The sequence below is a fragment of the candidate division WOR-3 bacterium genome (assembly GCA_039802005.1).
GTDB lineage: Bacteria > Hydrothermota > Tepidihabitantia > SM23-42 > JAOAFX01 > JAOAFX01.
On record JBDRVV010000001.1, the window covers coordinates 1 to 115,343 of the forward strand.

110 protein-coding genes and 3 tRNA genes (1 of these 113 running past the window's edge) are annotated in these 115,343 nt (G+C 37.5%); 64 read left to right on the plus strand and 49 right to left on the minus strand.

The genetic code is table 11. The features are described from left to right. Positions 1 to 1,349 (plus strand): NosD domain-containing protein (locus tag ABIL69_00005; protein ID MEO0122377.1); only part of this gene is annotated, 1,349 nt, incomplete at its 5' end. A gap of 10 nt (positions 1,350 to 1,359) precedes the next feature. On the opposite strand, the gene ABIL69_00010 is transcribed toward ABIL69_00005, so the two are convergent. The 13 genes from ABIL69_00010 to atpB all read right to left on the minus strand — a co-directional run bounded on the left by ABIL69_00010 (position 1,360) and on the right by atpB (position 13,367). Further along, positions 1,360 to 1,623, minus strand: a complete 264-nt coding sequence (locus tag ABIL69_00010; GenBank protein ID MEO0122378.1) for a hypothetical protein — start codon at positions 1,621 to 1,623, stop codon at positions 1,360 to 1,362. An 83-nt stretch (positions 1,624 to 1,706) separates the two neighbouring features. Then, on the minus strand, positions 1,707 to 2,690 hold the full coding sequence (gene amrS / locus ABIL69_00015; GenBank protein MEO0122379.1) for an AmmeMemoRadiSam system radical SAM enzyme: 984 nt from the start codon (positions 2,688 to 2,690) through the stop codon (positions 1,707 to 1,709). Further along, on the minus strand, positions 2,687 to 3,637 hold the full coding sequence (locus ABIL69_00020; GenBank protein MEO0122380.1) for an FAD:protein FMN transferase: 951 nt from the start codon (positions 3,635 to 3,637) through the stop codon (positions 2,687 to 2,689). Before ABIL69_00020 ends, amrS begins: the two co-directional genes overlap by 4 nt. A gap of 119 nt (positions 3,638 to 3,756) precedes the next feature. Next, a complete protein-coding gene (locus ABIL69_00025) occupies positions 3,757 to 6,375 on the minus strand; it encodes a calcium-translocating P-type ATPase, PMCA-type (protein ID MEO0122381.1) in 2,619 nt (872 codons plus the stop codon). Between the two features lie 86 nt (positions 6,376 to 6,461). Next, on the minus strand, positions 6,462 to 6,872 hold the full coding sequence (locus ABIL69_00030; protein MEO0122382.1) for a F0F1 ATP synthase subunit epsilon: 411 nt from the start codon (positions 6,870 to 6,872) through the stop codon (positions 6,462 to 6,464). A gap of 76 nt (positions 6,873 to 6,948) precedes the next feature. Then, positions 6,949 to 8,307, minus strand: a complete 1,359-nt coding sequence (atpD, locus tag ABIL69_00035; protein ID MEO0122383.1) for a F0F1 ATP synthase subunit beta — start codon at positions 8,305 to 8,307, stop codon at positions 6,949 to 6,951. 20 nt (positions 8,308 to 8,327) lie between these two features. Beyond that, a complete protein-coding gene (locus ABIL69_00040; GenBank protein ID MEO0122384.1) occupies positions 8,328 to 8,717 on the minus strand; it encodes an endonuclease domain-containing protein in 390 nt (129 codons plus the stop codon). 66 nt (positions 8,718 to 8,783) lie between these two features. Then, entirely contained in the window at positions 8,784 to 9,644 is an 861-nt protein-coding gene (gene atpG / locus ABIL69_00045) for an ATP synthase F1 subunit gamma (GenBank protein ID MEO0122385.1), read from the minus strand. A 41-nt stretch (positions 9,645 to 9,685) separates the two neighbouring features. After that, entirely contained in the window at positions 9,686 to 11,197 is a 1,512-nt protein-coding gene (gene atpA / locus ABIL69_00050) for a F0F1 ATP synthase subunit alpha (GenBank protein ID MEO0122386.1), read from the minus strand. A 3-nt stretch (positions 11,198 to 11,200) separates the two neighbouring features. Continuing rightward, complete coding sequence (gene atpH / locus ABIL69_00055) at positions 11,201 to 11,695, minus strand: ATP synthase F1 subunit delta (GenBank protein ID MEO0122387.1); 495 nt, start codon at positions 11,693 to 11,695, stop codon at positions 11,201 to 11,203. A 31-nt stretch (positions 11,696 to 11,726) separates the two neighbouring features. Next, positions 11,727 to 12,251 carry a F0F1 ATP synthase subunit B gene (gene atpF, locus ABIL69_00060; GenBank protein ID MEO0122388.1) on the minus strand — a complete coding sequence of 175 codons (525 nt, stop codon included), beginning with the start codon at positions 12,249 to 12,251 and terminating at the stop codon, positions 11,727 to 11,729. 5 nt (positions 12,252 to 12,256) lie between these two features. Continuing rightward, positions 12,257 to 12,484: an ATP synthase F0 subunit C gene (gene atpE, locus ABIL69_00065; GenBank protein MEO0122389.1), complete on the minus strand. Its 228-nt coding sequence runs from the start codon at positions 12,482 to 12,484 to the stop codon at positions 12,257 to 12,259. A gap of 67 nt (positions 12,485 to 12,551) precedes the next feature. Further along, the gene (gene atpB / locus ABIL69_00070; GenBank protein ID MEO0122390.1) at positions 12,552 to 13,367 is read right to left on the minus strand and encodes a F0F1 ATP synthase subunit A; all 816 of its coding nucleotides are present in this window, start codon (positions 13,365 to 13,367) and stop codon (positions 12,552 to 12,554) included. 93 nt (positions 13,368 to 13,460) lie between these two features. Here atpB and rpmB point away from each other — a divergent pair, with 93 nt between their 5' ends. From rpmB to ABIL69_00085, 3 genes are read left to right on the plus strand one after another with little or no spacing between them, the layout of a single operon-like run. Next, positions 13,461 to 13,649 (plus strand): 50S ribosomal protein L28, encoded by a 189-nt coding sequence (gene rpmB / locus ABIL69_00075; GenBank protein MEO0122391.1) that lies wholly within the window; start codon positions 13,461 to 13,463, stop codon positions 13,647 to 13,649. Between the two features lie 15 nt (positions 13,650 to 13,664). Further along, positions 13,665 to 14,408, plus strand: coding sequence for a ZIP family metal transporter (locus tag ABIL69_00080; GenBank protein MEO0122392.1), 744 nt, complete (start codon positions 13,665 to 13,667; stop codon positions 14,406 to 14,408). A gap of 7 nt (positions 14,409 to 14,415) precedes the next feature. Further along, positions 14,416 to 15,357, plus strand: coding sequence for a UbiA family prenyltransferase (locus ABIL69_00085; protein MEO0122393.1), 942 nt, complete (start codon positions 14,416 to 14,418; stop codon positions 15,355 to 15,357). A 50-nt stretch (positions 15,358 to 15,407) separates the two neighbouring features. On the opposite strand, the gene ABIL69_00090 is transcribed toward ABIL69_00085, so the two are convergent. Together ABIL69_00090 and ABIL69_00095 are read right to left on the minus strand one after the other, a co-directional pair. Further along, complete coding sequence (locus ABIL69_00090) at positions 15,408 to 15,680, minus strand: HU family DNA-binding protein (protein ID MEO0122394.1); 273 nt, start codon at positions 15,678 to 15,680, stop codon at positions 15,408 to 15,410. Positions 15,681 to 15,745: 65 nt separating this feature from the next. Beyond that, positions 15,746 to 16,093, minus strand: coding sequence for a VOC family protein (locus ABIL69_00095; GenBank protein ID MEO0122395.1), 348 nt, complete (start codon positions 16,091 to 16,093; stop codon positions 15,746 to 15,748). Between the two features lie 269 nt (positions 16,094 to 16,362). On the opposite strand from ABIL69_00095, the gene ABIL69_00100 reads away from it, so the two are divergent. The 7 genes from ABIL69_00100 (at position 16,363) to ABIL69_00130 (ending at position 24,770) form a co-directional block, all read left to right on the plus strand. Continuing rightward, the gene (locus ABIL69_00100; protein ID MEO0122396.1) at positions 16,363 to 16,572 is read left to right on the plus strand and encodes a 4Fe-4S dicluster domain-containing protein; all 210 of its coding nucleotides are present in this window, start codon (positions 16,363 to 16,365) and stop codon (positions 16,570 to 16,572) included. Between the two features lie 9 nt (positions 16,573 to 16,581). After that, entirely contained in the window at positions 16,582 to 17,646 is a 1,065-nt protein-coding gene (vorB, locus tag ABIL69_00105; protein MEO0122397.1) for a 3-methyl-2-oxobutanoate dehydrogenase subunit VorB, read from the plus strand. Continuing rightward, positions 17,643 to 18,392: a thiamine pyrophosphate-dependent enzyme gene (locus tag ABIL69_00110; GenBank protein ID MEO0122398.1), complete on the plus strand. Its 750-nt coding sequence runs from the start codon at positions 17,643 to 17,645 to the stop codon at positions 18,390 to 18,392. The genes vorB and ABIL69_00110 overlap by 4 nt, the downstream gene beginning before the upstream one ends. Further along, on the plus strand, positions 18,389 to 18,922 hold the full coding sequence (locus ABIL69_00115; GenBank protein ID MEO0122399.1) for a 2-oxoacid:acceptor oxidoreductase family protein: 534 nt from the start codon (positions 18,389 to 18,391) through the stop codon (positions 18,920 to 18,922). The genes ABIL69_00110 and ABIL69_00115 overlap by 4 nt, the downstream gene beginning before the upstream one ends. Before the next feature lie 63 nt (positions 18,923 to 18,985). Next, positions 18,986 to 21,400, plus strand: a complete 2,415-nt coding sequence (locus ABIL69_00120) for a TIGR03960 family B12-binding radical SAM protein (protein ID MEO0122400.1) — start codon at positions 18,986 to 18,988, stop codon at positions 21,398 to 21,400. Continuing rightward, complete coding sequence (locus ABIL69_00125) at positions 21,397 to 22,875, plus strand: Rne/Rng family ribonuclease (protein MEO0122401.1); 1,479 nt, start codon at positions 21,397 to 21,399, stop codon at positions 22,873 to 22,875. Before ABIL69_00120 ends, ABIL69_00125 begins: the two co-directional genes overlap by 4 nt. Beyond that, entirely contained in the window at positions 22,872 to 24,770 is a 1,899-nt protein-coding gene (locus tag ABIL69_00130) for a transketolase (protein ID MEO0122402.1), read from the plus strand. Before ABIL69_00125 ends, ABIL69_00130 begins: the two co-directional genes overlap by 4 nt. A 93-nt stretch (positions 24,771 to 24,863) precedes the next feature. On the opposite strand, the gene pfkA is transcribed toward ABIL69_00130, so the two are convergent. After that, on the minus strand, positions 24,864 to 25,835 hold the full coding sequence (gene pfkA, locus ABIL69_00135; GenBank protein ID MEO0122403.1) for a 6-phosphofructokinase: 972 nt from the start codon (positions 25,833 to 25,835) through the stop codon (positions 24,864 to 24,866). Between the two features lie 81 nt (positions 25,836 to 25,916). Between pfkA and ABIL69_00140 the strand changes: the two genes are divergently transcribed. From ABIL69_00140 to ABIL69_00160, 5 genes are all read left to right on the plus strand, one after another. Continuing rightward, positions 25,917 to 28,838, plus strand: coding sequence for a hypothetical protein (locus tag ABIL69_00140; GenBank protein ID MEO0122404.1), 2,922 nt, complete (start codon positions 25,917 to 25,919; stop codon positions 28,836 to 28,838). 58 nt (positions 28,839 to 28,896) lie between these two features. Next, entirely contained in the window at positions 28,897 to 31,821 is a 2,925-nt protein-coding gene (locus tag ABIL69_00145; GenBank protein ID MEO0122405.1) for a hypothetical protein, read from the plus strand. A 9-nt stretch (positions 31,822 to 31,830) separates the two neighbouring features. Further along, positions 31,831 to 32,943, plus strand: a complete 1,113-nt coding sequence (locus ABIL69_00150; GenBank protein MEO0122406.1) for a PorV/PorQ family protein — start codon at positions 31,831 to 31,833, stop codon at positions 32,941 to 32,943. A gap of 55 nt (positions 32,944 to 32,998) precedes the next feature. Further along, positions 32,999 to 35,647, plus strand: coding sequence for a T9SS type A sorting domain-containing protein (locus ABIL69_00155; GenBank protein ID MEO0122407.1), 2,649 nt, complete (start codon positions 32,999 to 33,001; stop codon positions 35,645 to 35,647). A gap of 101 nt (positions 35,648 to 35,748) precedes the next feature. Then, a complete protein-coding gene (locus ABIL69_00160; GenBank protein MEO0122408.1) occupies positions 35,749 to 37,353 on the plus strand; it encodes a T9SS type A sorting domain-containing protein in 1,605 nt (534 codons plus the stop codon). 41 nt (positions 37,354 to 37,394) lie between these two features. On the opposite strand, the gene ABIL69_00165 is transcribed toward ABIL69_00160, so the two are convergent. From ABIL69_00165 to ABIL69_00230, 14 genes are all read right to left on the minus strand, one after another. After that, positions 37,395 to 39,428 (minus strand): glycosyltransferase family 39 protein, encoded by a 2,034-nt coding sequence (locus ABIL69_00165; GenBank protein ID MEO0122409.1) that lies wholly within the window; start codon positions 39,426 to 39,428, stop codon positions 37,395 to 37,397. A gap of 4 nt (positions 39,429 to 39,432) precedes the next feature. After that, a complete protein-coding gene (locus ABIL69_00170; GenBank protein MEO0122410.1) occupies positions 39,433 to 40,053 on the minus strand; it encodes a hypothetical protein in 621 nt (206 codons plus the stop codon). Beyond that, positions 40,043 to 40,915: a hypothetical protein gene (locus ABIL69_00175; protein ID MEO0122411.1), complete on the minus strand. Its 873-nt coding sequence runs from the start codon at positions 40,913 to 40,915 to the stop codon at positions 40,043 to 40,045. Before ABIL69_00175 ends, ABIL69_00170 begins: the two co-directional genes overlap by 11 nt. Positions 40,916 to 40,968: 53 nt before the next feature. Then, positions 40,969 to 41,649, minus strand: a complete 681-nt coding sequence (locus ABIL69_00180) for a hypothetical protein (protein ID MEO0122412.1) — start codon at positions 41,647 to 41,649, stop codon at positions 40,969 to 40,971. 112 nt (positions 41,650 to 41,761) lie between these two features. After that, positions 41,762 to 43,879, minus strand: a complete 2,118-nt coding sequence (locus ABIL69_00185; protein ID MEO0122413.1) for a DUF6754 domain-containing protein — start codon at positions 43,877 to 43,879, stop codon at positions 41,762 to 41,764. A 266-nt stretch (positions 43,880 to 44,145) separates the two neighbouring features. Next, positions 44,146 to 44,787 (minus strand): hypothetical protein, encoded by a 642-nt coding sequence (locus ABIL69_00190; GenBank protein MEO0122414.1) that lies wholly within the window; start codon positions 44,785 to 44,787, stop codon positions 44,146 to 44,148. Continuing rightward, positions 44,784 to 45,647: a hypothetical protein gene (locus ABIL69_00195; GenBank protein MEO0122415.1), complete on the minus strand. Its 864-nt coding sequence runs from the start codon at positions 45,645 to 45,647 to the stop codon at positions 44,784 to 44,786. The genes ABIL69_00190 and ABIL69_00195 overlap by 4 nt, the downstream gene beginning before the upstream one ends. Next, complete coding sequence (locus ABIL69_00200) at positions 45,644 to 46,303, minus strand: hypothetical protein (GenBank protein ID MEO0122416.1); 660 nt, start codon at positions 46,301 to 46,303, stop codon at positions 45,644 to 45,646. Before ABIL69_00200 ends, ABIL69_00195 begins: the two co-directional genes overlap by 4 nt. A gap of 10 nt (positions 46,304 to 46,313) precedes the next feature. Continuing rightward, positions 46,314 to 47,390, minus strand: coding sequence for a DUF6754 domain-containing protein (locus ABIL69_00205; protein MEO0122417.1), 1,077 nt, complete (start codon positions 47,388 to 47,390; stop codon positions 46,314 to 46,316). Between the two features lie 28 nt (positions 47,391 to 47,418). Beyond that, on the minus strand, positions 47,419 to 47,847 hold the full coding sequence (locus tag ABIL69_00210) for a four helix bundle protein (GenBank protein MEO0122418.1): 429 nt from the start codon (positions 47,845 to 47,847) through the stop codon (positions 47,419 to 47,421). Between the two features lie 56 nt (positions 47,848 to 47,903). After that, a complete protein-coding gene (locus tag ABIL69_00215) occupies positions 47,904 to 48,191 on the minus strand; it encodes a MazG nucleotide pyrophosphohydrolase domain-containing protein (protein MEO0122419.1) in 288 nt (95 codons plus the stop codon). 72 nt (positions 48,192 to 48,263) lie between these two features. After that, positions 48,264 to 49,496: an Ig-like domain-containing protein gene (locus ABIL69_00220; protein MEO0122420.1), complete on the minus strand. Its 1,233-nt coding sequence runs from the start codon at positions 49,494 to 49,496 to the stop codon at positions 48,264 to 48,266. 9 nt (positions 49,497 to 49,505) lie between these two features. Further along, positions 49,506 to 51,149, minus strand: a complete 1,644-nt coding sequence (locus tag ABIL69_00225) for a hypothetical protein (protein MEO0122421.1) — start codon at positions 51,147 to 51,149, stop codon at positions 49,506 to 49,508. 103 nt (positions 51,150 to 51,252) lie between these two features. After that, positions 51,253 to 53,664 carry a YfhO family protein gene (locus ABIL69_00230; protein MEO0122422.1) on the minus strand — a complete coding sequence of 804 codons (2,412 nt, stop codon included), beginning with the start codon at positions 53,662 to 53,664 and terminating at the stop codon, positions 51,253 to 51,255. A 100-nt stretch (positions 53,665 to 53,764) separates the two neighbouring features. Here ABIL69_00230 and rpoN point away from each other — a divergent pair, with 100 nt between their 5' ends. Further along, a complete protein-coding gene (gene rpoN, locus ABIL69_00235) occupies positions 53,765 to 55,120 on the plus strand; it encodes an RNA polymerase factor sigma-54 (protein ID MEO0122423.1) in 1,356 nt (451 codons plus the stop codon). Between the two features lie 167 nt (positions 55,121 to 55,287). Continuing rightward, positions 55,288 to 58,491, plus strand: a complete 3,204-nt coding sequence (locus ABIL69_00240; GenBank protein ID MEO0122424.1) for a S41 family peptidase — start codon at positions 55,288 to 55,290, stop codon at positions 58,489 to 58,491. 60 nt (positions 58,492 to 58,551) lie between these two features. Here ABIL69_00240 and asnA read toward each other — a convergent pair whose 3' ends face one another. Next, a complete protein-coding gene (asnA, locus tag ABIL69_00245) occupies positions 58,552 to 59,709 on the minus strand; it encodes an aspartate--ammonia ligase (protein ID MEO0122425.1) in 1,158 nt (385 codons plus the stop codon). Between the two features lie 181 nt (positions 59,710 to 59,890). On the opposite strand from asnA, the gene ABIL69_00250 reads away from it, so the two are divergent. The 14 genes from ABIL69_00250 to ABIL69_00315 all read left to right on the plus strand — a co-directional run bounded on the left by ABIL69_00250 (position 59,891) and on the right by ABIL69_00315 (position 76,640). Then, on the plus strand, positions 59,891 to 60,904 hold the full coding sequence (locus ABIL69_00250) for a CapA family protein (GenBank protein MEO0122426.1): 1,014 nt from the start codon (positions 59,891 to 59,893) through the stop codon (positions 60,902 to 60,904). A 78-nt stretch (positions 60,905 to 60,982) separates the two neighbouring features. Next, entirely contained in the window at positions 60,983 to 61,369 is a 387-nt protein-coding gene (gene rpsL / locus ABIL69_00255) for a 30S ribosomal protein S12 (protein MEO0122427.1), read from the plus strand. A gap of 9 nt (positions 61,370 to 61,378) precedes the next feature. Beyond that, positions 61,379 to 61,849, plus strand: a complete 471-nt coding sequence (rpsG, locus tag ABIL69_00260) for a 30S ribosomal protein S7 (GenBank protein MEO0122428.1) — start codon at positions 61,379 to 61,381, stop codon at positions 61,847 to 61,849. Position 61,850: 1 nt separating this feature from the next. Continuing rightward, positions 61,851 to 62,795 carry an aminopeptidase gene (locus ABIL69_00265; protein ID MEO0122429.1) on the plus strand — a complete coding sequence of 315 codons (945 nt, stop codon included), beginning with the start codon at positions 61,851 to 61,853 and terminating at the stop codon, positions 62,793 to 62,795. A 3-nt stretch (positions 62,796 to 62,798) separates the two neighbouring features. Further along, complete coding sequence (locus tag ABIL69_00270) at positions 62,799 to 64,472, plus strand: BamA/TamA family outer membrane protein (GenBank protein ID MEO0122430.1); 1,674 nt, start codon at positions 62,799 to 62,801, stop codon at positions 64,470 to 64,472. 4 nt (positions 64,473 to 64,476) lie between these two features. Beyond that, complete coding sequence (locus ABIL69_00275; GenBank protein MEO0122431.1) at positions 64,477 to 67,734, plus strand: translocation/assembly module TamB domain-containing protein; 3,258 nt, start codon at positions 64,477 to 64,479, stop codon at positions 67,732 to 67,734. A 152-nt stretch (positions 67,735 to 67,886) separates the two neighbouring features. Beyond that, positions 67,887 to 68,810 (plus strand): hypothetical protein, encoded by a 924-nt coding sequence (locus ABIL69_00280; GenBank protein ID MEO0122432.1) that lies wholly within the window; start codon positions 67,887 to 67,889, stop codon positions 68,808 to 68,810. 108 nt (positions 68,811 to 68,918) lie between these two features. Then, the gene (locus ABIL69_00285; GenBank protein MEO0122433.1) at positions 68,919 to 72,065 is read left to right on the plus strand and encodes an FG-GAP-like repeat-containing protein; all 3,147 of its coding nucleotides are present in this window, start codon (positions 68,919 to 68,921) and stop codon (positions 72,063 to 72,065) included. A 92-nt stretch (positions 72,066 to 72,157) separates the two neighbouring features. Continuing rightward, the gene (locus ABIL69_00290; GenBank protein MEO0122434.1) at positions 72,158 to 72,751 is read left to right on the plus strand and encodes a hypothetical protein; all 594 of its coding nucleotides are present in this window, start codon (positions 72,158 to 72,160) and stop codon (positions 72,749 to 72,751) included. A 58-nt stretch (positions 72,752 to 72,809) separates the two neighbouring features. Next, entirely contained in the window at positions 72,810 to 73,484 is a 675-nt protein-coding gene (locus ABIL69_00295) for a glycosyltransferase family 2 protein (protein ID MEO0122435.1), read from the plus strand. Between the two features lie 66 nt (positions 73,485 to 73,550). Then, a complete protein-coding gene (locus tag ABIL69_00300; protein ID MEO0122436.1) occupies positions 73,551 to 74,720 on the plus strand; it encodes a glycosyltransferase family 4 protein in 1,170 nt (389 codons plus the stop codon). Beyond that, complete coding sequence (gene scpB / locus ABIL69_00305; protein ID MEO0122437.1) at positions 74,704 to 75,321, plus strand: SMC-Scp complex subunit ScpB; 618 nt, start codon at positions 74,704 to 74,706, stop codon at positions 75,319 to 75,321. Before ABIL69_00300 ends, scpB begins: the two co-directional genes overlap by 17 nt. A 70-nt stretch (positions 75,322 to 75,391) precedes the next feature. Next, entirely contained in the window at positions 75,392 to 76,036 is a 645-nt protein-coding gene (locus ABIL69_00310) for a hypothetical protein (protein MEO0122438.1), read from the plus strand. A gap of 82 nt (positions 76,037 to 76,118) precedes the next feature. Next, a complete protein-coding gene (locus ABIL69_00315; protein MEO0122439.1) occupies positions 76,119 to 76,640 on the plus strand; it encodes a DUF4416 family protein in 522 nt (173 codons plus the stop codon). Between the two features lie 53 nt (positions 76,641 to 76,693). Here the strand turns inward: ABIL69_00315 and ABIL69_00320 are convergent, their stop codons facing one another. Continuing rightward, the gene (locus tag ABIL69_00320; protein MEO0122440.1) at positions 76,694 to 78,634 is read right to left on the minus strand and encodes a prolyl oligopeptidase family serine peptidase; all 1,941 of its coding nucleotides are present in this window, start codon (positions 78,632 to 78,634) and stop codon (positions 76,694 to 76,696) included. 271 nt (positions 78,635 to 78,905) lie between these two features. Between ABIL69_00320 and ABIL69_00325 the strand changes: the two genes are divergently transcribed. From ABIL69_00325 to ABIL69_00355, 7 genes are all read left to right on the plus strand, one after another. Further along, the gene (locus ABIL69_00325) at positions 78,906 to 79,079 is read left to right on the plus strand and encodes a hypothetical protein (GenBank protein ID MEO0122441.1); all 174 of its coding nucleotides are present in this window, start codon (positions 78,906 to 78,908) and stop codon (positions 79,077 to 79,079) included. A gap of 75 nt (positions 79,080 to 79,154) precedes the next feature. Then, positions 79,155 to 79,358: a nucleotidyl transferase AbiEii/AbiGii toxin family protein gene (locus tag ABIL69_00330; protein MEO0122442.1), complete on the plus strand. Its 204-nt coding sequence runs from the start codon at positions 79,155 to 79,157 to the stop codon at positions 79,356 to 79,358. A gap of 191 nt (positions 79,359 to 79,549) precedes the next feature. Then, the gene (locus ABIL69_00335; protein ID MEO0122443.1) at positions 79,550 to 79,831 is read left to right on the plus strand and encodes a hypothetical protein; all 282 of its coding nucleotides are present in this window, start codon (positions 79,550 to 79,552) and stop codon (positions 79,829 to 79,831) included. 51 nt (positions 79,832 to 79,882) lie between these two features. Then, positions 79,883 to 80,710, plus strand: a complete 828-nt coding sequence (locus ABIL69_00340; GenBank protein MEO0122444.1) for a site-specific DNA-methyltransferase — start codon at positions 79,883 to 79,885, stop codon at positions 80,708 to 80,710. Further along, complete coding sequence (locus ABIL69_00345; protein MEO0122445.1) at positions 80,698 to 81,366, plus strand: hypothetical protein; 669 nt, start codon at positions 80,698 to 80,700, stop codon at positions 81,364 to 81,366. The genes ABIL69_00340 and ABIL69_00345 overlap by 13 nt, the downstream gene beginning before the upstream one ends. Positions 81,367 to 81,383: 17 nt before the next feature. Further along, a complete protein-coding gene (queD, locus tag ABIL69_00350) occupies positions 81,384 to 81,740 on the plus strand; it encodes a 6-carboxytetrahydropterin synthase QueD (protein MEO0122446.1) in 357 nt (118 codons plus the stop codon). A gap of 92 nt (positions 81,741 to 81,832) precedes the next feature. Then, the gene (locus ABIL69_00355; GenBank protein ID MEO0122447.1) at positions 81,833 to 82,282 is read left to right on the plus strand and encodes a DUF2703 domain-containing protein; all 450 of its coding nucleotides are present in this window, start codon (positions 81,833 to 81,835) and stop codon (positions 82,280 to 82,282) included. A 146-nt stretch (positions 82,283 to 82,428) separates the two neighbouring features. Here ABIL69_00355 and ABIL69_00360 read toward each other — a convergent pair whose 3' ends face one another. Genes ABIL69_00360 through ABIL69_00375 form a run of 4 tightly spaced genes read right to left on the minus strand, consistent with a single transcriptional unit; the run spans position 82,429 to position 85,316 of the window. After that, on the minus strand, positions 82,429 to 82,992 hold the full coding sequence (locus tag ABIL69_00360) for a hypothetical protein (GenBank protein MEO0122448.1): 564 nt from the start codon (positions 82,990 to 82,992) through the stop codon (positions 82,429 to 82,431). Then, positions 82,982 to 83,164, minus strand: a complete 183-nt coding sequence (locus ABIL69_00365; GenBank protein MEO0122449.1) for a hypothetical protein — start codon at positions 83,162 to 83,164, stop codon at positions 82,982 to 82,984. Before ABIL69_00365 ends, ABIL69_00360 begins: the two co-directional genes overlap by 11 nt. Positions 83,165 to 83,171: 7 nt before the next feature. Then, the gene (locus ABIL69_00370) at positions 83,172 to 84,707 is read right to left on the minus strand and encodes a DNA methyltransferase (GenBank protein MEO0122450.1); all 1,536 of its coding nucleotides are present in this window, start codon (positions 84,705 to 84,707) and stop codon (positions 83,172 to 83,174) included. Positions 84,708 to 84,755: 48 nt separating this feature from the next. Continuing rightward, positions 84,756 to 85,316 (minus strand): DUF2284 domain-containing protein, encoded by a 561-nt coding sequence (locus ABIL69_00375; protein ID MEO0122451.1) that lies wholly within the window; start codon positions 85,314 to 85,316, stop codon positions 84,756 to 84,758. A 149-nt stretch (positions 85,317 to 85,465) separates the two neighbouring features. Between ABIL69_00375 and ABIL69_00380 the strand changes: the two genes are divergently transcribed. From ABIL69_00380 to queC, 8 genes are all read left to right on the plus strand, one after another. Next, a complete protein-coding gene (locus ABIL69_00380) occupies positions 85,466 to 85,777 on the plus strand; it encodes an ArsR family transcriptional regulator (protein ID MEO0122452.1) in 312 nt (103 codons plus the stop codon). Positions 85,778 to 85,782: 5 nt separating this feature from the next. Further along, a complete protein-coding gene (locus ABIL69_00385; protein ID MEO0122453.1) occupies positions 85,783 to 86,304 on the plus strand; it encodes a hypothetical protein in 522 nt (173 codons plus the stop codon). Between the two features lie 115 nt (positions 86,305 to 86,419). Continuing rightward, on the plus strand, positions 86,420 to 87,202 hold the full coding sequence (locus ABIL69_00390) for a hypothetical protein (protein ID MEO0122454.1): 783 nt from the start codon (positions 86,420 to 86,422) through the stop codon (positions 87,200 to 87,202). Beyond that, entirely contained in the window at positions 87,129 to 88,187 is a 1,059-nt protein-coding gene (locus ABIL69_00395) for a hypothetical protein (GenBank protein MEO0122455.1), read from the plus strand. Before ABIL69_00390 ends, ABIL69_00395 begins: the two co-directional genes overlap by 74 nt. 23 nt (positions 88,188 to 88,210) lie before the next feature. Next, positions 88,211 to 89,368: a HAMP domain-containing sensor histidine kinase gene (locus ABIL69_00400; GenBank protein ID MEO0122456.1), complete on the plus strand. Its 1,158-nt coding sequence runs from the start codon at positions 88,211 to 88,213 to the stop codon at positions 89,366 to 89,368. A gap of 2 nt (positions 89,369 to 89,370) precedes the next feature. Continuing rightward, entirely contained in the window at positions 89,371 to 90,711 is a 1,341-nt protein-coding gene (locus ABIL69_00405) for a sigma-54 dependent transcriptional regulator (GenBank protein MEO0122457.1), read from the plus strand. 238 nt (positions 90,712 to 90,949) lie between these two features. Then, a complete protein-coding gene (locus ABIL69_00410) occupies positions 90,950 to 91,252 on the plus strand; it encodes a type II toxin-antitoxin system RelE/ParE family toxin (GenBank protein ID MEO0122458.1) in 303 nt (100 codons plus the stop codon). A gap of 42 nt (positions 91,253 to 91,294) precedes the next feature. Beyond that, positions 91,295 to 91,900 carry a 7-cyano-7-deazaguanine synthase QueC gene (queC, locus tag ABIL69_00415; protein MEO0122459.1) on the plus strand — a complete coding sequence of 202 codons (606 nt, stop codon included), beginning with the start codon at positions 91,295 to 91,297 and terminating at the stop codon, positions 91,898 to 91,900. Between the two features lie 99 nt (positions 91,901 to 91,999). Here the strand turns inward: queC and ABIL69_00420 are convergent, their stop codons facing one another. Beyond that, the gene (locus ABIL69_00420; protein MEO0122460.1) at positions 92,000 to 92,992 is read right to left on the minus strand and encodes an energy transducer TonB; all 993 of its coding nucleotides are present in this window, start codon (positions 92,990 to 92,992) and stop codon (positions 92,000 to 92,002) included. After that, positions 92,989 to 93,117: a hypothetical protein gene (locus ABIL69_00425; protein ID MEO0122461.1), complete on the minus strand. Its 129-nt coding sequence runs from the start codon at positions 93,115 to 93,117 to the stop codon at positions 92,989 to 92,991. The genes ABIL69_00420 and ABIL69_00425 overlap by 4 nt, the downstream gene beginning before the upstream one ends. 165 nt (positions 93,118 to 93,282) lie before the next feature. Between ABIL69_00425 and ABIL69_00430 the strand changes: the two genes are divergently transcribed. The 3 genes from ABIL69_00430 to ABIL69_00440 all read left to right on the plus strand — a co-directional run bounded on the left by ABIL69_00430 (position 93,283) and on the right by ABIL69_00440 (position 95,884). Then, the gene (locus tag ABIL69_00430) at positions 93,283 to 94,539 is read left to right on the plus strand and encodes a hypothetical protein (protein ID MEO0122462.1); all 1,257 of its coding nucleotides are present in this window, start codon (positions 93,283 to 93,285) and stop codon (positions 94,537 to 94,539) included. Positions 94,540 to 94,689: 150 nt separating this feature from the next. Beyond that, a complete protein-coding gene (locus tag ABIL69_00435; GenBank protein ID MEO0122463.1) occupies positions 94,690 to 95,112 on the plus strand; it encodes a hypothetical protein in 423 nt (140 codons plus the stop codon). Between the two features lies 1 nt (position 95,113). Then, positions 95,114 to 95,884 carry a prepilin peptidase gene (locus tag ABIL69_00440; GenBank protein MEO0122464.1) on the plus strand — a complete coding sequence of 257 codons (771 nt, stop codon included), beginning with the start codon at positions 95,114 to 95,116 and terminating at the stop codon, positions 95,882 to 95,884. On the opposite strand, the gene polX is transcribed toward ABIL69_00440, so the two are convergent. After that, positions 95,875 to 97,587 carry a DNA polymerase/3'-5' exonuclease PolX gene (polX, locus tag ABIL69_00445; protein MEO0122465.1) on the minus strand — a complete coding sequence of 571 codons (1,713 nt, stop codon included), beginning with the start codon at positions 97,585 to 97,587 and terminating at the stop codon, positions 95,875 to 95,877. The two genes, ABIL69_00440 and polX, sit on opposite strands and share 10 nt — an antisense overlap. Positions 97,588 to 97,739: 152 nt before the next feature. Here polX and ABIL69_00450 point away from each other — a divergent pair, with 152 nt between their 5' ends. The 5 genes from ABIL69_00450 (at position 97,740) to ABIL69_00470 (ending at position 101,651) form a co-directional block, all read left to right on the plus strand. Next, a complete protein-coding gene (locus tag ABIL69_00450; protein MEO0122466.1) occupies positions 97,740 to 98,462 on the plus strand; it encodes an NAD-dependent deacylase in 723 nt (240 codons plus the stop codon). Positions 98,463 to 98,900: 438 nt separating this feature from the next. Beyond that, positions 98,901 to 98,973, plus strand: a tRNA-Lys gene (locus ABIL69_00455). Between the two features lie 197 nt (positions 98,974 to 99,170). Then, positions 99,171 to 100,523: a hypothetical protein gene (locus ABIL69_00460; protein ID MEO0122467.1), complete on the plus strand. Its 1,353-nt coding sequence runs from the start codon at positions 99,171 to 99,173 to the stop codon at positions 100,521 to 100,523. A 50-nt stretch (positions 100,524 to 100,573) separates the two neighbouring features. Next, positions 100,574 to 100,975, plus strand: coding sequence for a hypothetical protein (locus ABIL69_00465; protein ID MEO0122468.1), 402 nt, complete (start codon positions 100,574 to 100,576; stop codon positions 100,973 to 100,975). A gap of 1 nt (position 100,976) precedes the next feature. Beyond that, entirely contained in the window at positions 100,977 to 101,651 is a 675-nt protein-coding gene (locus ABIL69_00470; GenBank protein ID MEO0122469.1) for a CPBP family intramembrane glutamic endopeptidase, read from the plus strand. A gap of 41 nt (positions 101,652 to 101,692) precedes the next feature. Here ABIL69_00470 and ABIL69_00475 read toward each other — a convergent pair whose 3' ends face one another. From ABIL69_00475 to msrA, 10 genes are all read right to left on the minus strand, one after another. Continuing rightward, positions 101,693 to 102,925: a hypothetical protein gene (locus ABIL69_00475; GenBank protein ID MEO0122470.1), complete on the minus strand. Its 1,233-nt coding sequence runs from the start codon at positions 102,923 to 102,925 to the stop codon at positions 101,693 to 101,695. A 1-nt stretch (position 102,926) separates the two neighbouring features. Further along, positions 102,927 to 104,000: a hypothetical protein gene (locus ABIL69_00480; protein MEO0122471.1), complete on the minus strand. Its 1,074-nt coding sequence runs from the start codon at positions 103,998 to 104,000 to the stop codon at positions 102,927 to 102,929. Further along, entirely contained in the window at positions 103,984 to 104,799 is an 816-nt protein-coding gene (locus ABIL69_00485; GenBank protein ID MEO0122472.1) for a site-specific DNA-methyltransferase, read from the minus strand. The genes ABIL69_00480 and ABIL69_00485 overlap by 17 nt, the downstream gene beginning before the upstream one ends. Positions 104,800 to 104,837: 38 nt before the next feature. Beyond that, positions 104,838 to 105,482, minus strand: coding sequence for a TonB family protein (locus ABIL69_00490; GenBank protein ID MEO0122473.1), 645 nt, complete (start codon positions 105,480 to 105,482; stop codon positions 104,838 to 104,840). Further along, complete coding sequence (locus ABIL69_00495) at positions 105,479 to 105,886, minus strand: biopolymer transporter ExbD (GenBank protein ID MEO0122474.1); 408 nt, start codon at positions 105,884 to 105,886, stop codon at positions 105,479 to 105,481. The genes ABIL69_00490 and ABIL69_00495 overlap by 4 nt, the downstream gene beginning before the upstream one ends. Beyond that, positions 105,883 to 106,560 (minus strand): MotA/TolQ/ExbB proton channel family protein, encoded by a 678-nt coding sequence (locus ABIL69_00500; GenBank protein MEO0122475.1) that lies wholly within the window; start codon positions 106,558 to 106,560, stop codon positions 105,883 to 105,885. The genes ABIL69_00495 and ABIL69_00500 overlap by 4 nt, the downstream gene beginning before the upstream one ends. Next, the gene (gene ybgF / locus ABIL69_00505; protein MEO0122476.1) at positions 106,557 to 107,324 is read right to left on the minus strand and encodes a tol-pal system protein YbgF; all 768 of its coding nucleotides are present in this window, start codon (positions 107,322 to 107,324) and stop codon (positions 106,557 to 106,559) included. The genes ABIL69_00500 and ybgF overlap by 4 nt, the downstream gene beginning before the upstream one ends. Positions 107,325 to 107,329: 5 nt before the next feature. Continuing rightward, positions 107,330 to 107,821, minus strand: a complete 492-nt coding sequence (locus tag ABIL69_00510; protein MEO0122477.1) for an OmpA family protein — start codon at positions 107,819 to 107,821, stop codon at positions 107,330 to 107,332. A 153-nt stretch (positions 107,822 to 107,974) separates the two neighbouring features. Beyond that, positions 107,975 to 108,973 (minus strand): zinc-dependent alcohol dehydrogenase family protein, encoded by a 999-nt coding sequence (locus ABIL69_00515; protein ID MEO0122478.1) that lies wholly within the window; start codon positions 108,971 to 108,973, stop codon positions 107,975 to 107,977. After that, positions 108,973 to 109,458 carry a peptide-methionine (S)-S-oxide reductase MsrA gene (gene msrA / locus ABIL69_00520; protein MEO0122479.1) on the minus strand — a complete coding sequence of 162 codons (486 nt, stop codon included), beginning with the start codon at positions 109,456 to 109,458 and terminating at the stop codon, positions 108,973 to 108,975. The genes ABIL69_00515 and msrA overlap by 1 nt, the downstream gene beginning before the upstream one ends. 103 nt (positions 109,459 to 109,561) lie before the next feature. Between msrA and ABIL69_00525 the strand changes: the two genes are divergently transcribed. The 9 genes from ABIL69_00525 to ABIL69_00565 form a co-directional block, all read left to right on the plus strand. Further along, positions 109,562 to 109,645: transfer RNA gene (locus tag ABIL69_00525), tRNA-Ser, on the plus strand. A gap of 54 nt (positions 109,646 to 109,699) precedes the next feature. Continuing rightward, a tRNA-Ser gene (locus ABIL69_00530) sits at positions 109,700 to 109,788 on the plus strand. Between the two features lie 123 nt (positions 109,789 to 109,911). Then, positions 109,912 to 111,381, plus strand: coding sequence for a glutamate--tRNA ligase (gene gltX / locus ABIL69_00535; GenBank protein MEO0122480.1), 1,470 nt, complete (start codon positions 109,912 to 109,914; stop codon positions 111,379 to 111,381). Further along, a complete protein-coding gene (locus ABIL69_00540; GenBank protein MEO0122481.1) occupies positions 111,362 to 111,934 on the plus strand; it encodes a Mov34/MPN/PAD-1 family protein in 573 nt (190 codons plus the stop codon). Before gltX ends, ABIL69_00540 begins: the two co-directional genes overlap by 20 nt. Further along, positions 111,935 to 112,312, plus strand: a complete 378-nt coding sequence (gene acpS, locus ABIL69_00545; protein ID MEO0122482.1) for a holo-ACP synthase — start codon at positions 111,935 to 111,937, stop codon at positions 112,310 to 112,312. A 14-nt stretch (positions 112,313 to 112,326) separates the two neighbouring features. Then, on the plus strand, positions 112,327 to 113,259 hold the full coding sequence (locus tag ABIL69_00550; protein ID MEO0122483.1) for an ACP S-malonyltransferase: 933 nt from the start codon (positions 112,327 to 112,329) through the stop codon (positions 113,257 to 113,259). A 3-nt stretch (positions 113,260 to 113,262) separates the two neighbouring features. Then, positions 113,263 to 114,090 carry a DUF2520 domain-containing protein gene (locus ABIL69_00555; protein MEO0122484.1) on the plus strand — a complete coding sequence of 276 codons (828 nt, stop codon included), beginning with the start codon at positions 113,263 to 113,265 and terminating at the stop codon, positions 114,088 to 114,090. Positions 114,091 to 114,119: 29 nt separating this feature from the next. Continuing rightward, positions 114,120 to 115,040 (plus strand): Ig-like domain-containing protein, encoded by a 921-nt coding sequence (locus tag ABIL69_00560; protein MEO0122485.1) that lies wholly within the window; start codon positions 114,120 to 114,122, stop codon positions 115,038 to 115,040. Positions 115,041 to 115,212: 172 nt separating this feature from the next. Next, positions 115,213 to 115,343, plus strand: the 5' end (the start) of a protein-coding gene (locus ABIL69_00565; protein ID MEO0122486.1) for a hypothetical protein. 1,591 nt of this gene lie beyond the right edge of the window; only the first 131 of its 1,722 coding nucleotides appear in the window; its start codon is at positions 115,213 to 115,215; its stop codon lies off the right edge, out of view.

The following is a 115,343-nucleotide window of genomic DNA, read 5'->3' on the forward strand; positions in this document are numbered from 1 at the left end:
ATGGAACCGAAAATGACTGGATTGTGATACAACCTTATTCCAGCGGTGTGATTATCAATGGCGTCAACTATGATAATGTTATTGATATCTATAATTGTCATTATGTTGAACTTAGAGGAATTGAAATCACAAATTCTTATGCAGGTTCAGGGATTGATGGGATAAAATTCAGAACCACGAGCGACCATATTTTAATGGAAAACTTACATATCCATGATCTCACTGGTGTCGGGATAAGTGCCAATCCTGCAGGACAGTCTTTCACTTATCTCACAATCCGGCACTGCCATATCCACGATATAACTGATGTTGGTGAAGGTCTTTATATTGGAAATCATGATGGTCTATCCCCGGTCCATCATTGTCTTGTAGAACTGAATTGGATACACGATTGCCATCCCCATAAAGGGATACAATTCAAGCGGGGTACATATTTAAACATCATTCAGGATAATGTTGTTTACAATTGTGATGAGGCAGGGATTGTTTTGTATAAAACTGACCAGAGTTCAGCAAGTGATAACAATATTGTACGCAGAAATGCAATCTGGAATACAACGGAGGGAATCTTTGCCGTGGGTCAGACCAATATTGACAATAATGTCATATTCAGTTGTGATTATGGAATAAATGTTAGAAACTACAGCGGCTGGGGGATGAATGATTTATATATCCGTAATAATACAATATATCACTGCAATACAACCTGCCTCAGGCTTGATGACTGGAATATTGCGACCGGAGAAATGGTCTGCATCAATAATGCCTGTTATCAGGATACCATAACCGCGAGTGCGATACAGGCACCGGATGGAATAGGACCCGGTTATGTTGCATATAATTGGCATTATGGTCAATCCCAGGTCACAGGTTCAACATTGGGTAATCATCCGAGCCAGGAATTTATAAATCCAGTCCCAACACCGGGTGTTATCAATCTTTATCCAAAATCCAGTGCTACATTGCTCAATAACGGGACACAATCTTATGGCGCACCGGAGCATGATTTTAATCTTTTATCCAGGCCTTATGGAAGTTACTGGGATGTTGGTGCCTATGAATGGCGTGGATTAAATAATCCAGGCTGGCAGATTCAAGAAGGATTCAAAGAGATCCTTGTCGGGGTATCCGAGAGCAGGCAAATAGATGGCTACTTGAATTTCGCTATCCCGACAATTTTAAGGCGCGGATGCCGATTTGAGAACCCATCTGAGGTGCAATGGACTATTTATAACATCCTGGGGAAAAGGGTGGAAAAAGAATTGAATAATCTCCCAGCAGGATTATATTTTTATAGGATTGAAAAGAGGCAAATTGTAAAGTGTGGTAAGTTTATTGTTATTGAGTAATGAAAGCCTACTATAGTTTATATAGTAAATAAATCATCAAAAACACAAATACAATTGTCAGGACGGTGATATTAAAAAAGAGTCCGAAGGAAAGGGCGATAAATCCAAGATTTATATGGACGGTTGAAAAACCAATCTTTAAGGCATTAAAGAAAAATCCTTTTACCGGTCCGGGTGGAAAAAGACTACCAAGAAAATGGGATAATGCCGAGCCGATTATCCCACCGATGATTATTCCTAATATTATTGTTGGTAATTTCCTCTTTGCTGCCATCAATCACCCCCTTTTTGCCATAATGGCAAAACACGCAGATGAGCGCAGATTTTGACACGGATATATGCAGATATAAAAATTTTTCATAAAATAATATTTATCTTCTCTCCGCATTTTGCACAATTAGAACCTTTTAAATTTTTGATCAATGCCTTGAAATACATTCTTTCAATCAATAGTGCGCCACATTTTGGACAATAGGTATTGGAACCATCCTCACCCGGCACATTTCCGAGATATACATATTTTAATTTTTTCCTTGCCTTTTCATAGGCATCAAAGAGAATATCTGTCGGCGTTGGTGGTTTGGTATATTTGTAGTTTGGATAATAGCGGGAGAAATGCAAGGGAATCTCGGGATTCACGCCCGCAACATAATCAATGAGTGCATCAATCTGCTCCGATTTATCATTCAAACCGGTCACAATGAGATTTGTTATCTCAATATGACAGAATTGGTGCGATATCTCAATCGTTCTTTTTACTGTATCTAAATCACCGCCTAATTTCTTTTTATAAATATCAGGATTGATTGTCTTTAAATCAATATTCATTGCATCAACAAGTGGCAGAAGTTCTCGCAGGGGTTCTTCATTTATCATACCATTCGTTACCAGCACATTTTTTCCACCATTATCTCTTATCAACTTTGCGGCATCAAGGAGATACTCAAACCACATCAAGGGTTCGGTATACGTATATGAGACACCCAAAGAAGGGTGCTCTTTATAAATCTTCACCAGCATTTCCGGTGAAAGGTATTGAGTATTTACATCAATCTGAGAAATCTCCCAGTTCTGGCAGAACGGACACCTCATATTACAACTATTACAGGCAATGGAAAGAATCTGGGAACCGGGATAAAAATGATACAATGGTTTCTTTTCGATCGGGTCTAATGCAATGGATGTCGTTTCTCCATAATCAATTGCCCATAATTTATTGTCTTCGTTAATTCGTGCCCGACAGATTCCTTTTTTACCCGGCAAAATCTTACACTGGTGGGGGCAGAGTTTACACTGGACATAACCTTCAAAGGCCTCGTAATATCTTGCTTCAACTTTCATTCGATTGCCAGCCTTTCCAGTCGATTATCTTTTTCATAATATATTATACCTTTAATCCCCATAGAGTCAAGAAATTTTTTGCCCTTTTCTGCATTCATCACTGATACTGCGGTGGCGATACCATCCGCAAAGGTTGTATTTTCGGCAAATATGGTGACTGAAGCAAAATCCCGCGCTGGATAACCCGTCTTGGGGTCTATGATATGGGCATAACGGACCCCATTGACAATAAAGAATTTCTCATAATCACCGGATGTTGACAAGGCGCAATCAACCAGTCCAACTTTTTCAATCACCCCTTCCTGCCGGGGATGTTTTATTCCCACGACCCAGGGTCTGTTCTTGGGTGATTTACCAATCGCATAGACCTCACCGGCGATATTAACAATCGCCGATTTGATATTAAATTTTCTTAAGATATCAACCATTCGGTCCGCGGCAAAACCCTGGGCAATCCCGCCAAGGTCAATCTTCATACTATCAGGGATAAAAATGGAATCACCAATGAATCTTATCTTTTTATAATCCACCAATCTTTTTGCCCGTTCAATTTCTTTCTGGTTCGGGATTCTTTTTTCTTTACCATAAAATCCCCATATCTCAAGGAGCGGTGCAATTGAAATATCAAATAGACCATCCGTCAGCCGACTAATCGAATCCGCCATTAAAAATATCGGTTTAATATCGGGTGGGATATGAACACGATGTTCCTTATTTATTTTACTTACCAGACTTTTTGGTGAAAAATAATTCAATAGAGAATCAAGATATTTTAATTCTTTATCAATCTCATTCAAAACCTTCTGGGAATTATTTTTATCTGCGCAGTAAAATCTTATCTCACACGGACCACCGACTATGACATTCTGATAGTGGTATTCTTTTTCAATTCTGGTGCAGAAAATCAGGGTTAGAAGAATAAGTGATATAACTTTTGATATCCGCATAATCGGATTATATATGAAAATAGAAACCAGTCAATTAAAAAAAATTTCGAAAGTCAACAATTTTCAATCTGCTTAAAAAATGTTGATTTTTGCAATTACTACTACAATATTTTAAACTTTTATTTTGCCCGCAACCGTTTTATCAATTTTTCTATCTCCACAGCAAAAAATACGATACTTGAAAGGGCAATGCAGAATAATAATTCAGAAAGACTCAATGCCTGGGTCTTAAATATGGGTTGTAAAAACGGAATGTATATAACACACAATTGTAGCAAAAATGTCAAAAGGACCGCACCCAATAAAGGTTTATTGGAAAAAATACCCTGAGTAAATAAGGATTCTCTTTCTGAACGGATTGCCAAGACATGTGCCATCTGGTTAAAACATAAGACTGTGAATACCATTGTCTGCCAGTGGGCATCGCCGATATGAATTGCCCAGTATTGAGTAAAAATAGTAATTATACCCATTAATAAACCAACCCATATTATATGAAAACCAAGTCCATGGGCAAAAAGACTTTCCTGGGGTGCCCTGGGTGGTCTTTGCATAATATATTTCTCTTCAGGTTCTACACTCAAGGCAAGTGCTGGCGCACCATCAGTAACAAGATTTATCCACAATAAATGAATTGGTAAAAGTGGCAAAGGGAGACCTAAAAAAGGCGGAAAGAATAGTGTATAAATCTCTCCTGAATTGCTGGTCATAAGATATTTTATAAACTTGCGGATATTATCAAATATCCTCCTTCCTTCCCTTACCGCCTTCACTATCGTTGCGAAGTTATCATCAAGGAGTATCATATGAGATGCCTCTTTTGATACCTCGGTCCCCATTATCCCCATTGCCACACCAATGTCTGCCCTTTTTAATGCCGGCGCATCATTCACACCATCCCCGGTCATCGCGACATACTGCCCTTTATCCTGCAATGCACGGACAATCTTTAATTTCTGTTCCGGGGCAACCCGGGCATAAACCCTGATATGCTCTACTTTCTTTTCAAACTCTTCAAGTGACAATGCATCAAGTTCTTTACCTGTGATCACAGCCTGCGCATCATCACCCATAATTCCGAGTTGATATGCAATGGAGCGGGCAGTAATTGGATGGTCACCTGTGATCATCACCGGAATTATACCTGCAGTCTTGCACTGCTGGATTGCATCCTTAACTTCTAATCTTGGCGGGTCAATCATACCCACAAGTCCCAGAATGACTAATTTATCTTCAATATGTGCCGGATGTAGATTCTTCGGCAATTCTTTCCATTCCCTCATTGCAATCGCCAGCACCCTCAATCCATCATTTGCCATCTTCAAATTTGCCTTATTAAGCATTTCAAAATCTTTTTTAATTTCACCGTTAATCAAACATCCAATGGACTTTTCGAGGAGCGAATCTATCGCACCCTTGGTAAATGATACAATCTTGCCGTTATCCATTTTATGGATTGTGGTCATACATTTTCTATCTGAATCAAAAGGAATCTCAGCAATCCTTGGATGTTTTTTTATCAACTCACGTTTATCATATCCTGATTCATAGGCGGCGACACAAAGTGCGGTTTCGGTTGGGTCGCCAATTATCTTACCGTCTTTATCGTATTGTGCATCATTGCTCAAGGCAAGGGCAAGAAAGAATTCAGGATTTTTTTCTGCATAATTAGTAAATTCTTCGTCTCTTATAATTTTGTTATTAATAAAAATCTCCCGCACAATCATTTTGTTTTGAGTAAGGGTTCCAGTTTTATCAGAACATATATAAGTCACTGAACCGAGTGTCTCAACTGCGGATAATTTGCGCATCAATGCATTCTCTTTTACCATTTTCTTTGCGCCCAATGCAAGGGCGATCGTAACCACTGCTGGTAATGCCTCAGGTATTGCTGCAACAGCAAGACTGACTGCAGTTAAAAACATCAAAGTTATTGGCTCCCCGCGGAGAATTCCAAAAACAAAGACAATCCCACATACGACAAGAAAGATAACCGTTAGCCATTTACCAAATGCAGTGAGCCTTCTTTGTAATGGTGTCTTTACCCCTTCTTCTTCCTGTATCATTGTCGCAATCTTACCGAGCTCTGTCTCCATTCCGGTTGCAACAGCCACACCCGCGCCCCTGCCATATGTAACAATCGTTCCCTTATATGCCATATTTTTTCTATCACCAATTGGAATTGTCGGGTCATGGAGTTCTTTTGTGAATTTTTCCACTGCAATAGACTCACCGGTCAGCGGTGCCTCATCAATCTTTAACTGGGCAACTTCAATCAAGCGCATATCTGCAGGAACAATATTCCCCGCCTCAAGAAGGACAATATCACCGGGGACAACTTCAGACACTGGAATTGTATAAACAATATTATTTCTGCGGACATTGATATTTGCCTGCGCCATTTTCTTCAGTGCCTCAATCGCCTTTTCTGCACGATATTCCTGGATAAATCCGATAATGCCATTGAGAATCACAATAACAATTATCGCAATCGTATCTATCGGTTCACCAACAATCCCTGAGATTATTGCTGCCGCAATAAGAATCAAAATCATAAAATCCTTGAACTGATCAAGGAGCATCTCAAAAGGGGTCTTCTTTTTTGCCTCTTTTATTTCATTCGGACCGAATCTTTCAAGACGCGAGCGTGCTTCTTCTGAGTTTAATCCTTCAGCACTGGTCTTGAGGGATTCAAAGATTGCATCTATGGATAATGTATGCCAGTATTCCTTTTCCATTAAGGGAAATAATATCTATTTTTTGATTGGTGTCAAGGAAAGTAATTTTGCAAAGCAGTTCTTCGCGGAGTAAAAATGTATGATACTTACTTCTTTCTCTTCCTCTGCCCGACCTTTATCCTCACCAGGGCGCGCTGGAATGCCGCCATTGCCTCAGCATGGGTAATTTTGTCCCCTCTTTTTTCTTCCATTAATTTTTGTGCCCTCTCCCTTGCTTTCATCGCCCTTTCAAGATCAATCTCTTCTGCGCGCTCCGCGGCATCAGCAAGGATAATCACCTTGTGGGGCAAAACCTGGACAAATCCACCGGTTATTGCCATAAATTCAGTCTCATTGTCCTTTTTTATCTTTATCTCACCCGGGCTGATAATACTAACCAGGGGAACATGTTTTGCAAGGATACTTATCTCACCCTGAATTGTTGGAACGGTGAGCACATCAATATCTTCTGAATAGACAAGTCGTTCAGGGGTAACAATCTCTAATCTAAACTTCATTTTTGAGCAGTTACCAAAACCGAGGAAATGTTTTTATTTTCGTTTTGTGCGATAAATCGCACCGCTACATTTTGGCTCACAATGATAAGCCCCCACACATATAGAGATTCTGCTCGGGTAGTTCATCACACGCACCTTCAAGAATCGCCTTGAATGCCTTTATCGTTTCCTTTAATGGTACATATTGTCCTGGTCTGCCGGTAAATGTCTCGGCAACAAAGAATGGCTGGGACAAAAACTTTTGAATCTTTCTTGCCCGGGTCACGGTCAGTTTATCTTCTTCAGATAGTTCTTCAAAACCAAGAATTGCAATCACATCCTGTAAGTCTTTATATCTCTGTAATACCTTCTGCACCCCTCTTGCTACATTATAATGCTCTTCACCAACAAATCGCGGGTCAAGGATTGTAGATGTTGAGTCAAGCGGGTCTACTGCGGGATAGATGCCCAATTCTGCGATAGGTCTTGATAAGACAATTGTAGAATCAAGATGTCCGAATGTCGTTGCCGGTGCCGGATCGGTTAAGTCATCTGCTGGGACGTATACTGCCTGGACTGATGTGATTGAGCCATGCTTTGTAGAAGTAATACGCTCCTGTAATTCACCCATTTCTGTAGCGAGTGTTGGTTGATAACCGACTGCGGATGGAATCCTGCCCAGGAGTGCTGAAACCTCTGAACCCGCCATAGTGAAACGATAGATATTATCAATGAATAATAATACATCTTTGTGTTCTACATCCCTGAAATACTCAGCCATTGATAAAGCAGTCAAACCAACCCTTGCCCTTACCCCGGGCGGTTCATTCATCTGACCGAAGACCAGAACGGTTTTATTGATAACGCCCGAGCGGTTCATTTCTGTATATAAATCATTTCCTTCACGCGTTCTTTCACCAATTCCGGCAAATACTGACACCCCTCCATGCTCAATCGCAATATTCCTGATCAATTCCATAACGACCACAGTCTTTCCAACACCTGCGCCACCGAATAGTCCAACCTTTCCACCCTTCATTATCGGTGCGATCAAATCTATAACCTTTATTCCTGTTTCAAGAATCTCAACTTTTGTGGACTGTTCCTTAAAGGCAGGTGGCTTGCAATGGACCGGCCTGCGCAGTTTGCCCTCAACCGGACCTTTTTCATCAATCGGTTCACCAAGGACATTAAACAACCTGCCAAGTGTTTCCGGTCCCACTGGAACAGTGATTGGTTCGCCTAAATCAATGACCTCCATGCCACGTGCCACTCCATCTGTCGGTCCCATTGCAACCGTTCTTACAACATTGTATCCAAGGTGTTGTTGAACTTCAAGAATCAGGTCGCCCTCTTTTAATGATAATTTCAGGGCGCCATAAATCTCTGGTAATTTCTCAGTAAACTCAACATCTATAACAGGTCCCATTACCTGTAAAACTCTTCCTTTATTCATAAACTCTTAACCTCCTAACTCTAATCACAATAATTTTCTAATTCCCCTCCCTTGATGGGAGGGGACAAAGGGGAGGGTGATAATTCTCTCATTATTGCTTGCATCACCCCATTGGTATTTCTCAATACCTCATTGTTCCAAAACCTTAATACCCTGTAACCTTGTCCTTGAAACCATTTATCCCTTATCTTATCTGTTCCACTTTCAAAATGCCCGCCGCCATCAATTTCAATAACCAATTTTTTCTCAAAACACACAAAATCAACAATATAATTTCCTATTAATTGTTGCCTCCTGAATTTTACACCCAGTTGTTTTTTTCTAATCGCATACCAAAGTTTCCTCTCTGCATCTGTCATATTTTCTCTGAGCCGACGCACAAAACTTTTCTTATCTGGAGTGAACTTCATTATTCACTCCCACCTTTTTCCTCCCCCATCAAGAGGGAGGAAATAATAATATTGTAAGATTTCATTCTATTTCCCCAAACTTTCAATAACTGCCTTGGTTGTAGAAAGTTCAGTCAATTCTTTGGTAATACCTTCCTGTCGGGCTTTATTATAAGAAAGGGTAAGACTTTGAATTAGATTTTCAGCATTCTCCGTTGCATTTTTCATTGCCATCATTCTTGCGGAAAATTCCGATGCCTGTGATTCAAGGACTGCCGCATATATCTTGTATTCAATTATCCTTACAAGCAGGGTATCAATAACTTCCTTAGGAGAAGGTTCATAAATGAACTGGGCAAGAAAAGGCTCCTCTGGTTGTTCTTGTTGAAACGGCAATAATTGTAAAACTGTAGGACGTTGGACAACATTTGATACATAATCGCTGTATACAAGTTTTACTTCGTCAACATTGCCTTTTATAAATTCATCAATAATTATTTGAGAGATTGGTGTAATGCTGATGAATGGAACCGGTGCACCAAGACCCGTGAATTCAGCAATGACTTTATATCCACGGCGGATAAAAAAATCCCTTCCTTTCCTGCCGACCGCGAGGATATAAGAAGTTTCTTTATCTTTAATTAATTTCATTGTTTCCATGATTAGATTCATATTAAATGCACCGCATAGCCCTCGGTCTGAAGTGATAAGGACAATCAGGGTATTTTTAATATCCCTTTTTTGTAATAATGGATGGAGTTCGCGCTCGGTCTTTGGTGCAAGATTTAACAAAAGATTCCAGGCAAGCTGGGCATAGGGTCTTGAGGCAAGAAGGGTTGACAATGTCTTTGTCATCTTTGCACCGGCAACCATCTGCATAGTCTTTGTGATCTTTTTTATATTGCCTACGGACTTAATGTGTCTTTTTATATCACGGACCGAAGCCATTACTCCTCGCTACACTTGAACAAAATCGTTATGGATATTCATCACTTAAGAAACAAACTTTTAAATTCCTGTATTGCCTGACCAAGCTTTTTCTCGGTCTCTTCATCAAGGTCTTTGGTTTCCTTTATCTTTCTGCCAATATCAGGATAAGAGGTATCCATATATCTTAAAAATTCATCCTCAAATTTCTTTATCTTATCAATCGGAATATCATCAAGCATGCCGGAAATTCCAGCGTAGATTATCATAACCTGTTTTTCAACTGACATTGGGACATATTGTCCCTGCTTCAAAATCTCAGTCATTACCTTACCACGGGTCAATTGTTTACGGGTTGCCTCATCAAGGTCACTTGCAAACTCAGCAAACGCAGCCATTTCGCGATACTGGGCAAGGTCAAGCCTCAATTTACCCGCAACCTTTTTCATTGCTTTTATCTGGGCACTTGAACCCACCCTTGATACAGAAAGTCCAACATTGATTGCCGGTCTAATGCCCTGATAGAATAATTCTGGCTCAAGATAAATCTGACCATCAGTGATTGAGATAACATTTGTTGGAATGTATGAAGTTATATCACCTGCCTGGGTTTCAATTATGGGTAACGCAGTGAGAGAACCACCACCGTGTTCTTTATTCAATTTTGCTGCCCTCTCTAAAAGTCTTGAATGCAGGTAAAATATATCACCAGGATATGCTTCTCTACCTGGCGGTCTTCTCAATAATAAAGAAATCTGACGATATGCCCAGGCATGTTTTGAAAGGTCATCATATATGACAAGGGCATCCTTTCCCTTGTCCATAAAATATTCACCCATCGCACAACCCGCATAAGGTGCAATATACCAGAGAGATGCCGGGTCTGAAGAACAGGCACCAACAACAATTGTCCAATCCATTGCCCCATATCTTTCCAGTTCGGAAACAATCCTTGCCAGTTTAGATTCTTTTTGACCGATTGATACATATATACAAATTACATTTTCTTCTTTCTGATTGAGTATCGTATCAATCACAATTGCAGTCTTACCCGTCTGCCGGTCACCGATTATCAATTCCCGCTGTCCCCTTCCAATCGGAATCATACTATCAATTGCCTTGATACCTGTCTGCAGGGGTGTATTTACACCCTCACGCTGTATCACCCTTGGAGCAATCTTTTCTACAGGATAGTAAGTTGTTGGTTTCACCGGTCCTTTTCCATCAAGTGGTTCACAGAGTGGATTTATAACACGACCGACAAGGTTTTCTCCAACACCGACTTCAAGAATTCTACCGGTTCCTTTTACTACATCACCTTCTTTAATTTTCTCATAATCACCCAGAACAATTGCACCGATACGGTCTTCAAGTAGATTCAGTGCAACACCATATATACCATTGGGAAATTCAAGCATCTCTGAGGCAAAACAGTCCTGAAGTCCATTAATGTGGGCAACACCATCTCCAATTTCAATGACCGTGCCCACCCTTTCTACCTTTATCTTCTTTTCAAATTCAAATAAATCTTTCTTTAATTCTTTTAATAATTTTGTCTTTATATCCTGACTCATAACCTATCCCTGTTTTAAGTTTTTCAGCAATTCTGCAATCCTTGATTTCAAACTTGCATCAATCATTATATCTCCACTCTTGATAACAACCCCACCAATTATATCCGGGTCAATGATATTTTTTATACTCACTGGCTTCTTTAATTTCTCAGAAAATTTTGTATACAGCATATCTTTTTCTTCATCTGTCAGAGGAACCGCAGTCTTCACTTCAATCTCTAAGACACCGGTATCAACCCTTGTTCGTTTGTAATTCCTTAATATCTCACTCAAACTTGACAATGCATTGCAGCGGAGGAGCAAGAAGACAAATTCATAGGTCTGGGCACTGATATAATCTTTGAAAAGATCTCTTAAGGTCTTTTGTTTCTCTACGAAAGTAATCCTTGGATTTTCAAGATAACCGCGCAGTTTGGGCGAAGAACGGAAAGAGGAATCTACAAGTTCCAGTTCAGAAAGTATCTTTTCCATATCTTTATCTTGCAGTCCGTCCGCCACTTTCCGCCCATCTGTTGGGCGGATTGGTGGATTATCCTCTTGACGCTGCCTTCTCAAGTTCCTTCTCCACTTCTTTGATTGCCTCTTCAATCAATGCCCGCTGAGATTTCTCATCCAGTTTCTTCCTTATTAAATCCGCACTGAGTGTAACAACCATTTCGCCCACTTCTTTCTTTATTTCTGCCATAATATTCTGCTTTTCCGATTTGATCTCTTGCATCGTTCTTTCCACAATCTTCCGCGACTCTTCATTCGCCATCTCAATAATTTTCTTTTTTTCCTCATCACCCAATTTTGTCGCCTGTTCTATTATACGATGCGCCTCTTTCTTTGCCTCTTCAATCAACTGGCGATGCCTTTCTTCAGCCTCCGCAGCCTGTTTTTTCAAATTCTCTGCAGTTTTTATGCCATCTTCTATTTTGCTGGAACGGTCTTTGAAGAGTTTTAAAATCGGTTTATAGAGAAATCTATTCAAAATCCACAATAGAATCAAGAAATTCAAAATCTGGGCAATGAGTAACAATGGATTTATGCCGAGTTTGGTAAGGGCTTCCATAATTATTATAAGAATTTGATTATCAATGCCACAACCAGGGCATAGATTGCAATTGCCTCAGCAAATGCGAGCGCAAGAATGAATAATGTCTGTATCTTACCGGTCGCCTCAGGATTACGACCCGCGGCTTCCGTAGCCTTTGCACCAATAAATCCAATTCCCAGACCAGGTCCTAATGCACCAAGTCCAATTGCCAGTGCTGCAGCAATTGTTTTCATTGTTGCTGGTTCCATAATATATCCTCCTTTCACCCCCTCCTATTCCCTCCCCCTTAGAAGGGGGAGGATAAAGGTGGGGGTCTCAATGTTCCTCTTCAGTAGTTGCAATTTTTATAAAAAATAAAGTCAAAAATGAAAATATTATTGCCTGTATTATCCCAACGAATATTTCAAGGGCAAGAAAAGGTACTGGAATAGCTAAAGGCAATAAAAATAACATCACGGTTAAAAGCACTTCACCCGCAAAGATATTTCCAAAAAGACGGAAAGAAAATGAAATTATTTTCGCAATTTCCGCAATCAATTCCAATATCCCAACGAAGAACATTATCGGATTTTTTAATTTTATGAACCGCTTTAAGAATCCTTTAAAACCGAGAATCTGTATGCTGTAAATCTGAGTAAATATCACCGATATCAATGCCAGTGCAAGGGTCGTATTGAGGTCTGCGGAAGCGCCTCTAAATAGAGGCACGAATTCCTTATGCTCTTTTATCTCGGGAGCATGGGATTCCTCAACTGTATTGTCTTTGTGTTCAACCTGCTCTGCATGAGCCGGCCTTTCCCGGTAAATCCCGATAGAACCAACACCTGGTAAAAGTCCAAACCAGTTTATTATCAAAACGAATAGGAATATAGTCATCACCAGTGGAAAAAATTTTCTACCCTTTTCTTCGCTACCGAATACCTCGCAAACGAGATTGTAAAAATATTCCATAATATATTCAACAACATTCTGAATTCCCACGGGGATGATATTCTTTTTCGCCCTTATCAGCGCTATAATGATAATAAATAAGAGAATTGTGAGATAGGTGACGAGTAAAGAATTTGTTACCGGTAAAGGACCTATTCTAAATAACTCCTCAGCTGCGATTGATATATGAATATTTTGCATAGAAATAAATTATATCCAATTTTTGAAAAAAATCAAGTCAGTATTGACAGTGCATAAAAATTACTTATAATTGATTTGTGAAAGGAGCGAAGAATGGCGAGAGAATGTTCAATATGCGGGAAAAAGGCACAGGTCGGTTCAAAGATCAGCCATGCCCATAATGTCTCAAAGAGAAGGTTCAATGTTAATCTTCAAAGGGTAAGGATAAAAATAGACGGCAAGATTAAAAGGGTGCTGGTTTGTACCGACTGTTTAAGTGCCGGAAAAGTGACCAAGGTTTAATATAAATAATGAATTATGGTCGTTGCCTATACCCTGGTCAGTGTTGCTTTGGTAAGTTTGATTTCTCTTATCGGCGTACTATTCTTATCAATAAAACCTGAGAAATTAAACAAAATCCTTTTGTTGCTGGTAAGTTTTGCAGCAGGTTCTTTATTCGGAGACGCCATTATTCACCTGCTGCCCGAGGCATTTGAACAGATTGAAAATACCCTAAACGCTTCCCTGCTTACAATAGCAGGGATCTTTATATTTTTTGTTTTGGAAAAATTTGTGCGCTGGCGCCACTGCCATATACCAACTTCAAAAGAACATCCCCATCCCATGGTGACACTGAATCTCGTAGGCGATCTGGTTCATAATTTAATAGATGGGATGATTATAGGAGCAAGTTATTCCGTAAGCATTCCAATAGGTTTTGCAACTACAATAGCCGTTATTATGCATGAAATTCCACAGGAAATTGGCGATTTCGGCGTCTTCCTCCATGGTGGTTTGAGCATAAAGAATGCACTGATACTAAATTTTCTATCAGCACTCACTGCCGTCTTTGGCGGTGTGATCTCTCTAATTCTCGGTCCTGCTGTAAAGAATTATTCAATCGTCCTTTTACCCTTGACTGCAGGTGGATTTATCTATATCGCAGGTTCTGACCTGATTCCTGAACTACAGGGATGTGAGACCCCGAGGATGTCTTTTATCCAGTTGATTGCAATGGCTTGCGGTGTTGGCATAATGGCACTCTTGATAATCTTGGAATAAATCTACATTGAATCAAGATAAAAAGATAAATATTTTTGATTATTTTTTCATCCTCAGACCACTCATTTTAATTCCGGTTTTTGATTTCTTTCTCATTGGAAATTACACTGCCTATGGAAAAAGTATTTTTACCCATAAAACACTGCTGGGGCTATTTATCTACGGTATATTAATGGGTGGCGTATATATTTTAAATCAAATCACAGATATTGAAACCGATAGAATAAATAAAAAACTATTTTTACTCTCAGAAAATTTTATACCTGTGCAGCATGCATACATTGAGATGTTTATGTTGTGGGGTATTTCATTGTTTCTCTCATGGTATTTTGGTTTGTCATTTTTTTTGGTAATGTTAGGGTCATTACTACTCGGTGTTTTTTATTCCTTGCCTCCGATAAAATTAAAAGGAAAGCCTATTCTTGATACCCTGAGTAATGGATTTGGCTATGGTATGCTGAACTTTATTGCCGGCTGGTTAATGCAAAAGGATTTTGAATGGCAGGCTTTTTTAATATTTTTACCCTATTTTTTTAGTATCTGTGCAGTCTTTATAAATACAACAATTGTTGATATTAAAGGAGATAGAGAATCGGGTGAGATTACAACATCTGTCTTTCTGGGTGAAAAACTATCTTATATCATTTCTTCAAGCCTCATTTTATTGGGTGTTTTATTTTCAATAATAAACAGGGATATAATCTGCCTGATTCCTTCTGCAATTGCGCTTCCTTTATTTACCTATTTAACCTTTTATTATTTTATATATAAAAGAGTAAATCGCAAGTTCACCATTTTATCTTTCAGATTGCCAGGGCTCATATTTACCGCAATCACCTGCGTTATATATCCAGGATACATTCCATTTTTATTAGTCGTTATGATAGGAATGAAAATATATTACAAAAAGCGATTCAATATGGATTATCCTACCTTGAATCAGGGATAAAAAATAAAGGGGATTGGTAAAACCAATCCCCTTTTTATTGGATATTTGAATTACTTTACAGCCTTCTTTAGCTCACGTCCTGCCTTGAATTTCGGAACGCGCTTTGCTGGAACCTTAATCATTTCTCCTGTTTGGGGATTCTTTGCCGTACGCGCTTTTCTCTTTGCCACCATGAATGTACCGAATCCCACGAGCGTTATTCTATCACCCTTCTTGAGCGCAGCAGTGACTGTGTCAACAAATGTATCTAACGCTACGCCCGCTGCTTTTTTACTAATATTTGCCTTTTTGGCAATGGCATCTATAAGTTGTGCCTTGGTCATTTTAAACACCTCCTCTTTTAGATGCTAAATTATACTTATATTTCCCGCTTTGTCAAGCATCAAAATTATATTTTAACGGGTTCTAAAAAACTCTGGAATTCGACCAACCTACCTTCTGGGTCTTTGATAAAAAAGTGGTAAATTTTATATTTTTCATTCACCATTGGCTCCGCCAGTGCCTCAAGCCGGAATTTTTTATACATTTCATAAACCTGGTCCGTATTCTCATAGAAAAATGTGATTATTCCCTGAGTATCAACTTCCTCACGCTGGCAGAAACCAAGCAACAAATTTCCATGTTTGAGTATTGAACAATCTGCCTGTTCCAGCCAGATTTCCATACCAATCATTTTTGTATAAAAATCCTTAATTTTGGTTAAATTCTTTGTCTTAAAAAAGATAATGCCTGACATAGCATATTATATTTAATTCAAGGCAAAAATCAAGACCGGCACTTTGATTTTTTTCTAAGTAATCATATTCCTGGTAGTTCTTGACTTTGGGCAATTTTTCAATATAATATCTCCATTAGCAGAAAGGCAGCGATAATTTTGATTAGATTTGGCTTTAGCAAATTCCGAGAGAAAATTTTTATTTATTCTCTCAAAATAAATAAATCCGCAAAGGCATTTCCTATTAATAAATGGATATGCCCTATATTTAATAACATTAAGGAGGTTTGATGCCTGAAGTCAAGATTTTGGAAGAAGTTTGTAAGGGATGCGGTCTTTGCTGCGATAGTGTATGCCCGGCAAATATATTAAGGCTTGCACCTGACCGTATCAATTCAAGCGGTTATCACCCTGCAGAGGTGACTGATATGTCAAAATGTATTGGCTGCGGATACTGTTATATGACCTGTCCAGAACCAGCGATTGAGGTTTACAAATAAGGAGATATTATGGCTGAAAAAGAATTAATGTATGGAAATCATGCACTGGTTGAAGGGGTGATATATGCGGGTTGCAGATTTTTTGCAGGTTACCCAATAACCCCGCAGAATGAAGTTCCCGAGTATATGTCAATAAGGATGAACGAGGTGGGTGGTGTATTCCTCCAGACCGAAAGTGAGCTTGCCGCAATAAATATGCTTTTTGGTGCAGCATCCGCAGGTGCAAGGGCAATGACTTCATCCAGTTCTCCTGGAATAAGTTTAATGCAGGAAGGGCTTTCTTATATTGCGGGTGCTGATGTGCCGGTCCTTGTTGCGAATATTGTGCGCGGCGGGCCCGGGTTAGGAAATATCGCACCTGCTCAATCCGATTATTTTCAGTCAGTAAAAAGTGGTGGTCATGGAGATTATCATACAATAGTCCTTGCCCCGAATTCTGTCCAGGAACTCTTTGAATTTCCGAAACTTGCCTTTGAACTTGCGGAAAAATATAGAAATCCGGCATTGCTCCTTGCTGATGGTTTACTCGGACAGATGATGGAACCGGTGGAGATAAAAGGGGAACCCGTTGACCCGAAATCGTTGCCCGAACAGGATTGGTGGCTTACTGGTTGTAAGGGAAGAGAAAGAAGGGTGATACGCTCTTATGATTTGAGACCGGGTAAACTTGAGGAATGGAACTGGCGTAGATGGGAAAAATATCAAACGATTATCAAAAATGAGCAGAGGTATGAAGGAATTAAAATTGACGACGCTGAAATAATTATAGTTGCTTATGGAACTTCATCCCGTGTTGCTGAGGCAGGCTTGAGGATTGCAAGAGAAAAGGGTATAAAGGTTGGTTTATTAAGACCAATTACACTTTGGCCATTTCCTGCAGATATAATAAGTGAACTATCAAAAAGAATTGAAAATTTCCTCGTTATTGAAATGAGTCTTGGTCAGATGATTGAAGATGTGAAACTGGCAATTGAAGGGCGTTCAAAGGTCCATTTCATAGGCCATCCTGGTGGGGGATTACCAAATGCCCAGGAGGTCTATAATAAGATTGTTGAAATAAGGGGTAAGAAATGAAACTACTATTTGGTAGACCTTCAGGCTTGACTGAGATAAAACAACGCTATTGCCCTGGTTGTGGCCACGGGATTGTCCATCGTATAATTGGTGAACTGCTTGTTGAAATGAATATCAGGGAAAAGGCGATCGGTATTGCACCTGTCGGTTGTTCGGTATTTGCCGATGAGTATTTCAACTGCGATATGATACAGGTTCCCCATGGCAGGGCACCGGCAGTAGCGACCGGGATAAAAAGAGCAAGACCTGATTGCTTTGTCTTTTCATATCAGGGTGATGGTGACCTTGCCGCAATTGGAACTGCCGAAACGATTCATGCTGCAGCAAGAAATGAAAATATAACGATAATCTTTATCAATAATGCAATTTATGGTATGACTGGTGGACAGCTCGCACCGACAACCTTACCGGGTATGAGGTCAACGACTTCAGTAAAAGGAAGGGATGTGGTAAAACAGGGTTATCCCATAAGGGTATGTGAACTTCTAAATGGGCTTGATGGTCCATATTATCTTGAACGAGTTGCGGTTGATACACCGAAGAATATCATAAAGACAAAAAAGGCAATAAAGACTGCATTCCAGTATCAACTTGATAATAAAGGATTCTCCCTTATTGAGGTTCTTTCTATGTGTCCCACAGGTTGGGGTGTTACACCAATTCAGGCAAAGAAATGGATTGCTGAAGTAATGGCAAAGTATTATCCAATGGGTGAATTCCGCAATCGGGCAAAGGAGGTAAAGTGACAAAAGAATTCATCATCGCCGGATTTGGTGGCCAGGGCATTGTATCATCAGGCATAATACTTGCCTATGCTGGGCTATTAGAAGATTTAAATGTCACATTCTTCCCTTCTTATGGGGCGGAAATGCGCGGTGGCACAGCAAATTGCCAGGTAGTGGTGTCTGATGAAAAGATTGCTTCACCGGTAGTGGTCAATCCCGATATTGTCATAATAATGAATGAACCATCGCTTTTAAAATTTGAACCATTAGTTAAACCGAACGGAATTCTATTTTTCAATCAGACCCTAATCAAATCTCGTCCTACAAGAAATGATATTGAGGTAATTCCCATAGAGGCAAATAAAGTTGCTGAAGAACTCGGACAGGGCAGAATTGCAAATATGGTGATGCTGGGCGCGGTTATAAAAAAGACAAAAATAGTGAGCATTGAGTCAATGAAGAAGGCACAGCGCAAAAGGTTTGGTCGTGCAAGCGAAGAGCAGCTTGTCCTAAATGACCGTGCGCTTGAAAAGGGTTACGAATTACTGTAAAAAATTTTTTAATAGGTTCTTCTAAAAATTTAAAACTTTGCAGTTGATTGGTGTTCTTAAAATATGTTAGATGAGATATTACCGCTTGTAAAACGCCCTGTCAGATATACGGGTGGAGAACTAAATATTACCATTAAAAACAATCCCACCGTCTATATTGGCATAGTATTTCCGGAAGTCTATGAAATTGGAATGTCAAACCTCGGAATAAAGATTATCTATCATATGTTTAATCAATATCCTTCAATCCAGTGTGAGCGAATATTTGCACCCTGGCCTGATTTCGGTGATTGGTTAAAGCAACACAATCAATCTCTTTATAGTCTTGAGACAAAAAAACCGATACATACATTTGATCTTTTAGGATTTTCACTCCAGAGTGAGTTGAATTACACAAATGTGCTATATGTCCTGGATATTGCGCAGATCCCCTATAAATCTACCGACCGAGACCATAATTATCCTATATTGATTGCGGGCGGACCCTGCACTTTAAATCCTGTGCCAATGAGCCCGGTGTTTGATGCCTTTGTGATTGGTGATGGTGAAAATATAGTAAAAAAAATAAGCGAGATTTTAATCAACATTCCAAAAGAGAAGAAAAACCAGAGAATAAAGGCATTGGCAGATATTGAAGGAATATGGGTTCCTCAAATTCATAAAAAAGAAAAGAGAATAAAAAAAATAGTTGCAAATGAGCTCGCTGAAGAAACTATTCCTTCTCCAGCAATCCTTCCAATATGTGATATTACCCACGACCGCCTGGCAATAGAAGTAATGAGGGGTTGCACCTATGGTTGTAGATTCTGTCAGGCAGGATACACAAATCGTCCCTTGAGGATAAGGTCGGAATCAGCAATAATAAAGGCAGTTGATAAAGGGATAAGAGAGACCGGGTGGGAAGAAGTTTCTCTTTTATCATTTTCTATTCTTGATTATCCCAATCTTCCCAATCTTATCAGGAAACTTAATGAACTGTTGAAAAAAAAGAATATCAGTGTATCATTACCAGCAATGCGTGGTGAATTATTTACTGAAGAGATTGCTTATTTGTTAAAGGAAATAAAAAAGACCGGTTTGACATTCGCACCGGAGGCAGGTTCTGAAAGATTAAGAACAAAAATTAATAAACCATTCTCTGAGGAACATTTAATGAATGCAGTCAGGATAGCCTATGAACAGGGCTGGCGCCAGGTCAAATTATACTTTATGGTTGGTCTGCCATTTGAGAAAGAAGAAGATGTCAATGAGATAAAAAGGTTAGTAAATGAGATTCTCAAGGTATGTCCAAAGGGTAGCATAAAACTTTCTTTATCCGCATTTGTTCCAAAGCCCCATACCCCATTTGAATCTGTGCCTTTTATTCCAATAGATGAATTAAATGAACGGATTGGAATAGTCAAAAGATTGAAAAAAAATCGGATTGATTTAAACTATCAGGCACCGGAAGTATCATTTATTGAAGCATTACTATCAAGGGCGGATGAAAAACTTTTTCCCGTCATTGAAGAGGTTTATAATAATGGCGCACGATTTGAAGAATGGCGTGAATTCTTTAATTTTGATAAATGGAAAAATGCCTTTGATAAAATTGGAATTGATCCAACAAAGTACCTGAACGGTGGTGAAGACCACCCATGGGATTTCATTGATATCGGTGTAAAAAAGGAATTTCTGCATTCTGAATATGAACGGGCACAGAAAGGAGAAGTAACTCCAAATTGTTATTATGAAAGTTGTAGTAATTGTGGCGCCTGCAATGGTGCTATTGCAAAATTTTCTAAGGGCGAAGAGAAGTATCTCAGTTATGGTAGATATCCAAAGAGAATGCTACAGCGTTCTCTATATCGTGTAAAATATTCCATCGGTGAGAATTTTCGTTATGCATCACATCTTGATATAACGAGAACTATTTATCGCGCACTTAGAAGAACAGACCTCCCTTTAAATTTCACCTCGGGATTCTCACCAATTCCAAAAGTTTCATTTGGTCCACCAAAGAATGTAGGACAGATTTCTAAATCAGATTATTTTGATTTCTACCTTGAAGGAGAATATTTTGGCAATATTTCCCGTGAATTGAATACACGATTTCCGCCGGGTATAAGGATTCTTGATGTTCGTGGTATCTCTCCTAATACACCGTCCTTATCAAGTTCAATTAATTTAATCTACTATGAAGTTTCTATATTATTGAGCGAAATCCGTAAGCCCCTTGAGAATCTTAAAAATCAACCTGTGTATATCAGTTCAAAATCAAAAGTTAAAAATATATCAGAATCAATAGAATCAATCTCGTATAATGAAAATATTTTAACCTGTGGACTGTATTACGGTGAAAAATATGTAAACATATACGAACTTCTTTCATATCTCACCGATTTACCGATAGAAGAGGTAAAGAAATACAAAGTTACAAGGACATTGATGTTTATAAAAAAAGGTGGACTGCTGTATTCGCCAATGGAGGTAAAATGACAAGGAAAGATATATTTGTAAGTGTTGCGACGACTGAAACGAGGATTGCCGTTTTGGAAAACGATGTTTTAATTGAGTTCCATGTGGACCGTCCTGACCAGATCAGCCTTGTAGGAAACATATATAAGGCAAGGGTCCTTAATCTTATGACCGGATTAAAAGCAGCATTTGTTGATATTGGTATGGAGAAGAATGGCTTTCTGCCCCTTGATGAGATTCCATTTAAAGAATTTTCTGAATTGTTTGAAAGTGAGGATATTGAGATTGAAGAAGAAGTAAAAACCGAAGGTGTTAAATTAAAGGAAAACCAAGAGATAATCGTTCAGATCACAAAAGATTCCTATGGAGTAAAAGGTCCTCGTGTCACCTCTTATATTTCAATCCCGGGCAGGTATGTGGTGTTGCTTTTAAATGCTAAAAATATTGGTGTATCAAGGAAAATTCATCATCGTCATGAAAGGGAACAACTCGCACGCCTTGCTAAAGAGATAAAACCACAGGGAATGGGATTGATTATCAGAACCGCAGCCGCGACTGCCCGTCCCGAAGAGATTCAGCAGGAGGTCCAGTATTTAAAATCGCTCTGGGAAAAAAGTTTGAAAACAGCTGAAGAACCCGCACCGAGATTGATCTATGCAGAACCGAGTACATTGATAAAGATTGTCCGCGACCTTTTTAATCAGGAAGTAAGAAATCTTTATGTTGATAATGAATTAAAATATCGTGAGATAATCCAGTATCTAAGCAATGTATCTCCACGGATGCGTTCGAGGGTAAAATTGTACAAAGACCCGGAGCCACTATTTTTTAAATTTGGTATTGAAGAACAGTTGAAGACAATCTTTGAAAGAAAGGTATGGCTACCGAGTGGCGGATACATTGTCCTTGACCATACTGAGGCATTCCTGGCAATAGATGTGAATACCGGTAAATCCTCAAGGGAAAAGCAGGCAGAGAGACTTGCACTTTCAACAAACCTTGAGGCAATAAAAGAAATTGCAAGGCAGCTACGTTTGCGCGATATTGGTGGACTCGTCGTGGTTGATCTCATTGATATGGAAAAAAGAGAGAGCATAGATAAAGTTGTGCGCGAGTTTAAATCATTGATACGCAGCGACCGTGCCCGTTACCGGATTGGTGAGGTGAGCGAATTTGGCTTATTCCAGTTTACAAGGGAACGTTCGCGAACGAGTCTTACCTATTCATTGAGCGAAGTCTGCCCGGTATGTAAAGGCAGGGGCAGGATTATTTCAAAGATGAGTGTGATAAGTGATATTGAACGCTGGTTCTTTAATAATGCAAGGTCTATTAAGAATAAGATTGTTGAATTACAGGTCTCACCACGTATTGCAGATTTTCTCACCACCCGCGGTTCTGATATTCTGGCAAAATTCTCCAAGGATTGTAATCTCATTTTAAAAATAAAACCAGATTATACAATTGCTGAAGATGACTTTAAGGTGTCGGTGGTATGAAAAAAATTAATTTTTTCAGTGAAATAAATGAACAGGTCTGGAAAGAATTAAAAGAACTTTCCCGACTCTGCAGGGGCGATATTTTAAAGATGACGACGATTGCTGGTTCTGGTCATCCCGGCGGGTCTATGTCGTCGATTGATATCTATCTTACGCTGCTTTATTTTGCTAATATCACACCGGAAAATTACGATTCCCCACAACGGGATAGAGTGGTTGTTAGCCATGGCCATACATCACCAGGTTTATATTCAGCCCTCGCAAGGTTAGGATTTATTGACCTTGAAGAACTGCTCTTGGGTTTCAGGAAAATACATAGTCTTTTTGAAGGGCATATTGAAAGACATATCCCTGGTGTTGAATGGACAACCGGCAATTTAGGGCAGGGTTTGTCTGCGGGTTGTGGCTTTGCCCTTGCGGCAAAATTAAAAAATTTAGATTATCATACATTTGTGGTGATGAGTGATGCGGAACAGGCAAAAGGGCAGGTCAGCGAGGCAAGACGTTTTGCGAAGAAATTCAATTTAACCGATATCACGGTTTTAATTGATTACAATCATTTCCAGATCTCAGGTCGGGTAGAAGATATAATGCCGGTCAATATTAAAGAGAATTACCTTGCCGACGGCTGGAAGTTTATTGAAGTTTCAGGGCATAATCACAAAGAGATTTTTGAGGCAGTAAAAAAGGCAATCTCTGACCGTTCAAGTCCATATGTAATAATTTGTGAAACCACAATTGGTAAAGGTGTATCATTTATGGAAAACAATGCGAAATATCATGGTCAGGCACTCACACGAGAAGAATGCAAAAAAGCCTTGAAAGAATTAGACATAGAAGATGATATAGAACTTTTATTAAAAAGGGAAAACAAAAAGATAAAATCGTATAAAAGAATAGAGATTGCCCAGCCCGAGCTCAAGTTAGGCAAACCAAGAATATATAAAGATACTACCGACCCAAGGGTAGTATTTGGAGATGTTCTTGAGGAAACTGCAAAATTAAATCCTGCCAACACGATTGCGGTATTTGACTGCGACCTTATGGACTCGGTGAAGACAAATAAATTTGCCAAAATCCGGCCGGAAAATTTCTTTGAAGCCGGTGTGAGCGAACATACAACTGCCACAATTTCCGGTGCTTTATCAATAAATGGAATAGTAACTATCTGGGCAGATTTTGGTGTATTCGCAATCGATGAGGTTTACAATCAACTTAGACTGAATGATATTAACCATACAAATTTAAAGATCTTCGCGACGCATTTGGGATATAACGTTGGACCGGATGGCAAAACCCATCATTGTATTGATTACCTCGGGCTCTTAAGAAATCTTTTTGGATTTAAAGTCTTAATTCCTGCGGATCCAAATCAGACCGACCATATAGTCCGTTATGTTTTAAATCAACCTGGAAACTGGGTCATTGGCGTGGGTCGGACAAAACTGCCGATAATAAAAGATACCAGCGGTAAAATATTATTTGATGAGGATTATAGATTTGAATATGGGAAGATTGATTTGATAAGGAATGGTGATGCCTGCGCAGTATTTACAATGGGTGCAATGTTATCAAAGGCAATTGAGGCATATGAAGAATTAAACAACCATGGAATCAAGATAAAGATATATAACATTTCTTCACCATTTGCGATTAAGCCAGAGTTCATAAAAGAAGCAGCAAAAACAGGCTTAATAATCACCTATGAAGACCACATCATCCACTCCGGGTTGGGCAGCCTCATCGCCCAGGTCCTCGCTGAGGAGAACTTAAATACTAAATTTGTCAAAATGGGTATTGAGCAATATGGTGGTTCAGATGAACCTGATGCATTATACAAAAAATACCGACTGGATAGCCAGAGTCTTGCAAAAAAGATAAAAGAAGTTTTGTAAAACAAATGCAAAGTTTTTTAACATAGTTTAAAAAAAGATCATTGTTTGCTATTTTTCAATATTTTCTGCCTGGCAAAAAATGTTGATTTTTATTTAGCCTGATAAGATTTTTATCATCTTGTATATATAGTCTTCAACTGGTTTTTTTATTGAATAGGTATCTTCAAATGGTGTATATACAATTTTGCCTTCAATTTCTCCGACCATAACTCCATACCTATCATTCTCCAGTGCTTCAACCGCATAATAGCCAAGTTTTGAGGCAAGGATTCTATCATTCGCGGTCGGCGTCCCACCACGCTGGATATAACCCAACACCGCAACACGATAATCTTCGCCGGTCAATTTCTTGACTTTCTTTGCAATCGTCAAGGCGTTTCCTGCTTCATCACCCTCGGCAACGATGATAATATTTGATTTTTTTCCTTTTTTAATATTATTTTGGATTGTTCGGGCAATCTCTTCAATATCGGTTGGGGTCTCAGGAATGATTACATCCTCAGCACCTCCTGCAAGCCCAACTGCCAAGCTAATGAAACCTGCGTATCGCCCCATCACCTCAATAAAGAATACCCTTTCCAAAGATGAGGCAGTATCTCTTATGCGGTCGACTGCCTCAAGTGCACTATTCACAGCCGTATCAAAACCAATGGTAAAATCTGTGCCATAAAGATCGTTATCAATCGTCCCCGGAAGTCCAATGAGATTCATTCCGAACTTTTCAGAAAATGCCTTTGCCCCGCGCATTGTTCCATCGCCACCTATCACGATAACACAATCTATTTTATTCTGTTCGATAATTTTCTTTGCCTTCTTCATCCCTTTATCAGTCTCAAATTCATCACACCGTGCAGTGCCGATAATGGTACCTCCACGCTGTATAATATTCGCTACAGCATAGTGATCTAATCTTATCATATCGTTATTAATTAATCCCTTATAGCCGTGTTTTATCCCCAGAACTTCATATCCTTTATAAAGTGCAGTGCGGACAATCGCCCGGATTGCGGCATTCATACCCGGTGCATCACCGCCACTGGTCAGAACACCAATTCTTCTTTTCATAATGTATTATAACACATTCATAGTAAATGTCAATAAAATTTTTATCCTTGACAAATATTTCTATTTATTTATACTTGTATTATGGGTGAGGAAAAATTTGTGTTACTGACCAAACTACAACTTCCTGAGGTAAACCCGAGAACACTCTACAGGGATAGACTCATCCGCCTCCTTTATCAAAATATGCATAAAAAACTTATTTTTATCTGCGCTGGTGCAGGCTATGGGAAAACAACCCTGATAACTCAATTCATCAATGCAACAAAAGTGCCGTATGTATATTATCAACTAAGGAAAGAAGATGGTGATCCTTCAATATTTTTATCACATTTGATTGCGGGAATAGAAAACATTCATCCTGATTTTGGGAAAAATTTATATAAATTAAGTCAATTTTTCAATCTTCCACCAAATATGGCTGGCATTGTTTTAGGAACCTTCATTAATGAAATGATAAAGAAAATAAGTAATGATACATATTTGATTTTTGATGATTATCATAACCTTGAAAGTCCATCAACAATTGATGATATTATATCTTTTTTCCTACAAAATATGCCAAAGAAATTACATATTATTCTTTCATCGCGTAGCAATCTTCCTCTTTCATTTACCCAGTTAAAATCAAAAGATGAAATGTTTGAAGTGAATACAGAACTTTTCCGGTTTACCAAGGAAGAAATCCAAGCATTATTTCAGTCGATTTTTAATTTAAAACTTAATCCCAGCCAAATTGAATGGTTATATGAACATTCAGAAGGTTGGCCTGCATGCCTCGGTTTGATGTTACAATCTTATGAAACCGTATCCAATATAAATATTGATTCATTTTTTGCAAAACTACAGAAAAATTATGAAAAGATTACCGAAGATATATTTGATTATTTCGCATTAGAAATTTTTAAAAATGAGAAAACTGAACATCAGCAATTTCTCATTGATTGTGCATTACTTGATAATTTAAACCAGGAAATCTGTACGGCAGTGACCGGAAGAGACGATTGTCAAAAAATACTTGAAGAACTTGTGCAAAAAAATGCATTTGTTTTTTCTCTACCTGATGGTAATTACAGATTTCATTCTTTATATCAGGAATTTCTGAAAAGCAGATTTATAAACGAAGATAGAAAAAAAGAGATATATAATCTAATCGCGGAATATTATAAGAAGCAAAATTATGAGGAGGCATTAAAATATTATCTGCTTGCAGAAAATTGGACTGCTGCGATAAAGATTATTGAAGGTGTGGGAAAAGATATGTTTAAGCAGGGAAAATATACAACGATCGTTTCATCAGTAGAAAAAATACCAATTGATTTATTAAACAAAAATCCCCGTGTACTAAAATATTATGGTGATGCATTGGGCTACCTTGGTAATCAAGAAAAGGCAAAAGAGATTCTAAATAAGGCATTGAAATTGAGCAAGAATTTAAAGGAGTTAAAGTCGGAAATAATGTATTCATTATCAGGGGTTCTTATTAACGAAGGGAACTTGAATCTGGCGATAAAATACCTTACGAAACTTATAAAAAAATGTCCTAAAAGACTTAATTTATTAAGGGCTTCTGCACTTAATTCCCTTGGTGCGATAAATAATGCGATTGGAGGCAAGAGACTTTATCTGGCAAAGAAACTTTTTAAGGAAGCATTCATTATTGCTGAAAAACACAACTTTCAAGAACTTAAGACGAGCGTATTAAACAACTGGGCAATGAATGAATTTAAATTGGGGAATCTTGAAAATGCTTATGAGAAGATTATTCCCGCGATCAATCTCTTGAAAGACCACTTTTCCTTAGGTTGTGGTGCGGCATTCTATAATGGAGCAAGGATTTCACTTTTGTTAGGGCACAAGAACATTGCAGAAAATATACTTGAAAATGGTTCAAATATTTGTAAAATTTTTAATGACCCCTGGTCAACAGCGAATATCCAGCGCGGATATGGTTTATTGTATATTGAGAAAGATGATTTAAAAAAGGCGAAGGAGTTTTTCTTAAAGGCGCTTGAATTTTATAAACAGATAAAAATCCCTTGGTTAATTGTTACGACATTAATTGAATTATGCAAGATAGAAATAAAGAAAGAAAATTTGACCGAGGCAGAAAAAATATTTGACAGGATGCAGAAATTAACGAAAGGAACAGATTCAGAAAAGATACATATTATGTATACTGAGACTTTGCTGAAAATTGCAAAAGAGCAATACGGCGAAGCAGAAATTATAGCAAATGGCGGGATAAAACTCAGCAAAAAATATAACCTTCCATTAGAAAGATTTTTTATCCAAGTAAAATTATGTTCAGTTTTCCAAAGGCTGAATAAGGTTCTTGAAGCAGTTAGACTTCTGAAGAAACTGATTAATATGGCAGAGAGAATGGATTATGACTACCTATTGGTGAAATTGTTGAAGGAGGAACCCGGGCTGGTGGATTTGATGGTAAAATATAAAGTCAAAACAAGTTATTTATACTCCTGTTTGAAAAAATACAGGGTGTTCAGTGTGCTAAAGGTGTCCTTCTTTGGTATACCAACATTAGAAATAAATGGCGAGAGGATTCAGGATGGTGAGTGGAAAACGGAGAAGGCAAAGAAATTATTTTTTTATCTGTTGTTTAATAAAAATAAAGATTTGGCTCAGGATAAATTAATAGAAACCTTCTGGCATAAGGCGGGGCTGAAAAAAGGATATGATAGTTTGAGAAAGGCGGTGTACTATATCAGAAAGGCATTAAAAAATTATGGCGTTGAAGAACCGATTTTGGTCCGTACTGGCTATTATCAACTTACGCCCCATTTATTTGTTTATTCCGATATTGATGAGATAGACTCCCTTGTTGAAGAATATAAAACAAAAGGAAGACTGAGTGAAAAACAATATCGTAGATTTTTAAATATTTATAAAGAAGGGTTTGCCCGAACCTGGTATGACAATTGGGTGATTGAAATGGACGACAAATACAGAATTATGTTTGAGAAAATTTCTAAACTTTCCCAGTAAACAAATAAAATTTCACAAAAATTTCACGTTCTAAAGGTATAATCATACTGGAGGAGCTATGCTTATGTTAATCCTTTTTGTTGTTCAATATAATCAAGTTATCTTGAATTGTTGCCGGGTATGGGATAGCAAAATTCATAATATCAATGCTATTGAGTTCGGTATAACGAACTATGGTATCGTAGGAAATCCTTGTTTTTGGCCCAAAGGTTCCGAACAAAATTATATTTATGGCGCAGGGCTCTGGGTTGGCGCCTTAGACACAATTACCCATGACACAATGGTGACTATTGGTTATGGCCCTCATGGAGGAGAGGTTGAATTTGCTCCAGGGTTATATCATCAGACTCCATATGCACCAGAGGCAAAAATTTATTTATATCCAGATATTTGGCCCCCACCAAAAAACATTTTTCCTATGGCAGTTCAAAAATCATTTTCCCAACAGGACTCCTGGTGCTGTTATAATGATTGTGATATCACCTATCATGTTGCCGGCGATTCAAAACCGATTGGTATTGAGGTTTATCAAACAGTATATGCCTGGGATATAGGTTTGTTAAGCAGTATGATATTTTTAACCTTTGAGATAAAAAATGTCCTTCATAATCCGATAGATGATCTCTATATAGGATTCTGTAGTGATTGTGATATAGGAAATGAATCGGGAATTAATGCTAATGATATATGCTATGGATTTAGAGAAAGGCAGTATGTGATAGGCAATGATACATTCTTTATTGATAATCTCGCATTCCAGTGGCAGAATGTTTTAGAACCCGGGTGGATTGGTCATCCCGGTGTTATTGGTTTTGATCTGCTCCAAACACCTTTTGATCTTAAGCCTGGTTTTGATAAAGACTTAGATAGCATTTTTGATCAACACGAAAGGGATAGTGCATACTATGTAAATAATCTCCCAGTGACAAAATGGGATGTAGATAATGATAAAGTGCCGGACTGGCGCGATCCATCTGAAATCCCTCAAATGGGTATGACTTCATATAAAAGATTCACATTGAATCTTGAACCGAATAAAGACAATGAGCGTTATCTCACCCTTGCTGGATACAATTATAAAACAATGGAATATTGCCCTTATGATACAATAATCCCATTGCCTGATGACCAGAGATTTTTAATGTCAAGCGGACCGTTTAATCTCATGCCAGATTCAACGGTAGTTATGAGAATCGGACTGATGATCACTCCCTGGGATCCAGAAAATCATTCAATGCCGGATACAGAAATTGTAATGATTGATCATTGGCTACAATTTTTCTTTGATATGAACTGGTTACTTCCTGGTCCGCCACCGCCGCCGAAATTGACCTGTGTGCCGGGTGATGCAAAGATTACGCTGGTCTGGGACAATTCTTCGGAGACTACGCCTGACCCCTATTATGATGTGGTGAGCAATCCTTCTTCGCCGAACTATGATCCCTACTATAAGAAATACGATTTTGAAGGTTATCGGGTCTGGAAGAGTCCGACGGGCAAGACCGGGACCTGGAGTCTGCTTGCCTCGTTTGATTTATCTAATGGGATAACCTTTAAGGATCCGAATGCTCCGGATTCAATTGCGCTTACGGCGACGGATGTGGGTTTGGTGCATAGTTATGTGGATACGGATGTGCGTAATGGTTTTGGTTATTATTATGCGGTGACTTCGTTTGATTACAATTATGTGAAGGATTATTTTGATTCGGTTTTTGTGAAGGATTCGTTATGGTATGCGCCTGATTCCAAGTGGATATACATTTATGATACGGTGAAGGTTCAGGGTCCGCGTCCGATTTATTTTGAGAGTGGTTTGACGGGTGTGGTGGCGGTGCCGCGGCGTGATCCGGTGGATTATCAGTCGGGTAGTGTTAGTGGTGCGTTATTGAGTGGTAATCCGCGATTGATTGCGAATGTTGGGGCGCGGGTTGTGTATCCGTTGAATATGAAAGAGGATCCGCAGTATTTAGAGTTTGGTCCGATTGTGCGTGTGGGTAGTGAGCCGCAGTATACGGCGTATTTGCGGGATAAGGATTCGGTGAAGGTGGATAGTTTCAGTGTGGTGATGCCTTTGGATACCTTTGCGCATAGTTATTTTTATGAGTTTAAGGAGTTCAATGGTGTGAGTGTGACGCCGTGGTTTATCAAGAATAAGATTAAGGGTAGTGTGGTGATATTCAGTGCGGTGGAGAAGGAGTCTGGTACCTATCCGGATTCGTTGATTCGTTTGGATGCGACGGCTGCGGGTCGTGCGATCAATTGGGCGTATCGGGGTAATGATTTCAAGGTGATATGGAAGAAGAAGGATCCTTCTGGCGAGGTGAATACGGTGGTGGTGATAGATATGTTTACTGGGGATACGATTCCGTACAGGCCTTATTTAGAGACTCCGGCGACGGATAGTTTAGCGGATGGTTGGTGTTTTCGTTCGATGAATTTTTCCAGTGATACTTTAGTGTATTCCAATACGGCGTCGCAGGGTACGAGGGCGTTATATATTTGCAGTGGTAAGTTTGGTATCAGTAAGACCTGGATGAGGCCGGGTCATCCGCGTCCATCGGAGAGTGATGTTTGGATTGTGCGTGCGGATGCTAAGTATGCGCCTGCGCCGTTTGGTGCCTGGTTTTCTATCAATTCTACGCCGGCGAGGATGGTGCAAGATTCTACATTAGCGTTGAATGTGAAGGTGGTGCCGAATCCGTATTTGATTCACAATGAGTGGCAGCAGTCGTCGTTGATTCGGCGGTTGCGGTTTATCAATTTGCCTTCGGAGTGTGTGATACGGATATTTACCTTGAATGGTGATTTAGTGAAGACGATAGTGCACAAGGCGACGGTGGGTTCGGTTTTAGGAGATGCTGGTGGTGATGAGTGGTGGGATTTATTGACGGATAATCGGCAGTTAGTGGCGAGTGGTGTATATGTCTTCCATGTTGATTCCAAGGTTGGTCAACAGACCGGTAAATTTGTAGTCATCCGATAGGAGGTAAAAATGAAAAGGTATCTTGCGATAATCCTTATATTATCAATTCCCCTGTTTGCAGATTTTGCAAAACTCGGGACATCAGGTGCCCAATTTTTGAAAATCAGTGTTGGACGCGGGTCAGCAATGGGCGAGGCATTTGTGGCGATCTCCGATGATGCCTCAGCAACATACTGGAATCCTGCAGGACTGGGCATTCTGAATGGTCGTCAGTTTGCACTCCAGCATAACGAATGGATTGCGGATATAAAACACGATTATCTTGCGGTTGCACTTCCACTATCAAATATGGGAACCCTCGGTTTCAGCCTCACCGCATTGACAATGGGCAAGATGGAATATACTACAGTTGATGACCCGAATACAAAGACAGTACGTGAAGATACGGGTACTGGAACATACTTCAATGCCTCTGATTTTGCCCTTGGAATTTCATTTGGAAGAATGTTTACAGACCGTCTTGCTGCTGGCGCTACAATAAAGGCGGTCCAGGAAATGATCTGGGATATGTCGGCATCGGGAATTGCCACTGACTTTGGGATCCATTACAATACTGGTTTTAAGGGTTTGAAGATTGCGGCATCAATGGCTAATTTCGGCGCGGATATAAATTTTGGTGGTAGGAACCTTGACCGTTCATATGATCCATTCCCTGATTCTCCACTTGATTACGAAAAGATCCCTATCACAGTAAAAACAACGCCATTCCCGCTACCATTGATATTCAGATTTGGTATTGCAATGAATCCTTTAGAGACCGAAGCCCAGCGTCTTACCGTTGCCCTTGATTTAAACCATCCCAATGATAATTACGAAACAATAAATTTAGGACTTGAATACGGCTACTTGAATACCCTTTTCTTAAGAACTGGCTACAAGATGTACCTGAATTTTGATTATATGAAGGCGATGACCGGTGCTGAGCCAGTCTATGATTCAACCGCAGAAAAATATACATATCCAAAATGGGGTGATAATACCGAGTGGCTACTGAATAATCTGACCGCTGGTGTTGGTTTCAATCTCAAGATGGGTGCTCGTGAAATGCGGATTGACTATGCTTATATGAATAAGGGAGTGCTCAGTCATACGCATCGTATCGGACTGCTCTTTGGATTCTAAAAATCAAAGGGGTGGGGTTCAATATTGAACCCCACCCCTTAAAAAGAGGTGGATAATGAAGAAGTTATTTGTATTGTTAGGCATTACAGGGTTATTGCTGGCATCTGATTTTATCCAAATAGATAAGATACAGGATATCGCCAGCAGGTTTGTAAACCAGAGATATGGCACTGGATATATTCTTTACAGTGTAATTCCATATTATGGTGTTGATGAACAGCCAAATGCCTATGGTTTAACATTTGCGAATGCTGAACAGGATTTGATTACAGTTATAATGGGGGCGAGATACACAACTTCACCGATAGGTGAGGTATATAAGGGAAGTCCACATTGCGAAAAATTTTATAATAAAGCCTTGGAAAAAGTTAGAAAAAATTTTCAAGGCGAACCTGTCTTCAAGAAGTATTACTATTTTGGACCGGGGGAAGAGTACGCAGGATTTGAGATAGATAATAAAAAGGTCCTGATAAATGTCTTAAATTCGCAAATCAGAACCGGTGAAGATATGGTAAGAGTCAAAGCCGACCCAGTTTTAGAAAAAATTACGAGAGAAAAATGGAGTCGGTATTTGAATACATATGAGTTTGTAACCCGACAGGGTAATTATATTGATTCAGTTCCATTTATTGATTGGGTCTATGGTTGCTCACCCACTGCTGCTTCGATGATGTTCTGGTATTGGGATTATCGTAATTATGGCAAACTTGTTGACCATTTCTATACCCACTGGGATACACCGGAAAACGAATGGAATGATTGTGCCAATACCAATCGTGAACTTGCCCTGGCAATGAATACAGATACACTTACTGGCGGTACATATATCGGTAGCATTGCTCCGGGAATGATAACGGTTGCGAATTCATATAATGGTTATTCTTTCAGTGCAACGACTTCTCCACAAGGTGGTTACTGGAATCAATGGGTGTTTTCTTATTTGAAGGCAGAGATAGATGCCCAGAGACCATGCCACTGGAATGTGCTCCAGTACTGGTATCCACCGATGAGTGATTATATAAATCACTCGGTCACCGGTGTCGGATATGAGATTACAAGTAATGATACATTCGTAATTGTTCATACAACATGGGGTAATGATGAGCCATTGTGGCCACTCGGAACATATTATAACGGAGTCTATTCTTATGATTATGTAGTAAGTCTTGTTCCCGGCGGTTCAAATCCCAATAATGTCTTTCTGGATTATCCAAGAGGTGGCGATGTTTATAATCTACCTATAATGTTTAAGAACCTGAAATATGCGATTCGCTGGCATACGACCGGAAGTGATATAAGTTATCTAAAACTCTGGTGGTCCAAGGGAAATGATGGGGATGGTTATGATTCTTTGCGCTGGACTTTAATCGCCAACAATGTACCCAATACTGGAAAATATATCTGGACCTGCCCGACACTCAGCTGTTCTTTAAGAGTAAATATTTCGGCAATGAATGCCAGTAATGTAAGACTCGCTGCAGATGGTAGTTTTGGTAGGTCTCGGGTTGTGGAATTGAACCATTCAGCAAATGTCAATCTTATTGGGCATTATGATACACCAGTATGGGCAAATGACCTTGTTATAATCGGTAATTACGCTTATATCACAGATGGTACAGGAGGTTTGCAGATAGTTGATATTAGTGATTCTACACTTCCTGAACCGGTTAATAAAGTAACCTTACCAGGAAATTCATATGCAATTGCCGGAACATCTCAGTATCTTTATATTGGGGATCGTGAAGACACTTTGAGAATTTTATCTCTTTCAAACCCAACCAATCCTGTTCAGGTAGGAAAATTGGCAATGGGTGATGATGTTCTTGGCTTGTTTGTGAATGGCAGCAGGGTTTATGTGGCTGCACGCTCCCAGGGGCTTGTGATTGTTGATGTCCAGAATCCTGCTAACCCTGTGATATTGGGAACATTTAATACAAGCGGCTTTGCTTATGATGTGGTTGTAGATAATAATTACGCCTATGTTGCCGATGCAACAAAGGGTGTAAGGATAATAGATGTTTCAACACCATCAAATCCAGTTGAAACTGGATTTTATGATACGAATGGAGTAACATACGGAGTTGCAAAACACGGCAGCTATCTTTATGCTGCAGATGGTAATCCAGGAATTAAGATCTTTGATGCCTCAAACCCTGATACCCTTCTCCTTTTAGGTTCACTTGATACCCCAACTTCAGCAACAGGAATTCAGTATTATAATAACCATGTATTTGTAGCAGATGGGGCATTGGGTGGATTAAGGGTGATAAATGTTTCAAACCCATCTTCACCTTCAGAGGTTGGCTATATACTCTCTATGAGTACGGTAAATTCTGTCTATCTGAGAAATGGGTTGGTTTATCTACCAGACGGTAGCACGGGGTTGCTCATAATAAAACAGGATATCGTGGGGATTGAAGAAAATAAACAAATGTCTGTAATTACTTCTTTAAAAATAATGCCTCAGCCTGTAAATCAGAAAAATAGTGTAATTATCAGATTCACAGTAGAAAGAGAGTCTATGGGTAAGATTGAAATTCTTGATATTTCAGGAAGGGTTTTAAATACAGTTTATCAGGGAGGATTCAATAAAGGCAAAAATGAGTTCCTGTGGTTACCAGACGGGATTGCATCGGGTGTATATTTTGTCAGAGTCAAGACCGATGCAGAAACGATGATAGGTAAGATGCTTATAATAAAATAAAGAAAGGAGGTGATAGAAATCAATAAAAAATATGGTTTAACAGCCCACGATGATGGGCAGTGAGATCTTTTTAAAATGGCTATAAAAGAAAGGAGTGAAAAATGAAGAAAGTATTAACATTTATTGGTCTAATGTGTATATTTGTTTGGGCAACTGTAGTGCCAGGAAATGTTGATAAGGCAAAGATGGATGATGGGACTGGTTCGTGTGATAGGTTTGTACCAGTGATGACAACCAGAGACATTGTAGTTGCAGATTCGTCAGCGAATCAATATTGTATGTGGACACAACAGCAGGAATGTCTTGCCTATAACCCAACCGACGAATATATTGAATTTGTCTGCAGAAATTTTGCAGTTGGTAATAATCTTGATGTCTGGCAGAATGATAAAACATTCAGTGGTGCGTGGACCGATGAGAATGCCTATACTGCACAGCTTGGTGGTGCAAGGTATCCACATTCAATTGCTTCGGTTGATGGACAGGGACCGCATATTTCAGCACCGGTCCTCATATCTGGTGCCTGGGGAGCAATGATGGGGCAATATGAGAGTGGCGGCTGGTTCTCATCACTCTGGGATAATCCGGTCGACCTCTCGGGGAATGTAGGAACCCATAAAAACGATGGTCATCAACTCCCCAATGGAAATATCCTGTTTATTGGCGTTACAGGGAGTTATGACATTCTCTACAGAACCTACAACACCGATTTGAGCCAGCAACTTGCCAGCGGAACCGTTGCACCAGCAACATCCTATTTCTGGGGGTTTGATGTCAATGGTGGAACTGCCTATGTATTCTGGTATGACGATAATTTGAATGTTTATTACAAAACCACGACCGATGGTATCAACTGGAGTGCAACCCAGACATATAATTTGGTCTGGCCACAGCCATTCACCCAGAATGTTTTCTATTGGGGACAGATGGCGGTTACTGATGCGGGAAATCCAATTCTTGTGTTTGATATAATTGATGGTAGCGATGCCGAGTATCCTTACGTTGGTAAAGTTTATGTTTCAACTGCCTCTGGTCAACCCTGTACTGAGGTTGGTGTAACAACATCTGGCGCTGAGAATTTCTATCCTACAGTCGCTGCCGGTGGTAATTATGTTGTTGTTTTATTTGGTGAGGCGAGAGGTGGTACAGGTACTAACACATTCTGGGATGTCTATTACAACTATTCAATAGATAATGGAACAACCTGGGCTACACCAATAAACCTTACTCAGAATATAACCGACCATAATAATTGTCTCTGGCAGATTGCCAAAAGAGTCGACCCAGTTGGCAATGGTCAATTTTTCTTTGCATTTGGTTGTTCTATATCTTCGCCATTGGATGATCTTTATGCCCTTATCCAGAGCAATACTGCTGCAGCCTCACGTTGGTATGTTGGTAGAAATCCAATAATTGGTATTGCTGAGAACAAGACCGAGACTCCAAAGAAACTTGCACTCAATATTGCACCGAATCCAGTTCGTAGCCAGGCTGGTATTTCCTATGCATTACCAAAATCCGGCAATGTATCCATTACCCTTTACAGTGCGGATGGTAGACTTGTTAGAACGATTGACCAGGGTTATAAGAATGCTGGGTTCTATACTACAACAATTGATACCCGCGAACTTGCCAACGGTGCCTATGTGGTTGTGTTGAAGACTGATAACAAGAATCTCTCCGGCAAACTCGTTATCACCCACTAAGAGAGAACAAAAATAAAAAAGGGGGCATTCTGCCCCCTTTTTTATTTACTCAATAATTTTAAATTCTGTAATATTGGCTGATATTTCCTGTTTTTTCTCAAACCCATAATCCAGTATTTTTTTGCATTTTCTAAATCGCCCAATTTCATATAACAAATCCCAATGAGGTTGAATATTTCAGGTGTAATTTCGTATCCTTGTGGGTATTTTATCGCCATTTTCAAATTTTCAATGGCATTTATATAATTTTGTTTTTTAATATATAGTCGTGCCAATCCTTCATAAATAATGGGATTCGGTGAAGGTTTATTTTCAATATATGATTCGAAAACTGCCATTGCATTTTCTAATTCATTTTTTATTAAATGGCAATCAGCAAGATTGAAATAAACAATAGCATCTGCATGGGGAATTTCTACTGCCATTTTGAGATAATAAATTGCACTATCAATCTGTTTGGTTTTTTTATATAAATACCCCAATTGATTGTATGCATAATGGAAATAAAGATTTAAATCTACAGCCTTTTTAAAATATTCAGTTGCTTCTTCAAATTTGTTTAGTTTATTATAATAGAGTCCGCCGATATAATATAACTCATATGTGAGTTCATCAGGTGGTAATTGTAGTCCAGCAATTAAATATTTATTTGCTTCAGTAATTTTATTATTTTCCAGAAGTGCCCTGCTTATCTGGATATAGCCCAATGATTTTGGCTTTTCATAAGGATATTCGTTTTTGAAGAATTTTATCTGGGTGAATAAGACTAACATAATAAAGAAAATGATTATTTTAAATACGGATTTTAATTTTTTCTGTTTTAATGACTCTATTAATTTGATAATTAGATAGCCTGCAAATAGACAGAAAAAAGGGATTATAGGTAAACGATAACGAGAAGTAATAAATATTAAAATAATTGTGAAGGCATAACCTAACGATATTAAAATTATTAAAACAATAACTTCTTTTTGTTTTGCATTTTTCAGAGAAAAGATAACAAAAATTAATCCAGCAAAGCTTATCGGAAAAAGTAAATTTGATTTGAGAAAAGGGAATTTACTGATTATTGAATAATTGTTAAAAAATTCTTCGTCGGTATTACGTGGAAATTCCCAGGCATTAAAGAACAATATTGCTTTTTTGATTGTTATATTAGCCCATTTTAAGGGATTATTTATAATAAATTGCAGCGCCTTTTTATACCAATAATTTTGCATTTCACTGAAATTACTTATCTTTTCAGAAATATACGCCGTTGTCATTAAACTATCCCATTGATAACCTGGCTGTATGGAAACCGTCTTATTTATGTCGGGATTATTTCCAATATAAAAATTTATTCCACCATTGTATGATATTAAAACTAATTCACCTGAATGAAGATAATTACGCAAGGTGACAAGAAACGAAGGCAGAATAGTGATGAACAAAAATATTATAATATATTTTATTTTTAGTATCGGCCTTGTTTTTCTTAACAAGGCATAAAGCCATAATAATATGAAAGGCAGAATGATTAAAAAATTTGTGAACGTGATAATTAAAAATCCATAGGAGATTGCTGAGATTAATAACCATGCAATCTTTTCCTGTTGTTTTTTTATATTTTCATAGATTTTTATTAAGCCCAATACAGATAAAATTAGCAAGAATATGATTAATATAGAGGGTAGTATCTCAGAATTTGCTTGAATCACTGGTATATAAACTGCATATAAAAATGCCGAAATTAATCCAATAGAATTTGTGAATAATCTTTTGGCAAGAAAATAAACTATTAATAGACTCATAAGGTCAAGAAGTATCTGTAATATCCTTATTGCATCTATTGAATGATTAAATATCTTTAGTATGAATGCTACAAAATAATAATAAAGAGGAGGATGATAGTAAGAATTGGGAAGTCCGAAAAAATTCTTATCAAGGATATATTCTGCAACTTTCACATATTCAGCGGAATCAACAATGGGAATGTTAAATATCGGGTTGTTTATTTTTAATTGATAAAAATGGAACAGACGTAGGAATAACGCGATTGCTAATATTAAAAAAATAGATTTGTTTAATCGCAATGTATTATTTAATCAGTCCAAGCCAGGTGCCAAAAAGAAATTGTAATCTGCCAATTAATAAAGATAGCCGTGCCATTACGGTATAACCAAAGGAGGCGCCGAAACCCACCATAATAAAAATAATACCGACATAAGAAACCGGCTTAAGAATACCTTTGTGCTCTCTTGAGAAGAAGAAAAAGAATATCGTCGCAAGAACACCGATAAATATCAGAATCGCCCATAGTCCCTGCTGCCAGTTGGCAAATAAATGGGGATAGACGACTGTACCCTGGATTTGTTTAATCACATCTGCCTGTATTATTGCGGGAATGCTTACGCCTGAAGAAAAACCCAATGCGACTGCAATCGGAATTCTTACAAGCCAGGATAATTTGGGGATGAATCTACAGAAATAGAATAGGCCAATAATCATTGGAATTAACACAAGATAATTTCCGCCCTGTAAGGGCATTATCAATCTTGGTGTCAAAATGAGATGCCAGGTTACGGCAATCGCATAGCCATTTGCAACACCAACGAATAAATGTTCACAGAATCTATAAAATGGATTCTCTTTATACAGAAAAGAGAGAATCCCAATCGTCAAAAATGCACCAATCCATACCCAGGGGTCATGACTCACGGGTCCTCCTTGTTGCAAAATAACCAATATTGCCAATGACAACAAGAATAAGTATCGTAAGGTGAGCAATTGACTGAGAACTCATTCCCTTTGTCGCAGGTGTGGGACCGGTAAGATTATATTTTGTGTGCACAAGGTATTCATATTCAGAGGCACCCTTTAACCCTGCAATCATTCCACTCATCTGTCCGGTCTGTAGGAATGGATAAAAATCCGGGGCTGTAACTGCTGTTGCACCTGAACCGACCTTAACCCCAAATCTTGTGTTTGCATAAACGACCCAGGATTGGGGTATTGCGCTTCCTGCAATTGAAACAATAATGCCAATGTCATTATAATTTTTTATTTTCTTCATCATTTCAAGAGAGGCCGTTCTATTTTTGTAATAATCAGCGGGAAATGCCTGGCTGATATCAGAACCCATTCTCAATACTGCTGCAAGCCATAAAGGCGGAAATCCCAAAAAGACATAATCCCTTCCGTATATTAAGGAATCAGCATTGGTCATTGCTTGGCTATTGAATTCTTTGGTTACCTGGTCAAGTCCTTGTTTAGCAAGACCTGGACCCTGAATATAAGATGTCATTACGAGGACAGGAATTTTCCGTGCGAAGGCATGTCGTAAAAGGGCGATAAACATCGGATGGAGTTCGGGCATTGTCTGGGGGTCATAGTCAGCCGAGATTAAAATTCCCTGTGCTTCAGGGTCAATCTCTTCAATGACATCAAATAATTTCTGGGTATAAGGCATTACATTGGTCTTTATGCGAAAAGGAAATATGAGGGGAATCAATACCGATAGCCCAACGAGCAGGAATACAATCCTTCTATCAATCTTCAATAAATATTCCCAGAACTTCATATCTATACTCCTTTTTATTTAACCATTTAACCAATTATTATTTAACCAGCTTTTCATTTCCCACCCCCAAGCCAGTTTCTTTCAATACCGAGCATAATCTTTAATGATGTGGCGGCGACTCCAAGTCCTACACCAAAGAGGATTCCCCTCTTTGATGCAGTGTTAGGCACATCCATTATCCACTGGGCAAGATGGGGAAGTTTGGGAGAAATATAATAACCAATCGGCACAACGCCAACCATAACGATAAAGGCTGCGATAAGTAAGAGCGTCGCTTCAAATGTTCTTGCGCGGAATGCACGATATGCTGCGGATGACATAAAGAATGCTAATAGCGCAAACATTGTTCCACCAAGGGGTGTGATTATATTGTCATATATCGTCTGGATTGAATATTTTATGACAATTAATTTATTTCCTATCATAATCTGTGGTTGAACTGGTAAAGGTCCCTTTCCTTCCATTCCACCGAATAATCCAATGATTGCGACAATCAATATAGAAATGAGTGTAACCCAGGAATATTGCCAGTGCTCCCTTTTTCTTTGAATCTTGTCAATGTGGTGGTTTATTAGACTTCCGAGTCCAAGGACCAATGCAAACGAGGCAATAATTCCAAGCCAGTCCAGGAAGTTCATATAGATTTCTTTGGATATTTTATGGGGAATGAAGAATTGGATAAGCATGGCAATGCCAATTATTAAAACAATCATTAAAGGGATTGTTCTCTGCATAAAACCTCCTTTTCAGCCAGAGGCTGAAACATCGATTTAAACGAATATTGAAACGGATTCACACGGATATTTTTCTTTCTGTATAGCCATTTAGTTAATTTACTAAACTTATTCATTGTATGTTAAACAAATTAAATACTGGAATCCCTAATTTCAGTAATGCAAGGAATGTTGCTATAATCATAATCCCTGCAATAACAAGTTTACAATAATCCTGGCTCTTCAATGCGGCAAGGAGTGTCGGATTCCTTGAGATATATGCACTCGCTGCATATAGTTCTTCACCAATAAGTGTATAATCACAGGCAGTTATAAAAAACGGCAGCTGTGTAACTGCATCAGTCCCGGCAATCTGTATTGCCCCGGTTGATGCGCCGCTTTCTGCCATAATCAGGGATTCTGCCCAGAACATACCCACTAAGAAATTTGTTGCCGGTTTTTCTCTTATCATTATTCCGCTCACTGCTGCAGCATAAGCAAACTGGGAATCGGTTACATAATAGACACTATCCGGATTGAATGCATCAGGCCTTCCCACTTTATTATATGATTCTTTTACAACTTCCCGTGCTACAGTAAAAACAATTGGGTCACGGTTTGGAACTATTAAAGGTGTATTATACTGAGCAGTCTTTTTGGCAACTTCACTGAGGATATTTAAAGAGGCAATTGTTGCAACATCGCTGATATCAGAAGTTCCAGGAACATATAATATCGGTCTTCCCATTTCGGTTGCCCTACCCACTGCCTCATCAATTGCTGACAATCCTGCGATGCGCCGCACGAAGATATCTTTTCCAGCTTTTTTTGTATATTCCATAAAAAATGTGACTAAAAAGATGAAGATGACAAGACCAATCAGGGCATTAATTCTACCGGTATGGAACCACTGGGGCGAGGCAATAACATAAGGCGTTGTCTCAGAAGAAATTTTTTCTCCTTCTTTTGTTATTGCGACTATGCGATATGCATAAGGTATTCCATTGTAAATACCAACTCTATCTTGAAAGGTGTTTACATGTGTCCCCAGTCTTGCATAAACACCATAATTACCGCTATCCTTTTCTGCCCGCATTACATAATAGCCCAAAAATTCAGGTGGTTCTTTTGATTTTTTCCACGAAAGAGAGACCATCCTCTTTTCATCAATGATTGTATCCTTTTCAATTTTGAATGGAATTGAGACTCCTTTTACTGCCCTTGCTTCATAAATATATTCTTTATCTGGTTCGGCTGTACCATCAAGAAATTTTTCTTCATCCGGTGCAGTGTAATCAACATATTTGAAATTTTCAGCACTATCTTTTTCAGCACGATAAATAAGGGTCAGGTCATAATTCTGACCCACTACTTTTGGGTTCAGTTTCCACTCTATCTTTATTACCCTGCCGGTCATTCCTATTGAATCCGCAACAATCTTTGCCGGCATTATAATCTGATAATTTTTTTCAATGTAGTAATGATATTCAATATCTTTTTTTACAATTGTATCGGTGTAAGAAAAGGTATCCTTGAAAGCAGCAATAGAATCATAGGCAAGGCGTAGTAATGCATAACTCTTTATCATATCAAAATTCGGAGATGGTTCCCAGTTTATCTTAAATCCCCCACCTTCATCATTTGGAATATCATAGGCATATACAAATTTGGGAGTGCCAATCGTAAAGAGTGGGGCGGATGGTTCTGAAAATATCCGTTCGTTATCTTTTAGCCCTGCGACCTTATAAAAATATTTTACCCCATCCTTCATCGTTGTATCACGAAAACTATTTTGATATTTATCCACACTGCCGATGAGTTCATAATCACCATTCTTTTCAGTTCGCCAGACTTCGTAGGTCTCGCCAAGGTATAAATCGTTTGGCCTTTTCCATTTTATAATAATACTTTTATTAATTGTATCTTTTATAATATGATAACCGATTGAGACAATTTTTAGAAAATTCTTCTGATGATTATATTCCTTCATTCTTTCTCTTTTAACTATATCGTAGAGATATTCATTATCAGTCTTGATATTGTTATCAATGAAGATAGTATCCTGAAAGACAGTCTTTAACAGCGTATATTTTGAGCGGTAGATTTCAAATCTATCTACATCAATATCTTTCTTTATGTCCCAGGTGATTGTAATGCTGATACTATCTTGATTTATTATCTTCAAGGCTCTAACACTCTCAGGTGGGTTTAAATTCAAGAGCATAGTTATTATAAAAATGTTATTAAGCATAAACACCCCTTTTTAAAATTTTAAATATATTTCAATGTAGGGCAAACCTTTAGGTTTGCAATTATTTATGCAAGGCTAAAGCCTTGCCCTACAACTTTAAAAAAACTTAACCCTGTGGTCGGATTTATCCGACAGACTCTTAAGTATATTTATTATATTGGAAAAATCAAGTAAAGAATTGAATTATACTTCTTTAAACCAGCGTCCCAACCCAAACCTACTCAATTATATTTTTAGGTATTTAGGTATTTTGGACTTTTAGGTATTTATTTTATTATACCAAGCCAGGGACCCAATAGGAATTGCAGTCTGCCAATCAATAGAGAGACCCTTGCCATAACTGTATAACCGAATGCTGCGCCGAAGCCAATCATAATAAATATTATGCCGATGCGGGATGTGACCTTTAGCACACCTTTGTGTTCTTTAGAAAAGTAGAAATATGAGAGCGTGCACAGCACACCAATAAATAAGATTATTGACCAGATAATTCCTGCATTCCCGGCATGCCAGGCAAGAAAGTTTTCTTTGGTAAGAATTGTTCCCTGAATCTGTTTGATGATATTCGCCTGAATACCTGCCGGGATTGAGGCACCCGTATAATAACCAATGGTAATGCCGATTGGTATGCGCACGAGCCAGGAGATCTTCGGTATGAAGCGTGTGAAATATAGCACACCGATTATGAGTGAGATGATATAAAGCAATTTACCCTGTCGGAATAATGGGTCAAAGAGTGAAGGAACCAAGATATTGTGCCAGTAGAATGTAACTGCATAGCCATTTGCTGCACCTACAAAGACATGTTCGGCAAATTTATAAAATGGGTTATCTTTGTAAAGGAATGAAAAAATTGCAAGGCTTAGAAGTGCACTGATCCATACCCAGGGGTCTAATGAGATATTCACTTCTGCCTCCTTTTTATGAAATAACCAATATTACCAATGATAATAAAAGCCATCATTACAAGATGGGCATAGGTAAGTGAAGGTAATGCCTCACTTGCCTTTCGGCGTTTATAGATATTTAAACGCGATTCCACAAGTTCTTCATATTCTGCCGCACCCTTCATTCCCACCATCAGTCCGCTGAATTGCCCGGTCTGGAGATAAGGATAATAATCGCTCGCTGATACCGCAGTGCAGCCAACGCCAACCTTTAGTCCGAAGCGATTCTGGGCATAACCAACCCACCATAATGGAGGGTCGCCACTGCTTATTGATATCAACAATTCTACCTGATTATAATTTTTTATCTTCTTCATCAAGGGGAGTGTATCGGTCTGATTTCCATAATAATCCTTTTTGTAAACATTCGTAATACTCTCACCCATTCCAAGTATAGGCACAAGGGGTGGTGGTTGCCAGCCCAAAAAGACATAATCCCTTCCATATATTATACTATCTTCATAAGTTTTTGCAGTTGAATTATATTCGCTAATGACCTGGTCAAATGCGGACTTGGCAAGTCCCAATGGCTGGACATAGAGACTCAATCCCAGGACTTTGATTCGTTTATTAAATGCATGTCTCAAAATTGCCAGTGCCATTGGTTCCAATTCTGGTTGTGTCTGCGGGTCATAGTCAAAGTCAATCATTAAGACTTTATCAGAATGGATTGTATCAACTGCAGTGAATAACTTCTCAACTGGTGGCATTACCCGGACATGCTGGGCAGAAGGAATCACCAGGGGTAATATCACAACTACTGCCAGGACAAGATAGATTATTCTTCGGTCAATCTTCAACATTAAATCAAATATCTTCATTCACCACCTCCAAGCCAGGAGCGTTCAATACCTAAAAGAATCTTTAATGCAGTAGCAAGAGAACCAAGGGCAATCCCGAATGCTATGCCCCGTTTGCCGGCGACATTCGGCACATCCATTATCCACTGGGCAAAAGAAGGAAGTTTTGGTGAAATCTGGTTACCGAGGGGAAGGATTCCAATCATTACAATAAACGCCGAGAGCAAAAGCAGGGTTGCCTCGGTTGAGCGGGCACGGAAAGAGCGGTATGCTGCAGATGCCATAAAGAAAGAAAGTAGCGCAAACATTGTAGCACCGAGCGGAACTTCTACATTGAGATAGATTGTTTGAATATCAAAATGGAAATTACCAATCTTTGTAGGCAGTGGTCCGGTACCAGCAACACCGCCGAAGAGCCCAATTATTGAGGTGAGAAAGAATGTTATCAAAAGAACCCAGGAGTATTGCCAGTTTTCCCTATGGTGCTGGATTTTGTCAAAATGGACACGCAGGAGACTTCCCAAACCTAAGACAAGGGCAAAGGCAGCAAGGATTCTCAATAAATCATTACGCAGAAATTCATCGGTATGCTGGACTGAAGGATGGGGAACGATGAATGGAATTATACCCAGAATTCCAAAGATAAAAACGAGTATTAAAGGAAATGTTCTCTGCATATTTTCTCCTTTATTTAAATAGAGCCAAGACCGGGAATTTTGTTAATAATCCAATAATTGAGGCACATATTAAAAGCCCGGCAATTATCAATTTTCCCCAGTCTTCACCCTTTATTGCACCCATTAAGAGTGGTTCTCGTGAGATATAGGCACTTGCAGCATAGAGTTCTTCACCGATCAGTGTATAATCACAGGCAGTTACAAGAAATGGCAACTGGGCAAGTGAATCAGTTCCGCTGATCTGAATCGCACCAGTTGAGGCACCGGTCTCAGCAAGAATTAGTGATTCAGCATAGAATGTTCCAATGAGAAAGTTTGTTGCGGGTCTTTCCCTCAACATTATTCCATCAAGTGCGGCCGCATAGGCAAACTGGGAATCGGTAACAAAATAGATATTCTCCGGGTCAAATGCATCAGGCCTGCCGACCTTTGTATAAGATTCTTTCACAATTTCCCTTGCTACAGTATAAACAATCGGGTCATAATGGGGATTTATCAACTTTGTATTATACTGGGCAGTCTTTTTTGCGACTTCGCCAAGGATATTTAAAGATGCAATCGTTGCAATCTGTTCAATATAGCCAATACCAGGGCAATATAGTATTGGTTTTCCCATTTCAGTTGCCCTGCCTACCGCTTCATCAACTGCCTGGAGTCCGGAGATCTTTCTTATATAAAGTTCCTTCCCTTTACGTGCCTGGGAAATGAAATAAAGAATTATGCCACCGAGAATAATAAGGGCAATGATGATATTGATTTTATTGCGGTCTATCCATTGGGGAGCGCTCGTTGCTGGAGAAGATATTTCTGAAAATGCCCTCAATGTATCCTTTAGTGCTGCTATTTTATAATAATATTTCTTTCCATCTTCAGTCTGGTCATCAATTGAGTTTCTGCTTTTGCCAATAAAACCTATCTTTTCAAAATCCGCTCCATTCTCACTCCGGTAGATTTCATAACCATCAATAATGGCATCATCCGGAGATAACTGCCATTCTATTATTAAAACACCACCGCCATCATCAGGTGCATCATAAGCCCGCACCTGAGCGGGTGGGGAGAGGGTAAATAATAGGATTAAAAACATAAAACCCCCTTTGTGGTTTTGTTAAGCGTCAATCGGTTGCGAAATGCGTTTCATGATCTTCTGACGGTTTCTTCTTTCGCGTTCCAAAAGATTGCCAGACAACGCTAAGGTTATATAACTGTCTAGAGATTTTATCGTAAATATCAATGAGTTCATTGACTAACTCAGGTTGAATTTTGTATACATCACGCACATGACTTAAAGAGACGATAGTTTCATTACTTTCTCCAGCTGCATCATCAAGATACTTCTGGAAGGCTTTGGGTTGGTGTCTTTTTGCGAATCCTTCAGCAATTAGACGCGGAACTGCTTTAGTTGAGCGGCGCAACTGATCAACAAGGTCAAATTGCTCACATTTGGGAACTTTGGGAATAATTTCTGTCAAAATGATTACTGATGCTTTGTACGAATTCTGATAAACCTCAAGGTCTGTAAAACTTCTTATTTTTTTACGCATTACAACTCCCTTTTAGCGAAACCGTTGCGCTTTTCGCAACCGACAAACGAAATTGTCTATTTTTCTCTGCAAATACAATTTTTTCTTCTGCATTTAGGGCAACCACGGATATACTTCTCCATCGCTTTTTCTGCATTAATTCCAAGAATTGAACCCACGGACAAAAGCCAGGCAAGGCAATCTGCGAATTCTTCGTTTATCATCTTTTTGTCTTTTTTCCGAATTGCCCTTGCCAGTTCACCAATCTCTTCAATTAGCCAGTTAAAGGTCTTATCAAGACCCCTTTTTGAGTCCTTTTTAAAATATATCTTTTCAATGAGTTTCTGGTATTCATTTAAATCCATACCCACTCCCTATAATTAAAAAAGGGAAGGGCATTTATGCCCTTCCCTTCTATTTTTAGTCAATTTCAACCCTTAGAATGCACCCTTATAATCATCCCAGGGTTCGCCACCGATGCCGTTTCCATTGCCGTCAAGGTTATATCCATTTGTCGCCTTAACCTCTTTTGATACGAAGACCCTTCTACCTCCACCGATTGTCCTCTTGAAGTAATAGTCAATTATTGTTCTATCACCAGCATTATTTGTATATATCCTCATATCACCAGGAACATAACCGGTATTGTCGTATACATATATATTGCTTGAAGTGATTGTGGCATTATCAATGAGTCTTGAGAATGTAATCATTACGCCACTTGTACCAATCGCTGTAACATTTTGGACTCTTGGTGGATTATTCGGATCATCAACCCTGAAATAAGACTCAAGGTCTGGCTCTGCTTCTTCAGGACCATCATTGTCACCATCAAGACATAATAAATATGCAGGTGTCTTTGAATCTCCGAGTCTCTTTATATTTTTGCAGACGACGGTGATTGTATAATTCTTTCCGGTTGTCAATGGATTGACAGGTTGTAGGATAATGCCGTAGGGGTCGCGGGATACTATATTCAGGGTAATTGCCCCACCGCCTTCCTGGGTAAGTTTTATGTTACTTGCGTTTAGTGTATTTGTATCCATAGGCGATACTGCAGGGAATCCAATCTGTATCTGTGGTGTAGTATTGTTCATTGCAACCGTATCCGGTGAGAAGCTTGCAATCGTAGGCTGGAATGTTGCAACGAGTGTATCAGAGAGAGGTGCAGTCCAGAAGGTAGAATGGTAATCATCATAAGGTGTCCCATCAGCAAAATCATCATTATCTCCATCCAGGGGTGAACCGTAAAGATTTTTCATTCCTTCAGAGCCAGAGACGAGGCGGAGCAGGAATGAGCCTGAATCCGGAACATCAGAAATTGAAATGTAAAGCGTTCTGATTTCCTGATAGTACTCGGCTGTTATCTTATCCGCAGATATTGTGCTGTTTGTTCTTACATCAAGTATGATTATGTTATCCTTTTTCGTTACACTTGCTGGATCCATATAATCAGAAAAATGCACCGTTATCAAACCCTGAATTCCCGGTGTACTTCCATTCTCATCGGTCATCTGGGTGTAGTTCGCAGGCGATATGCTCGTCACTGTGGGTAAATTTCCTGCGCCAATTCCCTGTGGCATATCTGGGTCTGGTGAAAGAATATTCTCTGCCTTCTGGCAGGCAATCATTGTTAACAAAATTAGACTGAGGATATAAAGTTTTTTCATTTTATCCTCCTAAAATTTTAATGTTGCTGAAATTCTCCAGTTTTCTAAATTGGTGAGTTCACTGAATCCCATTATATCAATCTGAAGGTTATCTGTGACATTCCAGCCAATTCCATAGAAATAATCGGTATTTGGTGTATTTACTTTTTGTGTTTCATCAGAGCCGATTGGTGCTGGATTAGGGTCGATAAGGTCTTCGGTAACCGCACCTGTGCCATCAACAGTTCTCGTCCTTTGCGGTTCATACTGAACGAGTTCTGTAACTGTGGTAATATCATCCATTGTATATGTATGCCTTGCACCAAGCCTGAAGGTAAGTTGCGGGAAGAGATTGAATTCTACACCGACCGGCAGTTCAATTGTTCTTGATACACCGGTGACTTTGGTCATCCAGGTCTCACTTGACCAGACAGTAGTCACATAGTCATCAGGGTCAAATGAGATCCCGTCATTATCATCATAGACCCTTACTGATACCGTTGTATCTTTGGCAAGCGTAGAATCAAAGACGGAATTATTTATAAACATTGCGCCAAAACCGATTCTTAATTTCTCTGAGATTTTAAATAAGTGTTTTGTGCCAATCTGAAATCCCTTTATGTTAGAAGAGCCATTATAATAGGTAAAGGTATTGATTGTATCCCACGTGAACTGTGCCATAATGTTATCCCTTGTTTTGTAGTAATGGTCTATTGCATCATCACCGTATCCGAGCGACTGGGTAAAGAAACCGAGATAATATCTTCCCTGAATATTTTCATTATAATTGTAAAAGGCACGCAGGTTTACAGTGATGATATTGCCTGATTGTTTTTGATTTGATGAGTCGAGGATATTGGCTCGGGTATAGAATGTATTTGTATCTGCAGGCTGGGTATAGATTGCTGAATCACCAGCTATATTTGCGTTATATCCATAACCAAGAAATCCAAAACCAGCAAGGAGTCCAATTGAGAGTTTTTCCATATCCTTCCAGATACTGAATAAAATATCATTCTCACCATAATTATTATTTTCATCACCAGAGAATTTTGCGCGGTTGATCAGTGTGAATGAATTTGTAGTGAGGTCTTCTATTGTGTAATCATAGGTAAAGTTATTATCAGGGTCTGTAGAGATATATTTGCTATTTACCCTTAGATAGCCAAGTCCGAGGCGGAGATTCTCAAGTTTATAACCCAATCCTATGAACATATTGTTATCTTTTATCTGTTCATAGGCAGAACGGGTCTCGGTCTCAATTGTCCTGCGGTCAAATATACCATTATTATCGGTATCATCCCAGTCAATGGTTGTCAATTCTCCATCACCATAAATTTGATTACCATTTGGATCAAATAGGCCAGTTGCCAGCGCAGTTTTATCAACGCTGTGGTCATAGACCATTCCGGGATAAAATTTGCCAAAGTTTGTCGTACCACCTATAAGGATATATGGGAGACTACCGTTAGAAAAGAGATTCTCATTACCGCTGACAAAGTTTGATAGACTCGTCCATAACCGAGAACCCTGTATTTCACAGATCCTTGCCGGGTCAAAGAGCAGGTCATAATCATCTTCAAATAGACCAGCAGTGGACTGGTATCTAAAAGACTCGTAGACCAGTCCAGAAGACAGCGATAACATTATCGCTATTATCAAGGCATATCTCATTTTACCTCCTTTTTGTTATGCCACTTTTGTTAAAAACCTTTATTATTTTTTTGCCAATCACCTCCCTTCATTTGCCGAAATTATAATGATTTTTTTAAAAAAGTCAAGGTTTAAGTGTATTTGATTTTATGCGGTATTTTACTGCCAGGCGCCATAAACCGAATGGTATATAAAATCCCAATAACGCAAAAATGGTTGTTACTGTTATTATTAACCCGATAGCGAATGGTTTTGATTTATATTCAAATACTACGCTGTGTTTGCCCTGGGATAAAAATACTGCCCGGAAGGTATAATTCGCACGGTGTAATTTCCCTTCTTCTCCATCTACATAGACCCGCCAGTCGGGATGCCAGTTATCAATTAATAAAAGAAAACCTGGATGCGGTGAGTCGGTTTCTATGATTATCTGATTGGGAGTATATTTTTTTACTACTGCCTCAAGCATAGACGGTTTTTTATCAGGGTGGGGATATGTGACACTGTCTTCAAGAATTATCATTTCTTTGGGGTTAAAGACAGGCGACTTCATAAAGTCAATTATCTTTTCTGGGGACATAATAATATAATCTGGAATGAGGCATGCCCTGGGCAGGACGCTATCATTCTGATATACGGTATGCTGATAACCTTTATAAACCGGTCTGAATCTTGATAAATAACTTTTTATCATCAGGATAATTCGCTGTGAATTTTGGTCATATCCTGAAATATCGTCGGGCAGATTAGGGGCAATGATATATTTTAGATTTAATATATCAACAAATTTTGGATACTGAATCAGATTTTGGGGATTGAACATTACACTCATCCCCGCACCAATCAAATCCTGATAGCGCTGGATCGGATTGGCAATATATCCACCTGCACTCTGGATATTGTGATATAATAGATATGAATCACGGTCGTGTTCACCACGGACACCATATTGAAAAGGAAATACCCGATATATTGTTTTATCATTCTTGAGAAAATTTACTACATCGTCTGCCTTATAATATATTTCCGGTGCTGGTCCTGAAGGTAAATATTTTGCCATAACCGGCATTTGATGGAGTAATGTTATACCAGAAAAAATAAGTGTAGCAGTTGAAATGCGAATTCTTTGATTTAATGATAAATAGATAAAAATAAGTGTTAAGATTACAATAATAGAGCTTATTATTGCTCCGTTATAATAAGATGGTAGATTCCTTTTGAGATAAGCAATTTTCTGTCCTGCTTCGGAATGTGCTATTGCCGGTGCAATTAAAAACAGAATGATGATAAAAAACCCAAGGATTATAATACCGGTGAGCATAAATTTCTTTTTATCAATCTTCTTCTGAATAATCAATTCTTCAAATCCTATTGCACCTATTACAACCATACTGAATGCGGCAATATAAAATGCAAGCCCGGGCGCACGCATTAATTTAAAGCCGGGGATTAGTTCATAGAAAATTCTGTGGACAAATGTTGCTCCACCAAAAGAATAAAAAAGTGCAATCAGTCCTGTGATGAAAAAAAATTTTAAATATTGTTTTTTCCAGCAAAAGAATAGGGCAAATACTACAAATAAAATTATCATTATTCCAAAGAATTCGGTATGGAGTTTCATAGGGTTGTGGCTCCAGTAGTTTTCAAGTCCACCGGAAAAATTAGGAACGAATAAATCAAAAATCTCTATCGGTGGCAAATTCCAGGATGCTGCATATTCATATCCCCGCTCAACACCCCGTGCAACCGTTTTCATCCCGCCGAGGACCGGTAGCCATACCACTGCCATCAACAAAAAGATAAGGGCAATAGAAAGGAATCCATAACCAAATATTTTTCCATAATCTTTTTTTGTCAGCTCTTTTCTATGGGTTATAATAAAGTGGATTACATAAGCAACAAGTACAATAAGACTATAATATGTGAGCTGGAAATGTCCCTGATAAAAGGCGAAGGCGATTGATATACCGAGCAAGATGAAAAAATTAAATTTTCTTGTAAATAAAGACTTGTGAAGGAAGAATAGAATCAACCCGAATATTGCAACACTCGCTGCCCTTCCAGCATGCCCTGCTTCAGGTGTCGTTGCAAGGTTACCAATCCATTGATAGACAAATGCGCCCACTGCTGCAGAATATTTTGAAAGATCGAGTTCTTTCAGATAAAGATACATTCCAAGTCCGGCAATGAAAAAAAGGATTATAAATATTAAACAATGGACGATATGTGGTGGAAAGAAGTGTTTTAACAGGGCAAGGGGTGCCAATTGTCCACCAACCGGGGCACCGAGTGCAGGAAATCCACCAAAGACCATTGGATACCAGAATACAAACCCACCATTTTCAATTGAGTATTTTTCAAAAGGATAGCCATCAAGCAAATAATCTGAACCTGCAATCATTTTGTCGGGTGATAAGAATTGCGCGAAATATATAAACGGAAGTAAAAACAAAAGGATAATAATAATTTTATCCCAGTTTTTTTCTATAAAATTATCTTTTTCGGATTTTTGTTTTGGTTTTTCTTTTTTCGCCATTAAACAAAGTATAGCCAAATCCTTTATTAAGTCAAGGATCGCAATTTTTTGATACCCTTGACTTTTTGTCTTCGGAAATTATAATATATATGGATAATCTATGGAAAAAAGAAGCTCAATATACCATGGTTTAGGAGTAAGTCCAAGCATAATGCATTCTTTAACTTACTATTTAAAATTATTGGAGATGCCTAATCTTGAACTTGAAGCCCTGGTGCGGCAGGAACTTGATACGAATCCATTACTGGAAGAAGTTGAAGAAGTGCCGGAACTGGAATCAGAAGAAAATGAAATGGATAAAAAGAGTAAAAATGAAGACTTTGACCTTCTTGATTTTTATGCCCGTGAAGACCTTTCTAATACATCTGATTATTCTGAGGAAGAACAATTAGACCTTTTTGAGAATACACCAGCCCAAAATGACAAATTATACGACCATCTTATGAAACAGGCGGAAAGAAGATTTGCTGGAAAAGAACTTGAAATTGCGGAGCTGATTATATCAAATATTGAGGATGATGGTTATCTCACAGTATCCTTAGAAGAACTTGCCAGCGAAGGATATAATTTGGATGAAATAGAGAAAGTGCGAAAGGAAATACAGTTTTTTGAACCGGTGGGCTGTGCATGGCGTGATGTGCGCGAACCACTCCTTGCTCAATTAAAAAATCTTGGTTATGCATCGGATTCAATTGAGGCAATTTTGGTCAGAGATTATTTAAAAAACTTACGCACTGGAAACCTGAGAGAATGCCTTGAAACTTTAAATATTGATGAAACACGGTTCAATCAGGCAAAACAGGTTATAATGAAACTTGATCCTAAACCCGGTTTGCGGTATTCATATTTTGATTCACCATATGTTTATCCCGATTTTATAGTTTTCTGGCAGGATAATGAACTTAGTGTTCGTCTCAACGAAGAGAATATACCAAAGATAAGAATAAAAAGAGAATATCTTGAGAAAATAAATCAGAATACTGATGATGTTGAATTTATAAAACAGAAATTGAAATCTGCTTATAATTTGATTCGTGCGATTGAAAAAAGAAGAATTACCTTGAATAAAATTACAAAAATGCTCCTTGATTATCAAAAAGAATATTTTTTGAAGGGTGATAGTTTTTTGAAATCAATTACAATAGTAGATTTTGCAAAGCAATTAGGTGTTAATCCTTCAACGGTTTCAAGGGCAATCGCAAATAAATATCTTGAATCGCCGAGGGGAATACATAAGCTAAAATTCTTTTTCTCTGCACCGGTAGGCAGCACAGACAAGTCATATATATTTGATAAAATTAAAGAAACAATTCAAAACGAAGATAAAACATCTCCACTTTCTGATGTTCAGATTGCCAAAAAACTCGCGCGAATGGGTATCATAATCTCGCGCAGAACCGTGACTAAATACAGGGAGATGTTAAATATTCCACCCCATAATCTTCGTAGAATTTAATATTCAAAACATAAAAAATTTGCTATTATTTGGACTCATAATTTTTATATAATTCCTGAATTAATGCCATTGCATCGTGATTAATTAAAATTAAATTGATATTACCTCTGGTTCTTTTTGCTTGATTTCTATACAGAAATTAGTATACTTGAATTAAAGGAGTATTTATGTTAGGATATTATCGGTTTCCAAGTATAAATAATGATACAATTGTTTTTGTTAGTGAAGATGATTTGTGGATTGTGCCACTAAAGGGTGGTGTTGCCCATCGTTTAACATCAAATTTGGGTAGAATTGGAAATTGTAGTATTTCTCCTGATGGTGAATATATTGCATTTACAGGTAGGGAGGAAGGGTCTAACGAGGTATATTGTATTTCAATCAAAGGTGGTATCGCAAAAAGGCTTACCTTCCTCGGTGCAAATACAACTGTGCGGGGCTGGACAAGGGATGGGGATAGAATCATATTTGCAAGTGATACAGGACAATGGTATCCAGGATTTACCTATATTTATACCGTTGATAAAAACAAGGATATCCCTAAGATAGTTCCGGTTGGACCGGCCAGGACGATTTCATATGGACCCAAAAAAGGTGTTGTCATAGGTAGAAATACTGCTGACCCTGCTCGCTGGAAGAGATACCGGGGTGGCACCGTTGGCGAGATATGGATTGACCCTGAGGAAAGAGGTAATTTTAGAAAACTTATAGATATAAAAGGAAATCTTGCTGACCCAATGTGGATTTGTGAGAGGATATATTTTATTTCAGACCACGAGGGTGTTGGTAATATCTATTCTTGCACAATCCAGGGTAGAGATTTAAAGAGGCACACAGACCATAAAGATTTTTATGTGCGCAATGCCAAGACTGATGGGAAGAATATTGTTTATCACGCTGGCGGGGACATATATGTGTTATATCCAGAAACGAACCGGGTAGAAAGGGTAAAAATAGATTTTCGGAGTCCCAGGGTTCAAACCCAACGCAAGTTTGTGGATGCGGGCAGATACCTTGAAGATTATGCTATCCATCCTGAAGGTGCCCGGGTTTGTGTTACAAGCAGAGGTAAAGTTTTTTCAATGCCTAACTGGGAAGGGCCTGTGATACAAAATGGTTCAAAACCCGGTGCACGTTATCGGCTTGGTAGATGGCTTTATGACGGTATGAGACTTATCGTGGTGACGGATGAGAAAGGAGAAGATTCACTGCAGGTTCATTATAATGATGGAAAGCGTATAGTTAATTTGCCTCCGATGGATATTGGAAGACCAATTGAACTTGAACCTTCGCCGAAAGAACCTCTCGTTGCTTTAACTAACCATAGAAACGAATTGATTGTTGTGAACTTGAAGTCAAAAAAGCGCATAATTGTTGATAAAAGCAAATATCGGAGAATAACCGGGGTAACCTGGTCTTCGGACGGTATCTGGATTGCATATAGTTATCCTGATTCTGAAAGGACATCCTGTATCAAACTTGCAAATGTCATTGAAAAGAAGACTTATTATGCTACAAAGAGCGTTCTTTACGACTTTGCTCCAAGTTTTGACCCTGATGGGAAATATCTGTATTTTTTATCGGCACGCCATTTTGATCCAGTCTATGATACAATGCAATTTGAGTTAAGTTTTCCCTGTCATATAAAACCTTATCTGGTTCTGTTGAGAAAAGACCTTACCGACCCATTTAAATATACAAAGTCAGCACCCCAGGGGATGGATATGGGTTTTGACATCCCGAAAATAGAAAAAGGTAAAAAGCAGGTAAAGAAAATAAATATTGATATTGAGGGTATTACCGATAGAGTGGTTCCATTACCTGTCGCCCACGGTATCTATAAACAAATCAAGGGGATAAAAGATAAAGTATTATATACGATTTTTCCTATCACTGGTGGAAAGGCAGAGTGGTTTACAGATGAAATACCCGCAAATGGCACTCTTGGATTCTATGATTTTAAAGAGCAGAAAGAAGGTGTTATATTAACTGGTATAACAAATTTCAAGGTTTCGCAGAATAACGAAATAATAATATATCGCGCAAAGGACCGCCTGAGGATTATAAAGCCCATTGAAAAAATTGAACAGAAACTTGAAAAACAAGCGGTTGGACCCAAGAGCGGTTGGCTCGACCTTTCAAGAATAAAACTTCTTGTTGAACCGAGAATGGAATGGAAACAGATGTATCGAGATGCCTGGCGATTGCAACGAGACCATTTCTGGACAAAGGATATGTCAGGTGTGGATTGGAAAAAGGTATATGAAAAATATCTACCATTGCTTGATAGGATTGGAACCCGTTCTGAATTTTCTGATTTGATATGGGAAATGCAGGGTGAATTAGGGACTTCGCACGCCTATGAATGGGGCGGTGATTATCGTGAAGAACCAAGGTACACACAGGGATTCTTAGGCGCTGACCTTGTATATGACAAAAATAAAAATGCTTACCGAATTATGAAAATTATAAAAGGAGACCCCTGGGAGCCATATGCTAAATCACCTTTAATGGGACCTGGTCTGGATATTAAGGAGGGTGATATTCTACTTGAAATAAACGGTGTTGCACTGAGTAAAAAAATTCAACCCGGTGAGCTTCTTGTTAATCGCGCAAATACTGAAATTACAATAACCATTGCAAATTCCAATGGCAGAAATAAAAGGACATTTTCAATCAAAACACTTTCTGATGAGTCATCAGCACGGTACCGAGATTGGGTTGAGCATAATCGGGAATTAGTCCACCGATTAAGCAAAAATAAGATTGGTTATGTTCACATTCCTGATATGGGACCCCGGGGTTATGCAGAATTCCACAGATATTTTTTGAGTGAAATAAGATATACAGGATTGATTGTGGATGTTAGATTCAACCGGGGTGGCCATATCTCACAATTATTGCTTGAGCGATTAAGAAGAAAGAGGATTGGTTATGATATCACGAGATGGGGAACTCCAGAACCATATCCAAATGAATCGGTTCTTGGTCCAATTGTGGCGATAACCAATGAATATGCAGGTTCTGATGGTGATATATTCAGCCACGGATTTAAATTGTATAAAATTGGTCCATTGATTGGTAAGAGGACCTGGGGTGGAGTCATAGGCATTTCTCCTTATTACCGTCTTTCAGACGGTGGCTTGACGACACAGCCCGAATATTCATTCTGGTTTTTTGATGTGGGATGGGGTGTTGAAAATTATGGAACAGAACCTGATATTGAAGTGGAAATTACACCCACGGATTATTTAAAAAACAGAGACCCACAATTACTTACCGCAGTTAGAGAATGCATTAAGTTAATTAAAAAAACAAAGCCCAAAATACCAAATTTCGGGAAGAAACCGGTGTTAAGATTGCCCTGGTAAAATAAGATAAATAAAAAGCCCCTCTACTTGATTAGAGGGGCTTTCTATTATAATAAATGACTATTCGAGCACATAAATATTTCTCTTCTCGCAGATTTCTTTAAGTTCTTTGGGCCAGACCGTTACACTTACCTCACCGAGATGCGCGGTTCTTAGTATATACATATAGGTTCTTGATTGTCCTATGCCACCGCCGATGCTCAATGGAATTTTGTCATTCAATATTGCCTGATGATAAGGCAGTTTTAAAAAATCAAGTTGTCCGGTAATTTCAAGTTGTTTTTTGAGGGTCTCTTTTGTAACCCTGATACCCATTGAACTTAGTTCGTGACGTCTCTTTGTAACAGGGTTCCATACAAGTATATCCCCATTTAATCCATGCATGGGCCTGCCATCTTCAGATACTGTTTCGGTTACCCAATCATCATAATCAGCAGCTCGCATTTCATGCGGGTATCCATCTTTTAATGTCCAGCCAATACCGATTATAAATATTGCCGGGTATTTCTGCAAAATCGCTGTTTCGCGTTGTTTTCTTGGCATATCTGGATACATGTCAAGGATATCTTCTGCATGCAGGAAAGTGAGTTCTTCAGGAATTGGTGGGTACTTTGGATTTTTTAGTTCAGGCCAATTTTCCTGGGCAAATTTTGCTGCGCCATAAATAACCTTCCATATTTTCTTTACTATTTCCTTTAAAAATTTTAGATTGCGTTCTTCAGGGGTGATAACCCTTTCCCAATCCCACTGGTCAACATAACAAGAATGGTCGTGGTCCATAAAATAATCTTTACGAACCGCCCTCATATCTGTGCAAATTCCTTCACCAGGTTTGCATCCAAACTGGGCAAGTGCCATTCTCTTCCATTTTGTTGCTGCCTGGACAATCTGGGCTTCAATCGGTTTCTTCAAACCCAGTCCGCATTTAAATTCAATAGGTGTTCTTGAACCATCTCTATCAAGATAATCATTGACACCGCTTTCTTTTGTAACAATTAAAGGCACCTGAACCATAGTAAGGTTCAATTCCTTGCATAGATTCTTTTCAATGTATTCCTTTACTGCAAATAAAGCCTTCATCCTTTCCAGAGGGGGCAGAAGAGGTTTATAATCGTTCGGCAGTATCTTCTCCACCTCTTCGTATGTGCTCACACCAGGACCTGCCAGGTCTGCTTCTTTACCCGTTTTCTTAAGTTTTGTTGCTCCTTTTTTTGGCATTTTTGTCCTCCTTTCTCTTCATTTTATTTGGAATGCCGTTGTTTCATTAAAAAATTCCTGATTCGAAATCATCGGATTTTACTATGATATATTATCCACAAAAAAATTAAAAAGTCAATAGAAAATTTTGTTTTTGATATGTGCATCTTGACCCATTATAATTTTTGAATAGAATCAATGTATGAAAAAAATTTTTCTTTTTGTTTTCTTCGGGGCATTTATTTTAGGGGATACATTGACTATAATCGCTGTTGGTGATATTATGATGGGCACGACCTATCCCGAAAAAAGGTTGCCACCCAATGATGGGGCAAATATTTTTACGAATGTCGAAGAAATATTGAGAAGTGCAGATTTAACCCTTGGTAATCTTGAGGGTCCACTTGCCGATTCCGGTAAATGCACAAAGAAGATTGAGAAAGGCAAAGTCTATGCATTTAAAACTCCACCGCACTATGCCCGATATCTTGCCGAGGCAGGATTTGATTTTGTGAATCTTAAAAATAATCATATAAATGACTTCGGGCAGGAGGCTTTTTTATCTACTATCAATGTCCTTACTCAGTACGGGATAAAATACGGAACCGACGATATTTGTGGTGAATTTGTAATCAATAATAAAAAAATCTGTATCATTTCTTTTTCTCAGGCATTCTGGGGAAATTCAATATTGAATATCCCTTCCGCACAGAAAATTGTAGCAGAAAAATCAAGAGAATATGACATTGTGATTGTTTCATTCCATGGGGGCGGTGAGGGGGTCAATTATTTACATACCAAGGATACAATGGAGTATTTTTTGGATGTGCCGAGGGGCAATGTTGTTAAATTCAGCCGTGCCGTCATTGATAGTGGAGCTGATTTTGTATGGGGACACGGTCCTCATGTGCCGCGGGCAATTGAGATATATAAAAATCGTTTGATTGCATATAGTCTGGGTAATTTTTTCACTTATGGTTTTAATATTGATGATGTAAGAGGCTATGCACCAATTCTTAAAATTTCAATTGATTCTACAGGTAACTTTTTAAATGGACAGATTATCTCGGCAATCCAGAAACCAGGTGGGATGCTTACAATAGATTCTTTACATCGGGCGGCAAAATTGATAAGAGATCTATCAATAGAAGATTTTCCAAAAACTGCACCATTTATCACCGATCAGGGATATATAAGTTCAAATATTTTAGACTGATAAGCAATTCAATTTCTAATAACCCTTGACACGGGTTCTTTTTTAAGTATAATTTTATTTCTATAAGAAAGGAGGCTAATGCCAACAATAAATCAGTTGATTAGGTTTGGACGAAAAAAGGTCGTCAAAAAAAGTCGGGCTCCAGCGTTGACTGGTTGTCCTCAAAGAAGGGGTGTCTGCACAAGGGTTTATACAACGACCCCTAAAAAACCAAATTCTGCCTTGCGCAAGGTCTGCAAGGTTAGAATGACAAATGGATACGAGGTTACTGCCTATATTCCTGGAGAAGGGCATAACCTTCAGGAACACTCAATTGTACTGGTACGCGGTGGCAGGGTTAAGGATTTGCCTGGGGTACGTTATCATGTCGTGCGTGGAAAATATGACGCGGCGGGTGTTGAAGATAGAAAAAAGAGCCGTTCCCTCTATGGAGTGAAAAGGCCTAAGGCGGCTGCATCATCTTAGGGAGGTAATATGGGTAGAAGAAGAAGGGCGACTATTAGAAAGATTCAACCCGATCCAAAATACAATAGTGTGCTCGTGAGCAAGTTTATAAATAACCTTATGTGGGATGGAAAAAAGAGCATTGCCCAGAAGATTTTTTATGGAGCAATTGAGCGTATAGAGAAGATAACGAAAGAAGACGGACTTGCGGTCTTTGAAAGGGCACTTAATAATGTGAAACCAATTCTTGAAGTCAGACCGAGAAGGGTTGGTGGGGCTACCTATCAGATACCAATGGAGGTCAGACCAAATCGTAAGGAAAGCCTTGCGATTAAATGGATTATCCAATCTGCACGGGAACGACCTGAGCATAGAATGGAAGAGAGACTTGCCCAGGAAATTATCGCCGCCAGCAGAAACGAAGGAAACTCAATAAAGAAAAGAGAAGAGGTCCATAAAATGGCAGAGGCAAACAAGGCATTTGCGCACTTCCGCTGGTAATATGGATACTAAAAAATTAATATCTTCGGCAGATATAGTTATTCATCAGTGCTTAAGCATTAAGAATGGGGAAAGAGTAGTTATAGTTACTGATAAACCCTGTAAGAAAATTGGCGAAGTGCTCTGGGAGCAACTCCCTGACAAAAAGGATTCGTACTTAGTGGAAATAGCACCGACAGGTGGACATGGTAAAGAGCCACCTCCACTCATTGGTGAGATTCTAAAAAAGTGCGATGTCTTTATTATCCCAACGAGTTTCTCTCTAACCCATACCCAGGCGCGCATTCAGGCAACAAAATCAGGGGTCCGGGGTGCGACAATGCCCGGCATAACCACCGATTTGATGATACGGACATTGAATGCTGATTATAATAAAATTGCCCGTTTGACAAAGAAAGTGGAGGCACTACTTACGAGAACAAAAGAGGTTTTAGTGAAAACAGGAAATAATGAACTTTATTTAGACATAACTTCGCGCAGAGGACATCCTGATACAGGAATTATCCGAACCCCTGGAAGTTTCTCTAATCTTCCTGCCGGTGAATCTTATTGCGCACCACTTGAAGATAAATCTGAAGGAAAAGTTGTAATTGATGGTTCTTTTGCACCTCTTGGGCTCCTTAAAAAGCCAGTCATCCTTACTTTAAAATCAGGCAAGATTGTGAAACTTGAAGGAAATAAAACCCTTGAGAAAATATTTGACCAGGCTGGTGAAAAAGGTAGGGTGCTTTGTGAGTTGGGTATAGGGACCAATTATAAAGCAATTATCACTGGTAATGTCCTTGAAGATGAAAAAGTTATGGGGACTATTCATCTTGCATTTGGTAACAATTTAGGATTTGGTGGAAAGAATGATGCAAAGATACACCTTGATGGTGTTATTAGAAAACCCTGGGTCTGGTTTGATAAGAAATTAGTAATAAAACAGGGTAAAATTGTCATTTAATCTTTGACTTGGATACTCTTAATAAATTTTCTCATAACCCTTCCTATTTCAAAAATTAATTTTGAGGGTAATTACTCTGTTAAATCGAGAGAACTTTCCGGGATAATTCTTTCTCGTAAAAAAGAACAATTCAGCGATTTTAATTTAATACAGGATGTTAGCCGAATAATTCGTTTTTATAACAACCGTGGTTTTTTTGATACAAAGGTTGAGCCTGTAATAAAGGAATCAGATAAAGATATAGAAATTCTTTTCAAAATTTTTGAAGGTAAAAGACCACGGGTTAAAGAAATCAGGTTTTCAAATGGTGAAAAAGATTTGGTTCGTTTCCTGGAAATTGAAAAAAATGAATTTTTTATCCAGGAAAAGATTAAAAAGTCTGCAGAACAGATTGAAAATTATTACAAGGACATTGGATATGCGTTTGCAAGGGCAAATACGCGCAGTTTGCCTGATTCTGGAATTTTAATTTTTGAAATCCAGAAAGACAAAATTTTTTACATAAATGACATTTCAGTCAAGGGGCTTAGATTTTGCAATCCATCTGTAGTTCATCATGAGATTGAGATAAAACCCGGTGATACCTACAGCAAAAAGAAGATTTTCAATAGCCAGTTGCGCATCTACCGTTTGGGTTTTTTTAGTACCGTGGATATTGATATGATTAAAGTCTCTGATGATTCATTGGATCTTATATTTAATTTAAGGGAATTGAAATCCAGAATTCTCAATTGGGGTATTGGTATATCTATACCGTTGAGTTTCATTATTTCTATTGGACTTGAAGAAATGAATCTTTTTAATGCTGGACATCGTTTTAAAATCCAGCCTTCATTTAAGATAAACATAAAAAAAGAGTGGGAGACAAAATTTGATTTTATCTATTCCATTCCTTATTTTACAAAATTTAGATTGAGTCCGTCAGTTTTACCCTTTTACTGGTATGAAAACAGACAGGATTTTATAAGAAAATCCTGGGGTGCTGAATTTAGGGTTTCAAAAATTTTCAATGAACATATTCAGGCGAATATCGCCAATAAATATAAATATGTAGATATTGATATGAAATCTGAATTACCGGATACTTTTTCAGGAAGCACAAATAGTATGAAATTTCAATTAATGGGTGATTACCGCAATGAATTTTTCAATCCTGTTTCTGGTATATACATTGTTCCCATTTTAGAGTATGCTGGTGGTATATTGGGTGGATCTAATCATTATATTCGTTTTGAAACAGAAGCAAGGTATTACAAAACTTTTTTATTAGGCAAAAGGAATATTCTTGCCCAGCGATTAAAATTTGGTATTATCATTCCTACCGACGGTGTAAGCCCTGACGAAAAATATTATCTTGGCGGACAGTACAGTCTTAGGGGTTATCCGGAAAAATCAATTGGTCCAGATTCATTACAGAATGAACATTATGGAGAAGTTTTGATTAATTTCAACATAGAAGACCGCCTGAACATATTTAAAAACTGGGGTTTTGTAGTATTCTTTGATATGGGCTATCTTGATAACCGCGAAAAGATTTTCAGGACCGAGTTTTTCAAAATAAGTACAGGTGCAGGGATAAGATATTATACACCAATCGGACCAATCCGCGCAGATTTCGGCATACCGCTTAAAGAAAAAGGCAGAGAATTTTATTTGGGTATCTATCATATCTTTTAAATTTATGAAGAAATTAATTGTTACATTAATAATAATTGTAATAATTGTTGTGGCATTGGTAGTTGTTGTCAATTTTGTTAACTGGGGTGCAGTTGGTTTGAGTATCTTGAATAGAACTACTGGTTATAAAATTTCTTATGAGAATATTGAAGGAAGTCTGTTCAAGGGATATACAATTCAAAATTATATAATTAAAACCTCTGAGACAGATAGCATTTATGGAGGGAGGGCACAGATAAGTTATCGATTTTTACCTTTAAGTTTTCGCCTCCCCACAATTTTTCAGTTGAACCTCCTTGAGCCTGTAATATATATTAAAGAAAAAAAAGGTGTGGCAGAAGAAGGGAAGTTTAGTATTCCGAAGTTCAATCTTTCAATTCGTATTAATGTAAAAAATGGAAGCATAATTTATGAAAACAACAAAAAATATAAAGTTGAAAATATTTCCGGGTTGATTTTTATAGATTTTTTAGGGAGGAGTCTTTATTTTACCACAATGAATTTAAGTTTGAAGAGTTCTGATATACCGTTGCAGATCTACGCAGCAAATATATTGTTGAATATTACCCCGGAAAAATTTGATTTAAGATCATGCCAGATAAAGGGCAGGGGGATAAACTTGCAGGGAAACGGATTTTACATTCCTAAGGAAAAAAATCTTTTTTTCAATATTAAGTCAGGCAGACTGATATTAAAAGAGTTAGGTGTTTATCAAGGAACTGTAGAACTGAAAGGCGAAGTCCATTATATTAATGGCAAAATACTACCTCAAATTCAGGGTATGGCATCAGGGATTCCTTTTATAGAAAAGGTCGGTTTTGAATCGAATGTGCTTGGTGATACAACTATAATCAATTTTTTTGATGGTCAGGCATTAAATGGTACTTTCTCTGCCCAGATGAAATTGACCAGTTTAAAGAATTACATAATTGAAACAAATTTCAGGAACATAGATATTTCAAGGTTTCTCAATTCAAAAAAGGCAATTCTTTTAAGTGGAAGACTTGGTTATAAAGACCAAAAATTCTTTGGTATAGCGAGTTCTCCTATAGAAAATGGACTTGCCATAGATACACTTTATTTTGCCGGGCGTTATAAAAATAATCAGATATTTATTGATACACTACTTATAAATGAAAGAGATATGAATATATCTGCAACTGGCAAATTATATCCTGACTATGACATTGGTATTTCAATCAATTTTTTGGAACTTAAAAGATTCAGCAATTTTTATCCTGTATCTGGTTTTGTGTATGGAAATATCTTTATCAAGGGGAATTTTAATGAACTTGGAAAGACAATTTTTAACGCTGACTTAAAAATAAATGATTTTAGCACCACTGATTTTTATTTAAATAATTGTCTTGTTAAAATTGAGAATTTTGTTTGGAATGAAAAAATAAACGTAGTCAAGGTTGATATTGATTCGGCAGGATACAAGAATATTGGAATAGATAAATTACATTTTTATCTCAAAAAAGATGAATTTCTTTCAGTTGCCCATCGGAACAGTGATACCCTTTTGTTAAAAGGAAAATTGCTAATTGATGGGACAGGCACGATTGACTCACTCTTTATTAATTTCCACAAAAAATATGCTCACAACATTGAACCGATTTTTTTTGATATTTTTAATAGAAAACTTGGGACTGTGCATTTGAAACTTGCTAATGGAGAAATGGTTTTTTCACTAACTGAAAATAAACTCTCAATTTTTGATATTGACCTTGATGAGTTATTCAAATTTTTGGGTTTGAAGGAGCAGATAAAGGGAAAATTAGCTTTAAATTTTGAAAGAAATTTGCTGAGTGTAAATGGTGAAAGTTTATTTTATCGTGGACTGAATAATGGCAGGCTTTCTATAAAGGGTGAATATCAGAAGAATGAGATAAAAAGCTTTCAATTAAGTATAGCCGACGCTAACAATCAATCATTTGAGACTTATGGTTCGGTTTCTTTGGATCAATCAAAGTTATATGCAAAATTTAAAGATGTAAGACCCTGGATATTCCCATTTTTGAATTCATTTATGGAATCTCCCGATGGATTGATGAGTGGTGAATTAGAATTTGAAGGTAATTTTAAGGATTTTAAAATAACTGGTTCAAGTGAGATTACCAATGCAAGCTTTGGAATAAATACTATTTCGGCAAGGTTTGATTCTGGGTATGCAAGAGTTAAATTTACAGGCAATCAAATTGTTTTCGAAACGATAAAAGCGCAGGTCTATTCAAGCAATTCATTACGCCTTGGAATTAGAAACTGGGTAAACGGTGGTGGAGTTGTAAAATTAGAGCCGAAATTCCGTGTGCGCAATCTTTATTTTGACTTCAGTTTTCGTGATGCACCACTTCAGTATCAAAATTATGCCTATGGAATCGGCTCGGGAAATATTTCAATCAGTATGAAAGACGAAATAATGTTTTATAATGGGAATATAAATGTAAAAGAAGGGATTATACCTGTGGAATTCGGAACATATCTTGAATCGGGTGCGGAAGAAGAAAAAAAAGAATGGCGAATGAATTTACGGTTGAGTGGTGATAGGAATATCTGGTTGCGGAATCGTGATGCGGATATTGAGTTTGGAGGAGAAGTTTATCTCATAAAAGAACAAGCACCGCTCTATGTTTCAGGAAATCTGGAGACAAAAAGAGGAAATTATTATTGGCTCAATCATATCTTAAAGATAACAAGTGGGAAGATAACAATTGTTCCCCGGGAAGTTATTGATCCCGAAATTGATTTCTGGGCAGAACTGAATACCCGGGAAAGGGAGCCTGAGACAAACCAGGAAATAAAAATCATTCTGCACTGCACAGGTAATATTTCGGAGCCGATTTTTGAATTCTTTTCTGAACCTCCACGCTATAGCGAACAGGATATATTGACTTATTTGAATCTAAATATCACCTGGCGTGAACTTGAATCTATAAAGCAGGGTGAATATGTGGGCAGGGTACTGCCAAGAACTGTGCTTGCTTATCTTGAGAGTGATGTTTCAAGAAGGCTCCGTGCGTATACCGGGCTTGATTATTTCAGGGTTGAAGCACCAATTTTTGAACCACAGGAAAAGACGAAAGTTACAGTTGGAAAATACATCTCCCGCAATCTTTTTATCACTTACACCTATGATATTACATCTTTTTCAAATGAATTTAATGTAGAATATTTTATTGATGACCGCAATGAGATTTTAATCAAAAGAGACGAAACTGGCGAATACAGTCTTCAGTATCAATATCGGATAAGATTTTAAAGCTAGTCGCATTTAAAATCGCAAATTCTTGTTGTAATAATGTTAGAACTATTTCCTTTGTTTACGAAAGTTGATTCTCTATAGACTAAAGCCATCACATTCAAACTAACAATGATATTGACATTTTTAAATCGCTTTATATAATATAGAAATTGGAAACTTCGATGCAAATTCAGTTTAAATTGTTGTCAGGCACAGTTACAATATTACAGCTCATCGCTTGCATCCCAGCATTGCAATGTATCAATAAGAATGAAACTTCTTTGAGGTATGACACAAATCCTGCCTGGTCACCGGATGGAAATTATATTGCTTTTTGTCGTATGATTAAAGAAGATCTCCTTGATACACTTAAACCAGATGAATTAGATTATTCAATCTTTGGTGATGTGGGAATCAAATTATTGGATTTAAATACTGGAAAAGAACAAATTCTGGTTCACACCTTTTCCGAACTTGATTGGACAAAGGACAGTAGATGGATAATCTATGAAGGTATTTATAAAGTTGATGCAAAGAATGGAAAAATCATGAGAATATTGATAGATACATTCTCATTTTATCCGGTTGTTTCTCCTGATGGTTCAAGAATTCTTTATTGTAGTACTCCGCCTGATTCAATTACACCGGCTGGCTCTGGTATTTATCTTACCGACATTAATGGAAGTTATAGAAAATATCTTGTCTGCGGTCTATACCCGGATTGGCACCCATCTGGTGATAGATTTCTATTTTGCAATGGCTTTAATCTATGCATTGCTGACACAAATGGGAATATTACTAAAACTATCATTGAAAATAAAAATATCCGAAGCCCGAGATTCTCACCTGATGGCTCAAAAATCATCTATTGCGATGGGTATACTGAGGGAGAAAATGAGAAAGATGCATATATTTATTTAATTGATACGCTGGTAATGGAACAAAAAATAATAGCTCAGGGAATCGAACCGCGTTGGTCGCCTGATGGCAAAGAGATAGTCTTCTCTGGATATGATGACACTAATGGTGGAATGGTCTTATGGATTATGGATATAGATGGCAATAATAAAAGAAAGATCACCGACCCGGACTGAAAAAGTGCTTCGCTTTTTGTAAGTATCACGGCTGGGAGCGTTCCTATAGAAATTCTTAATTATTGCCTGATATTGACTTCTACGGGAAAATAGGTATACTTTAAGGTTATGGAGGTCAATTTGCGTCCAATTCTTACAATTTTATTTTTATTGAGTCTCTGCGGGGCAGAGAAGGTGGTGATAACGAGAAATAAAAACTATAATCCACCTCCACTTCCACAATCCAATATAAAGATTAACCTTGTCAGTCCAAAAGGAGTTGAAACGAAAGCACCCCAGATGTTAAAGACAACACATTTCTTTAAAGAGTTTGGTCTGCCCCGTCCCAGATTAGGCACAAGAATGCAAAATCTACGCATACTTGTTTTGAGGGCAGAGTTTGTTGAAGATAATGATTCTCTAACTACGGGCAATGGTAAAATGGACCTCAAGGGATTTGGTTCTCCATCGGATGGTCTTTTTTATGATCCACCCCATACCAAAAAATATTTTGAAAGGCAGATGGATTTTTTGCACAATTACTACAAAGCGAATTCATTTGGACATTGCAATGTAACATATACGGTAAAACCTGACCGTCCGACGGATTGTTATCAATTGCCTCATAAGATGGCATACTACAGCGGATATGACCATTATGACCCAAAGACTGGAATCGTCTGGTTTAATACCTACGCAATGGAAATGGGCATGGTAAGGATTGTTGCCGATGCAATTGCTGCTGCGGATATGGATGAAACCGTAGACTTTTCTGACTATGATGCAATAATTGTCTTTCATGCGGGGACTCTTCTTCAAACAAGTATTAATTTTTATAGATTTCGTGATATTCCAGCAGCAACAATTCCACCAGGTGCCTTAGAATATTATCTTGGTGTGCCATATATTATTGCAAATAATGGAACGGATACAATTCAATGCCCGATAAGTTGTTTATCAGAAATGGCAAGGGTTGATTGGTATATGGTTGGTGCACTCGGCACCACTGTTCATGAATTTGGGCATATTCTCGGTCTGCCTGACTTGTATGATATAACGGGCTGGTCAAATGGTGTTGGTGCATTTGATTTGATGGGAACTGGCGGTTGGGTTGGAATGCCGGATGCTGGTGTGCCTGAGGGTTCTATCCCTGTAAATTTGGGTGCCTGGACAAGATACTTTTTTGGACACTATACCTATGACCCGGTCTGGGTTGAACCATTTGTAGTAACACATCCCGAAAGCCTATTAACCCTGCGTGCCTCAGCGGCAGATACTTCACAATCTGGTATTGCAAACCAGACAATGATAAAGATACCCATTTCACCAACTGAATTCTTTTTGATTGAAAACCGTCAGCAGGATATTAAACAAAAAGACACAATAATAATTGATGTTGAGGATGGAATTCCGGTTTATGTTGATAATGGCGAGTTCGATTTCTTCTTGCCGGGCAGTGGGATATTAATCTGGCATATTGATGACAATGTGATATATGCAAATTATGGATATAATATAATTCAGATTGACCCGAAGCATAAGGGAATTGATGTAGAAGAGGCGGATGGGATACAGCATTTTGATGCCTGGGTATATGTTGATACACTTGAATATTATGGCTCAAAGTATGATTTCTTCTTTGTTGATGATTCAAACAAATCAAATCGCAGATTCGGTCCTTTTACCAATCCCAATTCTGATAGTTATTTTGGGAAATCTCTTTTGAATATAGAAATCTTTTCAAAACTTGATACCTTGATGAGCTTGTCGGTTAATTTTGATATCTATCAAAAAGGATTTCCAGTCTCTCTACCGGTACGAAAATCCATTCATTCTTTAAATTACGGCGACCTTGATGGTAATGGCGATATGGAAATAGTTTCGACAACCCGTTACGGGCATATCTATGTTTATAACCATGACGGCACTCCTTATCGCTCAGCAATGGTTGATACAATCACCACATTTACCGCAATCGGTGATATAAACAATGACGGTGCTGAAGATATTGTATTTGGCTCAGGATTTAATTTACGGGTTTTGGATGGAATTACTCTTACACCATTAACAAACTTTCCATTCAGGACCGATGGCATAATTCTTGGTGCGCCTTTATTGTTTGATATAAATGGCGATAATAAACTTGAAATAATATTTGGTTCCGAGGATAGAAAACTATATTGTCTGAATAGTGATGGAACAAATATTGCAAACTTCCCGATTTATCTCAATTCCTGGATATATTCCACGCCCTGTGTTTTTGATGAAACAAATAGAACCATTGGTGTCCTTGGTGCCGACGGCAGATTCTGGCTTATAAATAAAGACGGCATAGTAAAGGAATACACTGAATCCCAGCATAATATGCTCACATATTCCTCCCCGGTGGTGGGTGATATAGACCGCGATGGTAAACCCGAAGCAGCAATTGTCAATGGCTATGGAACTTTTTATATCTATGGTGCAGATACCTTAGAACAGAAATTTGAAACCTGGATTGATACTGTCTTTTATTATACACCGGCGCTCGCGGATATTGATAAGGATGGCTATCTTGAAATTATCTCACCCAATAGTAGCAAGACCCTTTATGTCTTCAATCGTAACGGGACTATTGAAAACAACTTTCCGCTGAATACAGATATGAATATTTTATATCCACTCGTTATTGCCGAACTTGATACAATCAGTAGAGAAGAAATTGTCTTCGGTCTTGGACCAAAAGATAGCCTGAGTACAGGACAATTGAAGATTATTTATAATCGCAATCATGAATTTGCATTTTCACCATTGTTCGGTGATGGTGGATTTTCTTCGCCCGGGTTTGTAGCAGATATTGATTTTGATGGTGATTTAGAACTTGCCTGTGGTAGCGATTCTGGCAAGATCTATATCTGGGACTTTCCAGGCAGAACTGCTTCCTGGTGTGGTTATATGAATTCAAATAAAAATTGGGGAGTGTATAAGGGAGATTATCTTGAAATTTCAAGTTCATCAGAACTCATTGGTTCTTTCTATATTTATCCATCACCGGTAAAAGGCAAAGGCACGGTGCGTTTCTATCTTTATCAGAATGCAGAAGTGAAGGTTGATATCTTGGATATTACCGGGCATAGAATTGGTGGTATGAAACTATATGACACAATGCCGAATGAATATAACGAATGTTATTTTGATTTTAAAAATCAATCCAATGGCGTGTATATTCTGCGCATTGAAGCGAAGAATAGTAATAAAAAAGAAGTGAAATTTAAAAAATTCGCAGTACTTAAGTAAAACCCTCACCCTAACCCTCTCCCTTGTGTCTCATCTCGAGATTCGACATCGAGAGAAAGGGAGAGGTGAAGGAGAGGGTGAAAGGAGGCAAATTGATTTTAGGCTTAACACTAATGATTTTCCAGGGAATGAATCCTATTCTTGCCTCGGCAATAATGCCGGGCTGGGGTGAATGGATTTTGCAGAAAAAGAATGAGGCAAGGACATTCTTCATTTTAGAAGGTTCATTCTGGGTTTCATATTATTCTTTTAATTATTTTGGTCATAAAATAGAATCTTCCTCAAAAATTTTTGCATTTGAACATGCGGGTGCAAATCCTTTGCGCCAGGATGATGAATACTTTGATAATCTTGAAGATTTCGCTTCTTCTGATGAATATAATCTACTTGTTGAAAGGGATGCAAGTTTGATTTATCCCAATGACCCGGTAAAACAGCAGGAATACATTAAAGAACATGGATATTTTGGTGAAGATGCATGGAAATGGAATACCTTAACAAACAGGAATTTATATTGGGAAAAAAGGAAATCAGCACGGGAAAATTTTCGGCGTGCCACATTTATGACCGGATTTATGATAATAAACCGCATAGTTTCGGTAATTAATGTTGCTGTATTCAAAGAAGAACCCGGTTTCGGGTTAGAAGCAGAACCGGGTAAAATTGGAATAAACTATAAATTCTGATTACTATAAATTAATATTCTATAATTGACACTAATATTTTTTTTGTTATAATTTACTTGTGGAATCAGAGATAACTCTTTCAATAATTATTCCAGTTTATAATGAAGTTGATAATATTGAGAGATTGATAAAAGCAGTTAAGGCGGTTGATATTAAAAAGGAACTCATAATTGTTGATGATTATTCAACCGATGGAACGAGAAATTACTTAAAGAAGATAACCGATGCGAAGGTTATTTTCCATGAGAAGAATATGGGCAAAGGTTCGGCAATAAGGACCGGATTAAAAAATGCAACGGGTGATGTGGTTATAATTCAGGATGCAGACTTAGAATATTCACCGAGCGATTATCCAAGACTCCTTGAGCCCATTATCAGAGGTAAAACAAAAGTTGTCTATGGTTCAAGGATTCTGGGTAAAGGTAAATTTTTAAAAAAGAGTTATTTTGCTAATCGTGTGCTGACCTTGTTGACCAATTTATTATTTAAAGGGCATATCACTGATATGGAAACCTGTTATAAAATGATTGATAGAAATTTGATGCGTAGTTTGAACCTTGTTTCATCACGATTTGAGATTGAGCCGGAAATTACCTGTAAATTATTAAGAAAGGGTATCAAGATTACCGAAATTCCGATTTCGTATTATGGCAGGACTGCAGGTAAAAAAATCGGTGTGAAAGACGGTATTCAGGCGATATGGAATATTGTGAAATGGAAGATAAAAAAATAATGGATTTGGTTATTGAGTGTAGAATTTTGTATGGACACTATGCCCCATAACCAATAACGATCTTTTATGAAGGTTTTATTCGTTGCTACTGCTTTTCCCAGATATAAGGGTGATGTTATTACCCCCTGGATGATTGAATTGATTGAAAGGTTGCGCAAAAAAGGAATTGAGGTATCAGTTTTTACATCTTCTTATAAAGGATTGAAAAATCAAGTATGGAATGGAATGCCTGTTTATAGATTTAGATATTTTCTAAAAAAATACGAAAGATTGACCCATGAAGAGACTGCAGTGGATAGATTTAGTAAGGGCGGATTCAATATATTATTGAGTTTTCTTTATGTTATCTTCGGAACAATTGCAATCGCAAGATTGGTGCGCTCAAGAAAATTTGATATTGTCCATATTAACTGGCCCTTTCCCCATATATTATTTGGTGTCTGTGCTAAGGTGCTATCAAGATGCAAGGTGTTTGCTACATTCTATGGGCTTGAAATTCGTTGGTTGAAAAAGAAGTTTCCATTTTTAGTCAAACCGTTCGCTTTTTTTGTAAATCGTGCTGATGTTATCACCGCGATATCAAATCATACCGCAGGTGAATTAAAAGGAATTGTGAAAAAGGAGATTCCAATCATACCATTCAGTATTACGGTTGAGTCGTCATCCGTCGCTGTCTCTGATGAAAATTTTATTCTATTTGTGGGAAGGCATGTGGAGAGGAAGGGTGTTCATATATTGATTGAGGCGTTCAAACTCATTCACAAAGAAATTCCGCACAACTTAATAATCGTCGGTGATGGGCCAGAAAGAAAAAACTGGGAGAAGATGAGTTTAGATTATGGGTTAAGTGACAGAATTAAATTTACGGGTTGGGTCTCTAAGGAAGAGCTGCATAATTACTATAGGACCTGTAGTTTCTTTGTTCTGCCTGCGATATATGACAAACACGGTGATACCGAAGGGCTTGGTGTTGTAATGATTGAGGCAATGGGTTATTCCAAACCGGTGATTGCCTCAAATGTTGGCGGTATTACCGATGTGGTGATACATGGGCATAATGGCATACTTGTTAAAGATAATGACCCGAATGAACTTGCTAAGGCAATAAAAGAACTTGCCCGAAATAAGGAACTCTGCAGAAAGCTTGGTGAGAATGCAAAGAAAGATATTGACGAAAGGTTTAATTGGGATAAAATAGTATCTAAATTGATTGAACTATATGAAGCAAATTATTGAAGCCCTGTTAATTGCAACCGATACCCCGCTCAGTTTAGAGCGGATTGCCGGCATTATTAATTGCCCTGAGGAAGAGGTTAAAAAGAGCCTTGAGATATTAAACGAAGAATATAAACAGACGGGCAGGGCATTTGAGATTAAAGAAGTAGCGGGTGGTTATCAGATTTACACCTTACCTGAATATGCAGATTATGTTAGTAAACTAAAACAAAAGAAAGAGAAACTTTCAAAGGCAGCACTTGAAACCCTGGCAATAATCGCCTATCACCAGCCGATTACCCGTGCAGAAGTGGAAAAGGCAAGGGGTGTTGATTGTTCTTATATCCTTGAAAGTCTAATGGAAAAAGGTTTGATTAAAACCAGTGGGAGATTACCTACGCCAGGCAGACCTATAAAATATGTAACGACTAATGAATTTTTAAGACACTTTGGAATTCGGGATTTGAGCGAGTTGCCCAGGGAAGAAGATTTTGCCGAACCCGCGATTGAAACACCACCGAGTTCCCAGCCTACCCAGGAAACGGTCATTGAAGAGAAACAAGAAAAAATTGATAAGGAAATAGAAGAAGAATTCAAAGATCTTACTGAGGATGAAAATTGAAAGAAAGTACACTCTGTAGGAGCGGCTTCCAGCCGCGATTCTTCATTATTAATCCAAATTTTTATAATCAATGTCAATAAAGCAAGAGATTAAGGAATTTTTAAATAAATTCGGTGTAAAAATCATTGGGTTTGGCAATGTCCCAGAAGCTCTTGTGATACTTGAGATAAACTATAAATATCCAAGGGTAATTGTATTTGGTTATCCAATCTCAGATGAAGTTTTGAAAACAATTGAAAATCATCCGACCTTGATTTACAAACAACATTATAAAACAGTAAACTGGCTTTTAGACCAGACTGCGTATCATCTTGTTCAATTCATTGAAGAAAAAGGGGCAAAGGCGATTGCTATCCCGGCATCCCAGACCGTGGACTGGCAGAATCAGAAAGGGCATATTTCCCATAAGGTTCTGGCGGTTGAATGCGGACTTGGTTATATCGGCAGGAGCGGACTTGTTGTCAATCCCGAATATGGGGCAAGGGTCAGGTATATTTCTGTTCTTACCGATATGGAATTTGAGCCTGAAAAAAAGCTCAACGGTGATTGCGGGAATTGTAAAAAATGTATAATTGCCTGTCCGGCAAGTGCGATTGGTGAGCAGGGTGTCGATTTACAAAAATGTCTGGCAAAATTAAAAGAATTTTCCCGAATGCCAGGGATAGGTCAGTATATCTGTGGTGTTTGCGTAAAGGTATGCAGTGGAAAGACTTAATATGTTATATTCAGAAGGATGTTACAAAATTTCATTAATTCCCCCTTTTTAAAAGTGGGATACAGGGGGATTTAAAATAACAATGGCGGAAATTCATGAACCTCATAAAGTCTTATCCTTTGCTGGACTGATATTCATTAAAGAATTCAATCCTGACTCAGCACTGGAACATTTTAATGAATTGCTCGGTAAGGTGATTAAAAAATCAGAAGTCATCCCTTTTATTCATACTACATACTACAACAAAGAGATGGGTGAAAATCTTCTAAGACAATGGATTTTATTTGAGAAACTCATTTATCCTGATTTACTGGTAGATTTGAAGCATAAATCAAATGAGATTGAAAACAAATTTTTGAGCGGAAATGGCGGAAGGATGATTAACATTGACCCGGGTTTGATTTCTTTGAGCAATATCATCCTCGCCTCAACAAAGAATTATTCACATAGAATATATCTTGGCAAAGGGATATATGCAGAAGTCACCCTTATTTATAAAGACCATCAATTCCGTCCATTGGAATGGACCTATCCCGATTATCGGGAAGAAAAGGCATTAAAATTCTTTGATGAATGCAGGATGGTACTGAAAAGAACTTATTAAATAATCTTTTGAAACTATAGAGTTCCTGCGAATCCGCGGATTTTTAGATAGATTTACTTCAACAAATACTTTTCAAGAAACAAAACCACTGCCTGCTGATAATAATCGCGATTTGGTTTTTTGCTGAAGCCGTGCCCTTCGTCTTCCGCAAGCAAAAACCAGACATCAACCTTATTCTTTCTCACCGCTTCCACAATCTGGCGTGCCTCACTCACCGGTACCCTCGGGTCATTTAGCCCCTGGACCACAAATAATGGCTTTTTTATTTTATGGCTATTGGTGAGCGGCGAGATATTTATCAAAAATTCCTGCATCTTCGGGTCGCGCTCATCTCCGTATTCAGTCCTTCTTATATCCTTGCGATAATCTGCAGTATTCTTTAAAAAAGTGACAAAATTGCTTATACCACAAAAGTCAATCCCGCATTTCAACAAATCAGAATAATGGACCATACAGGCAAGGACCATATAGCCACCATAAGACCCGCCGATTACTGCAATCCGTTTTGAATCAAATTCAGATTGTTTTCTGATCCATTCCAGCAATTTGCCGATATCCTTTACTGCATCTTCGCGTTTATAGCCATCATCAAGGGTCAAAAAGGTCTTGCCATAACCACTTGAACCACGGAAATTCGGGCAGACCACTGCACAGCCGAGTTCATTCACATAATACTGAACCATTGGTGAGAATAAAGGAGTATACTGCCCTGAAGGTCCACCATGTAAATCAATTATCACAGGATAGGGTCCTGATTTTCTTGGTTTATAAACATAGGCAGGAATCATTCTTGGTTTGCCATCAACACTATCAAATGTTTCGTAAGAAATCAATTCTGGTGGGACAAAGCGGGTTGTATCAAGCCCCGCAATCTCCGAATATGTCCAGCGGAGCAATCTTCTGTTTTTGAACTCAAGGGTATAGACATCACTCGGTGCCCGATAGGTAATTAAAGTCAATGCCAGACTTTTGCCGTCAGGTTTAAATTTTATTCCCCCAATCCAGCCAATAGGTAGATTAATAAGATTGATTTTTCTTGTGGGGATTTCAAGGATATATAATTTCGCAATCCCATTTTCATTGCTGACAAAGGCAATGGTATCGCCATTGGGTGATAGATCAAAGGTAACAATATCCCAGGGAATACTCTTGGTTAAGATTTCCTTTGCTCCACTTGTTATATCATAATAAATGAGCTGGTTGAATTCTCCAAACTCATCCGAGATATAGAAGATTCCTTTATCGCCTTTTGCCCAGCGCGCTATGTCATATGATACTTTTTTATCTATCGGGTTGATTTCTGTTAATGCACTGGTCTTTATATCAAGTATAAAGAGTTGAGATTCATTTGCTGAGATATATTTATGGAGTAGTAATTTTGTATCATCAAAAGACCAATCAACCGGGCTCCAATCACCTTCAACTTTTAAGATTAACCTATGACTTTTTTCCCCACTCAAATCGCCGAGATATATATCAAAATCTTTATTATTCCTTTTTGTGCTTGTAAAGGCGAATCTATCACCCTTTCTTGACCATAGATAATAGCCATATTTGGATTTCCCATCGGTTAGCATTTCATATTCACCAGTGCGATAATTATATTTAAAAATCTGGTCAACTTCATTCCCTGCAGAATCCTTGCTGAAAAGAAAATAGGGTTTAGAATAATCCGGACAGACCCTGCCGCCACCAACTGGTTCATCAAAGAATGTTAATTGACGGCGCATCCCGCCCGGAAATTCAACCTGGTGGATTTGATTCACATCCGCAAATCGGGTAGCGATTAAGATTCCCTTGTCATCAGGTAGCCAGTCAAGAAAATAGGCATAACGGACATCCTGATATGAATTTAGTTTTTTAATCAAACTTGTTGGTATTTCCGGGATGTTTTCAATGACAAGATTTCCTTTTTTATATTTAACAATTTCACCTGCGGATAAAAATGCAAGTATTATTAAATTTAGAGTAATAAATACTTTGTTTCTTAGCATAAACAATTATAATGAAATATCCTAATGGGTCAATATGGGCAGTGTTACTTTATATGACCTATTTCATCCAGTTTTTGATAATATCTTTGTTCAAATTATTTTTAGTTCTTAAGCTGTAAATTGATTATTAATGTAGTGGCCGAGTTTACTCGGCTTTTTAAATATATGCAGACCAAGGTCTGCCACTACAATTATCATAAATTATAGCAGTGGAGAGGACTCAGAACTGTTGACTCTTGATTTCTTTAATATTTTATGATATTACAATGATATGAAAAGACGCAAAAAGACATTATATGGCATTCCGGTGAACGAAAATCTAATCTGGGATTATGATTGGTCTGAAGAAGAATATAAGACCGAGAAATTCTTTAAGTGGTATCTTGCCCGTGTTCTTTCAAATGGCACAGCAAAGGATTTAAAAATATTGATTTTAAGATTATAAAGAAATATCTGCCAAGAATAATTGGTGTTCCTAGTTTTATAAGGAACTTCTGGCAATGGTATTTAAAGCTATAAAATGGAGATCTTAACACCTTTACAACAGGATTTTATAAGAGCATTTTCAAAAACAAAACTCGTAGAAAATTTTTTCTTGACCGGGGGTACTGCCCTGTCCGCATTTTATCTTTTCCATAGATATTCAGAGGATATGGATTTTTTTACTGAAATAGAAGGCGAAGTAATAAAAGTTGTGCCGATATTAAAAAAATTGCTAATGTAACAAAAGCAAATCTTGAAATCAAAAAAGAGTTTTCTACCTTTCTTGAATCTTTTTTCAAGCGAGGCGATGAAACAATCAAAGTATATTTTGCAAAGGATACGCCATTTCATCTAAGAAAAATCAAAAGAAATAAAGAGTATAGCATTTTAATTGATAATGAACTTGATATTGCCTGTAATAAGCTCTCTGCATTGTTTGACCGATCAGCAGAAAAAGATTTCGTAGATATATATTTTCTTTCAAAAGAATTTATGCCATTTGAAGAGATATACAAAAATGCCCGAAAGAAACATATTGGAATGGATGAATATTGGCTTGCCGCTTCTTTAAAAAATATAGATAAAATTCAGAAATTACCAAAAATGATTAAACCCGTAACCATAGAAGAGCTGCGCGAATTCTATTACGAAAAGATAAAAATGTTAATGGCAAGGATAAGAAAAAAAATAATGTTGTATCAATCCATTGCCTAAAAAACATAGCTCCCTTGACTTTATTTGTTTATGGAATAAAATATTAAAGTTATGCAGTATTTATTGGAGAATATAAGAGTGAATGCGCAAGGGAAGGATAATCAAAGGGTAATATCAGACTTGCTGACGAAATTTATCATTAAAGATATGAATGAATGGTCTGGTGTTAACGCGGACCTAATAATTACCGACCCACCTTTTGGCATAAAGTTCAATGGGAAGAATACAAATTACCATAGAAATGTTAAGAATGTGGTTGATGGATATGTAGAATGGAGTGTTTCTGAGTATGGTGAAAAAATTCAGCAATTATTGGAATGCATTGAGAGAAATTTAAAAGAAAATGGCCAGGCTCTGGTCTTTTCAGGATGGAATAATAGCAATATCATCCACGATCGGATTATTAGATTCAAAGGATTGACATTGAGAGGGAAGATGTATTGGACATATAACTTTGCACCGGTTTGTAGAAAGAAAATGTCACATAATGTCTATGAGATTTACTGGGTTACCAAAGGTGAACAATGGACATTCCATAAGAGATGCAATACTAGTCATTGTTTAAAGGGTGAACCAAATTTGACAACATTAAATTTCAAAAGGGATTATAAAGTGAGAATGCCTAAATATCCAACAAGATTACCGTTTAAACTACTTCAATGTTTAATAGAACATTTTTCAAATAAAAATGATTTAATTTTTGACCCTTTATGTGGAAGTGGAATGTTGGGTGTGGTTGCCTATTTTATGGGCAGGAATTTTTTGCTGGGGGATTTAAATCCAAATGGTAAGATTGTTTTTGAACACCTCCTTGATTATTATTTAAATAAAAACGGGTTGCAGCAGGATAAGATGTTGTTAACCTGGTGGAAGAAATGAATCACGCCAATTTTTTCAACTTGGCAAAAGAAATATCCAAAAACATGCGTAATATTCCAACTATTTGGAATGGAAGAAAATCTATTCTTGAAATGAAAGAGTCAGGATTTAATCAATGGAGGCAAATGGAATGGATTGGGTGGTACTTTCAGTTTTTATGTGAAAAGTTACTAAAAAATATCGTAAAAATACCAGGTCCAAAATATGGCAATGTGGAATTTGATGGCTTTAAAGAAATACCGTGGGATTTTAAATCTCATGCAATAAACACAAGCAGTCATCAAATTATTGTAAACGACAGGCAAGCCATAGCGAATGCAATACGAGATTTCGGATGTGTCGGTTTAATTTTGGCAATGGGTTATGTAGAATACAATGATGAATTTCGTAGTTTTCAGAGGTGGCATGAAAAACTCAAAGGTGGAAAGTCAAAATACGAATTAGAGAGGATAAAAAGAGGTGCCTGGTCACGCTTAAGAAAGGTAGAATTTCGATTAAAACAAATTTCTTTTATAAAGATTGATGACAATGTTCTCATAAAATGTGGTTCTTTCCAAAGGGATTTTCGTAATGCCGATGGTTCGCCAAGAAGAGAAAAAGTTTTACTTGACTTGGAAAAATTAGATGAAGAATTGATTTACTTTATGGAATTTTAAAATAAAAAGAAATAATCATGTTTGAAATATCGGTTCAAGGGAATTTTTCGGCAGCGCATCGCGTCAAAGGCTATAAAGGTGATTGTGCGGGTGTGCATGGACATACTTATAAAATAGAGGTGAAGGTTGAAGTTGAGAAACTGGATAAGTTAGGAATGGCAATGGATTTTAGAAGGGTGAAAAATTTACTCAAAAAAATTCTTTCAAAACTTGACCACAAAAACTTAAACAATTTGGCATTCTTCAGAAAACATAATGCCACTGCCGAATGGATTGCAGTCTATATTTATAACGAAATGAAAAAGAAAATAAGAAACATAAAATCTGTTACGGTCTGGGAAGGGCTTGAAAATTCAGTGACATATATGGAATAAAACCAAATTTCTAAAAAATTGTAGGGCGAGGCTTTAGCCTTGAAAAGATTTGATTTAGGATACATGATTAACAGCAATGATAAAGGAGGTTTATGAGAAGAAGTGAATACGGATGTTGTGGCTCAGCAAAGAAGAAGCAGCTGACCATTAGATGGGAAAGGTTGTTAACCGATGGTAAAACCTGCCCGCGCTGTGGAGAGACAGAAAATGAATTAGAGAAGGCCGCTGATATTCTTAGAAAATCATTGAAACCAATGGGGATTGAAGTTTTGCTTGAAAAAGATTCACTTTCAAAGTCAGAATTTGAGAAAAACCCATTGCGGTCAAATAGGATATTATTTAACGGCATCCCGCTTGAAGATCTTGTTGCAGGAAAGACAGGTAAGAGTCCTTGCTGTGATGTGTGTGGTCCTGTGGAATGCAGGACACTTGAAGTTGATGAACAGCAGTATGAGACAATCCCTTCAGAGATTATCGTCAAGGCAGGCTTAATCGCTGCTGCCCGGATGTTAAATAAAGACAATTGCTGTGGGGAGAGATGATATTACTTTTTTAAGCAATTCTGGTAATTACCGGAATACCAGAACTTTGAAAAAACTACAATTCAGTAATTCTTATCTGTTTTTTGTATTCGTAAGGAATAGACTTTTTAAAGATTTCGCCCTCTGTCTACTCATTTTTACTTTTTTTATTTCTTACCTGTGTGTGTTGCAATTGAAACGATTTTAAAAATATCTTCGCCTGCTTTAAGTGCCTCTAATAATTTTTTAAACATATATGCCGTTTCTAAATTAGTTTTTTCTTGAAGCATTAATAATTTTGCAAGGAGAATAAGAAACCTAATACTATATTCACCTTTTTGGCCTAAGTCTTCATATTTTTTGAACTCATCTTGATTGATTTTTAACAAATATTCGATATTCAAGATTTTTCTTCTTTGCTCTTCAGACTTTATTGGTTCAATTTCGTCCCATACTTTTAACAGAAAATCTAAAAATTCCTTTGTCTTTTGAGGATCAGCATGCATTTTTATGAGAATATCAACTGCCCAATGAATATGTTTCGGTGTTCTGATATTTGACCATCCTTTTTTATTTTTCTGTCTATATTTTATAAGGATATCATATTTACTTATGCTTCCCTGATAGACAGCTATGATAAATTTTTCATTTACTTTAGAAACAAATAGAGGGGTTGCTTTTTGTCCTTTCTTTTTGAAAGACATAAGTGTAAACAAATTGTTATCGTTCATTATTTCTCCACCCATCCTTTGACTGCTCTTTTAAATTGCGTATACCTTTTGGAACTATAGGGCCAAAAACTGGTGGCATTAAAAAACCATATATCCTTTTTTGCAGATATAACTTCAATGTATCAATGTCATAAAGGACTATAAATAATCCGGATTTGGGTATATTGTTCATAGACAATTCATTTCTTCTTTTCATAAATTAACAAATAATAATGTGTTATTTCCAAAAATTGATTTGCTTTATAATCCAAATCAACTTTGTGATTCTCTGTGGTTACGATTACAATTTCTTTAAGTAAAAGATTGTTAAATTTAATTATATCAGTGATTAACTTGCCGAGCGGCAATAAATAATTATCTTTTCGTATATCATTAATTAATATGGCAATTATGCCACCTTTATTTAAACTATTGAGTTCACGTTCTACAATATTCTTTATCTCTTCAAGATATTTGTCAGTATCCCAATTAGATGATTCAATATGTGGAATTTTGGCCTTAATATAAACTAAACTGTTTCTCAACTTCTTTTTCGTTCTTGCCAAATTTTGAGAGGAACCACCATTAGCAGAAAGGCTAATCGTTACATACCCATCGCTTGTCCAATAACGCTCAATTATATTTGTATCCAGATTTTTTTCAAAATCATCCTGCGGGAAAATCCATACGGTGGTTGTTTCAAGTTCTTTTAATTGTTTCTTTAACACCGGTTTAACAAATTTAGGCTTTAAGGAAGTATAAACAAAGGCATCTTCTTTAATGGTGATAGGAGTGAATGGTTTTTCAAAAATAGGAAGGTATTCGTGTGCCAAGAGTAAGAAATTATATTTTATGCTATTTGTATACCAGAATCCAGTTGTTTTACAATTATGCTGGCGTTTTATTACAAGTTCACGAAGCTTGAAGCCAGCTTTTAAGTATACATCAATCAATTTGAAACCCAAAGGCACAACATATTTGTGTTTCCGCATATCTCCAATAAGTATTACACATTGTCTACCAGGCTTTAATACCCGAAAACTTTCTTCGGCAACCTTTTTCATTTCGGTAAGAAAGTCATCAATATTAAGATGGGACAGATCACTTTCATTTGAATTGGTATATTGAATAATGTTTGCATATGGGGGATGTGAGCAAATTAAATCTATTGAATTATTTTGAAGGAAGGATAAATTACGGGCATCGCCAACCATAACTTCAGGTTCATATATCTCGTATTGATTATCTTTATCTACTAATCTTAATTGCAAGGGTGTGACTGAAAAGTTTAAATTTCGCCTTGCCAATTCAATTGCTTTTTCGTTTATGTCCAAAGCTATACATCGCCTTCCTAATAGTTTACTCTCAACAGCGGTTGTGCCCGCACCGCAAAAATAATCTAATACAATCTCGCCAGGTTTTGAATATTTTAGAATTACATTCCTTGGTATATAAGGTGACCAATTGCCACGGTATTCACCACTATGCGTTGCCCAATTTCCCCTTTGTTTAAAGCTCCAGACAGTCGTTTGCTCTTCTATAAAGTCTTTAGGATGTAATATTTTTATCTTTTTTAAATCTTTAAACCCACTTACATTTATACCTTTAGCTTTGGTTATAACCTTTTCAATATATTTATAAGTCACACCGAACTTTCGTCCAATTTCAATATCCGGTGTCCCTTTTTCTTTTTCCAATAAAATTGCTTGCTCAAGGTTCTGCTCTTTTGATGCCATAATACTTAGTAATTATATTTTAGTGGGCAATAAAGTCAAGCCAAATTTTTATTCAATCAGTATCAATCCTACATAAGAGCAAAAAGATTTTCGTGTTTTGACGACATCAAGTTGCCAGCCATTATTGCGGACGGTCTGAAAGACATCTATTCCGCAGGCTTCCATTGAAGGGCGGGCAAAATCAGGATTTACGCACCTTTTTGTAGTATCACACTTTTTACAGAAATGGCAGGGACCCGTGGATAATCCAAAGGCTTTGTAATAACCATCCAGAAATATCTCCCTTTCTAATTTTACAATTGCACGCTTAAACTTTTGCCAGATCTGGTCTTCTTTCTCAGGCGGAATCTTATCAATCTGTAAGAGGAGAGCAGTTTTATATTCACTGATGACCTTCTTTGTATATTCCGGTGTTGGTGAAAATGGCGGGCAGGTCAGATATTTATTATATCCACTACAACCATACTGACATTTCAGTCTCACCCAGTTGGCAACGACGATGGTCTTGGTATCAATTATCTGAGCATTGGGAATACCAAGTTTATTTGCCCGAGAAACATATCCTTCTTTGCCTTTCAATTTTATGCTTTTTCTTATAGTATTAGCCATTTTTTCTCCTTCTGATTACAACCTCTACTTTTTAATATTATGGAAATCCAGAGTTATGTCAATATCGCTATGCATATAGTCCATTAAATTCATTTCTCATTTTCACATTTGGTCAATTGACCAAATGTGAAAATTGGATATAATAGGTCGTGCGAAAAAAGAAAATTCCAGAAATAAGATACATGGCCTCAAGAATTTGCAGGGTTCTGGCTAATCCTACTGCCTATGAAATACTACATATTCTTAAGAAGGGTGCGAAAACAATGATAGAACTTGGTGAAATTTTGGGATTACATATTTCCACAGTATCTCATGTTTTGAAATCGCTACGCCAGTTAGATCTGGTCAGGTATGATGTTAAGTTCAGAGAAAGGATTTATTGGATCAAGGAAGATGCGATTCTTTTGGTGATGGCAGACCTTGAAGAAATGGTTAAGAGAATAAAAACCAAGGAATATTAATTTGTATGAAAAATATCGCAAGTGAGATTTTTGGGGTGATTGCCGGTGCGGTTGCGCTCTTTGCATTGTTTGACCTGGCAAATTTTTTGAAATTTAGAGAAAAAGAAAAGAAGTCTCTGTGGCAATATATCAGTATTAGCAAGATTCGCCTTGTAGTATGGGTTATAGGGGTTGGTGTATTAATCATTTTTTGTTTGTACTTAACAATATCTGATATCCTGCCTGTTGTGAAAACTGGTGATAGCCAAAAGATATTTTATTCAATAACCGGGTATATAATTATAATTATTGGAATTTTAATAATGTTTTATGGTGCAGTTATATTCTTGCACGATACTATTTTTGCCTTTACTTCCGCGGATTCACCCATTACCCAAGGGGTACCTGAAAAAGAAAAAAATAAGTTCCGCTGGGGAAATGCGAAATATCTGTTAAAGTTGTGGCGAAAAAGTTTCATTATTATTTTAGTGGGATTTGCGGTAGCCCTCATCGGCGCACATCTCGGTTACCGCCTAGGTGGTCTTTAACGACAATTTTGTCGAATTGACATAATTGACGAATTATTGAGAGAAAACCGCATGAAATTTCATCACTTTATCAGGCACGGGATTTGCATATTATAAGGGTGTGAAAGGAGGCAAAATGAAAAGGCAGATCTTTCTAATCAGCTTGCTCTTACTCGGTTTATGCGGGGCACTTTTTGCCGCAGAAACGACCGAGATAACCGGCGAGGTTGTTAAGAGTGAGGAAGTAAAAGACCCTGAGACCAATACCTATATGCTCAGGATTCAGGTGCGATTAAGAAATCAGAGTGACGAGAAACAGGTTCAGAACCAGGAGATGGTGAATGCCCATCTCGGTCCTGTCTGGATGTTTGATACGGATTTGAATCCGGGTGATGAAGTAGTTCTTAAGGGCAAGTACAAAGAGCAGAATCAATTTATGGTGCAGGATATGGTCAGGAATAATGTTCGCTATCGGATAAGGGACGAGAACGGTGAACCTCTGTGGATAAGGGAAAGGGTTAGACTACGCAACCATTTTTACAATCCCGCAACCGAGAAATCGCTCAAATGTAAGATTGATGAACTATATGCTGAAAAAGAGACAAATATGATGGTTGCCCAGGCAAAGTTACAGAATGGCGAGACAATCCAGTTGAGGTTTGCACCAGAATGGTATCTCCAGAATCGTTTAAGAATCGGCGATGAGATTGAACTGCGCGGTTCCGAAGCAGATGTTGACGGACAGAAGATGATAATCGCCCGCGAAATGAGAAACTTAAGGACCAGGCAGGAAATACAATTGAGAAACCGCGAAGGCTTCCCTGAATGGTGCGGCAAGGGTGAATGTGAACAGCACCGGACCGGTAAAGAATCTTGCTGTGGTGAGCATAATAAAGAACATGGCCGAAAGAATAAGTAGGTCATGCACAAGGGGAGGAGTATTTCTGCTCCTCCCTTTTGTTGTTTATGGTGCAGGGGCGCTGTCATTTAATATATCTGCTACCGATAATATCAATATGCTCAGTCTGAAAGAACCGGGTATTGTTTTCAGTCTCACTCCTATTTATGATTTCAAAGATCACTTGGGCTTTCATTACGACGGTGCATTCTCGCTGATAAACTTAACCCCGGAGAATCTTATCATTGAAAATTATCTAAGAATAGAAAAGACCATTGATTTTGAAGGAATTGGCAATAAGAATATTATTGCAGGAAAGATTTACAGTTTCTTTCCGGTTTCTTTCAAAATTTATCAGTTATTTGATTTTGGTTTATCTGATTCACTAAACTATTACATAAAAGACCGATACCTATTTGCTCCAGATATAAAATTCAGATACCGATATTTTCTTTCGGATTCAATCATTGACTACACTGAAGTTAGATTGGGCACCGGAATCAGGTTTCCGCTGCCTTATTTCTTCTTCACACCCTATGGGGCAATGGGAATGCGGTATATCAACCAGAATCTGTTATTTTTATATTCATTAGTTTTTGATTTTTCTTTCCCCTTAACTGGTGATTTTTCATTGAGTGCCTATTTGAAATATGACCGCACAGGAGAAGCAGAGCATTTATCTCCAATAGCATTGGAATATGCTGATGACCCATTCTTTGAGTATGAGAATCTTCATCAGACGCAAGAAATACAGATTGCCATGCATCGCCTTTGGGCAGATACAAGAATTTCAGGTTCTTTTATGTTATACAAAAAAGATTTCTTCCCGGCATATGACCAGACAAGGGCTGATAATGGATTTGTAATAAGTATCAATTACACAAAGATTATTGAAAGAAATATCGCATTATCTGTTGGGATTGAATCCGTTAATAACTATTCTTCTATTAATGATTTTGATTATACCAAAAATAGTGGATTACTGAACATCCGGTTGACATTCTGATTTGAACAGGGTATAATTCTGTTGTGAAGAAGAATTTGTTTATCATATCGGTCATAATCATTGCTTGTGGTGCGGGCTTTTTTTCTGTTTACTTGAACAATACCCATCTTACCCAAACCTTTGAGCAGTCATCAGAAAATACCTTTTTTCTACTTACCAGTCTTGTGGAGCACTATTTGTATGAATCAAAGAATAGCGATAAAGGAATTAGTAATATCAAGATAAATGAAATCTTTGATCGGATAGTTGAAACTTCAGACCTTCTGTATTTTGCAGTGCTGGATGAAAATAAAAAGCCCGTGATATTCAGCACTCTATATGAGGACTATCTACCTATTAGAGGAGAAGGTAAATATGTGATAAAGACCCCTGCGGGCAATATTTTTCAGATTGAACGAAAGCTCTTTGATAAATATTTTGTTGCTGGTTTTGCATTGAGACCCCTGGAAAATATCCGATTTACAAATTCTTTTCTTATCATTTCTATTATTGGAATTTTTGCGGTCAGCACTTTGATTCTTTCGGTCGGTGTAATGCAACTTGAAAAATATAAAACTGCAAAAGAAAAGGAAGTTGCCAATTTGCGAGAGATAAATGCCCTTGCTACAGGATTCAGCCATGAATTCAGGAATTCACTCCATACCCTATCGCTTCTTGCCCGCGCACTCAGCGGTGACGAAGCAAAAATCTTGAATGCCGAGATTGAAAGAATGAAGGCAGTGATGGATTCTTTGAAATTGTTGAGTCGGGCTGAAATAAAAAAAGAAAAGATAGAAGTCCAGGACTTGATGAATGAAGTACTCTCTATTTGTAAAGGAATCATACCCGAAGGTGTCAATGTCAATCAGAGTGTAAAGCCAAATCTTATTATCACCGGTGATTCGGTGCTTCTGACCACTGCCCTGGTCAATCTGATAAGAAATAGCATAGAAGCAAAGGCAAAGAATATAATGGTGAGCAGCTTTAAGAAGGGAAATAAGATCTTAATAGAAATCATTGATGATGGAGCAGGGGTTGATAAAAACGATATCAACCGCATATTTGAACCATTTTATTCTAAAAAAGGGCAGACCGGTCTTGGTTTGTATCTGGTGAAAAAGATAATCACCGCTCATTCCGGCAATATAGAAGTATATTCTGATAACGGAACGAAGTTTGTAGTTAGTCTAAAAGAAGGTTAGATATGAAGTTGTTATTGGTTGAAGATGAACAGGCACAGCGAGCACTTTTGAAAAGAATTTTGGAAAAAGAAGGATACATAGTAAGCGAGGCAGAGGACGGCAAAAGAGCAATAGAATTATTCACCAATGAAGATTTTGATATTGTTTTGCTTGACCAGCGTCTGCCGGATATGAGCGGAATTGAGGTGATTGAAAAGTTAAAAGAGATAAGTCCCATTGTTCCCGTGATAATGATTACCGCCTATGCCAATGTGCAGGATGCAGTAAAGGCAATGAAAATGGGGGCATTCCATTATCTTAACAAACCGGTTGACCCTGATGAATTGCTCATAACGATTCAGAAGGCGACTGATACACTCAATCTAAAGAGAGAAAATGAAGAATTAAAAAGACAGTTGAGGATAAAATATCAGTCGGACCGCATTATCTATAAATCAGAAAAAATGGAAAAGGTGATGTCCCTTGTTTATCGGGCGGCTCAGAGTGATGCCAGTGTCCTGATCACCGGGGAGAGCGGAACCGGTAAGGAATTAGTTGCAGGTGCTATTCACAACTTATCAAAAAGAAAGGACAAAAATTTTGTGGTGGCACATCTTGCCGCATTACCTGAAACCCTGATTGAGGCAGAATTATTCGGGCATGAGCGTGGTGCTTTTACTGGTGCAGATAAAAGAAGAATCGGGAAATTTGAATTTGCCTCTGGCGGAACGATATTTCTTGATGAGATTGGCGAACTCCCACAGACCGTGCAGGTAAAATTGCTCCGGGTGCTTCAGGAGAAGAAGATTACCCGTCTTGGGTCTAACGAAGAAATACCAGTAGATATTAGAACCATTTGTGCGACGAACAAAAATATTGAAGAAGAAGTAGCGGTGGGAAGATTCCGCGATGATTTGTATTATCGTCTCAATGTGATAAGAATACATATTCCACCCTTGCGCGAAAGAAAAGAAGATATTCCTTTGCTTATTGATAATTTTATAAAAGTCTATTCCGCGCGGGAAAATAAAAAGATTAAAGGAATAAGTGATGAGGCATTGAAGACAATTACAAGATATAATTTTCCGGGCAATATCCGGGAACTGGAAAATATTATTGAACGGGCGATTGTCTTTGCACGGGGTGAGTTGATTACCACAGATGACCTGCCTGAATATTTAATTACGCAAAAAGTATATAATTTAGGAACAGGAAAATTGAACGAAACAGTGGAAAAGATTGAAAGAGAAATGATTGAAATGGCATTAAAAAAACATAATAATAATCAAACCCGCGCCGCTGAAGAACTGGGCATTTCAGAGCGGGTTTTGAGGTATAAGATTAAGAAATACAAAATTAAATAATAAATGTTCATCATTGACAGCCCATCTAATTTGACTATAATAATAAATCAAGGAGTTGGTATATGATTATCTCAAAATCTAAGTTAGTTACACTAATTAAGAAACTACCAGAAGAAATTGATATTGAGGAAGTGATGTATAGACTTTATATGCTTCAGAAAATAGAAACTGGCGAGAATGCAATTAATAAAGGTAAAATCTTTTCACATAAAACGGTATTAAAAAAGTTTGAGAAGCGGTGGCGAAAATAATTTGGGCTGAACCAGCGTTAAAGGATCTGGAGGGAATATATGATTACATTGCCCGCGATTCACACTTATTTGCCCGACATCAAATAGAAGAAATTTTCAAGGCTGTTGAACGTTTGGTACAATTTCCAAAGTCAGGGCGTCGGTTACCTGAATTTCCTGACTTACCTTACCGTGAAATCATAGTAAAAAATTATCGTGTAGTGTACCGCTTTGATGAGGAACTAAATCAGATAATTATAATTTCTATAATCCATAGCTCAAGATTGTTAAAAAGAATAGAAAATACTTAATGTATAAATTGCCTAAATTTTTGAGGTTGAAATAATAAATCAATGAAACCCAAAAGTATTATCCTTTTATCGGGTGGGCTGGATTCAACCGTGAGTGCCTCAATTGCAGTAAAAAAGACAAAACCATTATTTGCCCTGACGATTGATTATGGACAGCGTGCCGCAAAGATGGAGATTTTAGCTTCCAAGCGAATCTGCCGTGCCTTAAAAATCAAACACCGAATAATTCAACTGCCATTTTTCAAAGAATTCAAAAAATGTTCTTTAATTACCGATTACCGATCACCAACTAACTTAAAAGACATCTGGGTTCCTAACCGAAATGCTTTATTTATCAATATTGCAGCCTGCTTTGCTGAATACTACAAGGCAAACATGATTGTCACTGGATTCAATCTTGAAGAGGCAAGGGAATTTCCGGATAATACAAAAGATTTCATAAATGCAATTAACAAGACCCTGCAATTCAGCACATTGAAAAAGGTAAAAGTCGTAAGTTATGTCGCAAATTATACAAAAAAAGAGATTTACAAACTTGGCATAAAATACAACGTCCCTTTGCAATACATATATTCCTGTTATCTCGGTGGCAAAAAAATGTGTGGCAAATGCCCATCGTGCAAGAAATTACTTGAGGCAATAAAATAAAATTCTTATTTCCATCAATAAAAAATTATAGATTATCATTAAAGATGGCAAATTTTGACTTTTAAACTTATTGATTAAACAATTATGCGTCGGTTGATATTAGTCTGACAATCTAAAGTTGAAAGGGCACGCGATTGATACTATGACCGGCTTGCCACCTTGTATAGCCGGAGTAAATTTATATTTTAAACCTGCGGATAGGGCAGAAAAATCCAGTTCCGCATATCCGCTTGATTTTATGACTTTACAACTTAAAACACTACCATCAACATCAATAACCATACCTACTATTACACTTCCTTCAATGCCTTTCTTTATCAATTCTCTTGGATAATAAGGTTTAGGGCTGCTGACCAACTGGGGTTTCTTTTCAATCAACTCGTAATTGATAGACGCGATTTTTTTTGGCTCCGGGGTTATAATTACTACATCGGCGGTATTTTTTTCTAATATTTCCAAATTATCGGCAAATTGCCAGTTTATACGATCCTTTATAAATACTGTTATGTCCTTATTTATTTTCAAAATACGCGGAACCGCAAATGTGATGTTGATATCTTTAGAGATTCTTGCATGCCATTTTCCATCAGGATTGAATGATAGAGTAATGGTATCGCCTTCAGTAGTATAATCAACATAAGTCAATTCCTTTAAATTGAGCAGTGTTGTAGTAACGAAGTATTTTAATTCATTGTAAGAAAGTGGCAGTCTGTATAATGCAAGTGTCATCAAGCTCTTTTTTTCGGTTTCAAAGAATCTTTCTCTTTTGTCAATCAATGGATCATATTTATCAAAATATTCGTATACGAGTAAGTAGCCGCTACCAGCTATTTTTTCATAAGAAATCAATCCAATTTGTGTGCTATCTTTTATAATGGCAAACTTGTAGAAAATTTTAGAATATTTTAGTTCTTCAGATGGTGCATATGAAACAACCAAAAATTCACCTACCTTGAAATCTTCTTTTGGATTTTCCGGCGTGACGAAATTTGCGTAATGACCCTGCCATAATATAGGTTTGCGTGCGCAGAATACAGACAGCAAGATTATTGTGGCGATAAATAATTGTTTCAATAATGGTTTCTTTATCATTTCTTAAAAACTTGCAATTTTTGATAGATATCTGTAAGCATTGTATATATGTCGTCAGTAAGATTTTGAGCAAAAACCCTATTCAACTCAGGTTCCCTGTCTGTAAGATAATGTATTATATTCATTTAGACAAAATTGTCAAGTAATATGAGAATCAGATGTTTGTATATAAAATTGGGTACAGAATAGTACTTGACAGAAGGGTAGCGATCGATATTATTTTATAATGGGGTTTGATAATATAAAGTCTTGAAGGAGATAAATGCAGATAAAATTAACAGGAGGAAATTATGAAAAGCATGATAAAAGATAAGGTGATTTTCATCATTCCCGGTATTGTAATACTGATGCTCTTTTTATCATCCTGCAGAAAAGAAGTCGGAGAGATAGCCAAACTTGACCTTTCAGGTGCAAAATACCTTTTTATAAAAAAATCTGGCAGCGGTTCTTCGCTTCTAAATACTCAGCAGGATGGCAATGAAGGTGGTATTCTTTTCAAAATAAAAGAAGATGGTACGATTGAACAGGTTATAGTCTATGATGAAAATGGAAAGATCATTAAGGACGTTCTTGTAAAATACTGTGTACGGGTGGGCACAAAATTTATTTCAATAGGGCTAATTATTTCCGGGGAAGAGCGCAGATATCTGGTAAGGGTCTCGGATGGCGCAGTCTTTAGCGGCGATTGTGCCCTACCTGATGACTACGCAGATAAAGTTCTTGAAGACGGTGCAGGTAATTATTATTATAAAGCAATGGTGGGTCCAGACCCATATACCTTGACCAGTGGTGTGGTAAAACTTGACCCGGTGGCGATGACAACGCAGATAATAAGTGCCCAGGAAGATTATGTTTATGATTTTGATGTGGACAAATATGGCAATTTGATTTATTATACTTCAGTCATTTATCTTACTTACCGAGCAGCAAGTAATGGTCGTATTTATCGTCTTTATGAAGGATATAGTTTAGAAGGAACCGATATTAACCGGGATACTATTTATCTCTTTGATGCCTATGTAGAGCGAATTTTAAAGTTGACTCATCCTGCTGATTCTTTAAAAATGGACTCGGTTATTATCTCACCTCCTGCCATACCATACGCTGGTGGAAGAGAAATAATAGGAAAAGGAAATAGAGTGGTATTGTTTCTAAATACTGATGTGAGTATTATAAGATTTATAAAGGTCAGTCTTCTTGATGGCTCAAACGACTGCGATTCTGTTAATCTGAGTGGTTTTTCTTTAATAGACTATGAGATGGTTTCCAGCGATCTTGTTTATGTGCTTTTGACAAGTGGACAATCGCCTTACAAGAAATATACTTTTATTTCTGTTGATATACCAACAATTACTTACAATACTATTTACGAAACGACTGATTTTGAGATAAAATCATTCTGGATCGATGAGAACGGTGATATTATCGCCAATGCATTGAACCTTAATAATGGAAAGAGTTGTGTTATAAAAATAACACCATCAGGTCAGATGACAATAATTGAAGAAGGCGAAGACACGATTTCTTATTTGGTCCGGATTGGTTAAAAAACGATTTACACTAAATTCTGATAAATTAGAAAACTATAGATTTAAAAACAAGTCTGCGGTGTGCAATTACACGCTAAAGTTTTAATATAAACTGCTTATAGCCTAATAAAATCATTGACAGGAATTAATTTATATATATAATACGCTATGGATAAGGGGAGGTTTAGAGAGGTTTATGAAACAATGCAAAAAAATATTGAAGAAATAAAAACGGTGGTTGAAAAACTTAACAAATATAGCCCTGAAGACCAGATTAAATTGTGCGAAAAGATAAAATACTTATTTTATGGATTGGCTAAGACCCTTGTGGATATTGGCAACAGGATAATCGTTGAGAATGACTTCCGCCAACCATTGAATAATGCAGATGTATTCATTAGTCTCGCAGAAAATGATATAATTAATTCTAATCTTGTTCCTGGCATCAAAAAAGCAGTTCTGGTAATTCCAAAGGTTATGCAGAGCAATAAAGATGATGTTGTTGCCCTTATTAAAGAAAGTATGGAATCTATCTGTAAATGCTTGGATTCATTTGCAGTTTATTATGATTTAAAAGACAAAGGCATATAATTTGAAAATTTTTTATTCAATTGTTATTTTTATTTTCGGCTCGGCGCTGGGAAGTTTTCTTAATGTCTTGATTTACAGAATGCCCAGGGGTTTATCTATCGTGAATCCCGGCTCATTTTGTCCCCACTGTAAGAAGCCAATAAAATGGTATGAGAATATTCCGATATTGAGTTTTATATTTTTAGGTGGTAAATGCAATAAGTGTAAAAATTCGATTTCAATTCAATATCCAATTGTTGAGTTATTGACTGCACTGCTTCTACTCTGGTCATTTACAAAATTTTCGTTTAGGATAGAATTCTTTTTTATCGCAATATTTTTCATAATTCTGATTGTAATTTCTGGCATTGATTTTAAACATCAAGTCATACCGGATATTTTTTCAATTCCCGGAATATTTGTTGGATTAGTCTATCAATTTATAAATCATAATTTTTTACCTGGTTTGGTTGGTGCATTTTTTGGTGGTGGTATTATTTTTCTGATAAGGGTTCTGGGTGGTTGGGCTTATAAAAAAGAGGTGATGGGGATGGGGGATGTTTATCTTGTCGCATTGATTGGTGCTTTTGTGGGATTTCCAATGATAATCCCCGCAATATTTATTGCTGCATTGGTTGGTACAATTTTCGGCATAATTTATCTCGCTGTAACACATCAGAGCAAAGATAACCCTATACCGTTTGGTCCGTTTTTAAGTGCTGGTGGTGCGATTGTAGTAATATTTCACCACCAAATAATACACTTTTTGCGAAGTTTAGGTATCTACTTTTGATTAATTTTTCTCGACTTAAGTAATTTTTCTAGGGGGTAAGTATTTACAACGTCATTCTTTTCAAGCCAACCGCGGCGACAGGTTGCAACCCCAAACTTCATCCATTTTAATTCTTCTACACCATGGGCATCGGTTCCTATACTGACTTTTGCACCAAGTTCTTTGCACCTTTTTAAATTTATATCATTTAAATCAAGCCGGTCAGGATAGGCATTACATTCTAAAAATGTTTTCGTTTCGGCTGCCTTTTTAATTATTTTTTCAATATCAACCGCATAACCTTCTCGTTTAGAAATAAGCCTTCCAGTTGGATGTCCTATTATGTCAACATACGGGTTTTCCATTGCAGAACATATCCGTTCAGTAACATTTTTTGTAAATCCCTGGTGGACTGATGCTACAACCACATCAAGCTCCTCCAAAATTTTGTCGGGATAATCAAGTTTCCCATTCGGTAGTATATCAACCTCAATGCCTTTTAGAATTTTAAAATTTTTAAATTTTTTATTCAATAAATCTATCTCTTCCCATTGTTTGTATAATCGGTCAATCTCAAGCCCATGTGCATATTTTGCCGAGCGGGAATGGTCAGTAATTAAAATATATTCGTATCCCATTTTCTGTGCAGCCAAAGCCAGTTCTTCAATTGTGGCTGAAGAATCAGAGTAATTAGAATGCATCTGGAGGTCACCTTTTATGTCGGAAAGTTCTACAAGTTTTGGCAATTCATTTTTTTGTGCAAGTTCTACTTCACCACGGTCCTCACGCAATTCCGGTGGTATCCATTGCAAACCAAGTTTTTTATAGACATCTTCTTCATCTTCTCCAGCAATGGCTTTTTCACCTTCAAAAAGTCCATATTCATTTAGTTTCCATTTTTTACTTACTGCTATGCCACGTAATTTCACATTGTGTGCCTTTGAACCTGTAAAATATTGCAATGCCGCACCATATGATTTTTTATCAACGATTCTTATATCAACCTGAATACCACCCTGGACAAGGATTGAACTCTTTGTCTCGCCGGCGGAGATAATCTGCTCTGCTTCTGGATATTTAGTAAACGCATCAACAATCTTTTTATGGTCTTTTCCGGTGACAAGAATATCAATATCACCAATGGTTTCTTTCCATCTTCTTAAAGAGCCGGCTGGTGAGATCTGTAATATTGGTGCGTTTTTTTTAAGATATTCAACTACATTTGAAGCAATTGATTCAGCAACTGCAATAGAGAGACGCTCGTGACTTCTTTCATACAACTCAATACCCTTTTTTATATTTTCTACCTTCTTTTCACCCATCTGGGGAAGTTTTGCAAGACTGCCATCCGCGATAACCCTTTTTAAGTCTTCAAGATTTTTAACACCAAGATGCTTATTTGCAAGGGCAAGTGTTTTTGGTCCGAGATTCTGGATATTGAGTAATTCAAGTAAAGATGGAGGAATCCCTTTTGTTGCCTCTATATATTTCTGGATTTTTCCGGTTTTTAAATATTCTTCTATCTTTTCGGCCATACCCTCACCAATTCCAGGGAGGCTCTTTAGTCTTCCAGACTTCAAAAGTTCTTCAACATCTTCTGTTAATTCTTCAAGAATTCTTGCTGCCTTGCGATATGCCACAACCCTGAATACATTCTCACCTTTATATTCAAGGGCATCAGCGATTTGATTAAAGATATCGGCAATTTCCCTGTTCTTTTTCATCATTGAATTATAATGTAAGGGAGCTATTTTGTCAATATTACCACATAACATTGTTTTTACCAATAAATTTGCTGAAAATGCTTTGAAACTAAGTTTTACGCATAGAATAAAATCAATCTTGAAATATAAATTTTTTTTGTTATAATCATTCAATGATTGATAACGCAATTAGAATATTAAAGAGTTCAAAAAGTTTGTTTGTGCTCACCGGTGCAGGGATTTCTGCGGAGAGTGGGATTCCTACATTCCGGGGCAAAGATGGATTATGGAAGAATTATTCAGCAACTGATCTGGCAACACCCGAGGCATTTGAGAGAAATCCAGAACTGGTCTGGGAATGGTACAGGTGGCGGCAGGAGATTATTTCCAGGGCACAACCCAATCTTGGACATTATGCGCTCGTTGATTTAGAAAATCATTTTGAAAGATTTTTGCTCCTGACCCAGAATGTTGATAATCTCCACCAGCGTGCGGGTTCAAAAAATGTCTTAGAACTGCATGGCAATATATTCAGAACCAGATGTTTGAAATGTGGAAAAATAGACAAGATTGAAAATGCCAGGATTGAAAAGATGCCTTATTGTAAATGTGGTGGTTTATTAAGGCCGGATGTTGTCTGGTTTGGTGAGGCAATACCTCAGGATGCATGGCAAAAGTCAATTGAGTTTTTAACTTCCGCGGATACCGCAATTATCTGTGGTACATCCGGGGTGGTTTGGCCTGCTGCTGGTATCCCTGAAATTGCTGGAAACTACGGGGTCAAGACGATAGAAATAAATCTTGAACCCACACCTATAACTTCGGTTGTGGATGTAAGTATTGTTTCTCCAGCAGGTAAGATTCTGCCCGAAATAGTCAGGGTTTTAATCAATTAATAATCTGGGTCATTTCCTTTTTCCATACTCTGATTGAGTAATTTTTTCTGTTGGTTATGCAATTCATTGGGTTCCATAGTTAATCAAGTAAACAATGTTTATCCTTACATTTGTAGAAAAAATGCTAAAATTTGTAGAAAGGGTTTCCAACTCGATAAAATTGGCAATAGAGTGTCTCCTAACAATTGCTTATTATCTTCAAGATATCTATATAACTAAATGTAGTGGCCGAGTTTACTCGGCTTTTAAATATCTGCAGACCAAGGTCTGCCACTACTGGTCTGGATGCAGACCAAGGTCTGCCACTACAAGTCCTGCTGAATTTCTTCGATTTATTGAACCTGAATAAAGCATTCTATTAAGACGGCGAAGATTCAGAGCGGCAGTATCTTGACATTAGAGAAAATCTAAATATAATAGAAAATAATTGCAGAATCCGGGTCATTAGCTCAGGTGGCAGAGCATCGGATTTTTAATCCGGTGGCCGCAGGTTCGAATCCTGCATGACCCACTTCTTTTATGAAGAAATTCCAAATTTCAAATTCCAAATTCCAAACCAAATCTAAAACCCAAGATTTTACGATACTCATTTGTCGTTTGTCATTTGTCATTGGGATTTTGGGCTTAGCGAATCTTGCTTACTGTTCAGATACCCTTAAACAAAAGTTGGTTGTCCATTTTTTCTATTCCCCTGATTGTGGTCATTGTATGGATATACTACTTGATGATATTCCACGATTGCAAAACAAATATGATTTTCAATTAAAAAAATATGACCTGAACAATCTTGATAATTACAAATTGCTTGAACAATGGGAAAAGGAAAAAAATATCAAGAATATCGGTGAGGATTTGCCCGTAGTATTTGTTGACGATTTGGCATTTTATGGACCAGAAGAGGTCAGAGAAAAACTGGAACCAGCACTAAAAAAATATGCAGGTATTAAAAAGCCAATCATAAAAAAAGATACGATAGAAATAAAACCTGATACTTTGCAGGTTAAAACTCAGGATATCAATTTATATTATTTTTATCAACCATCCTGTCCTGAATGTAATCGTGTTGAGGCATTATTAAATGGTCTTGCAAAAAAATATCTGAATCTTATTATTTATCGTTATAATATCTTTAATGATACCAGCAAAGTTTTCTACGAAGGGCTCAGTGATTTGCAAAAAATTCCTGAAGAAAAGCGATTGATTATTCCCGCAATATTTATTGGTGAGGATTATATAGTAAAAGACATTTCCGCAGAGAGATTGGAAAATTTGATACAGAAATATTCTGCAGGCAGTCCCAGGCTTGATACATTAAAATTTACTACTGCGGAAAAGAATATTATTCAGAGATTTTCTAAATTTTCAATAATTGGTATAATGATTGCCGGTCTTTTAGATGGTGTAAACCCGTGTGCATTTGCCACGATTATCTTTTTTATAAGCTATTTATTATTCATCGGAAGGCAGAGAAAAACAATAATCTTAATGTCAATATCTTTTATTATCGCTGTTTTCTTATGTTATCTTGCTATCGGGCTTGGTGCATATACTGTCCTTAATGTAGTAACCGGAATAAAAATAGTCGGACGGATAATATTTTTATCCTTTGGCATTCTGGCGATTGTTCTCGGTGTATTGAGTTTTTATGATTACTTTGTTGCCCGTACCGGTGCCACAAATAAAATGCTTCTACAACTTCCTTTAATAATCAAACAAAAAATCCATAAAGAAATAAAAGAAAAAACCAGTATCGGGGGTATAATGATTGGGTCTTTCGTAGCCGGCATTCTCGTCTCTTTTCTTGAATTCGGCTGCACCGGGCAGGTCTATCTGCCCACGATTACATTTGCTATCTCAAAGGGGAACTTTGGTTTGAGACCATTCTTTCTCTTAATTATTTACAACATCATGTTCGTCCTCCCCTTGATAGTAATTGCACTTCTGGCAAATCTTTTTTCCCGTGAGAATGTTGCAAATACTTTATCAAAAAAGATTCCACTCATTAAGCTTCTCACCGCCCTGCTCTTTTTTGTATTGGGTATTTTATTACTTTTATCATGAAATTTATACGGATTATTTTATTTGGATTACTTATAATTTTTATTTTATTTATGATCATAAAATTACTACCCGATGAAAAGAAGAACTTGATAAGGGATATAAATGCCCTAAAAAATGCAGTGGAAAAAGAAGATGCAGGCAGAGTCTTGAATTACCTTGATAAAGACTACCTTGATAAACATCAACTTGATTTTAATGGATTGAAATCAACGATAAATGAATTTCTGAATGCTGCGGACTCAATAAACATAATGATGTCCGGACTGAAAGTCTGGATTGATTCCAGCTCCCATAATGCCATTTATGCACATTGCAGTCTTGGCTTGAGGGTGATTGCTAAATATGAAAATGAAAAGGTGCTGGTATTTGGTGGTGTGATACAGCCTGCATCAGTCAAAGGATATTTCCGAAAGCAAAGAGAAAATTATAAAATATATTCAGCCGAGTATTGATATGAAGAATTGGATAAATGAGATAATCGCTGAGCTCAAAAAATTTGATTTAGAGGTTCTGGTGATTATCTGTTATTCAACTTTTGTATTACTATTTTCGCTCTACCTCAAGCGAACAAGAATATTCTTCCCCAATGAATCTTTTTTTGAAAAAATGCTTGTGCTCGGAATAATGTATGGAACCTCACCGGTGATTCCAATGCTCCTATTTAAAAATAAACCAAAAGATTATGGAATACGAATCGGTGATTATAAGGTTTGGGCCAAAGATATTTTGATAATCCTTTGTATAATGATTCCTATTCTGCTGGTTGCATTCATATTCACTAATTTCAAGACGGTATATCCGCTCTCTCACACTGCCCGACGGGGAATCAACAATCTTTTAATCTATGAGTTTGTCCATTTATGTTATATGTTTGGCTGGGAACTATTCTTCCGCGGATTTATGCTCTTTGGTCTTTCAAAAAAGATTGACCACAGATTGGCAATACTAATTCAGACCATTCCATTTGCCTTGCTCCACTACCGTAAACCACCCCTTGAAGCATATGGCTCAATCATTGCGGGAATTTTCCTGGGAATGATTGCCATTCGCGGCAAGAGTTTTTTGCCCTGTGCAATACTACATTTTTCAGTAGCATTAATCGCGGATATTTTGGGATTGATATTTTAAGATATGTAAGAGCCGATTCCAGCGGGGATTTGAGAATATTTCTATTTCAAAAATGGAGACCAGTCGGGTGCGTAGGCAACAAGCCCCTGGGTTAATTTGCGCTGCCTTGTGCCATCCCAGTTCATTGTCCAGAGTTCATACTGGCCAGTGCGGTTTGAGGTAAATACAATATGCAATCCATCCGGTGACCAGGATGGTTCTTCGTTATTGCCTTCAAAGGTTAATTGAATGGGTTGAAAATCATTCGGGTCAGTGACACAAATCTGCTGGGAATAATTTGATTGTCTTGATACATAGGCAATCAAATCACCCCTTGGTGACCACGCAGGAGAAGTATTATAGTCACCGTGGTATGTCAATCTTCTAACATTGGTGCCATAAATATCCATTATATAAATCTGTGGCATTCCAGAGCGGTCAGAGACAAAGGCGATTTCACGGCTATTTGGTGAAAATACGGGTGAGCAATCAATCGCACGATTGTTGGTAAGTCTGTATAACTGTTTACTTTCTAAATCAAGAAGATAAATTTCGGCATTCCCATCTTTGGTTAAGGTCAGGGCAATCTTTGTGCCATCCGGAGACCAGTCCGGTGCGTAATTCAATCCCGCATGGGTGGAAATGATTGTCAGTGTTTTCTGATTCAGGTCAAGAAGATTTAGATTCAATCGGTCTTTTATATAAGTTGAATAAAGAACCCTGCTACCATCAGGTGCCCAGCAGGGAAAGAGATTGAAATTGTTATTTTTTGTCAGCGGTGTAAAATTATAGCCGTCATAATCAATCATTGCCAGTTCTTTACCTGTTCCTGAGCGATATGAAAAGACAATCTTGGTTGTTGATATTCCCTTTTCCCCGGTTATTGTTTCAATAATTTTATCAGAAAGGGTGTGGGCATAATGCCTTAATTCACCGGATAGGGGTGAGGTAAATTCACCGATTTTCTGCTTGGTTTCAAAGTCAATGAGGCTGATCGTCAGATTTGGTTCCTTCCCCGATGCCTTTATTATCACCCCACTCTTTTTGGGATTGCCGGTTAGTGCATTTGTATCAGATAGTATCTCAAAATACAAAGAATAATCAAGGTCAAATTTTATTATTGATTCAATATTTTTTATCTTGGTGATAAAATCAGGTGTGCCCTGGACACTGAACGGTTCAATAACTACATTTGTCTTTCCGCCCGCATAGTCGGTAAGCCTAAGATATACTTCCTGGGCTGAGAGGATAAGGATTAACGAAGTTGTGATAATGGTTGCTTTTTTGATTCCCATATTAAGTTAAAATGTCGTTTAAATCAATACCATTTATCTTTACATGAAAATTATTAACCGTAGATTCTTTATTAAGCAGCGTTAAATATTGTATCTTGATTGGTGGCAATTTGTCTTTAATCAACTTTTTATCCGTTGTAAGTTTAAGTATTGGAGATGGATTATATTTTTTTTCATTAACTTTTACATCTTTTAAGTTTGTAAATAAAATCATTTTAAGTAAACCATCCTTTATGTCTTCTAAAGAAGGTAAAATACTTTGCTTACTATGTTTACCTTCAATCAAATAAATTGAATTATCCATTATAAATACCTCATCACATGTGAAAAAATATTGCCCACCAAGAAAGTTTTTTATGTTTAATATTGCTTTTTTGCCTGTTAATTTTTCTTTAGGCTGATTGGTCACCAATTCTCTATGTTGAGCTTTGCGTGCTAAATCTCGGGATAAATTCATAAAAGAATCCTTACTTTTGACTAATTCTTGAATCCGCCTTTCTACGGTCATTGTTGAGTGCATTGAGACCTTTAAATTTTTTGATATGATTTCATAACTCTGCAAAGCCCTATTAGCGATTTCACCGACTCTACCAATGTGCGAAAGATTCCAGTGTAAAGCATCTGATTGAAAATATCTAATCTCATTTAATTTATTTTTAATGTAATTAATATCAAATTTTTGATTCGTTATTTTATTTTTAAACTTTAGATTTTTTTCAGCATCTACATAATAAGCGATAATTGTATATACGCCCAGTAAGCTCATCAGTGAGATGGTATCCCATTGGAGAAAATCTCGGTCGCCATCTTTACCTTCATCTTTCATCACCGGTATAATTGTTATCTTCTTACCCTGAAAGTTTAATGAATCATATACTCTTGCATAGGGATAAGACCTTGTTCTTTTAGGTGAAACCCACCAGCTTACAGCAACCTGCGTATTATTATCAATTTGCAAAATAAAGGTGCCATCGTGTGAGAAGGCATTGCTCAAATCTTCAATGAAATAAGTCTTTAATGTACGACATAGAAATGGAGAATATTTTATGCCGGTAATTTTAGCGGATACAACCATATTTCACACCTTCTCTAACAATGACTTCAAAGGTATCATTCTGATTGTTAAAATCCATCTGACCCTCAAAACCAACTTTTTTTCTGATTATTGGTATAAGTGATTTTTTTATTTCAATACCAATACTATTTCGCCCTAATGCCCTCGCTACTTTCATTGTGGTACCACTCCCGACGAATGGGTCTAATACCGTCTCTCCCACATATGAAAATAATTTTATTATTCTATAAGGCAATTCCTCAGGGAATGCAGCAATTTCTTTTTCCAATTCCGAACCCGGCAGTACGTTCACCATCTCCCACAATGTCATATACCATTTATTATCTGAAAATTCTTTAATATCAATTTTTGATGCTTCTCGAATATCTTTTGGAATAGACCTATAATTAAATTTCCCTTTTTGGAAAATTATTATACTCTCCAGTAGGTTATCAGGGTAATAATACATAGGATAAGGATTCTGTAATAGTACGCCACTCCTTCTGCTAATTCTCAAATATCCATCGGGTTTTTTCCAGATTATTCTGTCTCGGTATCTAAAGCCAGCACTCTGGAAAATTTTTATAGCATCGGCTACAATCGGAAATTTTTCGCCATTCACTAACATATCATCAATATTTAAAACCGCAATTCTTCCATCTTTTAAAACCCTATAAACTTCTCGTGCCACTTTATTAAGAACTCCAAGATATTGTCCGTAATTTTTGAATAAACCATTGTAGTCAAAAGGTGCATTAAAATAGGGTGGAGAGGTAACCATCAAATGTACACTTTCATCGGCAATTTCTGCCATACTCATACAGTTACCGATTATCAACTTGTGGTGAGTGCCCATTTTTACCTTGCGGTTAGAAATTCTAAATGTACCTTAAGATAGTCATCAGAAAACTCCTCGGGTAAGGGCGGGAGTTTTTTGGTCAATGCGACCGCGCGGATTGTTGATTCATTATAGATTTCATCGCCTGAGTCTTCTTCAACCCTGATATTAGAAATCACACCATTTTTATCAACTTCAAAATAGACAATTGACTTTAATATTACATCTTTATCCCGGTATGGATTATTCCAGTTCTGGGCAATTTTGTTTAATAAGATATTCAAATAATATGAATATGTAAATCCCCGACCACTGCCGGTATAAATCTGGGGTCTGATATCGGGAAGTCCATCAGGTAAGCCTTTCTTTTTTGTCTCCTTGGTCGGTTTGGACTCCTTTGTTCCTTTACTATCTTTTGTAGTTACCGCCTTCTTTTCTTCAGGTGGCTTCTTTTCTTCAACCTTTTTCTCAGGTTCTTTTATTGTAGGTGGTGGCTCGGCAGGTGGCTCAGGAATACCTGCAACCTTTGGTTGGGGTAAAGGCGCAAGGCTTACTTTATAGACTTCCATTTTGGGAATTGACTTGAATGTATTCCTTGAAGAAAGGGCAATTGTGCCAAATAAAAGAAGGTGGAGCAAAATGGAAAGGAGTGTAAAACGGTTCATTCTTCCTGTGGTATTTCAGCAACGAGTCCTAAATCCTTTACCCCTGCCTTTCTCATTCTGCCGATCACTTCAATAACAAATCCATAATCAATATCCTTATCGGCACGAAGATAAACCATAACTCCAGGTGGTTTTTTATCAAGAATCTTTTTTAATTTTGATTCAAAATCTTCGGGTTTGACCCCTTCATTTTCAATAAATACCTGTTTGTTTTCTTTTATAGATATTGTTATTCCTTCTTCGTCATGGGGCAGCGATGCATCAGTCCTTGGAAGATTGACATCGATACCTGGCGTCATCATTGGCGCGGTGATAATAAAAACGACAAGAACAGTTAAAGCAACATCAACAAGATTGGTAAAGTTTAAGTCCTGAATCAAACCGCTATTTCTATTGTTTTTCATAATGGCGGATTGGTAGGTGTTTCAATCAATCCTTTTTTCATCTTTGCAAAGACTTCACTGATAAAATTGTCAAGTTGTGAATCCAGTTTAATTATTCTACTACGTAATAGATTATTGAAAATTAATGCCGGAATTGCAACAAGGAGTCCATAAACAGTAGTAATCAATGCATCAGAAATTCCCGGTGCAACAACCGTGATATGGGCAGAGCCACGGGCACGAATCTGCAAAAATGATTCCATAATACCCCATACTGTTCCTAAAAGTCCCAAAAATGGGCTCGCAGCAACAATCGTTCCGAGTATCGGCAACCCGGATTCAAGGGTTTCTATCTCTTTAGCCTTTGTCCGTTCCATTGCAAGTTTTATATTTTCAGCAAGTTGCAGGTTGACGGGGTTGCTTGAAAATTTGAGCGATTTAAATTCATCAATGCCGTCTTTTAATATCTTCCCATATGGATTATCCATTAGCAAATGTCCAAGATTTTCCATTTCTCTTATATTTTTATGGAATTGATAACTCATCAAAAATGCCTTGCTCCGCCTGTTGGTCAGTGCCAGTTCATATAACTTTTTAAAAAACAGCGCCCAGGACCAGATAGAGAAAATAACTAAAATAATCATTATAATCTGGGCAGCAAGTCCGGATTCAATGAAGACACGGAATATATTCACTTTTTCAACCTTTCTTTTGCAAGTGAGGCTTCAGGGGCATTGGGAAACTCCTGAATTACCCTTTCAAAATATGTCTTTGCAGTCTTGGTATCTTTTGCCTCCTCGTAAATTATACCGATTTTATACAAGGCGGTGGGACGTTTGTTACTCTGGGGATATTTGTTAATTAACTCATTGAAGGTATCAACTGCGTCCTGTCTTTTTCCGAGCGAATAGTAGCATTCACCAATCCAGTACATAGCATTATCAGAAAGCGGCGAATCAGGGGCAACTTTTAGATAGGAACGAAACCCGGTTATTGCTTCGTTATAATTACCCTTCACATAATTATGATAAGCAGATTCATAAATCAATCTTGCTTCAGGGCTTACCGAAGACACATCTTCTGAATCGGCAGATACTTTTTTGCCGCGGGATAATCTTTCATTTATTTGGGTTAATTGTGATTCTTGTTCACTTAGCCTTGTATTTAACATCTCAAGTTTTTCTGCAAGTTCTTCGGATTTTGTATAATAATCCGTGCGTAATTGGGACATTTCTTTTGATTGTTGTTGTAAGATACTATCAAACTTTGCTGTATAGTATCTCAGACTATCCATTTGCCAGTTGAAATTGTTGAATCGGGTGCGACTCAGACATCCAAAACAGCAAAGGTAAATAGAAGGTAGAATAATAAGCCAGGGCTTAAAAGGGGTAATCAGGGACAGAAATCTTAAATTTCCCTGATTCCCCCTGATATTCCCTGATACTTCGTGTTCTTCCATTTTTTCTACTTCATTATTACAAATTCACAACGTCGGTTTCTTTCTAATACCTTCGGGTCTAAAGGTCTTTCTTCACCATAACTCACCGTAGATAATCTATCCGATGCAATCCCCAACATGATTAGATAATCCCTTGCTGATTTTGCCCTGCGCTCACCAAGAGCCATATTATACTCGGCAGTTCCGATCTCACAGCAGTGTCCTTCTATTATTACTTTTACTTCTGGATATATTTTAAGCATCTCGGCATTCTTTTTCAGGGTCTCAGCTGCATCCTGTCTGATGTCGGATTTATCAAAGTCAAAGAATATTCGCTCCAAAACAAGTTGTGGTCTGGTCTCCACAACGGTTGTTTCTTGAGGAACAACGACGGTTGTTTCCTCTGGAGCAGGTTCTACAGGTTTTACCACCTGCTTCTTTGGGCAACCAAAAAATACAACAGCAATTAATATTATAGGGATAGTTAGTTTAATATAGCGCATTATGCCTCCTTTCATAGGTTAATTATATTAAAATTGCATTCAAAGTCAAGAAAAATCGGTTCTGCAATGTCCTATTATTCAAAGGCTTAAATATCGGTATACCTTTTTAGACATTAAGGTATATACTGGAGTTAATTTTTTTGTGACTGGAAATCGTTTCTGTAAAAACTATTGGATAATCAGAACCGATGAACCCGAGACCTTTGAATATTTTATATTCAGTAGCGCCTGATTCGCATCTTCTAATTTGTATTCATTTATTTCAGTTCTAATCTTGAATTTCCCTACAAGATTTAAAAATTCCCGTACATTCTCTCTTGATGTATGGGCGACCGAGGTCAAAGTCTTTTCCGGATAGATATGGGAATAATCAAAGCCAGGCAAGGGCGTGGTATAGATACCCGCTGAGACCACAATCCCTCCTTTATCAATCTTTTTCAACGCCTTGACCAGCAGTTCGCCGCTGGGAGCAAAGACAATAACGGCATCGAGTAAAATTCCCATCTCGTCATCAATCCTCCCTGTCCATCTTGCCCCGAGTCTTTCGGCGAGTTTAAGTTCTTTTTCTGTCCGTGATACGACATATGTTTCTATACCGAGATGGTTACAAACCTGTAACAAGATATGGGCGCTTGAGCCAAAGCCGAATAAACCCAATTTTCCGGAATTTTTCAACCCCGTTGCCTTAAATGCCTGATAACCAATGACCCCCGCGCACAACAGTGGGGCAACTTCTTTATCATTGTAATTTTCTGGAAGCGGATATGCGAAATCTTCTTCAATAATCACATATTCAGCAAATCCACCGTCCGCATCATAGCCCGTAAACTTTGGGTTATCGCATAAATTTTCTCTTTCTGATTTACAATATTTACACTTCCCACAGGTCTTATACAACCAGGGGATACCGAGTCGGTCACCCAGTTTGTAATTTTTTGCTTCTTTACCAAGTTTATCGACCCTTCCTACAATTTGATGTCCTATAATGACCGGCATTTTATGGGCGGGTAATTCACCCTCGACTATATGCAAATCGGTTCTACATACACCACAGACATTTATCTTCAATCTAATTTCGTTATCTTTGGGCTCGGGAACAGGAAGTTTTTTGAGTATTAATGGCCGATTTTCAATTAGATCCTGTTTTTCTAACACCATTGCCTTCATTAAAACCTCTTTTTATAAATATGGCAGACTGGTTGTTGCCCTTTTTTCTCGTAATAATCCTGGTGATAATCTTCGGCTTTATAAAATTTAGAGGCGGGGAGAATTTTTGTGACGACATTATAGCCTTTTGTCCTCAATATACCGATTAATTTTTCCGCAATTTTCTTTTCTTCTTCATCATTGTAAAAAATAACGGATTTATATTGTTCGCCAATATCCGGTCCCTGTCCATCGGGCTGGGTTGGGTCATGGATCTCAAAGAATAGTTTTGCCAATTCTTCGTATGACACTTTTTCAGGGTCGTAGGTTACTTCAACGGTTTCATAATGACCGGTCTTACCGGTCTTTACATCCTGATAATTAGGATTTTGTAGCGAGCCACCCATATAACCCGATACTGCTGAGACGACCCCTTCTTTTTTGTCAAAATAATATTCAACACCCCAAAAACATCCACCAGCAAAATATGCCTTTTTCATCTTCATAAGTTTTATTTTATCTTTTTTTACCAAAAAATCAATACATTTTGGGCAATATAAGGAGTTTGGTTGACAATTCCATTAATTTGGTTATAATATAGAGTTATAAGGAGGGCTAGTCCTAATCGGTAAGGCAGCGGACTTGAAATCCGCCGGGAGCAATCCCTTGGGGGTTCGAATCCCTCGCCCTCCGTGCATAGTAAGAAAAGAAGATAAAAAGTGGTTCGTGGATTAGGGTTGAGAAGTTGGAGAGGTGGCCGAGTGGTCGAAGGCACCCGCTTGCTAAGCGGTTTCTCATCGAGAGATGGGACGGGAGTTCGAATCTCCCCCTCTCCGTTTGTAAGTGGTTATTCTGTGGGCTGTGGATATATAGAGATATTTGCTGTGGGTAAGTCTTATTTGATAATTTTTTAAAGCTTAGTAGCAGAGTTTACTCTGCAGTTAATTATCATAAATTTTATGAAGCAAGAAATAAGAGTCAGGATAGCGCCGAGCCCTACCGGTTTTTTTCACATTGGTAGCGCAAGAACTGCTTTATACAACTGGCTATTCGCACGCCATCATAATGGTAAATTTATTTTAAGAATTGAAGATACAGATGCAACCCGTTCTTCAAAAGAAATGACAAAAGTAATCATTGATTCATTAAACTGGCTTAAACTTGATTGGGATGAGGGACCGGAAAAAGGTGGAGATTACAGTCCTTATTTTCAGTCAGAGCGCAAAGAGATATATAAAGAATATGCAAAAAAACTTATTGAGGAAAATAAGGCATACTGGTGCTATTGTACTCCAGAAGAAATAGAAAGAGAAAGAGCCGAATTTTTCAATAAAAAAATGAACTGGCAACATCGTTGTCGCGAGAAATTTTCACAAGAAGAAATAAATAGACGAAAAAATACCGGGATAGTTCCAGCATTGAGATTTGTTGTGCCACTTGATAAAAAAATTATATTTACTGATATCATACACGGAGAAGTTGAAAAAGAATCTGCCGCTATTGAAGATTTTGTAATTATGAAATCCGATGGAATGCCAACATACAATTTTGCATGTGTAATAGACGACTTCCTAATGAAGATCAATTATGTTATTCGTGGTGTTGAACATATCGCTAATACACCAAAACAAATACTACTATATAATGCATTTAATATGCCTGTCCCACATTTTGCCCATTTGCCGGTAATTCTTGGTAAAGACAAAAAGAAACTATCAAAAAGACTCGGTGCCCGTTCGGTCCTCGAATATAAAGAAGAAGGGTATCTATCAGATGCCCTGATAAATTTTCTTGCATTACTCGGTTGGTCTCCAGGTGGTGATGAAGAAATTATGACCCGAGAGCGAATGGTAGAGCTTTTTTCTCTTGAGAGGATAAACCCCGCAAACGCAATATACGATGAGGCAAAATTAGAATGGTTGAATAACCATTATATAATTAATCGCATTGACGAAAAAAGCTTTCTTACAAACATATTGCCGTTTTTATTTTCAACCGGATTTTTAACTGAAGATGATTATAATAAAAGAAAAGAATGGGTTGACCGTGTATGTCTATTGATGAGACCAAGATTGAAGGTTTTTAAAGATATTGCCAAGGCAAAATATTTTTTCACCGATGATTTTGAATATGAGCCCGAGGCATTAAAAAAATATTTCAATGAAAAAAGTGTATTATTGGTTAAGGAATTCAATCAAAGATTAGAAATAATAAAAGACTTTAATGCCAAGGACATAGAAGAAACTTTGAGAGATTATTGTACTAATAAACAGATAAAGGCAAAAGAGTTAATCCATCCATTAAGGGTTTATATTACGGGCACTGAGGCAGGGCCAGGACTTTTTGAAACTATGGAATTAATCGGTAGGGAAAGATGTATAAAAAGGATAACACAGATAATCGAAAAATATGAAAATAGAGCAATTTGAAAATAATGTTCAGAAAAGGGGAATTGAGGCGTATCTTAGTCTTCCCGCATTTTTATCCATTGTTTCATCGGCAATTGAAACATTTAAGAAAGAAACTATCGGCTATCTGGTCGGGGTTAAAGGGGAAAATAAATATGTTGTTGAGTATGCAATACCATATCAAACTGCGGATAGTGGATTTGCCCATGTTACGGTTGATTTAAAAAGGGTGGAAAGGGTTAATTCAATATTAAGATTATTATCTGAGGGATTAGAATATATTGGTGAGTTTCATTCTCACACTGCATTTGGAGAGACAAAGGCATATACCACACCCTCGGGAGAGGATTTGTTGACAACCGTTCCGGGTGAATTGAATATTATCTGTGCGGTAAATTCAAAGAAACGGTCTGTGAAGTGGTATGAAGATAAAAGGGGTGTACTTATCGGGACTGTGGATGAATACAGGATTGAAATTGGCGGTTATTTTGTCAAAAAACCTACGGTGGGCAAAAAATACCAAAGGGTGCGAATAAAATGTCCGTCCGTAACCGGAATCGGAGCGAAAAAATAGATGGAGATATTTGGTATTGGTATTGACTTAATTGAGGTTGCAAGGATAAAATTGGCGATTGAAAAACATAAAAAATTTGTTGATAAAATATTTTCACCTGAAGAACTCAGATACTCCGAGCGAGGTGTTTTTCGTTATGAAGAACTTGCCGGAAGGTTTGCGGCGAAAGAGGCCGTTTTAAAATCAATTAAAGTTGGATGGCGTCAAGGTATAAGTTTCCGAAATGTTGTGGTGTTGAATGAGAAAAGCGGTGCCCCTTATGTTGTTTTATCCGGTCGGGCAAAAGAGATATGTGAGGAATTAAGGATAACCAAAATATTTGTCAGTATTAGCCATACCAAAGAACTGGCAATAGGAATGGCAATATCAACAATTTAAGAAAGGAGTGATAAATGAAAAAAATCGTATTTTTATTTGATGGACAGGGTGCGTTTAAACCCGGCATAGGCAGGGAATTGTATAATAAATATCCACAGGCAAAACAAATAATTGAACAGGGCTGTGAGGTTCTTGGTTATGACATAAAAGAATATCTATGGGGTGAAAAGGTGAGTCAGACAAGCAGCCTAACGAGTATTGCCCAGCCTGCGATTAGCCTTGTTTCACTTGCCTATGCAAACATTTTAATGGATAGAGGAATTGCGGGCGATGTGTCATTGGGACATAGTTTAGGTGAGGCAACTGCAATAGTTTATTGCGGCATAACAAATTTTACGGACGGAATCCTTATGATTAAAAAAAGAGGTGAGGTTATGGAAAAAGGTGGAAAACAGGGTGGAATGATGGCGATAATCAACCTTGACCCGAATGTTCTTGAACAGGAATGCCGCAGAGTGAGTGATGAGATTAAAGAGCCCGTGGTGATTGCAAATATAAATGCACCAAATCAGATTGTGATATCTGGTTCAAAGGCGGGGATTCAAATGGTCGCTCAATTTGCCGCAAAAAATCGTGCACGGGGAATTCCGCTTGATGTCGGGGGTGCGTGGCATAGCCCTTATCTTAAAGAAGCATCAGAGGAATTCAGCTCATTTCTCGACAAAATTGAATTCAAATCACCGCAACATAAATTTTATTCTGTAGTTGAACAAAAGCTCCTTTCGTCTGCTGGAGAAGTGAAAGATTCTCTGAAAAAACAGATGCTGGCAAGGGTTGACTGGGTTGGTGCAATAAATAATTTAAAATCATTGGGTTATGAAAATTTTCTTGAGATTGGTCCAAGTAAAATATTAAAAGATCTGGTGAACAAAATTGATCCAGCATTAAAGTGTGAGTCGGTTGCCCTTTATACCGATATAGAAACAGTTATTCAGAATTTAGGATAAAGAATGAAAATCGGACTCATTGGTTGTGGCCGTGTTGGGTTGACCTTCGCCTATTTTTTAAGAAAGAAAGATATTCTTTACGGTGTTTTTGACAAAAATAAAAATGCATTAAAGAGAGCGGTGCAGATTCTTCAGATAAAAAGGAATCCTGAATATGTAGATTTGATAAGAAACTCCAATGTTCTACTATTTGCCACACCGGATGACGAACTAATAAATGCCTATAATAAAGCAGAAAGGTATATAACTGAAACGAAACATTTATTCCATTTCAGCGGGGTATTACCAGCAGAAATATTTCCAAAAAAAAAGAAAATCTATCGGGCATCGCTCCATCCTTTTGCTTCTTTTCCAAAGGTCGTAATACCGCCGAGAAGAAATAGATATATCCTTTTTGTCCAGGGTGACAAAGAGTCAATTAAAGTCGCGCACGCTATTTTCCCTAAAAAGAATTTTAAAATGCGCAAAATAGACAAAAGGCAAAAACCGCTATATCATTTATTGGGCGTATTTTCAAGTAATTTTGTGGTTAGTTTGAGCGAGGCGATACATATATTGCTAAAGAAATTAAGGTGGAAGGACACAGAATTTGAAGAGGTCGTTCTGCCAATGATTTTTGATTCTTTCAATAATGTTAAAAAATATGGTGTAAAAATGGGGTTGACCGGCCCCCTTATTCGTGGTGATTTGAAAACGATTGAGAAACATTTAGAAACATTGAAAAAGGACCAAGAATTGTCTTACATATATCGCGCCCTTTCTTACTTAATAATAAAATATGCACCGGCTAAAACTCAAAAGCGATTAAAGGAAATTCTAAATATCAATTGACTTTTTCATAAAAAGAAATAGAATATGCTATGTTCAGAATTTTTAAGTATTTTGTTGGTCTGATTGTTATTTCATTTTTATTCTGCGCCCATAAAGGTCCGCCACTGCGCATAGACCGCATAGACCCCGGGTTAAAAAAAATTACCCCAATAAATGAGCATCAAATTCTTCTATTTTTTTCTGAAGAACTTGATACGCTTAGTATTAAACCTGAAAATTTTACAATCTATACCGAACAGGATACCTTAAAAATAATATCGGTAACTCCTGGCAATACTCCAGACCAGATCTCTTTATATACACAAAAGATGACAAAGATTGAATATTTTATAGAAGGGCGGGTTTATGATTTAGCAAAGAGGGTTGGCATTTTTAAAACAAAATTTACTGGCTCAATAAAACCTGACACAATTTCGCCTGTAATATACAGTTATTCAAAAGGATTTAAACTAAAAAATTTTTATATTGAATTCTCTGAACCGGTTGACACGACTGCTATTATATTTTATGTCTTTCCCAAGCGGAAGATGGCTAAAGACTGGTATTATATGAAAAAACTATATCTTAAACCTGAAAGTGATTCATTAAATTATGATACTACATATTATCTATTTCTCAAGGAAATAAAAGATTTGAGCGGCAATCCCGGGGCACCTTTTGTTACAACAATTACGCCCGACACCATTTATAATCCAATTTTTATAAGAGGCAGGGCGGTATTAAATGATACGTTGCTTATCAGGGGGATAGCGCTGATTGGTTATGAAAAGATTTTAGGTATAAGCATGATTGAGCGCGGTGAGTTTTTGTTTGAGGTGCGTGATAGTTTGAAATATTTGATTCAAGTCTTCGGCGAAGGGTGTTATGGTGTTGACTCGGTATCCGCATCAGATACGAATATAATCAGGGTCGCGCCTGGAGTCTTTAACCTTGATTCAATTATTAATTAGTATCTCTGCAATCGTTTTATGTATAATGCTATACCACAAAAGATTAATACAATTATTACTAAGAGTTTTCGCCATAATCTTATTATACCTTTTGATAACGAACTTCTCCATTCATTTTACAAAAACAACTGAATTATCATCCCCGGTATTACTCATGGATGTTTCGCCAAGTATGAAAAGATATTTCAGAGAAATATTATCGGAAGTTGATTCGATGAGATTAACATTCAATAAGCTTTTCTTCAGCGAGGCGGTTTATTCAGACACAATTGGTATAAAGCCAAGGTTTACCAACATTACTGG

Excerpts from the sequence above, each read along its gene's own strand:
- rpoN (MEO0122423.1), top strand. The coding sequence starts at position 53,765 with ATGGAAAAAAGAAGCTCAATATACCATGGTTTAGGAGTAAGTCCAAGC.
- rpmB (MEO0122391.1), top strand. The coding sequence starts at position 13,461 with ATGGCGAGAGAATGTTCAATATGCGGGAAAAAGGCACAGGTCGGTTCA.
- ABIL69_00030 (MEO0122382.1), bottom strand. The coding sequence starts at position 6,872 with ATGAAGTTTAGATTAGAGATTGTTACCCCTGAACGACTTGTCTATTCA.
- ABIL69_00515 (MEO0122478.1), bottom strand. The coding sequence starts at position 108,973 with ATGAAGGCAATGGTGTTAGAAAAACAGGATCTAATTGAAAATCGGCCA.
- ABIL69_00330 (MEO0122442.1), top strand. The coding sequence starts at position 79,155 with ATGGAGATCTTAACACCTTTACAACAGGATTTTATAAGAGCATTTTCA.
- ABIL69_00240 (MEO0122424.1), top strand. The coding sequence starts at position 55,288 with ATGTTAGGATATTATCGGTTTCCAAGTATAAATAATGATACAATTGTT.
- ABIL69_00275 (MEO0122431.1), top strand. The coding sequence starts at position 64,477 with ATGAAGAAATTAATTGTTACATTAATAATAATTGTAATAATTGTTGTG.
- ABIL69_00320 (MEO0122440.1), bottom strand. The coding sequence starts at position 78,634 with ATGCTAAGAAACAAAGTATTTATTACTCTAAATTTAATAATACTTGCA.
- ABIL69_00040 (MEO0122384.1), bottom strand. The coding sequence starts at position 8,717 with ATGAAGTTCACTCCAGATAAGAAAAGTTTTGTGCGTCGGCTCAGAGAA.
- ABIL69_00365 (MEO0122449.1), bottom strand. The coding sequence starts at position 83,164 with ATGAACAATATACCCAAATCCGGATTATTTATAGTCCTTTATGACATT.
- ABIL69_00375 (MEO0122451.1), bottom strand. The coding sequence starts at position 85,316 with ATGGCTAATACTATAAGAAAAAGCATAAAATTGAAAGGCAAAGAAGGA.
- ABIL69_00460 (MEO0122467.1), top strand. The coding sequence starts at position 99,171 with ATGGATATACTACTTGATGATATTCCACGATTGCAAAACAAATATGAT.
- scpB (MEO0122437.1), top strand. The coding sequence starts at position 74,704 with ATGAAGCAAATTATTGAAGCCCTGTTAATTGCAACCGATACCCCGCTC.
- atpD (MEO0122383.1), bottom strand. The coding sequence starts at position 8,307 with ATGAATAAAGGAAGAGTTTTACAGGTAATGGGACCTGTTATAGATGTT.
- ABIL69_00355 (MEO0122447.1), top strand. The coding sequence starts at position 81,833 with ATGAGAAGAAGTGAATACGGATGTTGTGGCTCAGCAAAGAAGAAGCAG.
- ABIL69_00540 (MEO0122481.1), top strand. The coding sequence starts at position 111,362 with ATGAAAATAGAGCAATTTGAAAATAATGTTCAGAAAAGGGGAATTGAG.
- amrS (MEO0122379.1), bottom strand. The coding sequence starts at position 2,690 with ATGAAAGTTGAAGCAAGATATTACGAGGCCTTTGAAGGTTATGTCCAG.
- ABIL69_00140 (MEO0122404.1), top strand. The coding sequence starts at position 25,917 with ATGGGTGAGGAAAAATTTGTGTTACTGACCAAACTACAACTTCCTGAG.
- polX (MEO0122465.1), bottom strand. The coding sequence starts at position 97,587 with ATGAAAAAGAACAGGGAAATTGCCGATATCTTTAATCAAATCGCTGAT.
- ABIL69_00020 (MEO0122380.1), bottom strand. The coding sequence starts at position 3,637 with ATGCGGATATCAAAAGTTATATCACTTATTCTTCTAACCCTGATTTTC.
- ABIL69_00325 (MEO0122441.1), top strand. The coding sequence starts at position 78,906 with ATGAAAAGACGCAAAAAGACATTATATGGCATTCCGGTGAACGAAAAT.
- ABIL69_00475 (MEO0122470.1), bottom strand. The coding sequence starts at position 102,925 with ATGGGAATCAAAAAAGCAACCATTATCACAACTTCGTTAATCCTTATC.
- ABIL69_00100 (MEO0122396.1), top strand. The coding sequence starts at position 16,363 with ATGCCTGAAGTCAAGATTTTGGAAGAAGTTTGTAAGGGATGCGGTCTT.
- ABIL69_00425 (MEO0122461.1), bottom strand. The coding sequence starts at position 93,117 with ATGAATATAATACATTATCTTACAGACAGGGAACCTGAGTTGAATAGG.
- ABIL69_00420 (MEO0122460.1), bottom strand. The coding sequence starts at position 92,992 with ATGATAAAGAAACCATTATTGAAACAATTATTTATCGCCACAATAATC.
- ABIL69_00010 (MEO0122378.1), bottom strand. The coding sequence starts at position 1,623 with ATGGCAGCAAAGAGGAAATTACCAACAATAATATTAGGAATAATCATC.
- acpS (MEO0122482.1), top strand. The coding sequence starts at position 111,935 with ATGGAGATATTTGGTATTGGTATTGACTTAATTGAGGTTGCAAGGATA.
- atpE (MEO0122389.1), bottom strand. The coding sequence starts at position 12,484 with ATGGAACCAGCAACAATGAAAACAATTGCTGCAGCACTGGCAATTGGA.
- ABIL69_00360 (MEO0122448.1), bottom strand. The coding sequence starts at position 82,992 with ATGAACGATAACAATTTGTTTACACTTATGTCTTTCAAAAAGAAAGGA.
- ABIL69_00025 (MEO0122381.1), bottom strand. The coding sequence starts at position 6,375 with ATGGAAAAGGAATACTGGCATACATTATCCATAGATGCAATCTTTGAA.
- ABIL69_00110 (MEO0122398.1), top strand. The coding sequence starts at position 17,643 with ATGAAACTACTATTTGGTAGACCTTCAGGCTTGACTGAGATAAAACAA.
- ABIL69_00495 (MEO0122474.1), bottom strand. The coding sequence starts at position 105,886 with ATGAAAAACAATAGAAATAGCGGTTTGATTCAGGACTTAAACTTTACC.
- ABIL69_00090 (MEO0122394.1), bottom strand. The coding sequence starts at position 15,680 with ATGACCAAGGCACAACTTATAGATGCCATTGCCAAAAAGGCAAATATT.
- ABIL69_00480 (MEO0122471.1), bottom strand. The coding sequence starts at position 104,000 with ATGGTTGTATCCGCTAAAATTACCGGCATAAAATATTCTCCATTTCTA.
- ABIL69_00450 (MEO0122466.1), top strand. The coding sequence starts at position 97,740 with ATGATTGATAACGCAATTAGAATATTAAAGAGTTCAAAAAGTTTGTTT.
- ABIL69_00205 (MEO0122417.1), bottom strand. The coding sequence starts at position 47,390 with ATGTTTTTAATCCTATTATTTACCCTCTCCCCACCCGCTCAGGTGCGG.
- ABIL69_00390 (MEO0122454.1), top strand. The coding sequence starts at position 86,420 with ATGAAAAGGCAGATCTTTCTAATCAGCTTGCTCTTACTCGGTTTATGC.
- ABIL69_00195 (MEO0122415.1), bottom strand. The coding sequence starts at position 45,647 with ATGAAGATATTTGATTTAATGTTGAAGATTGACCGAAGAATAATCTAT.
- asnA (MEO0122425.1), bottom strand. The coding sequence starts at position 59,709 with ATGCCAAAAAAAGGAGCAACAAAACTTAAGAAAACGGGTAAAGAAGCA.
- ABIL69_00465 (MEO0122468.1), top strand. The coding sequence starts at position 100,574 with ATGATCATAAAATTACTACCCGATGAAAAGAAGAACTTGATAAGGGAT.
- ABIL69_00555 (MEO0122484.1), top strand. The coding sequence starts at position 113,263 with ATGAAAATCGGACTCATTGGTTGTGGCCGTGTTGGGTTGACCTTCGCC.
- ABIL69_00150 (MEO0122406.1), top strand. The coding sequence starts at position 31,831 with ATGAAAAGGTATCTTGCGATAATCCTTATATTATCAATTCCCCTGTTT.
- ABIL69_00080 (MEO0122392.1), top strand. The coding sequence starts at position 13,665 with ATGGTCGTTGCCTATACCCTGGTCAGTGTTGCTTTGGTAAGTTTGATT.
- ABIL69_00175 (MEO0122411.1), bottom strand. The coding sequence starts at position 40,915 with ATGAAGTTCTGGGAATATTTATTGAAGATTGATAGAAGGATTGTATTC.
- ABIL69_00435 (MEO0122463.1), top strand. The coding sequence starts at position 94,690 with ATGGATAAGGGGAGGTTTAGAGAGGTTTATGAAACAATGCAAAAAAAT.
- atpF (MEO0122388.1), bottom strand. The coding sequence starts at position 12,251 with ATGGAAGCCCTTACCAAACTCGGCATAAATCCATTGTTACTCATTGCC.
- ABIL69_00200 (MEO0122416.1), bottom strand. The coding sequence starts at position 46,303 with ATGCAGAGAACATTTCCTTTAATACTCGTTTTTATCTTTGGAATTCTG.
- ABIL69_00405 (MEO0122457.1), top strand. The coding sequence starts at position 89,371 with ATGAAGTTGTTATTGGTTGAAGATGAACAGGCACAGCGAGCACTTTTG.
- ABIL69_00370 (MEO0122450.1), bottom strand. The coding sequence starts at position 84,707 with ATGGCATCAAAAGAGCAGAACCTTGAGCAAGCAATTTTATTGGAAAAA.
- ABIL69_00485 (MEO0122472.1), bottom strand. The coding sequence starts at position 104,799 with ATGAGTATGGCAGAAATTGCCGATGAAAGTGTACATTTGATGGTTACC.
- ABIL69_00470 (MEO0122469.1), top strand. The coding sequence starts at position 100,977 with ATGAAGAATTGGATAAATGAGATAATCGCTGAGCTCAAAAAATTTGAT.
- ABIL69_00125 (MEO0122401.1), top strand. The coding sequence starts at position 21,397 with ATGACAAGGAAAGATATATTTGTAAGTGTTGCGACGACTGAAACGAGG.
- ABIL69_00560 (MEO0122485.1), top strand. The coding sequence starts at position 114,120 with ATGTTCAGAATTTTTAAGTATTTTGTTGGTCTGATTGTTATTTCATTT.
- rpsL (MEO0122427.1), top strand. The coding sequence starts at position 60,983 with ATGCCAACAATAAATCAGTTGATTAGGTTTGGACGAAAAAAGGTCGTC.
- ybgF (MEO0122476.1), bottom strand. The coding sequence starts at position 107,324 with ATGGAAGAACACGAAGTATCAGGGAATATCAGGGGGAATCAGGGAAAT.
- ABIL69_00315 (MEO0122439.1), top strand. The coding sequence starts at position 76,119 with ATGGCGGAAATTCATGAACCTCATAAAGTCTTATCCTTTGCTGGACTG.
- ABIL69_00155 (MEO0122407.1), top strand. The coding sequence starts at position 32,999 with ATGAAGAAGTTATTTGTATTGTTAGGCATTACAGGGTTATTGCTGGCA.
- ABIL69_00120 (MEO0122400.1), top strand. The coding sequence starts at position 18,986 with ATGTTAGATGAGATATTACCGCTTGTAAAACGCCCTGTCAGATATACG.
- ABIL69_00490 (MEO0122473.1), bottom strand. The coding sequence starts at position 105,482 with ATGAACCGTTTTACACTCCTTTCCATTTTGCTCCACCTTCTTTTATTT.
- atpB (MEO0122390.1), bottom strand. The coding sequence starts at position 13,367 with ATGCAAAATATTCATATATCAATCGCAGCTGAGGAGTTATTTAGAATA.
- gltX (MEO0122480.1), top strand. The coding sequence starts at position 109,912 with ATGAAGCAAGAAATAAGAGTCAGGATAGCGCCGAGCCCTACCGGTTTT.
- ABIL69_00185 (MEO0122413.1), bottom strand. The coding sequence starts at position 43,879 with ATGCTTAATAACATTTTTATAATAACTATGCTCTTGAATTTAAACCCA.
- ABIL69_00430 (MEO0122462.1), top strand. The coding sequence starts at position 93,283 with ATGAAAAGCATGATAAAAGATAAGGTGATTTTCATCATTCCCGGTATT.
- ABIL69_00230 (MEO0122422.1), bottom strand. The coding sequence starts at position 53,664 with ATGGCGAAAAAAGAAAAACCAAAACAAAAATCCGAAAAAGATAATTTT.
- ABIL69_00160 (MEO0122408.1), top strand. The coding sequence starts at position 35,749 with ATGAAGAAAGTATTAACATTTATTGGTCTAATGTGTATATTTGTTTGG.
- queC (MEO0122459.1), top strand. The coding sequence starts at position 91,295 with ATGAAACCCAAAAGTATTATCCTTTTATCGGGTGGGCTGGATTCAACC.
- rpsG (MEO0122428.1), top strand. The coding sequence starts at position 61,379 with ATGGGTAGAAGAAGAAGGGCGACTATTAGAAAGATTCAACCCGATCCA.
- pfkA (MEO0122403.1), bottom strand. The coding sequence starts at position 25,835 with ATGAAAAGAAGAATTGGTGTTCTGACCAGTGGCGGTGATGCACCGGGT.
- queD (MEO0122446.1), top strand. The coding sequence starts at position 81,384 with ATGTTTGAAATATCGGTTCAAGGGAATTTTTCGGCAGCGCATCGCGTC.
- ABIL69_00130 (MEO0122402.1), top strand. The coding sequence starts at position 22,872 with ATGAAAAAAATTAATTTTTTCAGTGAAATAAATGAACAGGTCTGGAAA.
- ABIL69_00265 (MEO0122429.1), top strand. The coding sequence starts at position 61,851 with ATGGATACTAAAAAATTAATATCTTCGGCAGATATAGTTATTCATCAG.
- ABIL69_00210 (MEO0122418.1), bottom strand. The coding sequence starts at position 47,847 with ATGCGTAAAAAAATAAGAAGTTTTACAGACCTTGAGGTTTATCAGAAT.
- ABIL69_00310 (MEO0122438.1), top strand. The coding sequence starts at position 75,392 with ATGTCAATAAAGCAAGAGATTAAGGAATTTTTAAATAAATTCGGTGTA.
- ABIL69_00300 (MEO0122436.1), top strand. The coding sequence starts at position 73,551 with ATGAAGGTTTTATTCGTTGCTACTGCTTTTCCCAGATATAAGGGTGAT.
- ABIL69_00285 (MEO0122433.1), top strand. The coding sequence starts at position 68,919 with ATGGAGGTCAATTTGCGTCCAATTCTTACAATTTTATTTTTATTGAGT.
- ABIL69_00095 (MEO0122395.1), bottom strand. The coding sequence starts at position 16,093 with ATGTCAGGCATTATCTTTTTTAAGACAAAGAATTTAACCAAAATTAAG.
- ABIL69_00550 (MEO0122483.1), top strand. The coding sequence starts at position 112,327 with ATGAAAAAAATCGTATTTTTATTTGATGGACAGGGTGCGTTTAAACCC.
- ABIL69_00340 (MEO0122444.1), top strand. The coding sequence starts at position 79,883 with ATGCAGTATTTATTGGAGAATATAAGAGTGAATGCGCAAGGGAAGGAT.
- ABIL69_00145 (MEO0122405.1), top strand. The coding sequence starts at position 28,897 with ATGCTTATGTTAATCCTTTTTGTTGTTCAATATAATCAAGTTATCTTG.
- ABIL69_00250 (MEO0122426.1), top strand. The coding sequence starts at position 59,891 with ATGAAAAAAATTTTTCTTTTTGTTTTCTTCGGGGCATTTATTTTAGGG.
- ABIL69_00180 (MEO0122412.1), bottom strand. The coding sequence starts at position 41,649 with ATGCAGAGAACAATCCCTTTAATGATTGTTTTAATAATTGGCATTGCC.
- ABIL69_00510 (MEO0122477.1), bottom strand. The coding sequence starts at position 107,821 with ATGAAAGGAGGCATAATGCGCTATATTAAACTAACTATCCCTATAATA.
- vorB (MEO0122397.1), top strand. The coding sequence starts at position 16,582 with ATGGCTGAAAAAGAATTAATGTATGGAAATCATGCACTGGTTGAAGGG.
- ABIL69_00225 (MEO0122421.1), bottom strand. The coding sequence starts at position 51,149 with ATGAGATATGCCTTGATAATAGCGATAATGTTATCGCTGTCTTCTGGA.
- atpG (MEO0122385.1), bottom strand. The coding sequence starts at position 9,644 with ATGGCTTCGGTCCGTGATATAAAAAGACACATTAAGTCCGTAGGCAAT.
- ABIL69_00220 (MEO0122420.1), bottom strand. The coding sequence starts at position 49,496 with ATGAAAAAACTTTATATCCTCAGTCTAATTTTGTTAACAATGATTGCC.
- ABIL69_00215 (MEO0122419.1), bottom strand. The coding sequence starts at position 48,191 with ATGGATTTAAATGAATACCAGAAACTCATTGAAAAGATATATTTTAAA.
- ABIL69_00385 (MEO0122453.1), top strand. The coding sequence starts at position 85,783 with ATGAAAAATATCGCAAGTGAGATTTTTGGGGTGATTGCCGGTGCGGTT.
- atpA (MEO0122386.1), bottom strand. The coding sequence starts at position 11,197 with ATGAGTCAGGATATAAAGACAAAATTATTAAAAGAATTAAAGAAAGAT.
- msrA (MEO0122479.1), bottom strand. The coding sequence starts at position 109,458 with ATGAAGATGAAAAAGGCATATTTTGCTGGTGGATGTTTTTGGGGTGTT.